This window comes from Streptomyces sp. NPDC085900 (assembly GCF_044540925.1).
Taxonomy (GTDB): Bacteria; Actinomycetota; Actinomycetes; order Streptomycetales; family Streptomycetaceae; genus Streptomyces; species Streptomyces gilvifuscus.
In genome coordinates, this window is record NZ_JBITSP010000006.1 from 57261 (window position 1) to 169970 (window position 112710).

Below are 112710 nucleotides of genomic sequence, written 5' to 3' on the forward strand. Positions count from 1 at the left end.
CCGCTCAGTCCCAGTAACTGCCCTGCACCATGGCGCGCAGACTGCCGTGGTGCAGGATCAGGGTGTCCGGGTCCGCGGGGACGGCGGTCTCACCGAAGTGCACCTGCCGGTAGGCGACGCGCAGCATGACGATCGCGTGCCGCAGCGCGGCGTACAGGGTGTAGAAGTCCATGTCGCGTGGTGCATGGCCGGTGAGTTCGGCGTAGCGGGCCTCGACGCGGTCACGGCGCAGGAAGTCCGGCAGGCCGCGCTGTCCGAAGGCGACCGTCAGATCCTGGAAGAAGCGGTGCAGGTAGACGGTCCAGCCGAGGTCGACCTCGCGCGGGGCCAGGGCCGCCATCTCCCAGTCCAGGACGGCGACGGGGTCGAACCCGTCGTAGACGACGTTTCCGATGCGTGCGTCGCCCCAGTTGAGGACCGGTGTGCCCGGATCGTCGGGCCAGGTCTCCGCCAGCCGGTCGAAGGCCGTCTCGATGAGGGGTGAGCGGGGCCGTCCGTCGACGACCCAGTCGTAGTAGGCGCGTTGGGCTTCGACGTGCCGGTGCAGCGCGTCGCCCTGTCCGGGGAGCGTGAGGAACTGGGCTTGCTCCAGCGGCACTTGGTCGTGCAGTCGGGCGAGCAGTCCGATCGAGGCGGCCTCCAGGCGTTCGCGTTCGGCGTCGCTCGCGGCGTGCAGCCAGTTGCCCTCGTAGGTGTACGGCATGACGTCCGGCGGCACACGCCCCGCCACCCGCTCCATGACGAAGAACGGCGCGCCGAGCGGCGTGGGATCCTCCTCCAGCCACAGCACCTTGGGCACGGGCAGGTCGGTGTGCTGTGCGACCAGGCGCATGGTGCGGTACTGGCGCGGCATGTCGTACACCGGGAAGACGGTGTACGCCGCCGGATCGGCCGCCAGTCTCAACGCGCAGGCCCGCAGCGGCGGTTCGGGGTGCTCGATGTCGAACAGCAGGGTCTCGCTGGACATGCCGTTGAACTCGGGGACGCCGACGCCGGTCGCCTTCGCGCCGGGCAGGCGGGTGCCGAGCCAGGCGGTGAGGCGACGGGCGATGTCCTCGGGGTCGCGGGTGGTGGTGCGGGGGCGCGGTGCCGTGGGTGCCATGTCACATACCGCCTAGGGTGCGACCGACGTGAAGTCCGTGAAGCCGCTCGGGTCGTGCCGCCCGAACGAGCCGTGCTCGAAGATGCCGTGGCCGACCCGTCCGTCGAGGCGGAAGCGTGCGGCGTGGTCGGTGACCCCGTAGGCGGCGAGCGGGTGGCCCGCCGTCAGGTCGTAGGTGCGCCGGTCGGTCCAGCCCCTGCCCCGCCAGGTGCCGTGCTGCCAGTCGTCGGCGGGCGGGTAGCCGGCGCCGAGGGCGAGCGGGGAGGAGGTGAGGATCTCCACCTCCAGCTCCTGGGGTTTGCGGGGGTCGCCGAGGTGGACGAGGGCGCGCTCGGGGTGACGGGTGCCGGGTCGGTAGGTGATCTCGGCCTGGGGCCAGCCCAGTTGACGGTCCCGGTGGCCGGGGCGGACGAGGGTGGCGTCGTTGAGGGTGCGGTAGCCGTCGGCGTCCTCCTGGACGATCACCATCAGGAACCGGTCCTCGAAGCGCACCGGGCACCACAGCCAGTGGAAGCCCTCGGTGGGGTGCTCCTCGGCGAGCCGGCCGCCCTCCTCCCCCGGCAGGGGCCGTACGCCCCAGCTGCGGTCCCGGGTGCCCGTCCAGCCTCCGGCCGTGACCTCGAACTCCCCCTCGGCGGACCGGATCACGCCCTCCACGCTCCCCGCCTGCACGAACCGGCGCCCTTCCAGGGTGAGCCGGTCGCCGCGGCGCTGGAGGTGGTGGGGTTCCCACAGGGCGGGGAAGTCGGCGGTCCAGACGAGGTCGTACGACAACGACCCGTCGTCGCAGCGCAGTCTGATCCTGCGCAGCGGCTCCTCCACCTCGATGCGCAGCGGGCCCACCGTGAGCCGCATGCGGTCGTCGCCGAGCGCGTCCGACGCCCGGACGGCATGCAGCGTGTCGCCCGTGCGCAGGGTCGCGTAGGCATCGATCACGCCGACGTTCGGGTACACGCCGAGTCCGGTGATCAGCAGCGCCCTCCCCTCGTCGTCGAGCACGTGGAAGATGCACCGGTCGTAGGCGTTGCGGTCGCCGGTGGCGACGTGCCTCATGGACAGGGCGACCTGGTGCACGGGGTACTCGTCGAGCGGTACGGGACGGTCGTCGGCCATGCCACACCTCCCTGGAGACGGCTCGGCTGACGGTACGTCAGGTGGCGTGCGCCCACCAGATCCGCGGGCCGGACATCCGCGAACTCACGGTCGATTCCCCGGACGGGTGACCTGTCCCATTGCCCGCCCGTTGCCTTGGTATGACCTCAACCTACGCAGCGGCCGAGCGGCGGCGCCGGGTGTTCGTGCCCCCGCCCACAGGAACGGTTCCGCGTCCCCCGGCACCGCTCCAGGACCCGCCCATCTACCGTGACCTGCTGCGCGCCTGGGCCGACCGGGGCCGCACCCTGCCCGGGCGCCACGACCCGGAGTGGGCCCGGCTCGCGGCGCCGCAGGTCAGAACCGGCGAGTTCAGCGGGTTTCAGGACCCGCAAGGTGACGGGCGATGACCATCCGCTGAATCTGGTTGGTGCCCTCGACGATCTGCAGGACCTTGGCCTCGCGCATGTAGCGCTCGGCCGGGAAGTCGGCGGTGTAGCCGTAGCCGCCGAGGATCTGCACGGCGTCCGTGGTCACCTTCATCGCGGTGTCGGTGCAGTGCAGCTTGGCCATCGCCGCCTGTTTGGCGAACGGCCGTCCGGCGTCGCGCAGCCGCGCCGCCGTCAGATACAGCGCCCGGCCCGCCTCGATCTGGGTCGCCATGTCGGCGATCATGAAGCGCAGGCCCTGGAAGTCGGCGATCGGCCGCCCGAACTGCCGCCGGTCGGTGGCGTACGCGACCGCCTCGTCGAGAGCCGCCTGGGCCAGGCCGATCGCGCAGGCCGCGATGCCGAGCCGGCCGGCGTCGAGCGAGGACAGGGCGATCGCGAAGCCCTGGCCCTCCTCCCCGATCCGCCGCTCGTCCGGCACCCGCACACCGTCGAAGTGGACCTGGGCGGTCGGTGAGCCCTTCATGCCCATCTTCCTCTCGGGCACGGCGCCGCTGAGGCCCTCGGCGTCACCCGGGACCAGGAAGACGCTGATCCCGCGCGAGCCCTCCTCGCCCGTGCGGGCCATGACCGTGTAGAAGTCGGCGACCCCGCCGTGCGTGATCCAGGCCTTGGTGCCGGTGATCACCCAGTGGTCACCGTCCCGGACCGCCCGGGTGCGCAGGGAGGCCGCGTCCGAGCCGGAGGACGGCTCCGAGAGGCAGTACGCCCCCAGCAGGCCCCCGCCGAGCATCGCGGGCAGGTACTCGATCTGCTGCTGCTTGGAGCCGTAGGCGGCGAGCGCGTAGCAGGCCAGGGTGTGGACGCTGACCCCGAGGCCCACCGTGAGACGGGCCGCGGCGAGCTCCTCGAGCACCTGGAGGTAGACCTCGTAGGGCTGGTCGCCCCCGCCGCACTCGGAGTCGCACGGCAGGCCGAGCAGTCCCGCCTTGGACAGCAGTGTGAAGACCTCGCGCGGGAAGTGCCCCGCGTCCTCCTCCTCGGCCGCCTTCGGAGCGATCTCCCGCTGGGCGATGTCCCGGACGAGCGAGATCAGATCCCGGGCCTCGTCGGTGGGCAGTTCACGGTCCACCGGGTGCACGGCGCGATCGGGCATGGCGACGCTCTCCTCCCTGTTTAGGGCACATCGGCGGACGTGCGCCTTGGGTGGGGGCGGCCGCCGGGTCTTCCACGGGCCCAGCCGACGCTCGCTCTCCCGGGTCTCGGAAGCTGCTGACCAGCGGCTGTGCGCTGTGAGTATGCCCGATCGGGGGCGCCCCGTCACCAGTTAACGACCGCTCACTTCAAGAATATCCGAAGCGGCCCGGGACCCTGTCCGGCCCGCGGCATATTGGTCCGCACCATTGACCCGACTGGTCTAGTCCTCCTAGTGTTCATGACCAACGCTTTACCGCGTTCATGCCAATCGGCGCGCGTTCCCCTCTCCCCCACGAGGAGACACCCGATGCACGTTTCGCATCGCCCCCGCGCCTCCCTGCGGGCACTCGCCTCGGCCGCCTGCTGCGCGGTCCTCGGCGCCGGGCTGCTGGCCGGCGCGGGCCCCGCCGCCGCCAGGCCCTCGACCCACGAGGCGGCCGGCTCCAAGGTCGTCGGCTACTTCACCGAATGGGGCACCTACGACCGCAAGTACTACGTCAAGAACGTCGAGACGTCCGGCTCGGCGGCCAGGCTCACGCACATCAACTACGCCTTCGGCAACGTCACCGGCGGCAAGTGCGCGATGGGCGACTCCTACGCGGCGACCGACCGCGCCTACACCGCCGCCGAGTCGGTGGACGGCGTCGCCGACACCTGGGACCAGCCGCTGCGCGGCAACTTCAACCAGCTGCTGAAGCTGAAGAAGAAGCACCCGGGGCTGAAGGTCCTGTGGTCCTTCGGCGGCTGGACCTGGTCCAGCGGCTTCGGCGAGGCCTCGAAGAACCCGGCCGCGTTCGCCCAGTCCTGCTACGACCTGATGAAGAACTCCAAGTGGGCGGGCCTGTTCGACGGCATCGACATCGACTGGGAGTACCCCAACGCCTGCGGCAACACCTGCGACACCAGCGGCCGGGAGGCCTTCAAGAACCTGATGGCGGCGCTGCGTTCGAAGTTCGGCAGCGGCTCGCTCGTCACCGCCGCGATCACCGCGGACGCCACCGCCGGGGGCAGGATCGACGCGGCGGACTACGCGGGCGCGGCCCAGTACGTGAACTGGTACAACCCGATGACGTACGACTACTTCGGCGCCTGGGACGCGAGCGGCCCGACGGCCCCGCACTCCCCGCTGACCTCCTACCGGGGCATCCCCAAGGCCGAGTTCAACACTTCCGCCACCATCGCCAAGCTCAGGGGACTGGGCGTCCCGGCCGCCAAGCTGCTGCTCGGCATCGGCTTCTACGGCCGCGGCTGGACGGGCGTGACCCAGGCGGCACCGGGCGGCACGGCGACCGGTCCGGCGGCGGGCACCTACGAGCAGGGCATCGAGGACTACAAGGTCCTCAAGTCCAAGTGCCCGGCGAACGGCACGGTGGGCGGCACCGCCTACGCCAAGTGCGGCAGCGACTGGTGGAGTTACGACACGCCCTCGACCATCGCGACGAAGATGACGTACAAGAACCAGCAGGGTCTCGGCGGCACGTTCTTCTGGGAGCTGAGCGGGGACACGGCGAGCGGTGAGCTGATCAAGGCCATCAACTGACCTTGACCGGACGGGACTTGGGGCGAGAGCGTGGGGCGAGGGCGTGGGAAGGTCCGCGCGCCTCGCCTCAGGCGTCGCGGCGGGCCGGGGCCGGGGCCGGGTAGGCCGGGTCGAGTTCCTCGATGGCGCGCATCGCGCCGCCGAGGGTCTTGACCAGCAGCTCGCGCATCTGGGCGCGGGTCAGGGCGGGGCGGTCGATCCAGTCGAGGGCGGCGCCCTCCACGCTGCACACCCAGCTGAACAGGCCCATGCGGGCCAGCGGCGAGATGTCGGTGCGGCCGTAGGCGCCGTCGGCGATGGTCGCCACGATCGCCTCGCGCACCCCGTCCCGGACGGCCTGCACCTCGGCGTCGAAGCCGACTCCGCCGCTGACGATCGTGCGGTAGGCGGCCTGGTTGTGCTCGGCCCAGCGGAGGTAGCTCTCCATGGTGCGGTGGACCCGGTCCAGCTGCTCCAGTTCGGCACCGCTCGCCGCGAAGCCGATCAGGTCGGCGACCGAGTCGTGGATGATCGCCAGGTAGTAGCCGCGCTTGGACTGGAAGTAGTAGTAGATCAGTCCCTTGGCGACATGGGCCTGTTTGGCGATGTCGTCCATGGACAGCGCGTCGTAGGAGGTGTCGGCGAACAACTTCCGCCCGATGGCGATGAGTTCGGCGCGGCGCGCCAGCGAGCGTTCGGTGCCGCGCGCTCGGGGACGGGCGCCGTCGCGCTGTTCGCTGATCTTCAATTTCGACCCTGGTCTCGGGCGGGGTGGCGGGACATCCGCAGTATGTCAGAACAACAACGTCCACTCGTTCGACTCTGATCGACGAGCGGGGGCGGAGGGGACCGGGGCCGTCCCGCCCCGGATCAGAGCAGGCCGAGCTGGGTGACGAGCATGGCGACGACCATGACCAGGGCCCAGCCCATGAGGTGCTCGAAGACCTTCGGGCCGTCGTGCTCGGGACCGCCGGTGCGGGTGCGGACGGCGGTGGCGGAGTGTGCGGTCATGGTGTCTCACTGAGGTCGGACGTGTGCGGTGGACTCCCCCCGCTGCTTTGTCCACCTTGCCACTCCGGGCGGCTTTTGCGGCAGAGACGTCGGTCACAGTGTGAAGGCCCCGGTTCATCCGGGGCCTTCACGTCGAGCCGGTACCGTCAGCGCACGCCGACCGCGGCCAGCGCCCTGCGCCGGTGGAGGCCGAGACGGGCGGGGAAGTACAGGTAGCAGACGCCGCCGCTGCCCGAGACGACCTTGCCGGAGGCGTTGTACCGCTTGGTGCGCAGCCAGATGTTCTCGAACTCGCGCCGCTTGTACACCCGCCGCACCGCCTCGTCGTCCGGCGAGAACGGGTCGTTGGCGATCACGTCGCCCTCGTCGGTGAAGCCGATGACGGTCATGAGGTGCCCCGCGGTGCCGTAACCCGCCCCGGTCAGCTCCCCCTTGAGGAACGACTGGGACGTTATGGCCGGGATGCCGGCCGCGATCAGCGTCTCCAGGTCGGTGAGCGAGCCGAGCCGGGTGACGACGCCCTGCAGCCCCTTGTACGTGGCCGCGTAGGCGGCGTTGAACGGCCAGTTGCCGCAGCCCTCGTACTGGTAGTCGTAGGTGTAGCGGGCCGCATGGTCGACCTGCGGGTCGGCGTAGGACGGGTCCACCCAGGACAGCTGCTCGGGGGTGAGCCGGCCGCCCCAGTACTCGATGATCATCTGCGAGGAGGTGGGGCTGCACCAGGCCTCACCGCCGTTGTCGTACTCGGGGTACTGCCCCTTGTGGATCTCCTGCGAGTACCGCGGGACGATCAGCTCCTTCGCCAGGCCGGGGGTGGAGGCCGGGACGGTGAAGCGGTCGGGCACGTCGGAGCCCATCGCGCCGAGCCGCCACACGAGGGGCGTGAGGCCGGTGCCGGGCCGGCGGTAGAGGGTGAGCCGCAGGCGGTACGAGACCAGGCGCAGGCCGGTGGTGGCGTCGTCGACGGCGAAGGTGTCGGTCCAGATGGTGCTCCTGCCGTCGCTCTGGCCGTCGACCGAGGTCCGCCTGATGTCCTGGTCGCCCGCGGCCCAGCGGCCCATGACGTACCACGGGGTGTCGGTGCCGTCGGAGTAGGTGCCGTGCAGTTCGGCCTGGAGCCAGGTGCCGGCCGGGGTGTGCGCGTTCCAGGAGGCGATCGCCTCCGTGGCCGGGACGCGCAGCCGGTGCACCGGTGAGGTCCAGGTGGCGTACTCCCAGGTGGCGGTCCTGCCGGTGTGCGGGTCGGTGTAGTCCACCGTGCCGGCCGGGTGCGCGATGACGACGCCGGGACGAAGCCCCGCGACGGCACGGGTGCCCTGGGCGCCGCCGGAGCGCCAGTCGGGGTACGAGGTCCAGGCGCGGTAGTCCACCGTGCGGGCGGGATCCTCGGCGGCGTCCGCCGCGTCGGCCACCCCCGGGGTGACCGAGGGGCCCACCACCGCCGCGGCCACCGCCGCGGCGAGAACGGTTCTGCGGGACGGCTGTTCGGCTCTGCTCATGGGTGGAATGACCCCCAGGTGTCCGAGTCGGGGCAGGTCCGGTCGCACAGCGGTACAGCTCTTTTGACATGCACCGTTGTGCGCCCACTATGGCCGTCGACCGCCCCTGCGGCCAGCACTTCGGCTCGTGCCGCGCCCACCAATATTGGTCTGAACCACTGGCGTCACCTGCCGGAACGAGGACCTTGCCCGACTAGACTGGCCGCGAGGACCGCTCCCCTCCCCCGAGCCAAGGAACGACGATTCAGCACCTCGCCTCCCTGCTCCGTCGCCTGCCTCCGTCCTGCGGCCCGGTCCGTCTGGTCGGCGTCGACGGACACGCCGGATCCGGGAAGACCACGTTCGCCGGGCAGTTGGCCCGGGCGCTCGGCGACGCCCCGGTGCTGCACCTCGACGACATCGCCACCCACGACGAGCTGTTCGACTGGACCGGCCGGCTCCGGGCCGAGGTGATCGACCCGCTCCGGCGCGGCGAGACCGCCCACTACGCCCCCTACGACTGGCGGGCCCGCCGCCTCACCGCCCCCCGGGCCCTGCCGCCGGCCCCCGTGATCCTCGTCGAGGGCGTCGGCGCGGGTCGCCGCGCCCTGCGCCCGCACCTCGCCCGGCTGCTGTGGATGGAGTTGCCGCACGAGGACTCCTGGGCCCGCGGACGCCTGCGGGACGGGGAGGAGCAGCGGGAGTTCTGGGCCGCGTGGGTTTCCGCGGAACGGCGACACTTCGCCGAGGATCCCTCGCGCCCCTTCGCCGACCTGTTGGTACGGCAGGGAATAGAGGGATATGTGGTGCTGCCGGGGCCTGCGCACACACTTGGACCGGACCAAGCGAACACGGACAGTGACGGACCATCCGCAGTGTGCTGAACTTGTGAAGATCGGCGCTTGTGAACTTCCCGGAGGGCCTCAACTCGGCTTGACCGAGGGGCCGTACAGGTCTTACGTTCTCAATGTGCGGTCAAGCGTGGCCGCCCACGCACGCGAAGCCCCCGGTTGTTCCCCCGTGATCGGGGGCTTCGTTCTGCCCTGACCCGCTCATCCGGACGCCGTGCGACGTGTTTTGCTCACCCTCGGTCACCGTCCGATCCGGGACTCATCCGCTCCCACCTCGTCAAACGTCCTGTACGGCACCCTTCGACGGGCGACACAGCGCAGGTACGATGCCCTCGGTGCGACCTGTGGACGACGGCTGCGCGCACCGCAACTCCGGTCCGCGGTACGGCGGTTCGATCAAGGAGGCCACCGGGTGACCGCCCGGCGGCCAACCGACGGGGGCACGGTTTGTGGGGGACGTGATGGACTTCGGCACGCAGGGCCCCGAGGCCCCGGCCGACCTCGCCTGGACGCGAGGTGTGGACGCCTACACGATGGGCGCCTATCCCCAGGCGGAGGAGGAGTTCCGGGCCGCGGTGCGGATGGATCCCGGGATGGCCGACGGCTGGCTCGGGCTGCACGCGCTGCGCGTCGACACGACGACCGCGCTGCTCAGGATGTTCCGCCACCGGGACCGCTTCGGGGAACAGCGCGCCCGGCACCGCCGGGCCCTCAACTCCTGGTACTGGCTGGGCTGGTGGGTGCAGCCGGTGCTGGAGAGCCCGCGCGACCTGCTGCTCGCGCACGCCTCGCACTGGCTGGACGGCCGCCATGTCCCGGAGCTGGACCGGGCGCTGGCCGGCCTGCCGCCCGTCGACACCGACCACCAGGTCCGCTTCCTGCACGCGTGCCGCGCCTATCTGGTCAAGGACTGGGAGCAGCTCGTCCGCCACACCGACCCGCTGATCGACGACCCGCTGCTGGGCATCGAGGCGGGCCTGTTCGGCGGGATGGCACGGGTCCGGCTGGAGATGTACGGCCAGGCCGAACCGCTGCTGGCGGCCGCCCTGATGCGCTGCCGCAGCGAACAGCCGCAGCGCAAGGAGCTGCGGTACTGGCTGGCCCGCGCCCATGAGGGGACGGGCCGCTCCGCCGCCGCGCTCCCCCTGTACCGGGCCGTGCACCGCGTCGACCCCGCCTTCATGGACACCTCGGCCCGGCTCGCCGCGATCGCCGAGGGCGACGGCTACGACGACTCCGCCGACCTCGCGGCGATCGCGCTCTCCGGCGCCCAGGACGTCCTGGAGGGCCCGGACGGGTTCGACCCGCTCTTCGGCACCGACGGCCGGGACCTCAGGTTCCCGGAACCGGACCTGCCGCCGGCCGGGGCGATGCCGTCCGCGATCGATCCGCTGGTGCGGGAGAAGACCATCCCGGGCTCGCCGCTGCCCGCCGGTCCCACCGACCCCGCCCTGCTCGAGGAGGCGCTCGCCGAACTCGAGCGCATGGTGGGCCTGGAACCCGTCAAGCGCCAGGTCAAGGCGCTGTCCGCGCAGTTGAACATGGCGCGGCTGCGGGCGGGCCAGGGGCTGCCGGTCCAGCCGCCCAAGCGGCACTTCGTCTTCTCCGGCCCCTCCGGCACCGGCAAGACCACGGTGGCCCGCATCCTGGGCCGCGTCTTCTACGCCCTCGGGCTGCTCGGCGGCGACCATCTGGTGGAGGCCCAGCGCGCCGACCTGGTGGGCGAGTACCTGGGCCAGACGGCGGTGAAGGCCAACGAGCTGATCGACTCCGCCATCGGCGGCGTGCTCTTCGTCGACGAGGCCTACTCGCTCTCCAACTCCGGCTACGGCAAGGGCGACGCGTACGGAGACGAGGCGCTCCAGGTCCTGCTGAAGCGGGCCGAGGACAACCGGGACCACCTCGTGGTGATCCTGGCCGGCTACCCGGAGGGGATGGACCGGCTGCTGGCGGCCAACCCGGGGCTGTCGTCCCGCTTCACCACCCGCGTCGACTTCCCGTCCTACCGCCCCCTCGAACTGACCTCCATCGGTGAGGTGCTGGCCGCCGAGAACGGGGACGTCTGGGACGAGGAGGCGCTGGACGAGCTGCGCTCGATCGCCGGGCACGTCGTCGACCAGGGGTGGATCGACGAGCTGGGCAACGGACGGTTCCTGCGGACCCTGTACGAGAAGAGCTGCGCCTACCGGGATCTGCGGCTGTCGACCTATCCCGGGATGCTGTCCAGGGACGACTTGTCGACACTGCGCCTGCCGGATCTGATGCAGGCCTACGGTGAGGTGCTGTCGGGACGGGGGCCGCAGGACCCTTCGGGGATGTGAGCCGCACGCCGACGAGCACGGGCGGTTCCGACGTGGCGCGAGCGCGGGTGCGTTGTGGCTTGTCGCGCAGTTCCCCGCGCCCCTTTCGGGGCGCGGGTGCTCCGCGTCAACCGGGCAGTGCCGCTTCCTTCGGCTCCGCCAGCCGCGGGGCGGGCGGCACCTCCCGGTGCGCCGGGTCCGTCACCTCGCCGACCAGCAGCTCCAGGACGTCCTCCAGCGCCACCAGGCCCAGCACCTTGCCGGACCCGTCGGCCACCTGCGCCAGGTGGGTCGCCGCGCGGCGCATGACCGTCAGGGCGTCGTCCAGGGGGAGGTCGGAGCGCAGGGTCGTCATCGGCCGCCACAGCTGCTGCGGCACCGCCCGCTCCGAGTCCTCCAGGTCGAGTACGTCCTTCACGTGCAGGTAGCCCATGAAGGCGCCGTTGTCCGCGGCGACCGGGAAACGGGAGTACCCGGTGCGGGCGGTCAGCTCGACGATCCGGCCCGGGGTGACCGAGGGCGGGACCGTCACCAGTGACTCGCGGCCCAGGAGCACGTCCGTCACCGGGCGGGAGCCCAGCTCCAGCGCGTCCTCCAGACGTTCCTGCTCCTCGGGGTCGAGGAGGCCGGCCTGGCCGGAGTCCTCCACCAGGCGGTTGAGCTGCTCGCTGGTGAAGACGGCCTCCACCTCGTCCTTCGGCTCGACCCGGAACAGCCGCAGGATGCCCTGGGCGCAGGCGCCGAGGGCGACGGTGATCGGCTTGCACAGGCGGGCGAAGTAGACCAGCCCGGGGCTGAGCCACAGGGCGGCCTTCTCGGGGGCCGCCATGGCCAGGTTCTTCGGGACCATCTCGCCGATGACGAGGTGGAAGAAGACCACCGCGGCGAGCGCGATGACATAGCCCAGCGGATGGATCATGCCCTCCGGCAGGTGGATCCACTCGAAGAGCGGTTCCAGCAGGTGGGCCACCGTCGGTTCGGCCACGGCGCCCAGGGTCAGCGAGCAGACCGTGATGCCGAACTGGGCCGCCGCCATCATCTGGGGCAGCCGCTCCAGGCCGTAGAGCACTTGGCGGGCCCGTGCCGTGCCGAGCGGTTCGATCTGGCTGCGGCGGACCGAGACCAGGGCGAACTCGGCGCCGACGAAGAAGCCGTTGGCGAGCACGAGCAGGGCGGCGAACAGGAGTTGGAGCACGCTCATCGGGCGACCTCCACGACCGGCCCGGTGCGCACCAGGCGGACCCGCTCGGCACGGTAGTGGCCCACGCGGCGCACGGTGAGCCGCCAGCCGGGCAGTTCGGCCCGGTCGCCGGCGGCCGGGATGCGGCCGAGCAGGTCGGCGACGAGCCCGGCGACGGTCTCGTACGGCCCCTCGGGCACGTCGAGGCCGATGCGCTGCAGGATGTCGACCCGGCAGCTGCCGTCGGCGTCCCAGGCCGGCTTGCCGTCCTCCGGCGGGGCGGCGGCGAGCTCGGGCACGTCCTGGCCGTCGTGCTCGTCGCGGACCTCGCCGACGATCTCCTCGACGATGTCCTCCAGCGTCACCACGCCCGCCGTGCCGCCGTACTCGTCGACGACGACGGCGATGGGCTGCTCGCTGCGCAGCTGGGCCAGCAGCGGCTGGACCGGCAGGGTCTCGGGGACCAGCAGGGCCGGGCGGGCGATGCGGACCACGGGGGTGCGCAGCCGGTCGTGCGCCGGGACCGCCAGCGCGTCCTTGAGGTGGACCATGCCGACGACCTCGTCGATCTTCTCCTTGTACACGGGGAAGCGGGACAGGCCAGTGGCGCGGGTCAGGTTGACCACGTCCTCGGCGGTCGCCGAGGACTGCAGCGCGCTGACCTTCACGCGCGGGGTCATGACGTGCTGCGCGGTCAGCTCACCGAGCGACAGCGTCCGTACGAAGAGGTCGGCGGTGTCCTGCTCCAGGGCGCCGGCCTGCGCCGAGTGCCGGGCCAGGGAGACGAGCTCGCCCGGGGTGCGGGCGGAGGCCAGTTCCTCGGCGGGCTCGACGCCCAGCGCCCGCACCAGCCGGTTGGCGACCGTGTTCAGCGCGGCGATGACCGGGCGGAACAGGCGGGCGAAGACGTGCTGCGGGCCGGCCACGAAACGGGCGACCTGCATGGGCTTGGACACCGCCCAGTTCTTGGGCACGAGTTCGCCGATCACCATCTGCACGGCCGAGGCCAGCAGCATGCCGACGACGACCGCGACGCCGGAGACCGCGCCCTCGGGGATGCCGAGGGCCGTGAACGGGCCGTGCAGCAGCCGGGCGAGCGCCGGTTCGGCGAGCATGCCGACGACGAGGGAGGTGATGGTGATGCCGAGCTGGGTGCCGGAGAGCTGGAAGGACAGTTCCTTCAGCGACTCGGCGACCCTGCGGGCGCGTTTGTCGCCCTCGGCGGCGGCCTTCTCGGCGTCCGTGGACTCCACGGTGACCAGACCGAACTCGGCGGCCACGAAGAAGCCGTTCGCGAGGATCAGCAGGAAGGCCGCTCCAAGGAGCAGCAGGGGGGTGGTCATGATGCCGCCGCCTCGTTATGTCGGGAGGGGGCGGCGCAGGTACTACAGGACGATCCGTCCATCGCTGGAGGGAGTCACTCCTCGGGTAGCAGGGGCAGCCGGTGTCCGCGGGAGCACCGGCGGCGGAGGCGCGACGAAAACGCCTCCGCCAACAGATTAATCAAGACAGGGGTCTCTAGGGCAGATCCCTCGGCGAGCGGGCCTCGGCGAGCGCGCGCAGAGTGCGCGCGTCGGCGATGGCCCGTTCCTTGGCGATGCCGGGCTGGATGCCGAGCGCCGGCATGCTGGTGCCGTCGCTGAGGTCGAGGAACACCCAGGGGTCGCCGGGGCGCAGGTTGACGTGCAGGATCTCGGGCCAGTCCAGGTGCCGCCTGGTGGCGATGTTGACCACGGTGACGCCGGTCTCGTCGGCGACCACCTTCACCCGGGCGAGCATGGCCAGTACGCCGGCCATCAGGGCGCCGGTGACGATGAAGCTGAGCCGCTCCCCCGGGCCGAGGCCCTCCAGCAGCAGCGCGACCGCGGTGATGACCACGAAGATCGCGACGCCGGCGGTGAGCAGGACCACGCGGGTGCGGCCCGGCCGGAACGTGACGGGAAGGGTGGGCAGGTCGGACATCTCTCTACGGTTCTCCGGGGCTTCCTGCGGCCGTCAGAGACGGCAGGCGTGGATGGCCGTGGTCAGGATGGCCCGAGCGCCGATGTCGTACAGGTCGTCCATGATCCGCTGGGCCTCCTTGGCCGGGACCATCGCGCGGACGGCGACCCAGCCCTCGTTGTGCAGCGGCGAGACGGTCGGGGACTCCAGGCCGGGGGTGAGGGCGACGGCCTTCTCCAGCTGCTCGACCCGGCAGTCGTAGTCCATCATCACGTACGTCCGGGCCACCAGGACGCCCTGGAGCCGGCGCAGGAACTGCTGCACCTTGGGCTCCTCGCCGTCCGCGCCGGTGCGGCGGATGACGACGGCTTCGGACTTCATGATCGGCTCGCCGAAGACCTCCAGGCCGGCGTTGCGCAGCGAGGTGCCGGTCTCGACGACGTCGGCGATGACCTCGGCGACGCCGAGCTCGATGGCGGTCTCCACGGCGCCGTCCAGGTGGACGACGGAGGCCTCGACGCCGTTCTCGGCCAGGTGGCCCGCGACGATGCCCTCGTAGGAGGTGGCGACCGTCTTGCCCTTGAGGTCCGCCAGGCCCGACGCGGCGCCCGGCTTGGAGGCGAAGCGGAAGGTGGAGCGGGCGAAGCCCAGCGGCAGGATCTCCTCGGCATCGGCGCCGGAGTCGACCAGCAGGTCGCGGCCGGTGATGCCGATGTCGAGCTGTCCCGAGGAGACGTAGATCGCGATGTCGCGGGGGCGGAGGTAGAAGAACTCGACGTCGTTCGACGGGTCGACGGTGCGCAGTTCCTTGGACTCGCGGCGCTGCCGGTAGCCGGCCTCATGCAGCATCTCCGCCGCAGGGCCTGACAGGGAACCCTTGTTGGGGACGGCGATGCGCAGCATGAGGTCGGCTTCCTTCGCGTTCGTTTCGTGTGGGAACGGGGTGTGACTTACAGGTGGGCGTAGACGTCGTCGAGGGAGATCCCGCGGGCGACCATCATCACCTGGACGTGGTAGAGCAGCTGCGAGATCTCCTCGGCGGCCGCCTCCTTGCCCTCGTACTCGGCGGCCATCCAGACCTCGGCGGCCTCTTCGACGACCTTCTTGCCGATGGCATGGACGCCCTTGCCGACCAGTTCAGCGGTGCGGGAAGTGGCGGGATCGCCGTGGGCGGCCTTGTGCTGGAGCTCGGTGAAGAGCTCCTCGAACGTCTTATTGGACATGGTGAGCGTCAGACTACGCCAAAGGGACGTTGGCTCAGTGCCACGGTTCAGATACTGAGCGGAGGGTGGCCGCGGTCGCCACCGCCGCCGTCACCGCCTCGTGCCCCTTGTCCTCGTTGGAGCCCTCCAGGCCGGCCCGGTCCAGAGCCTGCTCCTCGTTGTCACAGGTCAGCAGGCCGAAGCCGACCGGGACGCCGGTGTCGACGGAGACCTGGGTGAGGCCCTGGGTGACGCCCTGGCACACGTAGTCGAAGTGCGGGGTGCCGCCGCGGATGACGACACCGAGGGCGACGATCGCGTCGTAGCCGCGGCCCGCGAGGACCTTGGCGACCACCGGCAGCTCCCAGCTGCCGGGGACCCTCAGGAGGGTCGGCTCGTCGATGCCGAGGTCGTGCAGGGCGCGCAGGGCGCCGTCCACCAGGCCGTCCATCACCTTCTCGTGCCACTGCGCCGCGATGACGGCGACCCGCAGGTCTCCGACGTTGCGTACGGACAGCTCCGGTGCGCCCTTGCCGCTCACGTTCTTTGTCTCCTCGGGGTGCTGTTACTGGTTGTTGCAGGTGGACGCCGGGACGGTGTCCAGCCAGGGCAGGTCGTGTCCCATCCGGTCCCGCTTGGTGCGCAGGTAGCGGAGGTTGTGCTCGCCCGCCTGTACGGGCATCGGCTCGCGCCCGGTGACCTTGAGGCCGTGGCGGACGAGCGCGTCGGTCTTGTCGGGGTTGTTCGTCATCAGGCGAACGCTGCGGACGCCGAGGTCCTCCAGGATCTGGGCGCCGGCGCCGTAGTCCCGGGCGTCGGCGGGCAGGCCGAGTTCCAGGTTGGCGTCGAGGGTGTCGCGGCCGCGCTCCTGGAGTTCGTAGGCGCGCAGCTTGGACAGCAGGCCGATGCCGCGCCCCTCGTGGCCGCGCAGGTAGACGACCACTCCCCGGCCCTCTTCCTGGATGCGGTCCAGGGAGGCGTTCAGCTGGGGGCCGCAGTCGCAGCGCAGGGAGGCGAAGATGTCGCCGGTCAGGCACTCGGAGTGGACGCGGACCAGGACGTCCTCGCCGTCGCCGATCTCGCCGTGGACGAGGGCGACGTGCTCGACGCCGTCGACGGTGGAGCGGTAGCCGTAGGCCGTGAACTCGCCGTGGGCGGTGGGCAGCCGGGTCTCGGCCTCGCGCCGGACGGTGGGCTCGGAGCTGCGGCGGTAGGCGATCAGGTCCTCGATGGAGATGATCGTCAGGCCGTGCTTGCGGGCGAACGGGATCAGTTCGGGCAGGCGCAGCATGCGGCCGTCCTCGCCGGCGATCTCGACGATCGCGCCGGCCGGGCGCAGGCCCGCGAGCCGGGCGAGGTCGACGGCGGCCTCGGTGTGGCCGTTGCGGGTCAGGACGCCGCCGGGCCTGGCGCGCAGCGGGAAGATGTGTCCGGGGCGGACGAAGTCGCCCGGTTCGGCGTCGCCGCTCGCCAGGAGCCGCAGCGTGGTCGCCCGGTCGGCGGCGGAGATGCCGGTGGTCACGCCGTGGGCGCCGGAGGCGTCGACGGAGACGGTGAAGGCGGTCTTCATCGACTCCGTGTTGTCGCCGACCATCTGCGGCAGGTCCAGCCGGTCGAGTTCCTCGCCCTCCATGGGGGCGCAGATCAGGCCGCGGCACTCGCTCATCATGAAGGCGACGATCTCGGGCGTGACCTTCTCGGCGGCGATGACGAGGTCGCCCTCGTTCTCGCGGTCCTCGTCGTCGACGACCACGATGGGGCGACCGGCCGCGATGTCGGCGACGGCCTGCTCGATCGGGTCGAGGGACCAGTCCTCGATGCCGTCCGCGCTGTACAGGATCGGTGCCGTGCTCATGCCGGCGCTCCTTCCAGGACGGGCTGCGGCGTCCTGCGGGAGCGCAGCCACCAGTCGCGCATGCCCCACAGGACGAGTGCGCCGTAGATGACGTAGACGAAGCCGGAGAAGGCGTAGCCGTTGGCGAAGTTGAGGGGGACGCCGACGACGTCGACGAGGAGCCAGGCGATCCAGAACTCGACCATGCCGCGCGCCTGGGCGTACATGGCGACGACGGTGCCGACGAAGATGTAGGCGTCCGGCCAAGGGTCCCAGGACAGGGACGGGTAGGCCTTGAAGAGCAGGGCGACGGCGACCGTGCCGGCCGCGGCGGCGGCGATCATCGCGCCGCGCTCCCGCCAGGTGGCGAACCGCGGGTTGATGTGGCCGTCCGCGGACCGGTCCTTGTCGCGGTTCCACTGCCACCAGCCGTAGAGCGCGACCACCATGACGACGACCTGCTTGCCGGCGCTGCCCGCGAGATGGCCGTAGAAGGCGATGAACAGGACGAGGCCGGAGAGGAACTGCACGGGCCAGGTCAGCAGGGAGCGGCGCCAGCCGAGGGCGAGGGTGATCAGGCCGAGGATGTTGCCGATCATGTCCGACCAGATGATGTGCTGGCCGAACATGACGAACGCCTGGGAGTTCAGCCAGTTCACTTGGCCGCCCCCTGACCGCTCGCGAGCAGGCGCTCGACGTACTTGGCGACGACGTCGACCTCGAGGTTGACCGGGTCGCCGGGCTGCTTGATGCCCAGGGTGGTCAGGGCGAGGGTGGTCGGGATGAGGCTGATCGTGAAGTAGTCGGGGCCGGCGTCGACGACGGTGAGGCTGATGCCGTCGACGGTGATGGAGCCCTTCTCGACGACGTAGCGCGAAAGGTCAGCCGGGAGCGAGATCTTGACGATCTCCCAGTTCTCGGAGGGCTTGCGCTCCAGGATCTCGCCCGTGCCGTCGACATGGCCCTGCACGATGTGGCCGCCGAGGCGCGCGCCGACGGCCGTGGGGCGTTCGAGGTTGACGCGGGAGCCGGCGGCGATGGCGCCGAGGCTGGAGCGGCTGAGGGTCTCCGCCATGACGTCGGCGGTGAACTCGTCGTCCTCGTGGTCCACGACGGTGAGGCAGACGCCGTTGACGGCGATGGAGTCCCCGTGCTTCGCGCCCTCGGTGACTACGGGGCCGCGCACTCGGAAGCGACAGGCGTCGCCGAGGTTCTCGACCGCGGTGATCTCGCCCAGCTCTTCGACGATTCCGGTGAACACTTCCCGGGTCCTCCTGCCTCATTCGGGCACGGACTCCGGGGCTGTCGAAGACGACAGAGTACGAGCGAGGACACCGGGGGCGACGCCGGACAGACTCATCCACTTGGATGAGCGCATACGGCGGCGCGCACGAATGCCCGCCCGCCGCGCACTGCCTCCCATCCGGACTTTAACCGTCGGTCCAGGAATTTCACCTGGTCAACCGGCCGCTGGAAGCGACCGGGTCGCGGACTGTAACCGCCGGTTCGGAATTTCACCGACCCCGGAGTGCGCTGCTTCTGGTACAGAGCCAGTGTGCCACGCCTGATCGACGTCCATACGGGTGATGGATGTGGGTTGGCTCACAGCGAACGTCGCTGGACTTCTCAACTCCCGTCCCGCTGTTGGACCCTATGGTCTAGTCCTTTTTGGATCTCGCAGACCGGTCCGGCGGCGGTGACGACGGCCCTTGCCCGCCGCCGGGCCTCCCCACGGCGTGGTCGGCGCGCTCTGGCAGGGTGGTGCCATGAGCAGCGCGACCGCCGAGGAGTTCGAGCTCCACCGCCCCCGTCTGTTCGGGCTGGCCTACCGCATGCTGGGCTCCGCCGAGGAGGCCGAGGACACGGTCCAGGACGCGTATCTCCGCTTCAGCGGCGCCGATCGCGCGGGCATCGAGCATCCCGCGGCCTGGCTGGCCAAGGTCGTCACCAACCTCTGCCTCAACCGGCTGACGTCGGCGCGAGCACGGCGCGAGCGGTACGTCGGGCCCTGGCTGCCGGAGCCCGTGGTCACCTCGGACGGCACCCTCGGACCGCTGGAGTCGGCCGAGCAGCGCGAGGCCGTGTCCATGGCGATGCTGGTCCTGCTGGAGCGGCTCACACCGACCGAGCGGGCGGTGTACGTGCTGCGGGAGGCCTTCGGGTACGGCCACCGGGAGATCGCCGGGGTGCTGGAGGTGACCGAGGCCAACTGCCGTCAGCTGTACCGGCGTGCGGTGCGCCGGGTGGGCGAGGACCGGGCGCGGTTCGAGCCGGCGCCCGAGCGGCAGGCGGAGCTCGTCGCCTCGTTCCTCAACGCGGCCCGGGACGGTGATCTCGCCGGGCTGGAGAAGCTGCTGACGGCGGACGTGACCTGGTCGAGCGACGGCGGCGGCAAGGTCAGCGCGGCCCGCCGGCCGGTCGAGGGGCGCGAGAAGGTCGCGCGGCTCGCGGTGGGCGGCGCCGAGCGGTTCGCTGCGGGGCTGCGGTACACGCCGGCCGAGGTCAACGGCGAGTACGGGCTGGCCGCGTGGGCGGGCGACGTGCTGGCCGGCGTGGTCGCGTTCGAGGTGCGGGACGGTCTGATCGCGCATCTGCGGGTCGTGGTGAACCCGGACAAGCTGGACTTCGTACGGCGTCAGCTCGCGCGGCCGTAGGGGCGTGTCACATTTCGCCGGGGCCGCGCGGTCTGAGCTGACGTGGGGTGTTCCACCAGGGAGCGCCCGCGTTCGAAGGGACTGACGGCATGACGACGATCCTGGTGACCGGCGGGACGGGCACCCTCGGCCGACTCGTCACCGAGCGGCTGCGCGCGGACGGCCACGAGGTGCGCGTGCTGAGCCGGCGCACCCCTCCGTACGCCGTCGACCTGCGCGAGGGCGGTGCCGGACTGGACGCGGCGGTCGACGGAGTGGACACGATCGTGCACTGCGCCTCCACGCAGACCGGCGGGGACGAGAAGGCGGCGGCGAACCTGATCGCGGCGGCGCGGCGGGCGGGCGTGCGCCATCTGGTCTACATCTCGATCGTCGGCGTCGACCGGGTGCCGTTCCCGTACTACCGGACCAAGCTCGCCGTGGAGAAGGCGGTGGAGGAGTCGGGGCTCGGCTGGACGGTGCTGCGGGCGACCCAGTTCCACGACCTTCCCGTGATGCTGTTCCGGACGCTGGCCAGGCTGCCGGTCCTGCTGCTGCCCGCGATGGTGGCGGACCAGCCGATCGAGGTGGCCGAAGTGGCCGACCGGCTCGCCGAGTTGGCGCAGGGCGAGCCCGCCGGGCGGGTCGAGGACATGGGCGGCCCGCAGATCCGCACCCTGGAGTCGCTGGCCCGCTCCTACCTCAAGGCGACGGGGCGCAAGCGGGCCGTGCTCAGCGTGCCGCTGTTCGGCAAGGCGTACCGGGCCTTCCGCGAGGGCGGCCACCTGACCTCGGAACACGCCGTCGGGAAGGGGACGTTCGAGGAGTACCTGGCACGGCATCGGGGATGAAGCGCTCGCGCGAGCACCGAACACGGTGGGCCGACGCGAACAGGTCATCCCGGGCGCCGAAGGCAGAGGCACCTCGGGTCACCGTCAGCCGGCGCGAGCAGCTCGTCCCGGGCGCCGACGGCTAAAGCGCCCCGGATCACCGGCCAACCGGCGCGAACAGGTCGCCCTGGGCGCCCACGGCTAAGACGCCCCGGATCACCGGTCCGCAGGCGCGAACAGGTCGTCCTGGGCCCGGTCCCGGGCGGTGAGCAGGGCGCCGCGCAGGACGGCGCCGCCGCCGAGGGTGCTCGGTCGGACCTCGGTGACCAGGGGTGACATCCGCCGGACCCGCTCCTCCACGCGGGCGGCGAGCTCCTCGCCGCCCGCTTGTCCCACCTCACCGCCCAGCACGACGCACCCCGGGTCGAGGATCGCCACGACGGAGGCCACCCCCACGGCGAGCCGGTCGGCGAGTTCGTCGAGAAAAGGGCCCGCGCCGCCGAGTCCGGACCCGGCGGCCTCCGCCGGATCCGGGGCCGCCTGCCGCGCTTCCGGGAGCGGACTCTCGGCCGGCGTACCGGCTCCCGAGGCCGGCCCGGTCACCGGCGCCGTTCTCCCCGCCGCCTGCTCGGCCGCCGATCTGACCAGCGCCGCGGCCGGTGGTTCCTCTCCCGTCGGCGTCGCGCTCAGCCCGTGCCGGCGGGCCAGTTCCGTGATGGCCGCCGATCCGGCCAGGGAGTGGAAGCCACCGTCGCAGTCCGTCGCCGAGGGCAGTCCGGTGGTGCCGGGGACCGGCAGGAAACCGATCTCCCCGGTGCCGCCGGAGGCTCCCCGGCGCAGCGCGCCGTCCAGCACGACCGCCGCGCCCGTGCCGTAGCTCAGCCAGAGCAGGACGAACGTGTCGCGGTCGCGGGCCGTGCCGTCGCGCTGTTCGGCGAGGGCCGCGAGGTTGGCCTCGTTGTCGATGTTCACGTGGGCCTCGGGGAACCGCTCCTGGAGCGCGGCGACCAGGCGCCGGTGCCAGGCGGGCAGCCCCGAGGAGTCACGGAGTTCGCCGGTGGCCGGGTCGATCAGGCCGGGCGCGCCGATGCCCACGGTGTGCAGGCTCCCCCAGGCCCGCACGTCCGCCCGCGGGGGCACCCCGCTCGCCTCGGCCTCCTTCGCGACGCGCTCGACCAGCGACACCGCCTGCTCGACCACCGGGCCGGTGCCCGTCTCCCCGCCGATCGGCACCGACGCCTCGGCCAGCACCCGCCCCACCAGGTCGGCGACGACCACCGAGACACTCTCGGTGCGCACGTCCAGCGCGGCCAGCCGGGCACGGTCGGCCAGGATCCCGTACAGCTTCGCGTTGGGTCCGCGCCGCTGCTCCCCGGCCTCGCCGACCACCGTGATGAGACCGGCGTCGGACAACCGCTCCACGAGGTCGGCGACCGTCGGCCGGGACAGTCCGGTCAGCTGCTTCAACTGCCCCGCCGTCAACGGGCCCTCCTGCTGCAGCAGACGCAGGGCGAGCCGGTCGTTGATGGCCCGGGCGGTGCTGGGGGATGCGGGCATGCCGGGGATCCTTCCAGATCGGCGGGGCCGCGAGGGCGGACCTCCGGGCCCCGCTCGGCCATTAATCCTCTATCTATCAGGAAGGGACCCTGATAGTTTACGCGGCGCGACCGAGGTCCGGAAGGAACGGGAGGGGACGGGAGAATGAGCGACGACGTGGCCGAAGACCTGCGTGAGGTGAGGCGCGCCCGGTACGCCGTGGCCGCCGTGTTCGCCGTGCACGGCGCCGTCACCGGCACGTTCGCGACCCGGGTGCCGTGGATCCAGGAGCACGCGCACCTCAGCGCGGGCCAGCTGGGCTTCGCACTGGCCTTCACCGCGCTCGGCGCCTCCTGCTCGATGCCGCTGGCCGGCCGGATCAGCCACCATTTCGGCAGCCGTACGGCCCTGCGTGGACTGATCGCCCTGTGGACGCTGTCGCTCGTGCTGCCGTCCGTGGCGCCGAACATGCTCATCCTGTGCCTGGCGATGTTCACCTACGGCGCGAGCGCGGGCATGGCGGACGTGGCCATGAACGCGCTGGGTGTGGAGATCGAGCACCGGCTGAACAAGTCGATCATGTCCGGGCTGCACGGCATGTGGAGCGCGGGCGCCCTGATCGGCTCGGCGGGCGGCACGCTCGCCGCGCACCTGGGGGCCGACGCGCGGGTGCACTTCGCGCTGGCGTCGGCGACCCTCACCGTCCTCGGCCTGCTGGCCTGTTCCTGGGTGCTCGACCTGCAGCCCGCCGAGGACGAGGAGCCGCCGCCGCGGTTCGCGCTGCCGCCGAGGTCCGCGCTGCTGATCGGCGCGGTCGGGTTCTGCGCGGTGTTCGCGGAGGGCGCCAGCCTCGACTGGTCGGCGGTCTTCCTGCGCGACCAGCTGGAGACCTCGGCCGGCCTGGCGGCCGCCTGCACGACCGGGTTCATGCTGACCATGGCGGCGGCACGGCTGGTGGGCGACGCGGTGGTCAACCGGCTCGGCGCGGTCCGCACGGTCCGGGCGGGCGGGGCGTTCGCCGTGCTCGGTGGAGTGCTGATCGTCCTGGCGGGTCATCCGGCGGTGGCGATGACGGGCTTCGCGCTGCTGGGTCTCGGCATCGCCGTCGTCGTGCCGTTGTGCTTCGCGGCGGCCGGGCACAGCGGGCCGAACCCGAGCCAGGCCATCGCGGGCGTCGCCACCATCACCTACACCTCGGGCCTGATCGCGCCCAGCCTGATCGGCGGGGTGGCCCAGGCGACGAGTCTGGTGGTGTCGTTCGTGCTGGTGACCGTCCTGGCCTGCGGGCTCGCCGCCTTCGCGGGCGTCCTGCGCACGGGCGAGCGCGGCATCCGTACCGAGGTCAGTCCGCAGGCCGCAGCAGTGCCCGACCCGCGGCCCTGAAGCCCTCGCTCCACGGCGTGGGGCGCATCGTGGCCGCGTCCAGCCGGACCAGGACCCGGGTGCCCCGCGCGTAGGTCTCGGTCCCGTCGGCCGAGCAGAACCGGAAGCCGTACGTCAGGCCGGTGTTGCCGAGCCGTTCCAGCCACAGGTGGACGGCGTACTCGCCCGGCCGGGTCACCGGCGCCTCGTAGCCGATGGTCAGCTCCTTGACCGCGTTGCAGGCGTCTCCGGCCGCTGCCCAGTCGCCGTCGAAGTGGATCCCGTGTTCCTGCCACAGCTCGGTCCAGGCCTGCTCGACCTTCAGCGGGTAGCGGGCGTTGTGCAGCAGCCCGAGCGCGTCCAGGTCGTCGAAGTGGACGGTGACGGGGATCAGCCGGCCGTACGACAGGGCGGGGGCGATCGGGGCTTCGGCGGTCACGGGTGGGACTCCTGAACGTCAAGGGTGAAGCGGTGGGGTCGCTCCATCCTAAGCGGACGCTCAGGAGTCCCGGTCGGGAAGGGCCTGGTCAGCCGACGATCGAGTCCAGCTGCTCGGCCGCCGGGCGCAGCGCCCAGAGGTCGCCGCCGGGCGGGGCCTCCAGCTTCCCGACGGCCTCGCGGGCCGCCTCGTCGCCCGCATCGGCCGCCGCGTGCACGACGTCGCTCGCGGCGTACCGGTGGAACTCCAGCTCCGGATGCGGCCAGGCCGCCGCCCCGGTCGCGGCGGGCAGCAGATAGTCCACGGCCCCGAACAGGCCCTGCCCTTGCGGACCTCGATAGGCCCACAGGTTCACGCCCACGTGCCGGCCGATCGCCGCGAGCCGTGTGTAGGCGACCAGGTCGAAAGTGGAGTAGTGCCAGCTCCTGGTCCGCGCGAGCTCCTGCGGCTGGCTGCCGTCGGCGGCGATCTGCGGGTCGATGCGCCTGGTGCGGGCGTCCAGGACCGTCCGCCGGGCCAGCGCCCGGTCGCCGGTGGCGAAGGCGAGGGCGGCGAGCTGCATGTCGTAGAAGGTGCCGTGGTTGTTGCCGGCCGCGCCCTCCTGCTTGCCGAAGTCGCTGTTCTCCAGCCAGTCGCGGAAGTCGGAGTTCCACTCGCGCATCGCGGCGCGGTCCTGGGCGCTCCAGCCGGGTGCTCCGGTGGCCAGGAGGGCTTGGGCGTCCAGGACGCTCGTGTACGACTGGGAGAAGTCGATGACGCCGATGGCCCGGCCGTCGTACCTGCACGGGATGAACTGGGCGTGGTCCAGGTTCGGGTTCATCCGGGTGGCCGGGTCGAGGAACCAGGTGCGCAGGATCCGGGCGGCCTTCTCGGCGTAGGCCTTCCGGCCCGTGTAGTACCAGGCCAGCGAGAGGTCGTACGTCGAGTCGAAGACCTTCTCGACGTCCTGGCGGTCGGTGCCGGAGTCGACCTCGGGATTGCGCTGTCCGTCCTTCTGGACGTAGGGGCAGCCCCAGGGGTTGTCGGCGGTGGGTGTGGTGGTGGGCCACCAGTAGGGGGCCTGGCTGAGGTAGTCGTGGGGGTCGCCGCCGGGGGCGGGCCGGGGCTTGTCGACGACCGTCCAGGGGCCCTGGTGCAGCCAGTTGTCGGCGCGGGCCGTCAACGCCGCCAGTTCCCGGCGGAGTCGGGGATCGCCGCGGTCGAGAAGGGCTTTCGTCCGCTGCAGTCGGGCGCCGTCGAGGACAACGGTGGCGGGTGCCTTGGGGCTCGCGTGCGCGGAGGGGGCCAGGGCGGCCGCGATGGTCGCCACCGTCGCGAGCAGCACGGCCGCGCGGGATCTTCCACTCATCCGGACTCCGATCCATCAAGAGGAGCGGTCAGAAATGTGAACGCAGTTCACGAGTAGGACCGTGCGAGCGTAGAACCCCGAGGTACCCGTGACAATGGTCCGGACAAGACTTCAGGTACGAAGAAAGCGAACCCTCACCATGGATCTCGGCGTGCGCTGGAAACTGCACGGAGACGGGCGGTCGCCCGCGCCCGGAGCGGTGGTACGCCCCGACGAACGGCTCTCCTGGCCCCGCACGGTCGGCCTCGGCGCCCAGCACGTGGTGGCCATGTTCGGCGCGTCCTTCGTGGCGCCGGTACTGATGGGCCTGGACCCCAACCTGGCGATCATGATGTCGGGCGTCGCGACCGTGATCTTCCTGCTGGCCACGCGCGGCCGGGTGCCGAGCTACCTGGGCTGCTCGCTGTCGTTCGTCGGCGTCGCGGCCGTGATCCGCGCGCAGGGCGGCACGAGCGCCACCGTCACCGGCGCGGTCCTCGTCGTCGGCTTCGCGCTGTTCCTCGTCGGTCTCGCCGTGCAGCGCTTCGGCGCGCGGATCATCCACGCCGCGATGCCGCCGATCGTCACCGGAGCGGTGGTGATGCTGATCGGCTTCAACCTCGCGCCCGTCACGGCCTCCACCTACTGGCCGCAGGACCAGTGGACGGCCCTGCTGGTCATGATCTTCACCGCTCTGGCCGTCGTCGGCCTGCGCGGCTTCTGGTCACGGATCGCGATCTTCCTGGGACTGGTCTTCGGGTACGGCATCTCCTGGGCCTTCGACCGGATCTTCGGCCGCATCCACTCGGCCGACGCGAGCGGCAAGGTCACCGACCACTGGCGCCTGGACCTCTCCGGCGTCGGCAAGGCGGACTGGATCGGCCTGCCGTCCTTCCACGGGCCGACCTTCCAGTGGTCGGCGATCCTGGTCGCGCTCCCCGTCGTCATCGCCCTGGTCGCCGAGAACGCCGGCCACGTCAAGGCGGTCGGCGAGATGACCGGTGACCCGCTCGACGACAAGCTCGGCACGGCGATCTCGGCCGACGGCGTCGGCTCCATGCTGTCCACCGCGCTCGGCGGCCCGCCCAACACCACGTACTCCGAGAACATCGGCGTGATGGCCGCGACCCGCGTCTACTCCACCGCCGCCTACTGGGCCGCCGCCGGCTTCGCCCTCCTTTTCGGCCTGTGCCCGAAGTTCGGCGCGGTCGTCGCCGCGATCCCGGGCGGCGTCCTCGGCGGCATCACCGTCATCCTGTACGGCATGATCGGCCTGCTCGGCGCGCAGATCTGGACCAACGCCCGGGTGGACCTGCGCAATCCGCTCAACCTGGTGCCGGCCGCCGCGGGCGTCATCATCGGTGTCGGCGACGTCACCATGAAGTTCTCCGACCACTTCTCCCTCAGCGGCATCGCGCTGGGCACGGTGGTCGTCATCACCGGCTACCACGGGCTGCGGGCCCTGGCCCCCGCCCACCTCAAGCAGCAGGAGCCGCTCCTCGACGAGGGCACGTCCTCCTACGACGAGGCCAAGGCGTAGGCGTACGACGGGCTGAACGTCCCCGGCGCCCCCTTGCAACCGTCCGACTCCCCCGGCAGCTTCACCCACAGGTAGGCGTCGATCCGGGCCTGCCCCGTGCTCAGCGTCGGCGCCCGCCCGATCCTGCGGCCCGCCGGGTCGCACCACGCGCCGTCGGCCGGGGCGCCGTTGCCGTTGCGGCTGGTGTCGATGACGGCGCCGAGACTCGCGGGGCCGCCGAGGGCGTCGAGGACCCGGCGGTCGTAGGCGATCTCGTCGGCCGTCGTGCGGAAGTTGGACACGTTGCTGAAGATGCCGTCGGAGGAGGCGGCCGAGGCGGCGCCCGCCTGCCGGAGCAGGGCCGCCTGCTCGCCGGCCGGGTGCCAGCCGGAGTGACCGGCGTCGTAGTAGACCCGGGCCTTCGGGTCGGCGGCCTTCAGCACGCGGCCGGCGCGGGCCAGCGAAGCGAGACGCGCGGCCCTCCGGCCGGCGGAGAGGCAGCCGGCCTGGGCGACGGAGTCGGGCTCCAGGACGACGACGACCTCGCCGGAGCCGAGCCCCGCGGCGAACGCGTCGATCCAGCGGTCGTAGGCGTCGAGGTCCGGCGCCCCGCCCTCGGAGGCCCCGCCGCAGTCGCGGTCCGGGATCGCGTACGCCACGAGCACCGGCACCCGGTCCTGCGCGGCGGCGCCCGAGGTGACCGCGCGGACCCGGGAGGCGATGGTCGACAGTGAGGGGTCGGTGAGCCACACCGCGGCGGGCCGGTCGGCGATCCGGGACGCGATGACCGGCGTGCGCGGGTCGGCCGGGTGGGCGCGGACCCAGTCGAGGACGTGGGAGTCGGGATGGCGGTAGAGAAGGGCGGAGACGGTCGAGGACCGCTGCGTGGGCGCGGAGGCGGCCGCGCTCCTCGACAGCCATGGCGAGGATGAGCGCGAGGGCGAAGTCGGGCTCGGCGAAAGGGACTTCGTGACCGTGAGCGACGGCCGAGGCGCCGCGGTCTGCCGGTCCGGGTGCGGCGAACCGGTCGCCGCCGGCTTCGCCGCGTCGGCGTCGCGGCCCCCGTCGAGCGCGGAGATCGCGCCGGTGACGGTGGCGACGGCGACCACCGCCGAGGCCGCCGCGACCATGGCGGTGCGCCGGGCGCGTCCGCGCCGGGCCCGGCGTGCGGCCAGACGCTGCGCGCGTAAGCCTGACACGGCCTCGCTCCCCCTCCCCCACGGCGGAGCGTTCCCCCGTTTCGGGGAAGCCTCGGGCCCGCCGCCACTGCGGTCAGCGTAGGACTGGGACCCTTCCCCCATGCCGCAACTGCACCAGTTCGACCCGACCGTGGACGCGGTGGTCTCGCGTCTGCGCGCCCTCGACGCGGCCCTCCCCGAGCGGGACGGGATCGCGGTGTTCAACCGCGTCTACCTCGCCGTCACCGAGGCCGTCGACCGCCGGATCGACGCCGGCCGTTTCCCGGACGCCCGGGCCGCGATCACCCTGGACGTGCGGTTCGCGGAGCGCTTTCTCGCGGCCGTCGACACGGTGGCGGACGGCCGGCGTCCGCCCGCATGCTGGCGGCCCCTGTTCCAGTTCCGCCGGCATCCGGGCGTACGTCCGCTGCAGTTCGCGCTGGCGGGCATCAACGCGCACATCGGGCACGACCTGGCGCTCGCCGTGGTGGACAGCTGTCGTAGCCTGCGCTGCGAACCGGCCGATCTGGAGGACGAGTTCGACCGTGTGGGCGACCTCCTCGTCTCGCTGGAGGAGCGCATCCGCGAAGAGCTGATGCCGGGCCCCGACCTCCTCCAGATCGCCGACCCGCTCACCCATCTGCTCGGCTCGTGGAGCCTGGAGCGGGCGCGGGAGGCCACCTGGACGGCCGCGCGGGCCCTGTGGGCGCTGCGCCGACTGCCGGACGTGGCCGAGGAGTTCACCGAACGGCTGGATACGGCCGTCGGCTTCGCGAGCCGCATGTTGCTGACGCCGCTCCCGGATTAAGTTGACGGTTGTACCGACCCAAAGGAGCGTACGCATGGCCATCAGGCTGGGACTGAGCCTTCCCCAAGCGCGGCAGTACGACATCGGACGGGACGTGCCCGACGTGGCCCGCACCGCCGAACAAATCGGTTACGAGAGCCTGTGGGTCTACGAGCGGGCCCTGTTCCCCGAGCCCGCGACCCAGGGCCTGTACGGCATCGAGGGGCTGGCCTGGCCCGACATGTACCGCGGTGTTCCCGATCCCCTGGTGACGCTGACCCTGGCGGCCGCGTCGACCGAGCGGGCCCGGCTCGGCACGAGCATCCTGGTGGCGCCGCTGCACAACCCCTTCCAACTGGCCAAATCCCTCGCGACGCTGGACGCGGCGAGCGGTGGCCGGGTGGTGGCGGGCCTCGGCACGGGCTGGTCGCTCGACGAGTACGCCGCGGCCGGCGTGGCGCCGTTCGAGGAGCGGGGCCGGGTCCTGGACGAGATCATCGACGTCTGCCGGGCGGTGTGGGGCCCGGACCCGGTGACGTACGAGGGCAGGATCACGAAGATCGCCTCGGCCGTGGTGGCGCCCAAGCCCGCCCGACCGATCCCGATCCTGCTGCCCACCAACAGCAAGAAGGCCATGACCCGGCTCGTCGACCGCGCCGACGGCTGGATGCCCATCGCCATGGGTGTCGAGCAACTGGCCACGCAGTGGCGGCAGTTGCAGGATCTGGCGGCCGAGCGCGGCCGCACCGACCCGATCGAGACGGTGGTGCGGATCAACGCCCGGCACTCCCCCAAGGCCTACGACGGCACGGACCGCTCCCCCTTCCAGGGCAGCACCGCGCAGATCGTCGAGGACCTCGCGGCCCACGTCGCCGGCACCGGCCTCGACGCGTTCTTCTTCGAACTCCAGGGCAGTGCCCGGGACGCCGAGGAACTCAAGGACGTGGCCGCCGAGATCCACGAGTCCGTGCGCGCGGCCGGGATCTAGCGCGAACGGGCCCTAGTCCTCGGGCAGTTCGACCGGCGCGATCTCGTCGTACAGGTCGCCCGGGCCCGGGTTGGACGGGTCGGTCGAGCCGCCGAGGTGGTGCATGACGCCCCAGACCGCGTTCAGCGCGGTCTGGATGGCTCCCTCGGCCCAGCCGGCCGTCCAGGAGATGTCGTCGCCGGCGAGGAAGATGCCCCGCTTGTCCTCGGGCAGCCGGTCCTGCATGAAGTGGGTGAACAGGCGCCGCTGGTAGCGGTAGTGGCCGGGCAGGTTGGCCTTGAACGCGCCCATGAAGTACGGCTCGTTCTCCCAGGAGACGGTCACCGGGTTACCGATGATGTGCTTCCTGATGTCGACCTTGGGATAGATCTCGCCGAGCGACTTCAGCATGACCTCCATCCGCTCGTTCGCGGACAGCGGCAGCCACTTCAGGCTGTCGTCGCACCAGGTGTAGGAGAGGCAGATGACGGCCGGCTTGTCCGGGCCGTCGTCGAGCAGGTAGGTACCGCGCGTCATACGGTCGGTGAGGGTCATCGACATGACGTCCCGGCCGGTCTCCTCGTCCTTGTCCAGCCAGAACGGCCGGTCGACGGGCACGAAGAGCTTGCTGGACTCCATGTAGTGGGTGCGCTCGATGGCGGTCCAGTGGTCGATCGGGAAGAGCGAGTCGTCGCAGGCGATCTTCGACAGCAGCATCCAGGACTGGGCGGTGAAGACGGCCGCCTTGTAGGTGCGGATGTCGCCGCGCGCGTCGGTGACGGTGATCCGGTTGCCGGCCGCCCGGTGCAGGCGGGTCACGGCCGGGCGGGGCTCGCCGTTCTCGTGCAGCGTCGCCAGCGAGGTGCCCTGCGCCCAGTGGACGATCTTCCCGGGCGCGCGCTCCCACAGCCTGAGCGGCAGCTGCTGGGAGCCGCCGACGATCCCGCGGTGGTGGTCGTCGGCCTCGGTGTAGACGACCCGCAGGATCTCCAGGATGGAGTTGGGGAAGTCGGTGTCCCAGCCGCCGGTGCCGAAGCCGACCTGGCCGAAGATCTCGCGGTGCCGGAAGGACTTGAAGGCCTCGGAGTCGCAGAGGAAGCCGTAGAAGGTCTGGTTGTCGAGCTTCTCGACGAGCCTGCCCCAGATCTCGCGGATGCGCGGCACGTCCCGCTCGCGCAGGGCGCGGTTCATGTCGGAGAAGTCGGCGCCCTCTTCGAGGCACTTGTTCCAGGCGTCGGCCACATCGCGGTAGACCTGCGGCAGGTCGTCGATGGTCTCGGCGTAGTGCGACTCGCCCTTGAGGTCGACGACGGTCGAAGGGGTCGTCTCGGCAAGGGGGTTGGGGAAGGGCCGGGTCTCCAGGTCGACCAGGTCGATGTAGTGCTGGAGGGCGGTCGAGGAGGGCGGGAAGCGCATCGCGCCCATCTCGGCGGTCAGGCCCTCGGTGCTGGGGCCGTCGAAGCCGACGGTGCGCAGCCGCCCGCCGATCTGGTCGGCCTCGTACACGACCGGCTTCAGACCCATCTTCATCAGCTCGTACGCGGCCACGATGCCGGACAGGCCGCCGCCGACGACCGCGATCTCGGTGCCGTGCTCGGTCGCCGGTATCTGGCCGAGGCCCGCCGGGTGGGCGAGGAAGTCGTCGTAGGCGTAGGGGAAGTCCGGGCCGAACATGGTGATCGGCGGCAGCTGCTGCTCGTCCGCATGCTCGACGGCGTTGGGCACGGTGGACGTCATGGGGTACGGACTCCTTGCGAGAACTGCTGGGTGAGGGCTGGAGGGGGTGTTCAGACGAGCGACCGGTACAGACCGGGGCGACGGTCCTTCAGGTACGGGTTCGCCTCGCGGGAGGCGGCGAGGAAGGCGGGGTCGACGTCGGCGACCACCAGCTCCTCGCCGCGGCCGGCGCGGGTGCGGGCGATGCCGTCGGGGCCCGCGAGGGCGGACAGCCCGAAGAACTCGAACTCGCCCTCCGGGCCGACCCGGTTGACGTAGGCGACGTACATCTGGTTCTCCCAGGCACGCACCGGGACCATCGACTCGGCGACGAACTGGAACGGGTGCATGTTCGCCGTGGGCACGACGAGCAGGTCGGTGCCGGCCAGGGCATGGGCGCGGGCGTTCTCGGGGAACTCGACGTCGTAGCAGATCATCAGGCCTACGGTGAGGTCGCCCAGCCGGGCCTGGACGAGCGACTGCTCGCCCGGGGTGAAGTGCTCGCGCTCGGCGGGGCCGAAGAGGTGGGTCTTGCGGTAGTTCGCGAGGCGGACGCCCTCCGCGGAGATCAGCTGCGCGGAGTTGAAGACCGTCTCGCCGTCGCGCTCGGGGTATCCGTAGGCGATCGCGAGCCCGTGCCGCCCGGCGATGTCGGCGACCGCGTCCGCGGAGTCCCCGTCGGCGGGCTCGGCGAGCCGGGCGATGTCGTCGCCGATCGCGTACCCGGTCAGGAACATCTCCGGCGCGGCCAGCAGCGCGGCCCCGGCGGCGGCGGCACGGCTCGCGGCCGCGTCGAGGACCTTGAGGTTCTCGGCGACGGATCCGGGGCGTCCGGAGCTCTGCAGCAGGGCGGTGCGCATGCGTGGTCCTCGACGGGTACGGAGAGGTTGGAGGGTCATCTAGAAGGTACGGTCGCCGGGCTGCGACCAGCAAGAAGGACCCGTTGCGCGCCGGTGAGCGGTTCATTGCGTACGGCACCCCTGACGCGGCGATTCGTTGCGCGCCCCGGCGCGGGCGCGGATCGCCAGCGCCAGAGCGGTCAGCAGATACGGCAGCGCGAACAGGACGAAGGCCGTGCCGTGGCCGGATCTCGTCGCGATCGCCGCGTATCCGGCGTACACGGCGACCGTGACCAGTTCTGTGCCCAGGCCGGCGACCGAGGTGAGGGTGGCGCGGCCGGTGTCGTCGATGCGCTGCTGGAGGCGGACGTCGGCGAGGACGGTCGCCAGCTGGAAGCCCCCGAAGGCGACGGCCACCAGCCCGAGGGCGAGCGGTGTACGGACCGCCGCGCCCACGGCGAGGGCGACGGCGGCCACCCCGAGGAGCCACGCCAGTCCGCCGGTCCCCAGGCGTTCGAAGCGGCCGGCGAGCAGGCTGCCGGCCGTGGCGCCCGCCCAGATCAGCAGGAGCAGGTAGGGGACCCGGGCGTCCGGCACCCCGGTCTCGCGCACCAGCAGCGGCGTGTACTCGTCCAGCGCCCCCCACACGGCGGTCACGGCCGGTACGAGCAGGATCGCCCCGCGCACCGCGGGCTTGCGCCGTGCCTCCGCGAGTCCCGCCCAGAGGGTCGCGGCCTCGCTCCCGTCGTCGTGCGCGGCCGCGGGCCGCTGCTCGGGGAACGCGCAGGCCGTCACCGCGGACGCCAGACAGACCAGGACGCTCGCCGCGCCGACGGCCGGGTAGCCGCCCCACGCGAGGACGGGCCCGGCGAGTCCCATCGCGGCCATGACCGCGACCAGGCCCACCGCCCGGGACCTGCCCATGAGACGGGCGTACCGGTCGGCCGCGCCCAGCCGCTCCAGTTCCTCGTACACCAGCGCTTCCAGCGCCCCGGAGACGAACGCTCCCCGCGCCCCCCAGAGCACGAAGCCCACGGCGAAGGCCCAGTACGACGGGACGATCACCCACAGCGCGAAGCCGACGGCGGTCAGCAGCGGGCCGAGCCACAGCAGCGTCCGCCGCGAGACGGCGTCGGCCCAGGCACCGGAGGGCACCTCCAGCACGACGCCGGTGACCGACCACAGCACGAACAGGGAGGAGATCTGCCAGACGGACAGCCCGGTGTCGCTGAACAGCAGCGTGTACACCGGGTAGAGCAGCACGAACTCGTCGAGGAACGAGTAGCCGTACAGGGTGGCCGTCAGCCGGCGGACACCGGTCGCCGGCGGACGGGTTGATGAGAGTGTCATGTGGCCTTCCCGGAAGGGCGGTTCGGACGTCGTGGGTACGGCGTCCGAGGCGGCCCTCGGGAGGCTCGGCTGGTGGATCAATGTCGCCAGGTCATGAGACCGATGCTAGAGAGTTCCGGGCCCGACGCCCAGCGAGAATGCGGAGCGGACCCGGCGTGAGGGCTCTTCCTGGAAGGGATCAGCCCGTAGGGTCGCACCACCAGCCCGTTACGGAGGTTGCGGTGAACATCGCGGTGCTGCCCCGGATCGACGAGCACGAGACGGTGGTCGGGGCCGAGGGCGGTGCCGTCTGGCACGCGCTCGGCGAGACCCTGGAGCGGTCCTTCGGGCGACCGCGCTCGGCCCGTTACGCCCGTCTCGTCGGCGTCGCCGACCGGACGGTGTCCGGGCCGCGGCCCCTTTCCCGGGGTTCGGCCTTCCCCGGGTTCCGGGTGGCCGACGCGGTTCCGGAACGGGAGCTGGTGCTCGTCGGCCGGCATCACTTCTCGACGTACGCCCTGGTCTTCCGGATGGAGACGGCCGGGATCGGGCGGACCCGGCTGCGGGCGGAGACCCGGGCCCGGTTCCCCGGGCCGGGCGGTGCCCTCTACCGGCTGCTGGTCATCGGCACGGGTGCGCACGCGCTGCTCACCGGGCGTCTGCTGGCGACGGTCCGGCGCCGTGCCGAGGGGTCAGGTCGGTGAGCCCGACGAGAAGCGGCGCAGCAGCGGGGAGAGCACCAGCACGGACTTGGTCCGCTCCACGAAGGGCTCGCCGGCGATCCGCTCCAGGACGCGTTCGAAGTGCCGCATGTCGGAGGCGAAGACCTGGACGATCGCGTCCGCGTCGCCGGTGACGGTCGACGCGGCCACGACCTCCTGGTAGCGCTCCAGTCCGCGCCGGATGGTCTCCGGCGAGGTGTTGTGCCGGCAGTAGATCTCGACGAACCCCTCGGTCTCCCAGCCGAGGGCCGAGGGGTCGACGCGGACGGTGAAACCGGTGATGGCCCCGGTGGCGCGCAGCCGGTCCACGCGGCGCTTCACGGCGGGCGCGGACAGGCCGACCAGTTGCCCGATGTCCGCGTAGGAGCGGCGGGCGTCCTCGGCGAGGGCGTGCACGATGCGTTCGTCGAGATCGTTCAGCACGGTGGGTCGTTCAGCTCTCAGATGGTGCGAGTCGGGAGCGGCGGTGGCCGTACACGAAGTAGAACACGAGCCCGACGGCCATCCAGACACCGAAGACCACCCAGGTGACGGCGGACAGGCTGCCCATCATCCACACGCAGAAGCCGAAGCCGAGCGCGGGCAGGACGGGCGAGAGCGGGACGCGGAAGGTGCGGTTCATGTGCGGACGGGTCCGGCGCAGCACCACGACGGCGATGTTGACCAGGGCGAAGGCGAACAGCGTGCCGATGCTGGTGGCGTCGGCGAGCTGGCCGAGCGGGATCGCGGCGGCGAGGACACCGCAGAACAGGGACACGATCACGGTGTTGGCGCGGGGGGTGCCGGTCTTCGGGTGCACCTTGGAGAACACCTTGGGCACCAGGCCGTCGCGGGACATGGCGAAGAGGATGCGGGTCTGGCCGTAGAGCACCGTGAGCACCACGCTGGCGATGGCGATGACGGCGCAGGCGGCGAGCAGGGTCCCCCAGAACGACTGGCCGGTGACGTCGCGCATGATCTGGGCGAGCGCGGCCTCGGAGTCGTTGAACCGCCGCCAGGGCTTGGCGCCGACGGCGACGGCGGCGACGAGGACGTAGAGCGCGGTGACGATGACGAGCGACAGCATGATGGCGCGGGGCAGGTCGCGCTGGGCGTCCTTCGCCTCCTCACCGGCGGTGGAGGCGGCGTCGAAGCCGATGTAGGAGAAGAACAGCGTGGCCCCGGCGGCGCTCACGCCCGCCATGCCCAGCGGCATGAAGTGCTCGTAGTTCCCGGACCGGAAGCCCTGGATACCGATGGCGCAGAACATCACCAGGGCGGCGATCTTCACGCACACCATGACGGTGTTGGCGCGGGCCGACTCACGGGCGCCGCCGAGCAGGAACGCCATGGCGAGCAGGACGACGATCAGCGCGGGCAGGTTGAAGACGCCTCCGTCGCCGGGAGGCGCGGACAGCGCGGCGGGGATGGTGACGCCGATGGTCCCGTGGAGGAGTTCGTTGAGGTACTCGCCCCAGCCGACGGCGACGGCCGCCACGGAGACGCCGTACTCCAGGACCAGGCACCAGCCGCAGATCCAGGCGATCAGCTCGCCCATCGTTGCGTATGCGTACGAGTACGAGGAGCCGGAGACGGGGATCGTGCCCGCGAGCTCGGCGTAGGACAGGGCCGAGAACAGCGCGGTCAGACCGGCTATCACGAAGGAGAGGGTGACGGCCGGACCGGCCTTGGGGACGGCCTCGCCGAGGACCACGAAGATGCCGGTGCCCAGGGTGGCACCGATGCTGATCATGGTGAGCTGCCACAGCCCCAGGGAGCGGCGCAGACTGCCGCCTTCGCCCTGGCCGCCCTCTGCGACCAGGCGTTCCACCGGCTTGCGACGCATGAGGCGCGCGCCGAGGCCCGGGGACGGCGGGGCATCGGTGGTACGGCTTTGCGGGGGTGCGCCTTGGTCGAGCACGCGCTGACTCCTTCGTCGCTGCGGTCAGCGCGGCGGGGACCGTCAGGCGTCCCCGCGCGAGCAGGGACCCATCGAGCGGGGTCCTCGCCACGCCTCGTACAGCGCATGACCCTACGGGCCAGGCCTTCGCAGGCGAAATGCAGCAACCTTGCGGATACCCGCAAGATCGTTGCGTTCATCGCGAAGAGGGTGGGTGTTCGTTGCGCCGGTGTGTCGGAACGTGTGGACGACGCCCCAGGGGCGCGGGGAACTGCGCGACCGGCCACGAACCGGCCCGCAGCTGCCCCACGGCCTCCGCACCCCCGAGCGGAGCGTTCAGCTCCAGCTGGCGTGCAGCGGCTTGCCCTCGGCGTAGCCCGCGGCGCTCTGGATGCCGACGACGGCCTTCTCGGCGAACTCCTCCAGGGAGCCCGCGCCGGCGTAGGTGCAGGAGGAGCGGACGCCCGCGATGATCGAGTCGATCAGGTCCTCGACGCCCGGACGGGTCGGGTCGAGGAACATGCGGGAGGTCGAGATGCCCTCCTCGAACAGCGCCTTGCGGGCACGGTCGTAGGCCGACTCCTCGGAGGTGCGGTTGCGCACGGCACGGGCCGACGCCATGCCGAAGGACTCCTTGTAGAGCCGGCCGGAGGAGTCCTGCTGGAGGTCGCCCGGCGACTCGTAGGTGCCCGCGAACCAGGACCCGATCATCACGTTGGAGGCGCCGGCCGCGAGGGCCATGGCGACGTCGCGGGGGTGCCGGACACCGCCGTCGGCCCACACGTGCTTGCCGTACTTGCGGGCCTCGGCCGCGCACTCCAGGACGGCGGAGAACTGCGGCCGGCCGACGCCGGTCATCATGCGGGTGGTGCACATGGCGCCGGGTCCGACGCCGACCTTGATGATGTCGGCACCGGCCTCGACGAGATCCCTGACACCCTCGGCCGCGACGATGTTCCCGGCCACGATCGGCACCCCCGGGTCGAGCGCGCGGACCGTGCGGATCGCGCTGATCATCGACTCCTGGTGGCCGTGCGCCGTGTCGATGACGAGCGTGTCGACGCCCGCGTCGAGCAGCTGCTTGGCCTTGCCCGCGACATCGCCGTTGATTCCGACGGCGGCGGCGACGCGCAGCCTGCCCTGGGCGTCGACGGCCGGCGTGTAGAGCGTGGCGCGCAGGGCGCCCTTGCGGGTGAGGATGCCGGCCAGGCGCCCCTCGGCGTCGACCGCGGGGGCGTAGCGCCGGTTGGCGCCGTCGAGGCGGTTGAAGGCCTCGCGCGGGTCGATGTCGGCGTCGAGGAGCAGCAGGTCCTTCGACATGACGACCTCGAGCTGCGTGAACCGGTCGACGCCGGACAGGTCCCGGTCGGTGACGACACCGACGGGCCGCCCCTCCCCGTCGACGACGACGCCCGCGTTGTGCGCCCGCTTCGGCAGCAGGGACAGCGCGTCGGCGACGGTCTGGTGCGGGGTGAGGACGATCGGGGTGTCGAGGACGAGGTGGCGGCTCTTGACCCAGGAGATGACGTCGGTGACGACCTCGATCGGGATGTCCTGCGGGATGACCACCAGGCCGCCGCGCCGGGCGATGGTCTCGGCCATGCGGCGGCCGGCGATGGCGGTCATGTTGGCGACGACCAGCGGGATCGTGGTGCCCGTGCCGTCCGGGGCGCTGAGGTCCACGCCCTGCCGCGAGCCGACGGCGCTGCGGCTCGGGACCATGAAGACGTCGTCGTACGTCAGGTCGTACGGGGGCTGGATGTCGTTGAGGAAACGCACGTGCTGCACATCCCAGTCGATCAGAGGTGGCCCCCGGACAGGTCAGCCAGGGGGAAGAGCACGTACTTCATTGTCCCATGTCGGCCGGAATGCGATGCCCGGGCGGATCGTCCAGGCTGGTCAGGGGGCTATTGGGAGGATGCTCCAAGAGCGAGGGCCACTGTGGCGGCGGAGGCGTGCGAGAAGACGTCCAGGGCGGTCTCCCACTCGTCGGGGCGTGCCTCGGCGTAGGGCCGCCAGTTGCGCACGACGACCAGCAGCCCCTTGTCGGCGGCGTCCGCGGGCCACACTCCCGGGTCGGACAGGACGTCGGCCAGCGCGTCCCAGTTGCGGCCGAACCAGTCCGGCAGCCGCAGGTCCCGGGCGCACCGGTCCATCAGCCCGGCCTTGTCCCGGACCCCGCCCAGGTCCAGCGTGACCACGTGCTCCGTCATCTCCGTACCACCTCGAACGATTGGTAGTGATCATCGGTGTAGTAGATCTCGCCGCCCTGCCCGGTGACGATGCGCCGGGCCCCGCGGTCGCGCGAGCCCGGCGTGGGGACCGTGTATTCGTGGTAGTAGCCGCGCCGCTGCCGGGGCAGCAGCCCCTCGAAGTTGCCGAAGACGGCACCGTCCTTGGCGTACGGGAAGGGGCCGCCCTCGTCGATGAGGGCCAGCGTCCGCCGGGCCTCGGCGGGGAGTCGGGACGCCTGGACGGCGGCCGGGCCGGAGGACGCAGGCGTGGTCGTCGCGTCGCCCGACGAGCACGCCGTCAGCAGCGCGAGGAGCAGGCAGAGCAGCACACGGGGGACGAACCGGAGCACCATGCGCCCGATGCTGCCACGGCCGTCCCCGCATGACCTTCCGTCAGGGCCCGTCGGGGTCCGCCCTGTTGAGGGCCGGCCTCGGCGTCGGCCCGGCCGTCATCAGCACGTCCGCGGCCGAGGTGTCCGTCACCAGGCTGGTCACCAGCCCGGAGCGCAGCACCGCGTCGATCGCCGCCGCCTTGCGCGCCCCGCCGGCGATGGCGACGACCTCGGGGATACGGCGCAGCTGGTCGGCCTTGACCGTGATGCACCGCTCGCCGAGGTCCCGTCCGACCCGGCGGCCCTCGGCGTTGAACAGGTGCGCGGACATCTCGGCGGCGACACCGAGGGAGGCGTAGTGCGCGCGCTCCTCGTCGCTGAGCATGTCGTGCACCGTCGAGATACCGGGCTCCCAGGAGCCGATGGAGACGCAGGCGACCGTGACCTTGTCGAAGTACTCGAAGGCCCGCGCGATGCCGGTCTGGTGGCGCAGCGCCGCCGCGGTCGCCGCGTCCGGCAGCAGCATCGGCGCGTAGATGGGGTGGGCGTCGCCGCCGGAGACCTGGGCGGCGCGGCGCACGGCCTCGACGGACCCGCGCTCGGCGGTACCGGCGTCGTACACGCCCGTCAGCTGCACCACGGTGCACGGTGGCAGCCGGTCCAGGGCGGCGGCCATGTGGATGGTGGAGCGGCCCCAGGCGAGCCCGAGCACATCGCCCTCGTTGACGAGCTCGCCGAGCAGGTCGGCGGCCACCTCGCCGAGGTTCTCCGGGTCGGGGGTCTCCTCGGCCTCGGCCGGCGACTCCACCACGACCGCGTGCCTGAGGCCGTAGCGGGCCCGCAGCGCGTCCGAGCGCTCGGCGTCCAGCTCGGCCGGGACCCGGATCTCGATGCGTACGAGATCCCGTTCGAGAGCGGTCTCCAGGACCCGGGCCACCTTGAAGCGGCTGACGCCGAACTCCTCCGCGATCTGGATCTTGGACTTGCCCTCGAGGTAGAAGCGGCGGGCCATGGCCGCCGCCTGCACCAGCTCGGCGGGTCCCATCCGCACTGCTGACCGGCCGCCCGCCGTCATACCCGACACGGCGTTCTCCTCACTGCTGTTCACACTCTGGATTCGCCGTCATCCTTGCAGATCCGGCGTAGTTGATCCGCCCCGTTGGGCGCCGTTCACAGCTGTTCACCGACCTGTGGCTCAGTGGTCGCACGCCCAGGACGCCTCAGCGGTCACCGACTCCGCCTGATTGCGCAGGGCACGTACCGCCTCGGCGGGGTCGTCGGCGCCGTACACCGCGGAGCCCGCGACGAAGACGTCCGCGCCGGCCTCCGCGCAGCGCTCGATGGTCGCGGCCGAGACGCCTCCGTCGACCTGGAGCCACAGCTCCAGCCCGTGCTTGCTGATCAACTCGCGGGTGCGCCGAATCTTCGGAAGCATGATGTCCAGGAACGCCTGCCCGCCGAAGCCCGGCTCGACCGTCATGATCAGCAGCATGTCGAGTTCCGGCAGCAGGTCCTCGTACGGCTCGATGGGCGTCGCGGGCCGCAGCGCCATGGAAGCACGGGCGCCCTTGGCCCGGATCTCCCGGGCCAACCGCACCGGAGCGGTGGCCGCCTCCACGTGGAAGGTGACGGAACCGGCCCCCGCTTCCACGTACTGGGGCGCCCACCGATCGGGGGCCTCGATCATCAGATGGCAGTCCAGCGGGGTGTCCGTCGCACGGGCCAGGGACTCTACGACCGGCACACCGAGCGTGAGGTTCGGGACGAAATGGTTGTCCATCACGTCGACGTGGAGCCAGTCGGCTCCCTTGACCGCCTTCGCCTCGTCCGCGAGGCGGGCGAAGTCTGCGGACAGGATGCTGGGGTTGATCTGCACGGCCATGACCCAAGCCTGCCATGTCCGGGCACGTTTGTTCGCGCCGGTCCGGACCTAAGCCGTTCATCGGATGCCGTCGGCGGGCGCCGCGTGCCATGCTGGGCCGCCGTCCGGCACCACGTACGTCCACGGGGGTAGCCATGCGGCAGCTGTACGTCTGGAAGCGGAACGCCGTCCGGTTCGTGTGCGGCCGGCGCTCGAAGTGGCTCATCGTGATCCTGTGGCTGGTGATCCTGGTGATCGCGGCCCCGTTCGGTTCGAAGCTCAACAGTGCCCAGGACAACGACGCCCAGTCCTGGCTGCCCGGTTCCGCCGAGTCCACCCAGGTCCTCAACGCCTCCGAGCACTTCAGGCCCGAGCAGATCCCCGCGGTGGTCGTCTACGCCCGCGCGGACGGGCTGACGGTCCGCGACCGGCAGCAGATCGCCCAGGACGTCCAGCAGATCAGGACGCTGCGCGCCCACGGCATCCGCGGCGCCGAGACCCGCGGCCCCGTCTACGACCGCGCGACGGCACCGCGCGCCGCCCAGATCTACGTGCCCATCACCATGGACGCGCAGGGCTGGCAGCGCATCGCGCCGGCGGTCGACTCCATCCGCGAACAGGTGGGCAAGGGCGGCGGCGGCCTCACGGTGCACATCACCGGGCCGGGCGGCACCTCGGCGGACTTCTCCAAGGCCTTCGAGGGCATCGACTCGACGCTGCTGTTCTCGGCGATGGCCATCGTGATCGTGATCCTGCTGTTCACCTACCGCAGTCCGACGCTGCTGTTCGTGCCGCTGATCGGGGTGGTGGCCGCGCTGTTCACGGCACAGGCGCTGATCTACGTGCTCGCCAAACACGCCGGCCTGACCGTCAACGGCCAGAGCGCGGGCATCCTGACGGTCCTCGTCTTCGGGGCGGGCACCGACTACGCGCTGCTGCTCGTCGCCCGCTACCGGGAGGAGCTGCGGCGGCACACGGACCGCCACGAGGCGATGGAACTCGCCATGAACCGGGCCGGTCCCGCAGTCCTCGCCTCCGGCGCCACCGTGGTGCTGAGCATGCTGGTGCTCCTGGTCGCCGAGATGAACTCCACCCGGGGCCTCGGTCCGGTGGCCGCCATCGGCGTCATGGTCGCGCTGGTGGCCATGCTGACCCTCTTCCCGGCCCTGCTGCTGATCTTCGGCCGGTGGATCTTCTGGCCCGCGATCCCGCACTACGGTTCCGCCGATCCCACCGAGCGGGGCATCTGGGCCCGCATGGGCCGCCGTATCGCCGCGCGTCCGCGGATGATCTGGGGCATCACGACCGCGGTGCTGGTCGCGCTGTCGATGGGCCTGTTCCAGTTGCGCGCGGACGGGATCGCCAACGCGGACGCCTTCACCAACACCCCGGACTCCATCACCGGACAGAAGGTCTCCGCACGCTACTTCCCGGCGGGCACCGGCGATCCGCTCGTCATCGTCTCCAACCGGGCGCAGGCCGAGCAGGTGGGCCGCGCCATCGCCGCGGACCGGGGTGTCGTCCCGCAGAGCATCGGCATTCCCCCCGGCGCGGCGCCCGAGCACAACGGCCAGGTGCTGCTGGAGGCGACCATGCGGGCGCCCTCCGACAGCGACGCGGCCAAGGCGACCGTGGAGCGGGTGCGCGACGCGGTGCACGCCGTGCCCGGCGCCGACGCCCTGGTGGGCGGCGGCACGGCGGCGCTGCTGGACATGGAGAACGCCCAGGTCCACGACAACTACCTGGTCATCCCGCTCGTCCTGGCGGTCGTCCTGCTGGTGCTCTGTCTCCTGCTGCGCGCGCTGGTGGCACCACTTCTGCTGATCGGGACCGTCTGCCTGTCGCTGGCCACGGCGCTGGGGCTGAGCGCCCTGGTGTTCCGGTACGTCTTCGACTACGCGGGCGAGGACGTGGCCTTCCCGCTCTTCGTCTTCGTCTTCCTGGTGGCGCTCGGCATCGACTACAACATCTTCCTGACCACCCGCATCCGCGAGGAGGCCCTGCGCCAGGGCACCCGCCCGGGCGTCGTCACGGGTCTCGCCGCCACCGGCGCGGTGATCACCTCGGCCGGCCTGGTCCTCGCGGGCACCTTCGCAGCACTCGGCACCCTGCCCATGGTGGGGTTCGCCGAGATCGGCTTCGCGGTGGCGCTGGGCGTGCTGCTGGACACGTTCGTGGTGCGGTCCGTGCTGGTGACGTCGCTCTTCCTGGACGTGGGCAAGAAGGTGTGGTGGCCGCACCACCTCGCGCACGCGGACGGAGAGACCCGCTCCCCCGAGGCGGTCGGCCCCAGGGTCAGCCAGTCCTCCGAATGAGCGCCAGGTACATCGCGTCGGTCCCGTGCAGATGTGGCCACAGCTGTACGTCGGGACCGTCGCCGAGGTCCGGCACGCCCGGCAACATCGGGCGGGCGTCGAGGAGTTCGGCCTCCGGGCGCTGCTTGAGCACGTCGTCGACGACGGCCCGGGTCTCGGCGAGGTGCGGCGAGCAGGTGGCGTAGCCGACCACACCGCCGACGCGCACGGCGTCCAGGGCGGAGTGCAGCAGGGCCCGCTGCAGGGGCGCGAAGCCCTCCAGGTCCTCGGGGCGGCGCCGCCAGCGTGCCTCCGGCCGCCGCCTGAGGGCGCCGAGCCCGGTGCAGGGCACGTCCATCAGCACGCGGTCGAAGGAGCCGGGCCGCCACGGCGGGCGGGTGCCGTCGGCCGCGATGACCTGATACGGCCCGGGGTTGCCGCTGAGCGCCTTGGCCACCAGGCCGGCCCGGTGCGGCTGCTTCTCGGCGGCGAGCAGCACGGCCCCGCGCGCGGCGCCCAGGGCCGCCAGCAGCGCGGCCTTACCGCCGGGCCCGGCGCATCCGTCGAGCCACCTCTCGTCGGGCCCGTCCAGCGGCGCATTGGCCAGCGCGAGCGCGACGAGCTGGCTGCCCTCGTCCTGCACGCCGGCCCGCCCCTCCCGCACGGCCTCGATCGCCCCGGGCTCGCCGCCCTCGGTCAGCCGCACGGCGTACGGCGACCAGCGCCCCGGCACCGCGGCGTCCTCGTCGAGCAGCTCCTCGGTCGTGGAGCGGCCGGGACGGGCCACGAGCGTCACTTCGGGCCGCTCGTTGTCGGCCGCCAGCAGCGCCTCGATGCCGGTGCGGCCGCCGCCGAGCGAGTCCCACAGGGCGGAGACCACCCAGCGCGGATGCGAGTGCACGACGGCGAGATGGTCCTCGGGGTCCTCGTCGTAGGTCGGCGCGACCTTCTCGATCCACCCGTCGAGATCGTTCTGGGCGACCTTGCGCAGCACGGCGTTGACGAACTTGGCCCGCCCGTCACCGAGCACGACCCGCGCCAGCTCCACGGAGGCGGAGACGGCGGCGTGCGTCGGGATGCGCGTCCCCAGCAGCTGGTGCACGCCGAGGCTGAGCACGTCGAGCACCGGCGGGTCGACCTCGCGCAGCGGCCGGTCGACACAGGCGGCGATGACGGCGTCGTACGTCCCCTGCCACCGCAGCGTCCCGTAGACCAGCTCGGTCGCCAGCGCCGCGTCCCGCCCGTCGAACCGGTCGGGCCCCTCCTTCTCCCGCGCCTTGCGCAGCAGCGGCGGCAGGACGAGGTTGGCGTAGGCGTCCCGCTCGTCCACGGCCCTCAGCGCCTCGAAGGCGAGGATGCGGACGGGGTCCTTCTTGGGCCGCCGGTAGGGCTTGCCGGGCTTGCGGGGCCCACGGGGGGTGTCGCTCACGAAAAAGGTGCTCCGGAGGTGAGATCAGGGAAATACGCCCCCAGCGTACGTCGCCCGGGCCCGCCGGTTACGCGCCGAGGCTCTCGCCGTCGGCGATGCGCACCCCGCGCGCCCAGTCGGCGGCCCGCATCGGCTTCTTGCCCTGGGCCTGCACCCACAGCAGCTCGACGGCGTGCGAGCCGGTGCCGACGTGCACGCTGTTCTTGCCGACGGCCAGCCGGGCGGGCGCGAGGTCGGTCCGCTCCGGCACGGGCGTCACCTGGATCAGCTTGAGCCGCTCGCCCCGGAAGACGGTCCAGGCACCCGGCGCGGGCGTGCAGCCGCGCACGACCCGGTCGACCCGCAACGCCGGTGCGCGCCAGTCCACCTGGGCGTCCTCGACGGTGATCTTCGGGGCCAGGGTGATGCCGTCGGCCGGCTGCGGTACGGCCTTCAGCGTGCCGTCCTCGATGCCGTCCATGGTCGCGGCGAGCAGGCCGGCGCCGGCGAAGGCGAGGCGGGTGAGCAGGTCGCCGCTGGTGTCGGTGGGCCGGATCACCTCCGTGACGGTGCCGTAGACGGGGCCGGAGTCCAGCCCCTCCTCGATCAGGAAGGTCGAGGCGCCCGTGATCTCGTCCCCGGCCATGATGGAGTGCTGCACGGGCGCCGCGCCCCGCCAGGCGGGCAGCAGCGAGAAGTGCAGGTTGACCCAGCCGTGGGCGGGCACGTCGAGGGCGACGCGGGGCAGGAGGGCGCCGTACGCCACGACGGGACAGCAGTCGGGCGCGATCTCCCGCAGCCGCTCCAGGAACTCCGGGTCCCGTGGCTTGAGCGGCTTCAGCACCTCGATGCCGGCCTCCTCCGCCCGCTGCGCCACGGGCGACGCGACCAGCCGGCGCCCCCGTCCCGCCGGGGCGTCGGGCCGCGTGACGACGGCGGCCACCTCGTGCCGCCCGGAGGCGATCAGAGCGTCCAGAGCGGGAACGGCGACCTCGGGGGTCCCGGCGAAGACGAGCTTCATGGGTGGGTTCGGGCCTCTCGGGGAGCGGGTTGCGGGCAGCGCCCAGTCGGGTTGCGGGCAGCGACCCAGTCTATGACCTCACGGCCGAGCGGAAAGGGCTGGTGCGGGCGGGAGAACGGCCGGGCCCACGGCCGACGGTCGAGGCGCGCCGTCCCCCACCGGGGCGCACGCATATGCCCACACGCCCCCACTGCGTGACCCGCGGAGCGTTGCCGCGTTGGTCAAGAAAGAGTTGACCACAACGGGCCGCTTCAGCGCGGCCCGATCCTTTTCAACGCCGGTTCGAGAGGCTTGTTCATGGCCGACCACGCAACCCACGACGCCCAGGCTCGGGCCAGCCTGCACTTGCTGGTGCGGGACATCGAGCGGGTCCGCCGGCAGGTGGACGCACTGCGCACACTCACCGCCCAGTTGGGCAACGTCTACCGCCCGCGCCGCTCCGGCCCCTCCACGGGCTTCGTCGTCTACGGACGTGCCCCCGCCCCGACGGTCCGCCTCGCCCAGGAACTGCGGGACAGTGTCGAGACCTTGGTGACGGCCGCGGTCGACTTCGACCGCTCCCTCGGTTTCTCGTGGGACGCGGTGGGTTCCGCACTCGGCGTCACCAAGCAGGCGGTGCACCGCCGTTACGGCGCCCGTCGCGCCGCCGCCCAGGCCGCCGCCGAGGCCGAGCGCACGGCCGAGACGTCGTCGAGCAGGGCGGTCACCGTGAACACCGGCATGCCCACGGTGCCGACGGTCCCCGCCGCCCGCGCCATGCCCACCCAGCCGACGGCGGGCAGCCCCGTCCTGCGCGAAGAGGCCAGACCGACGGCCTTCCCCGGCCCGCGCAACGGCTGAACCACCTCACCTCCTGCCCTCCCGGCCCACATCCGGCTCCGGGAGGGCAGACGCATGCCGGGACATCGGTCGCGGTCCGGCGCACCTGTCGGCCACGAGGCAGCAGGCTTGGACAGTGCCTGCTGCGGACGGGCCGCCGGCCACGGGTCAGGAACGGCCGCGGGCTGGCATACGGCCGCCTACCGTGCGCGCGGGCCGACGGCGACCGGTCCACTGCCCCGCGGGCCGACGGCGGCCGGTCCACTGCCCCGCAGGCCGGCCCGGCGGCGACGAACCCGGCCGGATCGCCGCCGCGGGCGTCGCGGCCGGGGCGGGGGCGATGCCGGCGGTTCCGAGGGCGACCGGTCGCTGCCCCGCAGGCAAGCACGGCGGCGACGAACCCGGCCGGATCGCCGCCGCGGGCGTCGCGGCCGGGGCGGGGCGAGTGCCGGCGGTTCCGAGGGCGACCGGTCGCTGCCCCGCAGGCAAGCACGGCGGCGACGAACCCGGCCGGGTCCTCGCCGTGGGCGCCACGGCCGGGGCGGGGCGAGTGCCGGCGGTTCCGACGGCGACCGGTCCGCTGCCCCGCAGGCCGCCCCGGCGGGGGCGAGTGCTCGGTGGCCGCCGGCGGCCCGCCGTCTGGGGCGGCCGGTCCGCCCCAGGCCACTCCCCCCACGGCACCGGGGCATCGCGCCCCGGAAATCGGGACGTGCGTCTCAGCCGATGTCCGGTGGGTCGATCCGCACCCGCACCGCCGCTTCCGCGGTACCGGCGCCCCCGCCCCGGGCCATCCGCGCCGCCTGGGCGGCCTTCAACGCCGATGCCAGGGCGGCTCCGCTGCCGGGCGGCACCCGTACCAGCGCCCGCTCCCAGTGCTCGCCGGGGGGCGGTGCGCCCACCCGGCGCGGTCGGCCCGCCGATGTGACCGGTAGGGGGACGGGCCCCAGCAGCTCGGCCTCCGGCGGCAGTTCGGCCGTACGCAGGAACTCGGTGATCGCCTCCCGCGTCCCCGACACGGCCGCCATCCGCGACACGGGCGGAAAGCCCAGCTCGGCGCGCTCGCCGAGCTCCCGCACCGCGTGTCCGACGGGATCCCACCGCACCAGCGCCTGCACGGGCCGCAGCGTCGGTTCGGCGACGACGACCACGGTGCCCCCGGCGCCCTGCGGGCGGACGAGCGCGGCGGCCGCGATCCACCGCCGCAGCGCGTCCTCGCCGGCCCGCAGATCGGGCCGCCCGAGCATCGCCCAGCCGTCCAGCAGCAGCGCCGCCGCGTAACCGCCCTCGGCGACGGGTTCGGCCCCCGGTGTGCTGACGACCAGCGCCGGCGCGTCCGGCACGGTGTCCAGCACGTGCTCACGCCCCGACGTCCGCACGGGAACGGCGGGGAAGGCGCGCCCGAGCTCCTCGGCCGTCCGGCGCGCGCCCACGACCTGCGCCCGCAGCCGGAATCCGCCGCACTCCGGACAGTGCCAGCCGCTCTCCTCGCGGCCGCACCACCCGCACCGCAGCGCCGCTCCCGACTCCTGCCCCTCCAACGGCCCGGAGCAGTGCCGGCACCGGGCGGGCGCACGGCAGTCGGCGCACGCCATGCGCGGCACGTATCCCCGCCGGGGCACCTGTACGAGCACCGGCCCGTGGCGCAGTCCCTCCCTGACGGCCTGCCAGGCGAGGGTCGGCAGCCGGGCGGCCCGGGCGGCCTCGTCGCGCGCGAGATCGCCGTCCCCCACGGTCCGCACGAGCGGAACGAGAGCCCGCACCTGCTCCCGCGTGGCGACGAGCGGCCGCGCCCAGCCGCTCTCGACGAGCTGAGCCGCCTCCACGGTGCAGCTCCAACCGCCCAGCAGGAAGGCGCACTTGTCCTGCGCGGCCCGCAACAGCAGCACCTCGCGCGCATGCGGCTGAGGGGCGTGCAGTTCGCTGTGGCTGTCGTCGCCGTCGTCCCAGATGGCCACGAGCCCGAGGTCCTGGACGGGCGCGAACATGGCGGCCCGGGTCCCGACGACGGCCCGTACGGACCCTCGCCGCACCGCCAGCCACTCCCGGTACCGCTTCTCGGGCCCGGCGTCGGCGGTGAGCACCGCGTGCCGCCCCTCCCCCAGCAGGGCGGTCAGCGCGGCGTCGACGCGCGCGACGGCCCGCCCGTCCGGCAGGACGACGAGTGCCCCGCGTCCGGAGGCCAGCGTGGCCACCACGGCCCGCGCGATCTCCTCGCTCCACCCGGGCCCCGGCAGCGCGTTCCACACGGCGCGTGGGGCTCCGCCGGACGCCAGCGACTCCAGGAACGCGGCCCCCCGCTCGTACCGCGCCCAGGACCCCGTCTCCGGCGCGCCGGGCGGCGGCAGCGGCTCGGGCGAGGGCCGCTGCTCGGCCCGGGCGCTGCGCGGCGGCACGGCGAGCTGCAGTACGTCGGCGAGACTGCCCGCGTACCGGTCGGCGACGGCCCGCGCGAGCCCCAGCAGCTCCTCGCTCAGCACCGGCTCGGGCGACACGACCTGGGCGAGCGCGGCCAGCGGCCCCGAATAGTCGGACTCGGCACGCCGCTCGATCAGGAACCCGTCGATCAGCCCGCCGCCCTCGCGCCGTCCCTCCCGCACCCGGTGCCGCCCGGCCCCGAACCGCACCCGCACCCGCACCCCGGGCTGCGCGTCGGCATCGAGCTCCTCCGGCACCGCGTAGTCGAAGTACCGGTCGAGATGCAGCACGCCCTTGTCGACCAGCACCCGCGCGACCGGCAGCGCCCCCGCCAAGGCAGCCCCCCGCCAGGTCCGCGGCTTGGCCCGCGGCTCCCTGGCCTTCCGCACACTTTCCCTGATGAGCGCAAGCTGCTCCGGCGGCGCACCCTCGCCGCCACCGCCCCCCGAACCGTTCTCGCTGCTCACGCTTGCATTCTTACCAAACCCCACTGACAAACGACGGCGTGGTGGTCCCCCGAGAACGACGAACGGGGCCCGGCCCCCTGGGAAGGGGGCCGGGCCCTGGAACGACGGGAAGGGCTACAGCCCCACGGCCTTCTTCAGCGCGTCCACCCGGTCCGTCCGCTCCCAGGTGAACTCGGGCAGCTCGCGGCCGAAGTGGCCGTAGGCCGCCGTCTGGGCGTAGATCGGGCGGAGCAGGTCGAGGTCGCGGATGATCGCGGCGGGGCGGAGGTCGAAGACCTCGTCGATCGCCTTCTCGATCTTCTCGTGGTCGATCGTGGCGGTGCCGAAGGTCTCGACGAACAGACCCACCGGCTCGGCCTTGCCGATCGCGTACGCCACCTGCACCTCGCAGCGGGAGGCGAGGCCGGCCGCGACGACGTTCTTGGCGACCCAGCGCATCGCGTAGGCGGCCGAGCGGTCCACCTTGGACGGGTCCTTGCCGGAGAAGGCGCCGCCGCCGTGGCGGGCCATACCGCCGTACGTGTCGATGATGATCTTGCGGCCGGTCAGGCCGGCGTCGCCCATCGGGCCGCCGATCTCGAAGCGGCCGGTCGGGTTGACCAGGAGGCGGTAGTTCTCCGTGTCGAGCTTGATGCCCTCGTCCAGGAGCGCCTTGAGCTCCGGCTCGACGACGAACTCGCGGATGTCGGGCGCGAGCAGCGAGTCCAGGTCGATGTCGGACGCGTGCTGCGAGGAGACGACGACCGTGTCGAGGCGGACGGCCTTGTCGCCGTCGTACTCGATGGTGACCTGGGTCTTGCCGTCCGGGCGCAGGTAGGGGATGGTGCCGTTCTTGCGGACCTCGGACAGGCGCTTGGACAGTCGGTGCGCCAGGAAGATCGGCAGCGGCATCAGGGTCGGCGTCTCGTCCGTGGCGTAGCCGAACATCAGGCCCTGGTCGCCGGCGCCCTGCTTGTCGAGTTCGTCCTCGTCACCCTCGACCCGGGACTCGTACGCCGTGTCCACGCCCTGCGCGATGTCCGGCGACTGCGCGCCGATCGAGACCGAGACACCGCAGGAAGCGCCGTCGAAGCCCTTCTTGGAGGAGTCGTAGCCGATCTCGAGGATCTTGTTGCGGACGAGGGTCGCGATGTCCGCGTAGGTCTTGGTGGTGACCTCACCGGCCACGTGCACCAGGCCGGTGGTGATCAGCGTCTCGACGGCGACCCGGGAGGTCGGGTCCTCGCGCAGGAGCGCGTCGAGAATGGTGTCGCTGATCTGGTCAGCGATCTTGTCGGGGTGGCCCTCGGTCACGGACTCCGAGGTGAACAGGCGACGGGACACAACGCTCCCTGGGGTTGCAGCGGCTGCTGGCTGATCATGGGCGGACGGGCTCGGGGGCTGCGCCCGGCACCGTCCGAGAACAGTTTATCGGTCTGTCTCGGCCACCGGCCTCTCCGTCTCGCCTCTCGGGAGGGCTGTGACCAGCGGCACGGGCATTCTGCCCAATACCCTGCGGGCTTGGCCAGGGTCGCCACGCCCTTGTGGCAGAGGTTTGAGGGGGCCGAGAAGCGAATGAAACATTCAGCCGAGCCGCTCCGCCACCAGGTCCCAGACGATTTCGGCCAGATGTTCCTTCGGCCCGTGGGGCACCGGTGTCTCGGTGCCGTCGGCGCCCAGTACGACCGCCTCGTTCTCCTCGGAGCCGAACGTCTTGCGCTCGCCCACCTCGTTCACCACCAGGAGGTCGCAGCGCTTGCGCTCCAGCTTGGCGCGGCCGTTGGCCAGCACGTCGTCGGTCTCGGCGGCGAAGCCGACGATCACCTGCCCGTCGCGGGCCCGCTCGGCCGAGATCTCCGCGAGGATGTCCGGATTCCGTACGAGCGCAACGGGCTCGGGATCCTGGCCGTCCTTCTTCTTGATCTTCCCGGCGGCGTAGGCCGCGGGCCGGAAGTCCGCGACGGCCGCGGCCATGACGACGGCGTCGGCGTCCGCGGCGGCCTTGAGCACCGCCTCGCGCAGCTGCACGGCCGTGCCGACCTGGACGACGTCGACGCCCGCCGGGTCCGGCATGCCGGTGTTGGCGGCGACGAGCGTGACGCGGGCGCCGCGCGCCGCGGCGGTGCGGGCGAGGGCGTAGCCCTGCTTGCCGGAGGAGCGGTTGCCGAGGAAGCGGACGGGGTCGAGGGGTTCGCGGGTGCCGCCCGCGCTGACGACGACGTGCCGGCCGACGAGGTCGGGTGCGGTGACGCCCCGGGCGAGGACGCGCCGACAGACCTCGAAGATCTCGCCCGGGTCGGGCAGCCGGCCCTTGCCGGTGTCGACGCCGGTGAGGCGGCCGACCGCGGGCTCGATGACGACGGCGCCGCGGCGGCGCAGCGTCGCCACGTTCTCCTGCGTGGCCGGGTGCTCCCACATCTCGGTGTGCATGGCGGGGGCGAAGACGACCGGGCAGCGGGCGGTCAGGAGGGTGTTGGTGAGCAGGTCGTCGGCCAGTCCGTGGGCGGCCTTGGCGAGCATGTCCGCGGTGGCGGGGGCGACGACGACCAGGTCGGCGTGCTGCCCGATGCGGACGTGGGGGACCTCGTGGACGTCGTTCCAGACCTCGGTGGAGACGGGGTGGCCGGAGAGGGCGGACCAGGTGGCGGCGCCGACGAAGTGCAGCGCGGAGGCCGTCGGCACCACGCGCACGTCGTGACCCGACTCCGTCAGCCTGCGCAGCAGCTCACAGGCCTTGTACGCGGCGATGCCGCCGCTGACCCCCAGAACGACCTTCGGCTTGTCCACCGTTTCTCCCCGGCTCGGCAACGTGCACGTCCCATGCTGCATCACAGCGGGGGGCGACCCCCGCGCCCCCGGCAGACCACAGGCCCGACAGTCGCGCTGCCGGGCCTGTGGATAAGTCAACCGCGATACGAAAGTACTACTGCGCGGGGCCCTCGACGGCCTCGGACGTCAGCAGACCCGCGTTGATCTCGCGCAGGGCGATCGAGAGCGGCTTCTCGTGCACGTGGGTGTCGACGAGCGGACCGACGTACTCGAGGAGGCCCTCGCCGAGCTGCGAGTAGTACGCGTTGATCTGGCGGGCCCGCTTGGCCGCGTAGATCACGAGGCTGTACTTCGAGTCGGTGGCCTCGAGGAGCTCGTCGATCGGCGGGTTGATGATGCCCTCGGGCGCGGAGATGGAAGAGGACACGCTCTACCTTCCGATGGATGGGAAAAGATCGGTCGTGATCACATCACGTGCGATCACACAACATCCATCAAGGCTAGCAGCTCGCGAGCCACGTCCTCGACGGAGGTGTTGACCAAGGTCACGTCGAACTCCGGCTCGGCGGCCAGTTCGACCTTCGCCGCGTCGAGGCGACGCTCGATCACCTCGGGCGGTTCGGTGCCACGTCCCGTGAGCCTGCGTACGAGCTCCTCCCAGGAGGGAGGAGCCAGGAACACCAGCTGGGCGTCCGTCATCGACTCACGCACCTGCCGGGCACCCTGGAGGTCGATCTCCAGCAGGACGGGCTCCCCCGCCTCCAACCGCTCCAGAACGGCCGCACGCGGCGTGCCGTAGCGGTTGCCGGCGAACTCGGCCCACTCCAGCAGCTCGCCGTTGGCGATCAGCTTGTCCATCTCCTCGTCGGTGACGAAGAAGTACTGGACGCCGTGCTTCTCGCCGGGGCGGGGCTTGCGGGTCGTCGCCGACACCGAGAGCCAGACCTCGGGGTGTTCCTTGCGCATATGGGCGACGACCGTGCTCTTGCCGACCCCGGAGGGGCCGGAGAGCACGGTCAGCCGCGGACGTACGTCCGGGGGCTCGGGGGTCGTCCCCCGGAATGTTGCAGCCATGCAGCGATTATTCCAGCAATCCCGGTGTGCCCGGGACTCCTGGTCCGGAGGTCCCGGACTCAGGAGCCGGTGCTGCCGAACTCACGCTCCAGGGAAGCGATCTGGTTGGAGCCGAGGCCGCGAACCCGGCGGCTCTCGGAGATGCCGAGTCGTTCCATGATCTGCTTGGCGCGGACCTTGCCCACGCCCGGCAGGGACTCGAGCAGGGCGGAGACCTTCATCTTGCCGATGACGTCGTTTTCCTGGCCCTGCTTGATGACCTCGTGCAGGGAGGCGCCGGAGTGCTTGAGTCGATTCTTGACCTCGGCCCGCTCCCGGCGAGCCGCGGCGGCCTTTTCGAGCGCGGCTGCGCGCTGTTCAGGGGTAAGGGGCGGAAGAGCCACGCCTACGTCACCTCGGATGTCGAACTGTCGGATACGGACCGGTGAGGAACCTAGTCGCCCCACACCTGGGGAGCCACGAGCAACACGCTTGCCCTTTGACTCTCGTCGGAGACTAGCGGTCAAGTCCGCCAGAGTCAGCGAGAACAGCGGAAAAGTCCTGGTCAGCCTCCGTCAGGCCGGACATTTAGGACATAATGCCCTGGATTTGAGGATGTATTCAGACTCAAGCGGGCTTCCGAACACCTGTTGGAAGACTCCCGCGACCTTCGGGAACAGCCGGGACGGCCGTCATGAACGCCTCATACGGCCGTCCCGGAGGCCCCGGACGTGGTACAGCTCACACGCCGGCGAGCGCCGCCCGGATCTCCTCCGCGAAGCGGTCCGCGGAATCCCGCAGCGCGACGATGTCGGGACCGTGCCGCAGCACCCCCCGGCTGACGTTCGGCACGACGTTGCGCACGGCGGCCCCGAAGACCTTGGGGAGGTCGGCCGGGGTGGCCCCCTGGGCACCGACGCCGGGCGCCAGGAGCGGCCCGTTGATCGCCAGGTCGTACGAGGACAGGTCGCCCAGCGTGGCGCCGACGACGGCGCCGAAGGAGCCCATGGGCTGCTCCCCCTCGTTCTCGGCCGCCAGGTGGCCCAGGATCGTCGCGCCGACGTTGCGGCCGTCGGGGCGCACCGCGTGCTGGACCTCGCCGCCCTCCGGGTTGGAGGTGAGGGCCAGCACGAACAGGCCGGTGCCGCTCTCCCGGGCCAGCGCGACGGCCGGGCTGAGCGATCCGTAGCCCAGGTACGGCGAGACGGTCAGGGCGTCCGAGAACAGCGGGGAGTCCTTGTGCAGGAAGGCCTCGGCGTAGCCGGCCATGGTGGAGCCGATGTCGCCGCGCTTGGCGTCCGTGACGACCAGGGCGCCGGCCGCGCGCGCCTCCTGGACCGTCTTCTCCAGGACGGCGACACCGCGCGAGCCGAAGCGCTCGAAGAAGGCGCTCTGGGGCTTGAGGACGGCGACCCGGTCGGCCACCGCCTCGACCACCGTGCGGCTGAACCGCTCCAGGCCGGCCACGTCGTCGTTCAGGCCCCACTCGGTGAGCAGGGACGCGTGCGGGTCGATGCCGACGGACAGCGGGCCGCGGGCGTCCATGGCACGGCGCAGGCGCGCGCCGAAGGGTTCGAGGACCGTCATGCGTTCTTCCTCACGTCGGCGCCGACCGCGTCGGCGAGGGTGGCGTAGGGGCTGGTGCGCAGCCGCGCGGCGAGCCCCTTGTGGATGGCGCGGCCCCAGAAGGGTCCCTCGTAGACGAAGGCGCTGTAGCCCTGCACGAGCGTGGCGCCGGCGAGGATGCGCTGCCAGGCGTCCTCGGCGTTCTCGATGCCGCCGACGCCCACCAGGGTGATGCGGTCGCCCACGCGCGCGTAGAGGCGGCGCAGCACCTCCAGGGAGCGCGCCTTGAGCGGAGCGCCGGAGAGCCCGCCCGTCTCCTTGACCAGCGAGGGGTCGGAGGTCAGACCGAGCCCCTCGCGCGCGATGGTGGTGTTGGTGGCGATGATGCCGTCGAGGCCGAGTTCGACGGCCAGGTCGGCGACGGCGTCGACGTCCTCGTCGGCGAGGTCCGGTGCGATCTTGACCAGGAGCGGCACCCGGCGGGCGGACACCACGCGGTCGGCTGCCTCGCGGACGGCGCTCAGCAGCGGCCGCAGGGCCTCCGTGGCCTGCAGGTTGCGCAGTCCGGGCGTGTTCGGGGAGGAGACGTTCACGACCAGGTAGTCGGCGTACGGCGCGAGGCGCTCGGTGGACTTGACGTAGTCGCCGACGGCCTCGGCCTCGGGGACGACCTTGGTCTTGCCGATGTTGACGCCCACGACGGTCTTGAAGACCGGCTCGCGGGAGGCCAGGCGGGCCGCTACGGCCAGCGAGCCCTCGTTGTTGAAGCCCATGCGGTTGATGAGCGCGCGGTCCGGCACCAGGCGGAACAGCCGCTTCTTGGGGTTGCCGGGCTGGGCCTCCCCGGTGACGGTGCCGATCTCGACGTGGTCGAAGCCGAGCATCGACATGCCGTCGATGGCCACGGCGTTCTTGTCGAAGCCCGCGGCCAGCCCGAAGGGGCCGTGCATGCGAAGCCCGAAGGCCTCCGTGCGCAGCTCCTTGTGGCGGGGCGCGAGGGCGGCGGCGACGAAGGTCCGCAGCACGGGGACGCGGGCGGCGAGGCGGATCCAGCGGAAGGCCAGGTAGTGGGCCTTCTCCGGGTCCATGCGCTGGAAGACGAGGTTGAAGAAGATCTTGTACATGGTGTCCTCATGACGAGGGGGACACCGTTTCCGGTGTCCCCCTCGTCGGCTGCTAGTCGCGGGCCGCGGTCAGGTGTTCGGCGTGTTCCTGGAGCGAACGGACGCCCACGTCTCCGTGGTTGAGGGCGTCGATGCCCTGGACCGCGGCGGCGAGCGCCTGGACCGTCGTCAGGCACGGGACCGACCGTGCCACGGCCGCCGTACGGATCTCGTAGCCGTCGAGGCGGCCGCCGGTGCCGTACGGGGTGTTGACGATGAGGTCGACCTCGCCGTCGTGGATGAGCTGGACGATGGTCTTCTCGCCGTTCGGGCCGGTGCCCTCGGACTGCTTGCGCACGACGGTGGCGTTGATGCCGTTGCGCTTGAGGACCTCGGCGGTGCCGGAGGTGGCCATCAGCTCGAAGCCGTGGGCGACCAGCTCGCGCGCCGGGAAGATCATCGAGCGCTTGTCGCGGTTGGCGACCGAGATGAAGGCGCGTCCCTTGGTGGGCAGCGGGCCGTAGGCGCCGGCCTGCGACTTGGCGTAGGCCGTGCCGAAGACGGCGTCGATGCCCATGACCTCGCCGGTGGAGCGCATCTCCGGGCCGAGGACCGTGTCGACGCCGCGGCCGTGGACGTCGCGGAAGCGCGACCACGGCATGACGGCTTCCTTGACGGAGATCGGCGCGTCGAGCGGCAGCTCGCCGCCGTCGCCGTTGGCCGGCAGCAGGCCCTCCGCCCGCAGTTCGGCGATGGTCGCGCCCAGCGAGATCCGGGCGGCGGCCTTCGCCAGCGGCACCGCGGTCGCCTTCGAGGTGAAGGGGACGGTGCGGGAGGCGCGCGGGTTGGCCTCCAGGACGTAGAGGATGTCGCCGGCCATCGCGAACTGGATGTTGATCAGGCCGCGGACGCCGACGCCCTTGGCGATGGCCTCCGTGGAGGCCCGCAGCCGCTTGATGTCGAAGCCGCCCAGCGTGATCGGGGGCAGTGCGCACGCGGAGTCGCCGGAGTGGATGCCGGCCTCCTCGATGTGCTCCATGACGCCGCCGAGGTAGAGCTCGGTGCCGTCGTAGAGGGCGTCGACGTCGATCTCGATCGCGTCGTCGAGGAAGCGGTCGACGAGGACCGGCCGGGAGGGGCTGATCTCGGTCGACTCGGCGATGTAGGACGACAGCCGGGTCTCGTCGTAGACGATCTCCATGCCGCGCCCGCCGAGGACGTACGACGGCCGGACGAGAACCGGGTAGCCGATCTCGTCGGCGATGGCCTTGGCCTCGGCGAAGGTGGTGGCGGTGCCGTGCTTGGGGGCCGGCAGGCCCGCCTCGGCGAGCACGCGCCCGAAGGCGCCGCGGTCCTCGGCGGCGTGGATGGCCTCGGGCGAGGTGCCCACGATCGGCACGCCGTTGTCCTTGAGCGCCTGCGAGAGGCCGAGCGGGGTCTGGCCGCCCAGCTGCACGATCACGCCCGCCACCGGACCGGCCTGCTGCTCGGCGTGGACGATCTCCAGCACGTCCTCCAGCGTCAGCGGCTCGAAGTAGAGGCGGTCGGAGGTGTCGTAGTCGGTGGAGACGGTCTCGGGGTTGCAGTTGACCATCACCGTCTCGTAGCCCGCGTCGCTCAGCGCGAAGGACGCGTGGACGCACGAGTAGTCGAACTCGATGCCCTGGCCGATGCGGTTGGGTCCGGAGCCCAGGATGATGACCGCCGGCTTCTCGCGCTGCGCGACCTCGGTCTCCTCGTCGTAGGAGGAGTAGAAGTACGGCGTCTTCGCGGCGAACTCGGCGGCGCAGGTGTCGACCGTCTTGTAGACCGGGCGGATGCCCAGGGCGTGCCGCACCTCGCGCACGACGTCCTCGCGCAGCCCGCGGATCTCGGCGATCTGCTGGTCGGAGAAGCCGTGCCGCTTGGCCTCGGCGAGCAGCTCCGACGTCAGCTCGGGCGCCTCGGCGAGCTCGTCGGCGATCTCCTTGATGAGAAAGAGCTGGTCGACGAACCACGGGTCGATCTTCGTGTACTCGAAGACCTCCTCGGGCGTGGCGCCTGCGCGGATGGCCTGCATGACGGTGTTGATCCGGCCGTCGGTGGGCCGCACCGACTCGCGCAGCAGCTCGTCCTTGTCGCCGGGGTCGCCGACGAAGGTGAACTGGCTGCCCTTCTTCTCCAGCGAGCGCAGCGCCTTCTGGAAGGCCTCGGTGAAGTTGCGGCCGATGGCCATGGCCTCGCCGACCGACTTCATGGTGGTGGTCAGCGTGGAGTCGGCCTGCGGGAACTTCTCGAAGGCGAACCGGGGGGCCTTGACGACCACGTAGTCGAGCGTGGGCTCGAAGGAGGCCGGGGTCTCCTGCGTGATGTCGTTCGGGATCTCGTCGAGGGTGTAGCCGACGGCGAGCTTGGCGGCGATCTTGGCGATCGGGAAGCCGGTCGCCTTGGAGGCGAGCGCCGAGGAGCGCGACACGCGCGGGTTCATCTCGATGACGATCACCCGGCCGTCCACGGGGTTGACCGCGAACTGGATGTTGCAGCCGCCGGTGTCGACGCCCACCTCGCGGATGATCGCGATGCCGACGTCGCGCAGCACCTGGTACTCGCGGTCGGTCAGCGTCATCGCGGGCGCCACGGTGATCGAGTCGCCGGTGTGCACGCCCATGGGGTCGAAGTTCTCGATGGAGCACACGACCACGACGTTGTCGTGCTTGTCGCGCATCAGCTCCAGCTCGTACTCCTTCCAGCCGAGGATGGACTCCTCCAGGAGCACCTCGGTGGTCGGCGAGAGGGTGAGGCCCTGCCCGGCGATGCGGCGCAGCTCCTCCTCGTCGTGCGCGAAGCCGGAGCCGGCGCCGCCCATGGTGAAGGACGGGCGGACGACGACCGGGTAGCCGCCGAGGGTCTCGACGCCCGCGAGGACGTCGTCCATGGTGTGGCAGATGACGGAGCGGGCGGACTCGCCGTGCCCGATCTTCCTGCGGACCTCCTCCACGACCTCCTTGAACAGGTCGCGGTCCTCGCCCTTGTGGATCGCCTGCACCTTGGCGCCGATCAGCTCGACGCCGTACTTCTCCAGGACGCCGTTGTCGTGCAGGGAGATGGCCGTGTTGAGGGCCGTCTGGCCGCCCAGGGTGGGCAGCAGGGCGTCCGGCCGCTCCTTGGCGATGATCTTCTCGACGAACTCCGGGGTGATCGGCTCGACGTAGGTGGCGTCGGCGATCTCCGGGTCGGTCATGATCGTCGCCGGGTTGGAGTTCACGAGGATCACACGAAGACCCTCGGACTTCAGGACGCGGCACGCCTGGGTGCCGGAGTAGTCGAACTCGGCGGCCTGGCCGATGACGATCGGGCCGGAGCCGATGACCAGGACGGACTGGATATCGGTGCGCTTAGGCACGCTGGCCCTCCATCAGGGATACGAAGCGGTCGAACAGGTAGGCGGCGTCGTGCGGACCGGCTGCCGCTTCGGGGTGGTACTGGACGCTGAAGGCCGGGCGGTCGAGGAGCTGCAGGCCCTCGACCACGTTGTCGTTGAGGCAGACGTGGGAGACCTCGGCGCGGCCGTAGGGGGTCTCGGAGACCTGGTCGAGCGGGGCGTCGACGGCGAAGCCGTGGTTGTGCGCGGTGACCTCGACCTTGCCGGTCGTACGGTCCTGCACCGGCTGGTTGATGCCCCGGTGGCCGTACTTGAGCTTGTACGTGCCGAAGCCCAGCGCGCGGCCCAGGATCTGGTTGCCGAAGCAGATGCCGAACAGCGGGGTGCCGCGCTCCAGGACCGCCCGCATCACGGAGACCGGGTGGTCGGCGGTGGCCGGGTCGCCCGGGCCGTTGGAGAAGAACACGCCGTCCGGCTCGACGGCGAAGACGTCCTCGGCGGTCGCCGTGGCGGGCAGGACGTGCACCTCGATGCCGCGCTCGGCCATCCGGTGCGGGGTCATGCCCTTGATGCCGAGGTCGACGGCGGCGACGGTGAACTTCTTCTCGCCGATCGCCGGGACGACGTACGCCTCCTTGGTGGCGACCTCGGCGGAGAGGTCGGCGCCCTTCATCTCCGGGACCTGGCGGACCTCGGCGAGCATGGTGCCCTCGTCGGGCAGGGCGTTGCCGGAGAAGATGCCGACGCGCATGGCGCCGCGCTCGCGCAGGTGGCGGGTGAGCGCGCGGGTGTCGATCCCGGAGATGCCGACGACGCCCTGGTGGCGCAGCTCGTCGTCGAGCGAGCGGCGCGAGCGCCAGTTGGACGGCACGCGCGCGGGGTCGCGCACGACGTATCCGGCGACCCAGATGCGCTTGCTCTCCGGGTCCTCGTCGTTCACGCCGGTGTTGCCGACGTGCGGGGCGGTCATCACGACGACCTGGCGGTGGTACGAGGGGTCGGTCAACGTCTCCTGGTAGCCGGTCATGCCGGTCGAGAAGACCGCCTCGCCGAAGGTCACCCCCACGGCCCCGTAGGCACGGCCGCGGAAAGTCCGGCCGTCCTCCAGGACGAGTACGGCGGGAGTCCGGGAAGCTCCCCTGGTGGAGGTTGTCATCGTGCGCCTTCCGTCTTGTTGATCATCACATTCAGGGCCTCGACCCACTCCGTGTGCTCGGCCGCGTGGTCGGAGCGGAAGCCGGAGTCGATCAGCCGCTCGCCGTGCTGCCAGGTCACCACGAGCAGCCCGCCCTCGGTCAGCACCTTGCCGGCGATGCCCTTGTCCAGCCGGGCCTCGCGCAGCTGCGCGGCCGGGACGAAGAAGTCGGTCGCTCCGGGGCGTACGACGTCCAGTCCCGCGTCCGTCAGCGTGAGCTCGGCCCGGCTGCGGGTGCCGAGGCCGTGCGCCACGATGCGGTCGAGCCACTGACCGGCGGTGGTGGAGCCGTGGTAGCGGCCGCTCATGGTCAGTCTCGCCTCGCCGGGCTCGTCCGGCGCGCCGGGCAGCTCGGGCAGGTCGCCCTGGAGCGTGCCGCGCCATTTCCAGCCCTCGCGCATCAGCCAGTAGACGAGCGCGACGAAGAGCGCGAGTCCGACGAGCCAGCCGAGGCGGGCGGCCCAGTCGGTGACCTCGGCCGACTTCTTCTCGGCGGCCAGCAGGATTACAGGTGTCACGTGAGCTTCCCGTCGACGAGCGTGGCCTTGCCCCGCAGCCACGTGTGCGTCACACGGCCCGGCAGCTCACGCCCCTCGTAGGGGGTGTTGCGGCTGCGCGAGGCGAAGCCCGCGGGGTCCACCGACCCACGGTATGCCGTGTCGACGAGCGTGAGGTTGGCGGGCTCACCAGCCGAGACGGGACGCCCGTGGCCCTTGGCCCCGCCGATCGCGGCCGGCTTGAAGGACATCCGCTCGGCGACCCCGGCCCAGGTGAGCAGGCCGGTGTCCACCATGGTCTCCTGCACCACCGACAGCGCCGTCTCCAGGCCCACCATGCCCATGGCGGCCGCGGCCCACTCGCAGTCCTTGTCCTCGTGCGGGTGCGGGGCGTGGTCGGTGGCGACGATGTCGATCGTGCCGTCGGCGAGCGCCTCGCGCAGCGCGAGCACGTCGCGCTCGGTGCGCAGCGGCGGGTTGACCTTGAAGACCGGGTTGTAGGTGCGCACCAGCTCGTCCGTCAGCAGCAGGTGGTGCGGGGTCACCTCGGCGGTGACGTCGATGCCGCGGGACTTGGCCCAGCGGACGATCTCGACGGACCCGGCGGTGGAGAGGTGGCAGATGTGCACGCGGGAGCCGACGTGCTCGGCGAGCAGGACGTCCCGGGCGATGATCGATTCCTCGGCCACCGCGGGCCAGCCCCCGAGCCCCAGCTCGGCGGAGACGATCCCCTCGTTCATCTGGGCGCCCTCGGTCAGCCGCGGCTCCTGCGCGTGCTGGGCGACGACACCGCCGAAGGCCTTCACGTACTCCAGCGCCCGCCGCATGATCACGGCGTCGTCGACGCACTTGCCGTCGTCCGAGAAGACGGTCACGCCGGCGGCCGACTCGTGCATGGCGCCCAGCTCGGCGAGCTTCCTGCCCTCCAGGCCGACGGTGACGGCGCCGATGGGCTGCACGTCGCAGTAGCCGTGCTCCTGGCCGAGCCGGTAGACCTGCTCGACGACGCCGGCGGTGTCGGCGACCGGGAAGGTGTTGGCCATGGCGAACACGGCCGTGAAGCCGCCACTCGCCGCGGCGCGGGTGCCGGTCAGCACGGTCTCGGAGTCCTCGCGGCCGGGCTCGCGCAGGTGGGTGTGGAGGTCGACGAGGCCCGGCAGCAGGACCTTGCCGTCGGCATCGACGACCTCGGCGCCCTCGGCGCTCAGTCCGGTGCCGACCTCGGCGATGGTGGCACCGTCGATCAGGACGTCATGCGCCTCGCCGCCGAGCACCTTCGCACCACGGATCAGGATCTTGCTCATGTGTCTTACTTCTCCTCGATACGGGCGTGGGTGACGGCGGGCTCGTTGCCACCGAGCAGCAGGTACAGGACGGCCATCCGGATGGAGACTCCGTTTGCGACCTGCTCGACGACGGTGCAGCGGTCGGAGTCGGCGACCTCGGCGGTGATCTCCATGCCGCGGACCATCGGGCCGGGGTGCATCACGATGGCGTGCTCGGGCATCCGCGCCATGCGGTCGCCGTCGAGGCCGTAGCGCCGCGAGTACTCGCGCTCGGTCGGGAAGAAGGCGGCGTTCATGCGCTCGCGCTGGACCCGCAGCATCATCACCGCGTCGGACTTGGTGAGGGTGGAGTCGAGGTCGTACGACACCTCGCAGGGCCAGGTCTCGACGCCGACCGGCACCAGGGTGGGCGGGGCGACCAGGGTGACCTCGGCGCCGAGGGTGTGCAGCAGGTCGACGTTGGAGCGGGCGACCCGGCTGTGCAGGACGTCGCCGACGATGGTGATGCGCCTGCCGGACAGGTCCTGGCCGAGCCCGGCGTCCCGGCCGACGAGGCGGCGGCGCATGGTGAAGGCGTCCAGCAGGGCCTGCGTGGGGTGCTGGTGGGTGCCGTCACCGGCGTTGATGACGGCGGCGTCGATCCAGCCGGAGTTGGCCAGCCGGTAGGGGGCTCCCGAGGCGCCGTGCCGGATGACCACGGCGTCGACGCCCATGGCCTCCAGCGTCTGGGCGGTGTCCTTCAGAGACTCGCCCTTGGAGACGCTGGAGCCCTTGGCGGAGAAGTTGATGACGTCCGCCGAGAGGCGCTTCTCGGCGGCTTCGAAGGAGATACGCGTGCGCGTGGAGTCCTCGAAGAAGAGGTTGACGATCGTACGGCCGCGCAGGGTCGGCAGTTTCTTGATCGGCCGGTCCGCGACCCGGGCCATCTCCTCGGCGGTGTCGAGGATCAGGACGGCGTCGTCGCGGGTGAGGTCGGCGGCCGAGATGAGATGACGCTGCATCTGTCAGGCTCCGTAAGGCAATTCGGGATTCGGGAGATTCCGGGCAGACCAGGGCACGCCGAAACGGCGCGTGCCCAGCGGCCGCTACTGGGTCTGCTTCGCACCGAGCAGCACGGTGTCCCGACCGTCCTCCTCGGCGAGCAGGACCTTGACCGTCTCCCGCAGCGACGTGGGGAGGTTCTTGCCGACGTAGTCGGCGCGGATGGGCAGTTCGCGGTGGCCGCGGTCGACGAGGACCGCGAGCTGGACCGCGCGCGGGCGCCCGACGTCGTTCAGCGCGTCGAGGGCGGCTCTGACGGTCCGGCCGGAGAAGAGCACGTCGTCGACGAGGACGACCAGCTTGCCGTCGATGCCGTCACCGGGGATCTCGGTGCGGGCCAGCGCGCGCGGCGGGTGCATGCGCAGGTCGTCGCGGTACATGGTGATGTCGAGCGAACCGACCGGGATCTTGCGTTCCGTGATCTGCTCGAGCTTGGCGGCGAGCCGCTGGGCGAGGAAGACGCCCCGCGTCGGAATGCCGAGGAGCACCACGTCGTCGGCACCCTTGGCGCGCTCGACGATCTCGTGGGCGATGCGGGTCAGTACCCGCGCGATGTCGGGGCCCTCGAGAACGGGCCGGGCATCGGAGGCTTGCGTGTCCTGCGTGTCCATACGAAACGGACCTCCTTCTCCGCCTCACGGGACGGACCTTAAAGGACGTCGGATTTGCGCCATCCACGTTAGCAGGCCCGTACGACACGCCTGATCACCCCCCTGGCGTAATCAGCCACCGCCACCACGGAAGAGTCGGTGTGGACCATTCGGCTTGACGCAGAAGAATCACGCTGCGTAACCTCACAGTGAGTTACCAGACGCGCGGCGGCGGAACGTCCGCAGCCGCGTCGACACAGTGTCCGGGGAGCTATATGTCCAGCGAATACGCCAAACAGCTCGGGGCCAAGCTCCGGGCCATCCGCACCCAGCAGGGCCTTTCCCTCCACGGTGTCGAGGAGAAGAGCCAGGGACGCTGGAAGGCGGTCGTGGTCGGGTCGTACGAGCGCGGTGACCGCGCGGTGACCGTACAGCGCCTTGCCGAACTGGCGGATTTCTATGGCGTGCCCGTGCAGGAGCTGCTCCCGGGCACCACCCCCGGCGGCGCCGCCGAGCCCCCGCCGAAGCTGGTTCTGGACCTGGAGCGGCTGGCCACCGTGCCGGCCGAGAAGGCCGGCCCCCTGCAGCGCTACGCGGCCACGATCCAGTCGCAGCGCGGTGACTACAACGGCAAGGTGCTGTCGATCCGCCAGGACGACCTGCGCACACTCGCCGTCATCTACGACCAGTCCCCCTCGGTCCTCACCGAGCAGCTGATCAGCTGGGGCGTCCTCGACGCGGACGCGCGCCGCGCGGTGGCTCACGAGGAGGGCTGAGCCCCACAGCACCACAGCAGAAACGTGCCGCCGGGGTGGCCGGAACTTCACGGTTCCGGCCACCCCGGCGGCTTTCTGCGGCCTCCGGACGTCACGGCGGTCCGGGAACGCCAGGGGGCCCGCAGCAGTCACGCTGCGGGCCCCCTGGCGATGTGTCTGCCTCTTTACGCCTCTTCGCGGCGCAGGGAGGGCTTCAGCTCCTTGAGCCGACCGAGCAGCCCGTTGACGAACGCGGGCGACTCCTCGGTGGAGAACTCCTTCGCGAGCTGCACCATCTCGTCGAGGACGACGGCGTCCGGGACCTCGTCCACCCAGATCAGCTCGTAGGCGCCCAGACGCAGGATGTTGCGGTCCACGACCGGCATCCGGTCGAGCGTCCAGCCGACCGAGTACTGCGCGATGAGCTCGTCGATCCGCTTCGCCTGCTTGGCGTAGCCCTCGACCAGCTGCATCGTGTACTCGCTCACCGGCGGCTGCCGGGTGTCGCCCCGGGAGAGCCGGATCCAGTCCGCGAGGACGGTCAGGACGTCGGCGCCGCGCTGGTCGCCCTCGAAGAGGATCTGGAAGGCGCGCTTGCGGGCCGTGTTGCGGGCAGCCACGGTTAGCTGTTCACCCGGCCGAGGTAGTCGCTCGTACGGGTGTCGACCTTGATCTTCTCACCGGTGGTGATGAAGAGCGGGACCTGGATCTGGTGACCGGTCTCCAGGGTGGCGGGCTTGGTGCCACCGGTGGAGCGGTCGCCCTGCAGACCCGGCTCGGTCTCCTGGACGACGAGCTCGACGGCGGCCGGCAGCTCGACGAAGAGCACCTCGCCCTCGTGCTGGGCGACGGTGGCGGTGAAGCCCTCGACGAGGAAGTTGGCAGCGTCACCGACGGCCTTGCGGTCGATCATGAGCTGGTCGTAGGTCTCCATGTCCATGAAGACGAAGTACTCGCCGTCCATGTACGAGAACTGCATGTCGCGCTTGTCGACAGTGGCCGTCTCGACCTTGACGCCGGCGTTGAAGGTCTTGTCGACGACCTTGCCGGAGAGCACGTTCTTGAGCTTGGTGCGCACGAAGGCGGGGCCCTTGCCGGGCTTGACGTGCTGGAACTCGACGACGGACCAGAGCTGGCCGCCTTCGAGCTTGAGCACCAGGCCGTTCTTGAGGTCGTTCGTGGAAGCCACGGTTGCGGAATCTCCTGGACTGACGTGGACGACCCCGGCGCACGCACCTTGCCTATAGTGCGAGCAGCTCCTTGGTCGTGATGGTGAGTAGCTCGGGTCCGCCGTCCGCCTCGGGGCGGACGACGAGCGTGTCATCGATCCGGACGCCGCCCCGGCCCGGGAGGTGGACCCCCGGTTCGACGGTGACCGGCACGCAAGCGTCCAGTTTACCCATGGCCGCAGGGGCCAGCTGCGGGTCCTCGTCGATTTCGAGTCCCACGCCGTGGCCGGTGAGCGAGGGAAGTCCCCCTGTGTACCCCGCCGCGTCGAGCACCTGACGGGTCACGCGGTCGACGTCACGGCAGGCCGCGCCGGGTGCGAGGGCCTCCCGTCCGGCGCGCTGAGCGGCGAAGACCAGGTCGTACAGCTCGATCTGCCAGTCCGCGGGCGAGGTGCCGATCACGAACGTTCGGCCGATCTCACAGCGGTAGCCCCGGTAGGTGGCGCCGAGGCAGACGGAGAGGAAGTCACCCTCCTCCACCCGCCGGTCGGTGGGGCGGTGCGCGCGGCGGCCGGAGTTCGGTCCGGTGGCGACCGAGGTGGGGAAGGCCGGCCCCTCGGCGCCGTGGTCGACCAGCCTGCGTTCGAGTTCGAGGGCGAGGTGGCGTTCGGTGCGCCCCACCAGGATGGACTCCAGGAGTTCACCGAGCGCCTGGTCGGCGATCTCGGCGCCGATGCGCAGGCAGGAGATCTCCTCCTCGTCCTTCACCACCCGCTGCTGTTCGACGGCGCCGCCCAGGTCGGCGATGCGCAGGCGCGGGGCGACGGAGCGGATCTCACGATGCCGGGCGACCGTGAGGTGGTGCTCCTCCACGGCGAGGGAGTCGGCGCCCTGGCCCGCGGCGAGGTCGGCGGCGGCGACTGCGGGATCGCCCTGGCCCGCCGTGAGGTACTGCACACGCAGGGCCTCGTCGGGCCGGCCCTCCGTGGGTCGGTCTTCGGGCGGGCCCGGGCACAGCAGCAGGTCCGTCGTCCGGCCCAGGAGGAGGACGGCGCCGTGCGGGGCGGGGCCCGCGAGGTAGCGGACGTTGGCGGGGCGGGAGACGAGCGCTGCCGCGTGGCCGGCCGCGCTGTATTGCTCCCTGAGCCGGGTTCGGCGGTTCGCGTACATCTCTGACATGAGATGAGCGTAGGAGGGATGGGCGATTTGTGCCGGTTTAGGTGTCGATCGGGGGATGGGGTGCGCGGAGGCGTGGTCTGCCGGGCGCGGGTCCGCGGGGGCTGATCGCGCAGTTCCCCGCGCTTCCGAGGGCGTGCGCGCCCCCGGCGTTCACCAGCTCGGCGGGCTGGCGATCGACCTCGCCAGGACCTCGTCCAGGACCCTTGCCGTCTGGGGGACGTCCAGCTGGCTGTTGTCGATGATCGGGAGGCCGGAGCCGTACCAGCCCGCCATGCGGCCGTGGATCCGGGCGACCTCCTCGTCGGTGAGGCGGCGATTGCCGGAGCGCTCGGCGTTGCGCTCCAGGACTATCTCCAGGCCGGGGAGCAGGACCACCGGCAGCAGGCCCGGGCCGACATGGCGCTTCCAGCCGCCCAGACCGACCACCGGACGGTCGGGGAAGACGGCGTCGTCGAGGATGCAGGAGATGCCGTTGGCCAGGAAGTTGCGGGCGGCGAAGCCGCAGGTGCGGCGGGCCAGGCGGTACTGGGCCTCGGAGTTGTCGTTCCACCCGGACTGGGGGTCGGCGAAGCCGGAGCGGACCCACTCGCGGACGTCGTCGAGGCTGATGTGGGCCGTGGGCACCCTGCGGTGCTCGGCCCAGTACTTGGCGACGCTCGTCTTGCCGGCGCCCGCGGGGCCGATCAGCAGGACCGCGAGGGTCGTGGTGGCCGGGTCGGGGGCGCTCGCGGGCGCCGTGCCGGGCATGGTGACCGGGCCGCCCGGGGGCAGCGGGACGTGGCCGGTGGTGTCCGGGGGCGGCGGGGCCGGGTTGTGGTGCGGGGCGGGCGGAACCGGGCCCTGGGGCGTGAACCCCGGCGCCGGAGGCGGCGGGGGCACGGGGGCGGAGCCCTGGGGCGGCCCCGGGTGGCCCGGGTGGTGTGCGGCCGGCGACCAGCCGGCGCCAGGTCCGTGCCCCGGCCGGTGGGGCGGCGGCAGCGGAGAACCCACTGCGTGCTGCATCCGGTGCCACTCCGTCTCGTACAGGCGATTGACCCTGGCAGCAGGGTACGGGCCCCGCTTCCTACCGAACGGTACCTTCCCCGGCCGCCGTTTGTTGAACGGCCGGGGACGGCTCGAAGTGCCCACGCCGGCAAGGCAAATGGGACGGAACGCGCTCCGGCGGACTTACTCGCCCACTTCGCCGTACGCGGCGAGCAGCACGGCCGGGTCGGGGCCCTCCAGGACGGTGGGCTTGGCCAGACCGTCGAGGACGATGAAGCGGAGCAGGTCGCCGCGGGACTTCTTGTCGACCTTCATCGCCTCCAGCAGCTTGGGCCACTGGTCGTAGCGGTAGTGCAGCGGAAGGCCGACGGATTCGAGGATCGTGCGGTGACGGTCCGCCGTCGCGTCGTCCAACCTGCCCGCCAGACGACCGAGTTCGGCGGCGAAGTGCATGCCGACCGAGACCGCGGCGCCGTGCCGCCACTGGTAGCGCTCGTTCTTCTCGATGGCATGGCCCAGCGTGTGGCCGTAGTTGAGGATCTCCCGCAGACCCGACTCCTTGAGGTCGGCGGAGACGACCTCGGCCTTGACCCGGATGGAGCGCTCGATGAGTTCGGCGGTGTGCGGGCCGTCGGGGCTGCGGGCGGCCTGCGGGTCGGACTCAATGAGCTCCAGGATCACCGGGTCGGCGATGAAGCCCGCCTTGATGATCTCGGCGAGCCCGGAGACGTAGTCGTTGACCGGGAGGGAGTCCAGCGCGGCCAGGTCGCACAGCACGCCGGCGGGCGGGAAGAACGCGCCCACCAGGTTCTTGCCCTCGGCGGTGTTGATGCCGGTCTTGCCGCCGACCGCGGCGTCCACCATGGCCAGCACGGTGGTGGGTACGGCGATCCAGCGCACCCCGCGCAGCCAGGTCGCGGCGACGAACCCGGCCAGGTCGGTGGTGGAACCGCCGCCGACGCCGACGACGACGTCGGAGCGGGTGAAGTTGGACTGGCCCAGGGCCTTCCAGCAGTAGGCGGCGACCTCGGCGGTCTTGGCCTCCTCGGCGTTGGGCACCTGGATGGCGATCGCCTCGTAGCCCTGCTCGGCCAGGTCGGCGCGCAGCGCGTCGCCGGTCTCGGCCAGCGCCTCGGGGTGGATCACCGCGACCCGCTTGGCCTTCTCCCCGATCAACCCGGCCAGTTCGCCCAGGAGTTGACGCCCCACCAGGACTTCGTACGGCTCGGACCCCGCCGTGCCACCGACCTGGATCCGGGTGACTGCCTCGCTCATGCCTGCTTCAACTCCAACGCGTCCAGGGCGACTTGCGTGACCTCTTCGGGGGTGCGGCCGTCGGTCGCGACGACGACCGAGGCGACCTCCTCGTACAGCGAGCGCCGGGCCTCCATCAGCTCGCGCCACTGCTTGCGCGGGTTGACCGCGAGCAGCGGGCGGGCGGTGTTCAGTCCGGTGCGCTTGACGGCCTCCTCGACGTCCATCGAGAGGTAGACGACCCGGTGACCGGCCAGCAGCGCGCGGGTGTCGGCGTCGAGGATCGAGCCGCCGCCCAGCGCCAGCACGCCCTCGTGTCCGGCCAGCGCCTCGCGCACCGCGGCCTTCTCGATCGCCCGGAAGGCCGGCTCGCCGTCGTCGACGAAGATCTCGGCGATGGTCCGGCCCTGGGCCGCGACGATGTCGTCGTCGGTGTCCCGGTAGCCGACCCCCAGCGCCTCGGCCAGCAGCCGGCCCACCGTGGACTTGCCCACACCCATCGGTCCGACCAGGACGACCTGCGCAGCGGTCATCGGATGGCCAGGTTCTCGAGGTAGGAGCGCACGTTGCGGCGGGTCTCGGGCACGCTGTCGCCGCCGAACTTCTCCGCCACCGCGTCCGCCAGGACCAGGGCCACCATCGCCTCGGCGACGATGCCGGCGGCCGGCACCGCGGAGACGTCGGAACGCTGGTGGTGGGCCTGGGCGGCCTCGCCGGTGGCCACGTCCACCGTCTGCAGGGCCCGCGGCACGGTCGCGATCGGCTTCATCGCCGCCCGCACCCGCAGCAGCTCACCGGTGGACAGACCGCCCTCGGTGCCGCCCGAGCGGCCCGAGATACGCCGGATGCCCTCGTCGGTGCCCACGATCTCGTCGTGCGCCTTGGAACCGGGAACGCGGGCGAGTTCGAAGCCGTCGCCGAGCTCGACACCCTTGATCGCCTGGATCCCCATCAGCGCACCGGCCAGGCGGGCGTCCAGCTTGCGGTCCCAGTGCACGTGCGAGCCCAGGCCGACCGGCACGCCGTAGGCCAGGATCTCCACCACGCCACCGAGGGTGTCGCCGTCCTTGTGGGCCTGGTCGACCTCGGCCACCATCGCCTTGGAGGCGTCCGCGTCCAGGCAGCGCAGCGGGTCGGCGTCCAGCCGCTCCACATCGGCCGGCGTCGGGTACACGCCCTGCGGCGCCTTCACCGAGCACAGCTCCACGACGTGGCTGACGATCTCGATGCCGGCCGTCTCCTTCAGGTACGACCGCGCCACCGCGCCGAGCGCGACACGCGCCGCGGTCTCCCGGGCCGAGGCGCGCTCCAGGATCGGGCGGGCCTCGTCGAAGCCGTACTTCTGCATCCCCGCCAGATCGGCGTGGCCGGGACGGGGGCGGGTCAGCGGCGCGTTGCGGGCCAGCCCGGCGAGGATCTCCGGGTCGACCGGGTCGGCCGCCATGACCTGCTCCCACTTGGGCCACTCGGTGTTGCCCACCATGATCGCGACCGGCGAGCCGAGGGTCAGACCGTGCCGGACACCGCCGAGGAAGGTGACCTCGTCACGCTCGAACTTCATGCGCGCACCGCGCCCATAGCCGAGCCGGCGCCGGGCCAGGTGGTCCGCCACCATCTCCGTGGTGATCGGCACGCCCGCGGGAAGGCCCTCCAGCGTCGCCACGAGTGCGGGGCCGTGGGACTCCCCCGCGGTCAGCCAGCGCAACCTGCTCAACGGTGCTCCTCAAATGCTCGCGCGCCCGTACAGCCCTGCGTACGCGCGTCCTCGCGTACGGCGACGGCGCGACCGGGTGCGCGGCTCCGGCCCGCCACCCCCGATCCTCCCATGTCCGGGATGCGACTCCGATCCGCGTCCGGCAAACGGACAGATCAGGCCGTCCGCGCGGCGTCGCGCATCGCGGTCAGCGGCGAGCGCGGGTCCCCCGTGAACTGGCGGAACTGGAAGACCGCCTGGTGCACCAGCAGATCGAGGCCGCTCAGCACCGGGCCGCCGCGGTCCTGCCAGGCGGCGGCGAGGGGCGTGGGCCACGGCTCGTAGAGGACGTCGAAGAGGGTGCCGACGCGGTCGGGAAGCCGCGTCGCGAGGTCGTCGGTGCCTCCGGCGGGCGTCGTGGAGATCACCAGGGGCGCGTCGAAGGCGTGTATCGCGTCGGCCCAGTCCGCCGGCCGGACCTGGACGCCGAGGCGTTCGCCCCACTGCCGCATCTCGTCGGCGCGCCGCTCGCTGCGCACGTACACCGTGACCTCGCCGGTGCAGAGCCTGGCCAGTGCGGCCAGCGCCGACGAGGCGGTGGCGCCCGCGCCCAGGATGGCCGCCGACTCGACCTTCTCCACGCCGCGTTCCTGCAGCGCGGCGATCAGCCCGGGGATGTCGGTGTTGTCGCCGACGCGCCTCCCGTCCTCACGGAAGACGACGGTGTTGACGGCCTCCACCGAGGCCGCCGTGTCGGTGATCTCGTCGAGCAACGGGATCACCGCCCGCTTGAGCGGCATGGTCAGAGACAGTCCCGCCCACTCGGGACCCAGGCCCTCGAGGAAGCCGGGCAGCGCGGCCTCGTCGATCTCGAACCTGTCGTACGACCAGTCGTCCAGGCCGAGCGCCCGGTAGGCCGCGTTGTGCAGCCGCGGGGACAGGGAGTGGCCGATGGGCGAGCCGAGCACGGCCGCCCTGTGGGTTGCTGCCATCAGTTCTTGTTCCTCGACGCATTGAATTCGTCGACCAGCTTGTTGTGCTCGGCGAGCGTCTTGGTGAACTTGCTGGTCTTGCCGTCCAACGAGATGAAGTAGTACCACCCGTCGTGCGTGGGGTTGAGCGCGCCCCTGAGGGCTTCCTCGCCGGGGTTGTCGATCGGGCCGGGCGGCAGGCCCTTGACGTAGTACGTGTTGTACGGGTTGTTGTACTTGCGCAGCTCGGAGATGCTCAGGTCGATCTTGCTCTGGTTCTTGATGTAGTTGTACGTCGAGTCGAACTCGAGCGAGCCGTAGGTCTCGGGGTTGCCGCGCTTGAGGCGGTTGTAGACGACCTCGGCCATCTTCCGGAAGTCGTCGTGGCTGACACCCTCGGCCTGGACCAGGCTGGCCACGGTGAGCAGCTGCCACGGGTTGTCGAGGCCGAGGCTCTTGGCCTTGTTCGCGAGGCCGAGCGCCGCGTACTTGTCGCTGGCCCGGGTGACCATGTCCTTGAGGACCGCCTCGGGCTTCTGTCCCTTGCTGGCCGCGTAGCTGGAGGGGTAGAGGAACCCTTCCAGCGGGTCCTTGACGTTGGCGTGGTTCAGCGCCCATGAGGGCAGGCCGAACTTCTTGTAGTCCTGCTTGGCGACCTTCGCCGTGGTGCCGTCCGGGACTTCGAGGCGTTTGTCGATCAGCTCGTAGACCTGCGCGTTGCGCAGGCCCTCGCGGATGATCAGGTTGTCGCGGCTCTTCGGGCTCAGCATCAGCTCGACCGCGCTCGCGGCCGACATGTGCTTCTCCAGCGTGTAGACGCCGTCCTGGATCTTCTTGCCGTTGGGGTCGGACTGCTGCGCCGAGACGAACGCGTCGACGCTCTCGACGACGCCCGCCTCCTTCAGCTTCTGCCCGATCACATAGCCGCCGGCGCCCTTGGGGATGACGACGGTGACCGACTGGCCGTTGCCGTCGCCCGCGAAGTCGGGGGCCGGGCCGAAACGATCCTGGTAGAACTGCCAGCCGAAATAGCCGACGCCGCCGAGGCCGCCGCCGAAGACCAGCACGAGCACCAGGCAGGCGCAGCCGTTGCGGCTCTTCTTCTTCGGTTTCTTGCCGCCGCGGGCCTTGCGCCCCTCGGCGGGGTCGTCGTCCTCGTCCTCTTCGTCGTCACCGCCCGCGAAGAAGGCGTGCTCGCCCTGGTCGGGCCCGGGGTCCCAGTCGGTCTGCTGCGGTTCGGGCTCGGCCTGCCTGCGGCTGGGCGGCTCGGGCGGCGGGTAGGCGTCCGGGGTGCCGTAGTAGTCGGACTGGTCACCGCCGTAGGAGGCGGCGGCCTGCTGGGCGTAGGGGTCCTGCGGATCCGTGTACCGGACGTCCGTGTACTGGACATGCGTCTGCGTGCCCTGGCCCCAGGCCTGCTGGTCGTACGACTGCTGCTGCCCTTGACCCGCGTAGTACTGCTGGTCGTACTGCTGGTACTGCTGCGCCTGCCCGTATCCGGTCTGCTGACCGTCGTGCCAGCCGCCGTGGTTCTGCTGCTGCGGCTGCTCTGGATAGTGCTGCGGCTGGCCGCCGTAGGGGGACTGCGGGCCCACCTGGGCCTGCTGTCCACCCCATCCGTCGTCCCCGTAGTACGGGTCCTCCGGATGCCACGGTTCGGAGCCTTGGCCCCGGCCATACTCAGTCATCAAACCCCTAGAGCCGCGAGGCGGTTGATCACGCGGCCTCGGTGGGGGCCCGCTCACGGTTCCGCCTCTTGCTGTGCACCGGCTGTTCGATTCAGCGGCGCAATCGCGCGGAACGTTACCGTATCGCGATCAGATGACCACTTCGACGCCCTCGCCGGGTGCTTTACCTGACACCCGTTCGGATTCCAGGGCCTGCTGCAGGATGATCACAGCGGCTGCCTGGTCGATGACCGAGCGGCCCTTCTTGGACTTCACGCCCGAGGCGCGCAGTCCCTGACTGGCCGTCACCGTCGTCATCCGCTCGTCGATCAGGCGGACCGGTACGGGCTTGATGCCTCTGGCCAGCTCCTGGGCGAAGGCACGGACCTTCGCCGCGGCCGGGCCCTCGCCCCCCTTGAGGGAGCGAGGGAGGCCGACGACCACCTCGATCGGTTCGTACTCCTCGACCAGTTGGCGGAGTCGGCGGTGGGCGGCCGGGACGTCCCGGCCGGGGACCGTCTCCACCGGGGTGGCGAGGATCCCGTCGGGGTCGCAGGACGCGACCCCGATCCGGGCGTCCCCGACGTCGACGGCGAGACGGCGGCCCCGGCGCATCACGGGGCCGTCCTCACCGGATTCCTGCCCGGTACTCACTTGGCCGTGTCCGCCACGAGCCGCTCGACCGCGTCGACGGCCTCGCCGACGGCGGCCGGGTTCTGGCCGCCGCCCTGCGCGACGTCGGGCTTGCCGCCACCGCCGCCGCCGAGGGTCTTGGCGGCCGTGCGGACCAGCTCACCGGCCTTGAGGCCACGCTCGCGGGCGGCCTCGTTGGTCGCGATGACCGTCAGCGGCTTGCCGTTGTTGACGGCGAAGAGGGCCACCACGGCGGCGCGTCCGCCCTGGACGCGGCCGCGCACGTCGAGGACCAGCTTGCGCAGGTCGTCGGGGGTGGTGCCGTCCGGGACCTGCCCGGTGACGACCGCGATGCCGCGGACGTCCTTGGCGGACTCGGCGAGGCCGGCCGCGGCCTGCAGCACCTTCTCGGCGCGGAACTTCTCGATCTCCTTCTCGGCGTCCTTCAGCTTGCCGAGCATCGAGGAGACCTTCTCCGGCAGCTCCTCCGGGCGGCCCTTGAGCAGCTCGGTCAGCTGGTTGACGACCGTGTGCTCGCGGGCGAGGAAGCTGTAGGCGTCGACGCCGACGAGGGCTTCGATACGGCGGACGCCGGAGCCGATGGAGGACTCGCCCAGCAGCTTCACCAGGCCCAGCTGGGCGGTGTTGTGCACGTGCGTGCCGCCGCACAGCTCCTTGGAGAAGTCGCCGATGGTCACGACGCGGACGCGCTCGCCGTACTTCTCGCCGAACTCGGCGATGGCGCCCTGCTTCTTGGCCTCGTCGATGCCCATGACGTCGGCGCGGACGTCGAGGTCGCGGGCGAGGACCTCGTTGATCTTGTGCTCGACGTCGGTCATCACGGCCGTCGGGACGGCGGACGGGGACCCGAAGTCGAAGCGGAAGCGGCCGGGCTGGTTCTCGGAGCCGGCCTGGGCGGCCGTCGGGCCGAGCGCGTCCCGCAGCGCCTGGTGGGTGAGGTGCGTGGCCGAGTGGGCGCGGGCGATGGCCTTGCGGCGGCGGGCGTCGATCGAGGCGACGGCCTTGGCGCCGACGGTGACCTCGCCGACCTGGACGACGCCCTTGTGGACGTAGACGCCCGGAACCGGCTTCTGGCAGTCGCGGACCTCGATGACGGCGCCGGAGTCGACCTTGATCTTTCCGGTGTCGCCGATCTGGCCGCCGCCCTCGGCGTAGAAGGGGGTGCGGTCAAGGACGATCTCGACCTCGTCGCCCTCGGTGGCGGCCGGGGAGGACGCGCCGTCGACGAGGATGCCGACGATCGTGGACTCGCCCTCGGTGTCGCTGTAGCCGATGAACTCGGTCTCGCCGGTCTTGTCGGCGATCTCCCGGTAGGCGCCGGCGCCGGCGTGGCCGGTCTTCTTGGACTGGGCGTCGGCCTTGGCGCGCTCCCGCTGCTCCTTCATCAGGCGGCGGAAGCCGTCCTCGTCCACGGAGAGGCCCTGCTCGGCGGCCATCTCCAGGGTGAGGTCGATCGGGAAGCCCCAGGTGTCGTGGAGCAGGAACGCCTTGTCGCCGGGCAGGACAGATCCGCCGGACTGCTTGGTCTCGGTGACGGCGGTGTCGAGGATGTTGGTGCCGGCCTTGAGCGTCTTGAGGAAGGCGTTCTCCTCGGCGACGGCGACCTTCTCGATGCGCTCGCGGTCGGTGACCAGCTCGGGGTACTGCTGGCCCATCATGCCGATCACGGTGTCGACGAGGTCCAGGACGACCGGGCCGGTGGCGCCGAGCAGGCGCATGTTGCGGATGGCGCGGCGCATGATGCGGCGCAGGACGTAGCCGCGGCCCTCGTTGCCGGGGGTGACGCCGTCGCCGATGAGCATGGTGGCGGTGCGCATGTGGTCGGTGACCACGCGCAGGGAGACGTCGGAGGCGTGGGCGGCGCCGTAGTGGACGCCGGTCAGCTCGGTGGCCTTCTTGATGACGGCCATGGAGGTGTCGATCTCGTACATGTTCTGCACGCCCTGCAGAATCATGGCGAGGCGCTCCAGGCCGAGGCCCGTGTCGATGTTCTTGCTCGGCAGGTCGCCGAGGATCTCGAAGTTGTCCTTGCCGGTGCCCTCGCCGCGCACGAACTGCATGAAGACGAGGTTCCAGATCTCCACGTACCGCTCGTCGTTGACGGCGGGGCCGCCCTCGGCGCCGAACTCGGGGCCGCGGTCGTAGTTGATCTCGGAGCAGGGACCGCACGGGCCGGGGACGCCCATGGACCAGAAGTTGTCCTTCATGCCCAGGCGCTGGATGCGCTCCATGGGGACGCCGACGACCTCGTGCCAGATGCGCTCCGCCTCGTCGTCGTCCTTGTAGACGGTGATCCAGAGCTTCTCCGGCTCCAGGCCGTAACCGCCCTTGTCCTGGGGGCTGGTGAGCAGCTCCCAGGCGAGCTTGATGGCGCCTTCCTTGAAGTAGTCGCCGAAGGAGAAGTTGCCGCACATCTGGAAGAAGGTGCCGTGCCGCGTGGTCTTTCCGACCTCTTCGATGTCGGGCGTGCGCACGCACTTCTGCACGCTGGTGGCGCGCGAGAAGGGCGGCTTGACCTCACCCAGGAAGTAGGGCTTGAAGGGCACCATGCCGGCGGGGACGAGGAGCAGAGTCGGGTCGTCCGCGATGAGCGACGCCGAAGGGACGACGGTGTGCCCGCGCTCCTCGAAGAAGCTCAGCCAGCGGCGGCGAATCTCGGCCGACTCCATCAGTGGTCCTCATTCCGGTTGTACGAGTGCGTCTGGTACGTCGATCCCTCGACGTACTTCGGGTTGTTGCGGTTCTCGATGGCGGTGTGGCGCCGGGGCGCGGGGAGTTCGGGGGCCGCGTTGATACCCAGGGCCTCCCCCAGCTCCTCCTCCCGCAGGGCCATGTTGTCGCGGACGTCGAGCGCGAAACCGACCGCTCGGTCCTTGATGCGGTGACCGGCCTCGATCGCCTTGTTGGCCGCGGCGGCGGCGAGGCTCTCGGGGGTCAGCTGCTTGAGCTTGCGGTTGACCTTGGTGGTGGCCCACACACCGGCGGCCACGCCCGTGCTGAACCAGAACGTACGGCGGAACATCGCTAGGTCTCAGTCCTTCTTCCGCTTGCCCCGCCGAGACGCCGGGACGGTCCGGCCCACGATCACGGTACGCCTCGGCTCCTTCGTGGGCATGTCGTCCCGGCGGGTACCCAGGGCCCTGCGGACGCCGTAGCCGAAGGCCGCGACCTTGACCAGGGGGCCGCCGAAGGTGGAGGCGACGGTGGTCGACAGCGCCGAGGCGTTCGAGGTGACTTCCTGGACGTCGGTCGCGATCGCGTCGACCCGGTCGATCTGGGTCTGCGCGGAGCGCACCGCGGCGGAGGCGTCGGCGAGCAGCGGGACGGCCTGGTCGGTCACGTCCGCGACCAGTTTGGTGGTCGCCTTGAGCGTCTGGGCCAGCCTCGCGAGGGCCACCGCGAGGAAGGAGACCAGGATCGCCCAGAACACTGCCACCAGGATCCCGGCCACCTCACCACCGGACACCACGCGCACCCGCTCCCTCTGCTTGCCCGAACACTGGAAAAGTCGTAGGCCGAGCCTATCGCGCCGGGGGTGGCGCTCCGCACCGGATTCCCTTCCACACGCTGCCGAGTTGCGCAAGCAGATTGTACGGACTGAATACGGTTCAGTACGCTCCGTATCCCATGCGGCAACATCAGCGCGACGGCGGTTCAGCGGATGGCAACCTCCCTGAGGAGCTCGACGCCTTCGTGGGGCGCTCGGCCGAACTCGCCGGGCTGGCGCGGGCGCTCGACGCCGCACGGCTGGTCACCGTGACCGGCGCCGGCGGGGTCGGCAAGTCGCGGCTCGCGGCACGGGCGGCCGCCCGGTACGCGATGCGCGACGGCGTCCGGCGCGTGGAGCTGGCGCCGGTACGGGATCCGGAGTTCGTCGACCACGCCGTCGCGGAAGCGCTCGGCCTGACCGATCACACAACCCGGCCGCCGCGCGAGGCGCTGCTCGCCCATCTCGCCGAGCGTCAACTCCTGTTGGTCCTGGACGGGTTCGAGCACCTGGTGGACGCGTGTGCCGAGCTGGTGGGCGAGTTGCTGCGGACCGTCCCCGGGCTCCGGGTGCTCGCGGCGGGGCGCCGTCCGCTGGGCGTGCCGGGAGAGCGGGTGTTCCCGGTGGCGCCGCTCGGCGAGGACGAGGCGGTGGAGCTGTTCACCGAGCGGGCCGCGCTGCACGCCGTATCGGTCACGGACGACCGGGACGTGCGCGCGCTGTGCCGGCGTCTGGACGGGATTCCGCTCGCGATCGAGCTGGCGGCGGGCCGGCTGCGGGCCCTGTCGCCCGGCCAGTTGCTGGAGCGGCTGGAGGACCGGTTCCGCCTGCTGACCGGCGGCGGCCGGGACGGGCTCCCCCGGCATCGGACGCTGCGTCTGGCGATCGGCTGGAGCCATGAACTGTGCACACCGCGGGAGCGGTTGCTGTGGGCGCGGCTGTCGGTGTTCGCCGGACGGTTCGATTTGGAGGCCGTCGAGTACGTGTGCGGCGGGCACGGTCTCGACGCCGACGACGTCCTCGACGTACTGACCGAGCTGCTCGCGCAGTCGGTGATCGCGCGGGAGGAGACACCGGCCGGGGTGCGCTACCGGATGCTGGACACCGTACGGGAGTACGGAGCCGACTGGCTGGAGGCGACGGGGGACGCGGCCAGGCTGCGGCGGCGGCACCGGGACTGGTATCTGGGCCTGGCGACCTGGTGCGAGCTGGACTGGTTCTCGCCGCGCCAGGCCGAGGTGGCCGCGCGGGTGGAGGCCGAGCTGCCCAATCTGCGCTGCGCCCTGGAGCACTGCCTGACCGAGCCGGAAGAAGCCCATCTGGGCCAGTACCTGGCGGGCTCGCTGTGGTTCTGCTGGGTCGGCTGCGGGCGGCTGGCCGAGGGACGGCACTGGCTGGAGCAGGTCGTGGAGCTGGACTCGGGCCACGACCGGTCAAGGCTGAAGGCCCTCTGGGTGCTCGGCTATGTGGCGATCCTGCAGGGTGACTCGGTGGCCGCGCTGGCGGCACTGCGGGAGTGCCGGGAGGAGGCGGAGCGCTGCGGCGATCCGACGGCGGTGGCGTACGCGGAGCACCGCACGGGCTGTCTGGCCCTGGTCACGGACGACATGCCGCGCGCGGAGCGGCTGCTGCGCTCGGCGCTGGAGCGCTACGAGGAGATCGGCGAGCTCAACAGCAATGTGCTGATGGGCCGGGTCGAGCTGGCGATGACGCGCGCCTTCCAGGGCGATCTGCCGGGCGCGGTGCGGATGTGCGAGGACGTGCGGCGGATCTGCGAGGACCACGGGGAGCGGTGGGCGCGCGGCTACGCGCTGTACGTCCTGGCGTACGCGGCCTGGGCCGACGGCGATCCCGCCCGGGCCCGCGCCCTGCTCAGTGACTGCCTCACCGGCGCCCACGCCTTCCACGACCTGCTCGGTTCGGTGCTGGCGGTCGAGCTGCTGGCCCTGGTCACGGTGGTGGAGGGCGACGCGGCCGAGGCGGCGGTGCTGCAGGGCGCGGCGGCCCGGATGTGGCCGTCGGTGGGGCTGCCGCTGTTCGGTTCGGCCCAGTACAACGCCCCGCACCAGCTGTGCGAGGCGACGGCCAGACAGCGGCTCGGCGACGAGCGGTACGAGGAGTGCGTACGGGAAGGGGCGCGGCTGGTGCGAGAGGCCGCGGTGTCGCGGGCGCTGGGGCGGCCCCTGGGGGCCATGCCGTCACCGCGGGAGCCCGCGCGGTACGCGACGGCAAGCGCGCAGACGCACGAACCCGCCGCCTCCCGCACCCGAAAGGGCGGGGAGACGGCGGGCTGAGGTGGTACTGCCGCCTGCCGAGGATCAGCGGGCGTAGTACTCGACGACGAGCTGCTCGTCGCAGATGACCGGAACTTCCTTGCGGTTCGGCTCGCGGTCCAGGCGGAACGCCAGGGCCTTGAGGTTCACCTGCAGGTAGCGCGGGGTCTCGCCCTCGGGGGCGAAGCCGCCCTCACGGGCGATCTGGAAGAGGGTCTTCTCGCGGCTGCGCTCGCGGACCATCACGACGTCGTCGGGACGGACGCGGAACGACGGCTTGTCGACCTTCTGACCGTTGACCTCGATGTGGCCGTGAACGACCATCTGACGGGCCTGGTAGATCGTGCGGGCGATGCCCGAACGCAGCACCAGGGCGTCGAGACGGCGCTCGAGCTCCACGATCAGGGCCTCACCGGTCTTGCCCTGCACCTTGGAGGCACGCTCGTAGGCACGGACCAGCTGGCGCTCGGAGACGTCGTACTGCGCGCGCAGACGCTGCTTCTCCAGCAGACGGACCTTGTAGTCCGAGTTCTGCTTGCGGCCACGGCCGTGCTCACCCGGCGGGTAGGGGCGGGCCTCGAAGTACTTGACGGCCTTCGGGGTCAGCGCGATGCCGAGGGCACGCGACTTCTTGACCTTGGGGCGGGACTGGTTCGCCACTGTCTCTTTCTTCCTTCTGATATTCGGCTCGTCAGGGTTGAGGGAGGTCGCATCCGCAGCCGGGGAAACCCTCCTCGTCCTGGTGGACTTCGGTGGGCAGCCGCTCCCCTGGTCTGGGCACTACGTGCAGCACGCGAGTGGCCCACCGACCTGTCCCGTCCTGCGACGGGTGGTGGTGGGCTGCCCGCGACACCATTCGAACGGTGCGCGACGCTCCTGGAACCCGCTGGGGGTTCCGGCCGGATGTCCCCCTCTGACTGCGCGGGACTCGGCACTCCGGCGAAGTCTACAGGCTTCTCAGGGGCGCTTCCGACCGAGGTGGGTCCTGGTCCACTCCACGGCGTCCGCGTACCGGGCCTCCGCCCCGTGCCGGGTCGGGGTGTAGTACTCGCGGTCCTTGAGAGCGTCCGGGGCGTACTGCTGCTCGGCGATGCCCTCGGCCAGGTCGTGCGGATAGACGTACCCCTGCGCGTGCCCGAGCTTGGCGGCGCCCTTGTAGTGCCCGTCGCGCAGATGCGGCGGCACGGCTCCCGCCAGACCCTTGCGTACGTCGTCCAGTGCGGCACCGATCGCGGTCGTCGCCGAGTTGGACTTGGGGGCCAGGGCGAGGGCGATGGTGGCGTGGCTGAGGGTGAGAGCGGCCTCGGGGAAGCCGATCATGGCGACGGCCTGGGCGGCGGCCACGGCGATCGGCAGGGCGTTGGGGTCGGCCAGGCCGATGTCCTCGCTGGCGGAGATCATCAGGCGGCGGGCGATGAAGCGGGGGTCCTCCCCGGCCTCGATCATGCGGGCCAGGTAGTGCAGGGCGGCGTCGACGTCCGAGCCCCTGATGGACTTGATCAGGGCGCTGGCGACGTCGTAGTGCTGGTCACCGTCGCGGTCGTACTTGACCGCCGCCCGGTCGACGGTCTCCTCCAGGGTGGTCAGGGAGATCTCCGCCTCGCCCTTGTCGAGGGCGGCGCCCGCGGCGGCCTCCAGGGCGGTCAGAGCCCGGCGGGCGTCGCCGCCGGCGATGCGCAGGAGGTGGTCCTCGGTGTCCTCGGGGAGGGCGACGGCGTCCTTCAGGCCGCGCTCGTCGCTCAGCGCCCGCTTGAGCAGGCCACGGACGTCGTCATCGGTCAGGGGTTCGAGGGTGAGCAGCAGGGAGCGGGACAGCAGCGGGGAGATCACCGAGAAGTACGGGTTCTCGGTGGTTGCCGCGATCAGGGTCACCCAGCGGTTCTCCACCGCGGGCAGCAGGGAGTCCTGCTGGGCCTTGCTGAAGCGGTGGATCTCGTCCAGGAAGAGGACGGTCTCCTTGCCGTATCCGCCGGTGGCGCGGCGGGCGCCGTCGATGACCGCGCGGACCTCCTTGACGCCCGCGGTGATCGCCGACAGTTCGACGAAGCGCTTGTTGGTGGCCTTGGAGACGACGTACGCGAGGGTGGTCTTGCCGGTGCCGGGCGGGCCCCAAAGGATCACCGAGGAGGGTCCCGCCGGGCCGCCCGCGCCCTCGCCGACCAGGCGGCGCAGGGGCGAGCCGGGCTTGAGCAGGTGCTGCTGGCCCACCACCTCGTCGAGGGTGCGCGGGCGCATCCGTACCGCCAGGGGGATTCCTGCCGGATCCTTCTCCTGGCGTTCTTCTGCGGCTGCGGTGAACAGGTCGGGCTCCACGATGAAACCCTAAATCACCGCACTGACAATCCTTCCGGGCCCCGTGGGGCGCGGGGTCAGCGGGTCCAGAAGTCCCACCAGCGGGTCAGGACCAGCATGCCGATGATCCCGACGTGCAGGACGGGCAGGACCCACGTGAACTCGCCGAAGAAGCCCTTCAGCCAGCGCGGGGCCGGCAGGAAGTCGTTGCGGACGTTGAACGAGGTCACGTACCAGAACATGGTGATCGTCGCGACCCAGGCCAGCGAGCACCACAGGCACAGCGCGTTGATGCGGTACAGCGACTGGAACTGCAGCCAGGTGCAGAAGGCCACACCGAAGAGCGTGCCGAAGTTGAAGGTCAGCCAGTACCAGCGCGGGAAGCGGGCGCGGGCCAGCAGGCTCATGCCGACGCAGATGACGATGCCGTAGCAGACCAGGCCGAGCATCGGGTTGGGGAACCCGAAGGCGGCCGCCTGCTTGGACTCCATCACGCTGCCGCAGGAGACGACCGGGTTGAGGCTGCAGCCCGGGGTGAAGGTCTTGCCCGCGACCTTGGCCTCGAGGAGCTTGAACTTGTCGATCGTGATGACCCACGCGGCGAGCAACCCGGCCGCGCCGGTGATGATCAGCAGCAGGGCGAAGGCGCGGCTGCCACCGGCCGTGCGCGTCTCGGCGGCCACGCCGCTCGGCTCCGGCTCGGTGGAGACGTCTTTGACTGAGGTCTTGCTCATCACGTCGATTCCGTCTGCTTGAGAGTTGGACCTTCATCGGGCACGGGCCATTGTGCCGCACCCGGCACCTTGTCCACCGTTCGATGGACATAAGGAAGTACGCACGGTCGTCCCTGAGCGTTCGATTCCGGACGAGGCTCGACGGCATGACAGCACACGTGAACGAACTCGCGGTGGATGTTCGGGGGCTGCGCAAGCGGTACGGGGACGTCACCGCGGTCGACGGCATCGACCTCGGCATCCGGCGCGGCGAGGTGTTCGGCCTGCTCGGACCCAATGGCGCGGGCAAGAGCACCACCGTGGAGATCCTCCAGGGCAACCGCGGCCGGGACGCCGGCGAGGTGTCGGTGCTCGGGTCCGATCCGGCGACCGGCACCCGCGCGTGGAGGTCGCGTGTGGGAATCGTCTGGCAGGACGAATCGGCGCCCGCGGAGTTGACGGTCCACGAGACGGTACGGCACTTCGCGCGCTACTACCCCAGGCCGCGGGACCCCGAGGAGGTCATCGGGCTGGTGGGTCTGGAGGCGAAGGCGGACAACCGGATCAAGGCGCTGTCGGGCGGCCAGCGCCGCCGCCTCGACGTGGCCCTGGGGGTGATCGGCGACCCCGAACTGCTGCTCCTGGACGAGCCGACGACCGGCTTCGACCCGGCCGCCCGCCGCATGTTCTGGGACCTGATCCGACTGCTGGCCGACGAGGGCACGACGATCCTGCTGACCACGCACTACCTGGAGGAGGCGGAGGCCCTGGCCGACCGGCTCGCGGTGGTCGCCCGGGGCCGGGTCGTGGCCGAGGGCGAGCCCGCCGCTCTCCGGGAGCGGTACGGCACCGGGGCCACGGTCGAGTGGACCGAGGCCGACGGCACCGCCCGCCGCGAAAACACGGACACCCCGACCAGGACGGTCGCCGAGCTCATGCGCCGCTTCGACGGCGAGATCCCGGGGCTGCTGGTGACCCGCCCCACCCTGGAGGACGTCTACCTCCGGCTGACCGGACAGGAGGACGCGCGATGACCACGACCGCCATGGCGACCCGGGCCCGGGCGCGGACCGGGGGGCTGCCCGGGGCGTGGGCCCTGGGGCTGAGCCGGGGAGCGCTGGAGATCAAGCAGTTCTTCCGCCAGCGGGACCAGGTCGTCTTCACCTTCTCCTTCCCGGTCGTCTTCCTGTTCCTGTTCGCGGCGATCTTCCACGACGACGTACGCGGCTCCGGTGTCGACGCCTCCCAGCTGTACGTCCCCGCGATGATGGCCTCCGGCATCATGTCGACCAGCTTCCAGTCGCTCGGCATCTCGATCGCCGTCGAGCGCGACGAGAAGGTGCTGCGCCGGCTGCGGGGCACGCCGATGCCTCCGGCCGCGTACTTCCTGGGCAAGATCTGGCTGGTTCTGTTCACCGGTGTCGTGGAGACGGCGATCCTGCTGTTCGCCGGCACCGCCTTCTACGGCGTGCGGCTGCCGTCGGACGCGTCCCGCTGGTTCGACTTCGGCTGGATCTTCGTGCTCGGGCTGACGGGCTGTTCGCTGCTGGGCATCGCGATCAGCTCGGTGCCCAAGTCGGCGAAGAGCGCGAGCTCCGTGGTCGTACTGCCCTTCCTGGTCCTGCAGTTCGTCTCCGGGGTGTACATCTCCATCGACACGATCCCCGACTGGATGCTGAACGTCGGTGCCCTGTTCCCGCTGAAGTGGCTGTGCCAGGGTCTTCGGGGCGTCTTCCTGCCGGACTCGGCGCGGGTCCTGGAGCAGGCCGGGAGCTGGGAGTTCGGGAAGGTCGCCCTGGTGCTGGCCGCCTGGTGCGTCGGAGGATTGGTGCTGTGTCTGCTGACCTTTCGCTGGAAGGAGCGGCGCGACGGCTGACCGGCCGTGGCGCGGCCCGCGGCGACCACGCGTGGGACCGCACGATCGGGCTCTGGGACGTCTACTTCGCGATCGCGTGGGCCGCCACCCTGGCTTGGGTTCTCGTCGGCGGGGGTTCGCAGGGTCCGGTGCGCGCGGTCGCCGCCGGGCTGCTCGTGCCCCTCGTGCCCTGGTACATCGCCCTGGGGCGCGCCCTGTTGCAGGAGGAGCAGCCGGACGAGCGCCGGGCGCTGCGGTATCTGAGCGGGACGATGGTGCTGTTCCTGCCGTCGTCGGTGCTGGCGGGCGAGACCCGGCTGATGGCGTTCGCGCTCGTGCCCCAGTGCTTCATGGCGCTGCGGATGCGCAGGGCGCTCGTCGCCGTCACGCTGATCAATGTCGCGCCGGTCGTCGGCTGGGCGCTGCTGTGGCACCCGGACGGCAGGGACCTGCTGGGCAACTCGCTGTCCGCGCTGGTCAGTCTCGGCTTCTCGACGGTGGTGGGCAGTTGGATCATCCGGATCATCGAGCAGAGTGAGGAGCGGGCCGAGCTGATCGCCGAACTCGACGCCAGCCGCCACGAGATCTCCCGTCTCTCCGCCGCGCACGGCGCCCTGGCCGAGCGGGAGCGGATGGCCCGGGAGATCCACGACACCCTGGCGCAGGGCTTCACCAGCCTGCTGATGCTGGTCCAGGCGGTGGAGGCGGAACTGGACCACGACCTGCCCGAGGCCCGCCGTCACCTCGCGCTGATGGACGAGACGGCCCGGCAGAACCTCGCCGAGGCGCGCGCCCTGGTCGCCGGCGCCGCACCGGCCGACCTCGACGGCGCCTCCCTCCCCGACGCCCTGCGCCGCCTGGCCGCTCGTCACGAGGCGGCGCTCCGGGTGCGCGGCCCGGTGCGCACGCTGCCGGCCGGCCCCGAGGTCGTGGCCCTGCGCTCCTGCCAGGAGGCGCTGGCCAACGCCCGTAAGCACGCCGGGAGTTCGGCCGCGGTGGGCATCGAGCTGACGTACGCCGACGACGCGCTCACGCTCCTGGTACGGGACGACGGCCGCGGCTTCGACCCGGGCGCCCCCTGCGACGGTTACGGCCTGGCGGGGCTGCGGGCCCGGGCCACCGAGGTCGGCGGCACGGCACGCATCGACAGCGAACCGGGGGGCGGCACGACGGTGACGGTCAGCCTGCCCCTGTCTCCGGTGAGGAGTCGTCCGTGATCCGTATCGTCCTCGCCGACGACCATCCCGTCGTACGCGAAGGTCTGCGGGCGATGCTCAGCGCCGAACCGGACCTCGACGTGGTCGCCGACGCGGCGAGCGGTCCGCAGGCGGAGGCGCTGGCGGCCGAACTGCGGCCCGACATCGTCCTGATGGACCTGCGGATGCCGGGCGGCGGGGGCGTCGACTCGATCGTGCGGATGAGTGAGGCGGGGCTGGCCTGCCGGGTGGTCGTCCTGACGACGTACGAGACGGACCGGGACATCCTGCGGGCCGTGGAGGCCGGGGCCGCGGGCTATCTGCTCAAGGACATGCCACGCGGTGAACTCGCGGAGGCGGTACGGGCGGCCGCGCGCGGCGAGACGGTACTGGCCCCGTCGGTCGCGGCCCGGCTGGTGGACCAGTTGCGGACGAAGCCGGAGCGGCCCCGCCTGTCGGATCGCGAGACGGCGGTGCTGCGCCTGGTGGCGGAGGGCTGCACCAACGCGGAGATCGGCCGCCGCCTCTTCATAGGCGAGTCGACGGTGAAGACCCATCTGCTGCGCGTCTTCACCAAGTTGGACGTCGACGACCGGACGGCCGCGGTGACGAGTGCGATGCGGTTCGGGCTGCTGGAGCAGTGAGAAGGGCGCCGGAGGGTGGTTCCGGCGCCCTTCGTGCGGTTCTCAGCCGAGCCGTGACTCCAGTTCCGCCACGATCTCGTTCACGCCGATGGCCGTCTGCTCGCCGGACTCCATGTCCTTGAGCTGTACGACGCCCTCGGCGAGGTCGCGTTCGCCGGCCACGATCGCGTAGCGGGCGCCGCTGCGGTTGGCGTTCTTCATCGCGCCCTTGAGGCCCTTGGCGCCGTAGGAGAAGTCCGCCGCGACGCCGACCTTGCGCAGTTCGGTGACCTTCGAGAAGAGGACCCGGCGGGCCTCCTCGCCGAGCGGTACCGCGAACACGCTGGTGGTGGAGGGCAGTTCGAGCTCGACGCCCTCCGCCTCCAGGGCCAGGACCGTGCGGTCGACGCCGAGGGCCCAGCCGACGGACGGCAGCGCGGGGCCGCCGATCATCTCCGACAGGCCGTCGTAGCGGCCGCCGCCGCCCACCGCGGACTGGGAGCCCAGACCGTCGTGCACGAACTCGAAGGTCGTACGGGTGTAGTAGTCCAGGCCGCGCACCAGCTTGGGGTCGTCCTCGAAGGCCACGCCCGCCGCCGTGATCAGCTCGCGGACCTCCTCGTGGTACGCCTTGCAGGCGTCGCAGAGGTAGTCGCGCAGCAACGGCGCGTCGCCGAGCTGCTTCTGGACCGACTCGCGCTTGTCGTCGAGGACGCGCAGCGGGTTGATCTCGGCGCGGCGCAGGGTGTCCTCGTCGAGGTCGAGGCCGCGCAGGAAGTCCTGCAGCGCGGCCCGGTAGACCGGCCGGCACTCCTTGTCGCCAAGGCTGTTGAGCAGGATGCGGAAGTCGCTGAGGCCCAGCGAGCGGTACGCCTGGTCGGCAAGGATGATCAGCTCTGCGTCCAGCGCCGGATCCTCCGCGCCGATCGCCTCGGCGCCGACCTGCGAGAAGTGGCGGTAACGGCCCTTCTGTGGGCGCTCGTAGCGGTAGTACGAGCCGGAGTACCAGAGCTTGACCGGGAGGTTGCCCAGCTTGTGCAGGTTGGCCTCCAGCGCCGCGCGCAGCACGGACGCCGTGCCCTCGGGGCGCAGGGCCAGCTTGTCGCCGCCCTTGGTCTCGAAGGCGTACATCTCCTTGGTCACGATGTCGGTGGACTCGCCGACACCGCGCGCGAAGAGCTCGACGCTCTCGAAGCCGGGGGTCTCGATGTAGCCGTAGCCGGCGGCACGCAGCGGGGCGGCGATCGCCTCGCGCACCGCCAGGAACTTCGCGGAGTCCGGCGGGATCAGGTCGTACGTGCCCTTGGGGGCCTTGAAGGTGCTCACGAAGTCTCTCGTCACATTCCTCGTCGGGGAGCCTCGGCGGCTCCCTGGCCGGCGGCCACCTGCCGCAGATACGGGTTGGTGGCGCGCTCCTGGCCGATGGTCGTCTGGGGGCCGTGGCCGGACAGCACCACGGTCGAGTCGTCGAGCGGCAGGCACACGCGGGCCAGCGAGTCGAGCATCTCGGCCATGTCACCGCCGGGCAGGTCGGTGCGTCCGATGGAGCCGGCGAAGAGCAGATCCCCGGAGAAGAACACCGACGGGATGTCGGTCGTCTCGGGCATCTGGAAGGTCACCGACCCCTTGGTATGGCCCGGCGCGTGCGCGACGGAGAACTCCAGTCCCGCCAGCGCCAGTTGCGCACCGTCGGCCAGCTCCCTGACGTCGTCCGGCTCCCCCACGGTGAGCTCGCCCATGAGCGGCATCCCGATGGAACGGCCGAGCGCCTTCTCGGGGTCCGCCATCATGTAGCGGTCCTCGGGGTGGATCCAGGCGGGCACGTCGTGCGCGCCGCACACCGGGACGACCGAGGCCACATGGTCGATGTGGCCATGGGTGAGGACGACGGCGACGGGCTTGAGCCGATGCTTCTTCAGCGCTTCCTCGACTCCTTGGGCGGCCTGATGGCCCGGGTCGATGATCACGCACTCCTCACCGGCGGCGGGGGCGACGAGATAACAGTTCGTCCCCCAGGCCCCGGCGGGGAACCCGGCAATGAGCACGATCGTCCTTCGTTGTGTCGGTACGGGCGGCTGCGACGGCCGTGAACGAATGGCCGTCGCCACTGCCAGAGCCTACCGGCGCTGCCGAATCCTCAGCGAACCCATATACGGTACGGGGCACACGCAGGCGGTCGGCTCACAAGACGCACGCGTCCCAGTCGACGTACGAGACGCATGAGGAGAAAACCCGGTGGTCAGCCAGGAACAGCGGAAGCGGCAGCTCGCGCGCGAGAAGTTTCTGCGACAGCAGCAGCGGCGTACGGAGGCGCGGCGCAAGGCACGCATGCGCAACTCGGTGATCGCGTCGGTGCTCGGCGTGATCCTGATCGGCAGCGTGGCCCTGTACACGACCGGGGTGATGAAGGGCGACGACAAGGCCAACGCCAGTTCGCAGACCACCCCGAGCGCCACGCCCACCAGCAAGGCGCCCGACCCGTGCGAGAAGGCCGCCAAGGGCTCCGTGGAGAAGCTCAGCTGGAAGAAGGAGCCGGCGGTGACGATCGACAAGTCGGCGAAGTACACGATGAAGCTCGCCACGACGTGCGGTGACATAGACATCGCGCTGAAGACGTCGGCGGCCCCGCACACCGTGAACTCCTTCGACTTCCTCGCCTCGAAGGGCTTCTTCGACCACACGAAGTGCCACCGGCTCACCACCAACGGCATCTACGTGCTGCAGTGCGGCGACCCGACGGGCACCGGCAGCGGCGGTCCCGGCTACACGATCCCGGACGAGAACCTGAAGGACAAAAGCCTGAAGGGCGGTGTCTACCCGGCGGGCACGGTCGCGATGGCGAACACCGGACAGAAGCACACCGGCGGCAGCCAGTTCTTCCTCGTCTACCAGGACAGTCAGCTGCCGGCCAGCTACACACCGTTCGGTACCGTGTCGGCGTCGGGCATGAAGGTTCTCAAGAAGATCGCCGCCGCGGGCGAGAGCACGGGTCAGGGCGACGGCGCGCCGAACGCCACGGTCGTGATCAACAAGGCCACGGTCACCAAGTCCTGAGCCTTTGAGCACCGCATCCGGACCCCGAGGTGCGAAATTTCGGTCGTGCGGGTGCGGACAGGCCGCCCGCACGTCGCCTATGTTGGCCGTGACGAAACTGTGGACGATGCCCGGGGGCAGTGAGGCCCCTCGCAGGCATCATGTGGAGGAGGCGCTGTGAGCAGCGACCCGTGGGGCCGCGTCGACGAGACGGGGACCGTGTACGTGCGTACGGCCGACGGCGAGCAGGTCGTCGGTTCCTGGCAGGCCGGCTCCCCTGAGGAGGCGCTGGCCTACTTCGAGCGCAAGTACGAGGGCCTGGTTGTGGAGATCGGCCTCCTCGAGAAGCGAGTCAAGACCACCGACCTGTCCGCGAAGGACGCCCAGGCGGCCATCGACCACATCCGCGAGCAGGTCGACGCCCACCACGCGGTCGGCGACCTGGACGCGCTGCGGCAGCGGCTGGACAAGCTCGTTCAGACCGTCGAGGCCCGCCGGGAGGAGCGCAAGCAGCAGCGGGCCAAGCAGTCCGACGAGGCGCGGCACGCCAAGGAGGAGCTGGTCGCCGAGGCGGAGCAGCTGGCGCAGTCCGACCAGTGGCGGGCCGCGGGTGAGCGGCTGCGGGCGCTGGTGGACACCTGGAAGGGCCTGCCGCGGCTGGACCGCAAGTCGGACGACGAGCTCTGGCATCGCTTCTCGCACGCCCGTTCGGCGTTCTCCAAGCGGCGCAAGGCGCACTTCGCGGCGCTCGACGCGCAGCGCGAGGAGGCCCGCCGGACCAAGGAGCGGCTGGTCTCCGAGGCGGAGGGGCTGTCGGGTTCGACGGACTGGGGTCCGACGGCGGCCCGGTACCGCGAGCTGATGGCCGAGTGGAAGGCCGCGGGCCGGGCGCAGCGCGAGCACGAGGACGACCTGTGGAACCGCTTCCGCGGCGCCCAGGACGTCTTCTTCGCCGCCCGCAGTTCGGTCTTCGCCGAGCGTGACGCGGAGCAGTCGGAGAACCTGAAGCTCAAGGAGGAGCTGGCCGAGGAGGCAGAGAAGATCCTCCCGGTGACGGACCTGCGGGCGGCGCGGGCCGCCTTCCGCTCGGTCAACGAGCGCTGGGAGGCCATCGGCCACGTGCCGCGCGACGCCCGCCCGAAGGTCGAGGGCCGGATGCACGCGGTCGAGCGGGCCATCCAGGAGGCCGAGGAGGCCGAGTGGCGCCGGACCAACCCGGAGGCACGCGCGCGTGCCGAGGGTCTGACCGGTCAGCTCCAGGCCGCGGTGGACAAGCTCCGGGGCCAGATCGAGCAGGCGCGCGCCCAGGGCAACACCGCCAAGGCCGACAAGCTCGAGCGTGAGCTGGAGGGCCGCCAGGCCCTGCTGGACCAGGCGCTCAAGGGCCTGCAGGAGTTCGGCGGCTAGTCCCGGCGGCGGATACGACGAGAAGGGCCCCGTACATCGCGTACGGGGCCCTTCTCGTGCTCTCTAGGTGCGGTTGCGCGCCGAGGTGACCCGGTACACGTCGTAGACGCCCTCGACGCCTCGTACGGCCTTCAGGACGTGACCGAGGTGCTTGGGGTCGCCCATCTCGAAGGTGAAGCGCGAGGTGGCGACCCGGTCGCGGGAGGTCTGTACGGCCGCCGAGAGGATGTTGACGTGCTGGTCGGACAGGACGCGGGTGACGTCGGACAGGAGCCGCGAGCGGTCCAGGGCCTCGACCTGGATGGCGACCAGGAAGACCGAGGACTGGGTGGGCGCCCACTCGACGTCGAGGATGCGCTCGGGCTCGCGGGACAGTGACTCCACGTTGACGCAGTCGCTGCGGTGAACCGATACGCCACTACCCCGCGTGACGAAACCGATGATCGGGTCGCCGGGGACGGGCGTGCAGCAGCGGGCCAGCTTGACCCACACGTCGTCGACGCCCTTGACGACGACGCCCGGGTCCGTGCTGGAGCGGCGCTTGCGGCGGCTTCGGGTCGGCGGGACCGACTCGTCGATCTCCTCGGTGGCCGCCTCTTCGCCGCCGAGCGCGGAGACGAGCTTCTGCACGACGTTCTGCGCCGAGACATGGCCCTCGCCGATCGCCGCGTACAGCGCGGAGATGTCCGGGTAGCGCATCTCGTGGGCGAGCGTGACCAGCGAGTCACCGGTGAGGATGCGCTGGATCGGCAGGTTCTGCTTGCGCATCGCGCGGACGATGGCGTCCTTGCCCTGCTCGATCGCCTCGTCGCGGCGCTCCTTGGAGAACCACGCCCGGATCTTGTTGCGGGCGCGCGGCGACTTGACGAAGCCCAGCCAGTCGCGGGACGGGCCGGCGCCGGCCGCCTTGGAGGTGAAGACCTCCACCAGGTCGCCGTTGTCGAGCGTGGACTCCAGCGGTACGAGCCTGCCGTTGACCCGCGCTCCTATGGTCCGGTGGCCGACCTCCGTGTGGACCGCGTACGCGAAGTCGACGGGGGTGGCACCTGCCGGGAGCGCTATGACGTCGCCCTTGGGGGTGAAGACGAAGACCTCGTTGCGGGACAGGTCGAAGCGCAGGGACTCCAGGAACTCGCCCGGGTCCTCGGTCTCCTTCTGCCAGTCCAGCAGCTGGCGCAGCCACGCCATGTCGTTGAGGTGGTCGTCCTTCTTGCCGGCCTTGGGCACGTCGGTGCGCACCTTGGAGGCACCGGCGACGGCCTCCTGCTTGTACTTCCAGTGCGCGGCGATGCCGTACTCGGCGCGGCGGTGCATGTCGAAGGTGCGGATCTGCAGTTCGACCGGCTTGCCGTTGGGGCCGATGACCGTCGTGTGCAGCGACTGGTACATGTTGAACTTCGGCATCGCGATGTAGTCCTTGAACCGGCCGGGGACCGGGTTCCATCGCGCGTGCACGGTGCCGAGGGCCGCGTAGCAGTCCCGGACGGTGTCCACGAGGACGCGGATGCCCACCAGGTCGTAGATCTCCGCGAAGTCACGGCCGCGGACGATCATCTTCTGGTAGACGCTGTAGTAGTGCTTCGGTCGCCCGGTGACGGTCGCCTTGATCCGGGCCGCGCGCAGGTCCTGCTGCACCTCGTCGGTCACTATGGCCAGGTACTCGTCGCGCTTCGGCGCCCGCTCCGCCACCAGCCGTACGATCTCGTCGTACATCTTGGGATAGAGGATCGCGAAGGCGAGGTCCTCCAGCTCCCACTTGATGGTGTTCATGCCCAGGCGATGGGCGAGCGGCGCGTAGATCTCGAGGGTCTCGCGCGCCTTCTTCTCCTGCTTCTCGCGCTTGAGGTAGCGCATGGTGCGCATGTTGTGCAGGCGGTCGGCGAGCTTGATGACCAGGACGCGCGGGTCCTTGGCCATCGCCACGACCATCTTGCGCACGGTCTCGGCCTGCGCGGCCTCGCCGAACTTGACCTTGTCCAGCTTCGTGACGCCGTCGACCAGCAGGGCCACGGAGTCGCCGAAGTCGCGGCGGAGCTGGTCGAGGCCGTACTCGGTGTCCTCGACGGTGTCGTGCAGGAGTCCCGCCATCAGCGTGGCCGGATCCATGCCCAGCTCGGCGAGGATCGTGGTCACCGCGAGGGGGTGAGTGATGTACGGGTCGCCGCTCTTGCGCTTCTGGCCGCGGTGCCAGCGCTCGGCGACCTGGTAGGCCGTCTCGATCTTGCGGAGCGTGGCCGTCTCGATCTTCGGGTCGTTGCTGCGCACTATCCGCAGCAGCGGCTCCAGCACCGGGTTGTACGGGTTGGAGCGCTGGACGCCGAGGCGGGCGAGGCGGGCGCGGACGCGGTTGGAGGAGCCGGAGCGGGCGGGCTGACCGGTGTTCGGGCGCACCGCAGGGGCGGCGGGCGCCGCGCTCTCGGACGGGGCCGGCTTGGGGCGGGACTCTTCGGCCGACTTGTCGACGGGCGCGGACTGGGCGTGCTCGACCGGCCCGCGGGTGTCGTTCTTGGCGACCGGCTCGGTCGGCGCGGGCTTGGCCGCGGCTGCCGAGGCGGACTCGGGCTTGGCGGCGGTCAGGTGCTGGGCCTCGTCTGGCAAGAGGACTCCTCGTGCGCGATCCGGGTCCCCCGGTCAGGCTCCGGAGGACCCATGGTAGCGATCCTGGGGCGCAGGATCGCCTTCAGGCCGATGTGAGGGCCGTCTACACGCGTAACACGGGTGACCGCCACTACATTCCACGACCTCGCAAAGAAATCGAAAAGCTTTTTCCTGAAAGTCACTAATTGGACAGAGCGGGAAAACCAGAGAAATCAATTCTGTTGACTCGAACATCGGGCGCCGCATAAGATCCACTTCGACCCAGAAGCGGAAAATGACCAATTCCGCTTCTAAAGAAAAAAGAAACGGGATGAGCATGAGAATGCTTGGCAAGACAGTGGCGGCCGCGGCTCTGGCAGTCGGTATGAGTGCGGCTTTCGCGCTTCCCGCCCAGGCGGCGACCGCGGCCCCCATGTCGACGCACCGAGGCAGCTCGGGGTGCTTCAACTGGTCCTGGGCCGACGGGACCACCACGACCACCATCTACTACCACAACACGTGCAGCACCACGAAGCACCTGTGTGTCTGGTGGAAGGACGGCCAGGAGAACAACCTGCACCGCATCACCGCCGGGGGCGATGAGAAGGGCCACCGCAAGGAGCCCGGCACCATCATAACCAACGACATCGAAGACTGCTGATTTAGCCGTCAACCGGATTTCGTAAACAGCAGGGAAAACAACGCGGCCCCGAATGTGCGACAAGCGCGCATTCGGGGCCGCGTCGTTTTCCGGAACTCTGCTCAGAGAGCGAGTACGGCCTCCAGGGGGGCGCCCTTGAGGGCGGGCTCCAGGCGAGCGCGGCCACCCAGGAATCCCAGCTCCATCAGGACGGCCAGACCCGCGACCTCGGCGCCCGCCCGGCGGATCAGCCGGATCGAGGCCTCGGCGGTGCCGCCGGTGGCGAGCACGTCGTCGATGATGAGGATGCGGTCGTCTGCCGACAGGTCCTCCGCGTGGACCTCGATCTCCGCCGAGCCGTACTCCAGGTCGTACGCCTGGGCGAGGGTCGCTCCGGGGAGCTTGCCCGCCTTGCGGACGGGGATGAAACCGAGGCCGGCGCGGACGGCGACCGGGGCGCCGAGGATGAAGCCGCGGGCCTCCAGGCCGACGACCTTGGTGGCGCCCGTGGTCGCCGCGACCTCGGCGAGCGCGTCGGTGAGCGCCGTGAAGGCCGCCGGGTCCGCCAGGAGCGGCGTGATGTCCTTGAACATCACGCCGGGCTCCGGGTAGTCCGCGACATCGCGGATACGGCTGAGCAGCAACTCCTGGATGTCGGTCATCGGCGCTTCCCGGACGGACGGCCACGGCCGCGGTTGCGGGACGCGGGCTGGTGGCGCGGGCCGACGACCGCCGCGGCGGCGTCCTCGGGCTCGTCGGCGTAGCCGTCGTCCACCGTCTCCGGCTGCTCGTCCTGCGCGGCGGCCTGGGCGCGCTTGGCGAGGACGCGCTTCTTGAGCGCCTTCATCTGCGGCTCGCGCTCCTTGAGGTCGGCGACGAGCGGCGTGGCGATGAAGATCGATGAGTACGCACCGGCCGCGAGGCCGACGAACAGCGACAGCGAGATGTCGTTGAGCGTTCCCGCGCCGAGGAAGCCGCCGCCGATGAACAGCAGGCCCGCGACCGGCAGCAGCGCGACGACCGTCGTGTTGATCGAGCGGACGAGGGTGCCGTTGATCGACCTGTTGGCGATGTCGCTGTAGGTGAAGCGGGTCTGCTTGGTGATGTCCTTCGTCTGCTCCTTGAGGCTGTCGAAGACGACGACCGTGTCGTAGAGCGAGTAACCGAGGATCGTCAGCAGACCGATGACCGTGCCGGGCGTGACCTCGAAGCCGACCAGGGCGTAGATACCGGTCGTGATGGTGATGTCGTGGATCAGCGCGACAAGGGCCGCGAGCGCCATCCGCCACTCGAAGGCGATCGCCAGGTAGATCACCACGAGGACCATGAAGATGCCGAGGCCCTCCCAGGCCTTGTTGGCGATCTGGTCACCCCAGCTCGGGCCGACCAGGTCGGCCGCGATGGACTCGGGGGACATGTTCATGTCCTTGGCCAGCTCGGCCTTGGTGGCGTCCGACTTCGCGGTGTCCATGCCCGCGATCTGGATGCGCAGGCCGCCGGTGCCGAGCTTCTGCACCACGGCGTCATGGCCGGCCGCCCGCGCCGCGTAGGACTCCGCCTGCGCCACCGAGACGCTGGTCTTCCCGGTGGTGAAGACGGCGCCGCCCCGGAAGTCGATGCCCATGTTCAGGCCGCGCACCGCCAGGCCGACGATGGCCGTGATGGTGATCAGGATGGAGATGCCGTACCAGATCTTGCGCTTACCGACGAAGTCGTAGCTGATCTCGCCGCGGTGGAGTCGGGCGCCGAGGTTGCCGAGTTTCGACATCGCTCACGCTTCCTTCGGGTCGACAGGGCCGGCGACGGGGCCGGAGGGACGGCGGGTGCGGCGCAGGGGGGCCTTGGCGCCCAGGCCCTTCGGGTCGAGCCCCGACCACTTGTGGCCGCTCGCGAAGAACTTGCGTCGGGCGAGGAGCGTCATCAGCGGCTTGGTGAAGAAGAAGACGACGACCACGTCGAGCACGGTGGTCAGACCGAGCGTGAACGCGAAGCCCTGGACCTTGCCGACGGTCACGATGAACAGCACCGCGGCGGCCAGGAACGACACGAAGTCGGAGACCAGGATGGTGCGCCGGGCGCGCGGCCAGGCCCGCTCGACGGCGGGACGCAACGAGCGGCCCTCGCGGATCTCGTCCCGGATGCGTTCGAAGAACACGATGAACGAGTCCGCGGTGATACCGATGGCGACGATGGCGCCGCAGACGGCCGGCAGGTTCAGCGCGAAGTGGATCGTCGGGCCGAGCAGCGACATGATCACGTAGGTGAGGATCGCGGACACCAGCAGCGAGGGGATCGCGACGATCGACAGCCCGCGATAGAAGGCGAGCAGGTAGATGATGACCAGGCCCAGGCCGATCGCGCCCGCGATCAGACCGGCGTGCAGCTGCTCACCACCGAGCGCGGCCGTCACGGTGGTCACGCTCTGCTCCTTGAAGGAGAGCGGGAGCGCGCCGTAGGACAGCATGTTGGCGAGGCCCTGGGCCTCCTGCTGGTTGAAGCTGCCGGTGATCTCCGCGCTGCCGCCGGTCAGCGCCTCCGAGACGCGCGGGTCGGAGACCACGTTGCCGTCGAGGACGATCGCGAACTGGTTCTGCGGGGGCTGGTTCTTGGCCAGCTCACCGGTGATGTCGCCGAACTTCTTGGCGCCCTTGGAGGTGAACTCCATGGTGACGGTCCAGCCGGCGCTGCTCTGCGTGTTGAAGACGGCCTGGGCCTTCTTCACGTCCGTTCCGTCGACGGCCGCGGGGCCGAGGATGTACTTCTGCCACTGGCCCGAGGAGTTCTTGCCGCAGGCGACGGTGGACTCGGTGGCCTTGGCGTTCTTGCCGGCGGTGGTCTGAGCCGACTTCTTGGTGCAGTCGAGGGCGGCGTACTGCGCCTGCAGCTTGGTGGCCGCGTCGCTGGCGGCCGAGCTGCCGCTCGCCGACGGGGTGGGGCTGGCGGACGTCTTCGAGCCGGAGGAGGCGGTGGCGCTCGGCGTCGAGGTCGCCTTGAGGGCGTCGGTGACCGCGCGGCCCTGCGAGGTGGCCGTGGCCGACGGGCTCGCGGAGGAGGAAGGCGTCGACGTGCCGGTGGCCTTCTGTCCCTTGTCGGTGGCCTTGGCCGAGGGGCTGCCGGAGGTGCTGGGCGACGGGCTGGCCGTCGCGGAGCCGCCGGAGACCTCGGTGGTGAGCACCGGGCGGAAGTACAGCTTGGCGGTGGTGCCGACCTGGTCGCGCGCTTCCTTGGAGTTCGTGCCCCGAGGGATGTTGACGATGATGTTGCTGCTGCCCTGGGTCTGGACCTCCGTCTCGGACACGCCCAGACCGTTGACACGGCGGTTCATGATGGCGACCGCGGTGTCCATGTTGGTCTTGTTGATCGCGTTGGGCTGGCCCGGCTCGTTCACCGCCTGAAGGGTGATGCTCGTACCACCGGCCAGGTCGATGCCGAGGCGCGGAGTGGTGTTCCCGGAGGCGAACATTCCACCGGTGAGCGCCACGATGGCGATCAGAATGAGGGCCAGCGAGCGCCCTGGCTTGCTCTGGGCGCTCGCGCTTCGGCCCTTTTTAGGTGCTGCCACCTTCTCGTACTCCCTCTCGGGCCGCTCCACGCCGGGTCAGCGCGGTGTCGGCCATGACATGGTGTCGGGATCCCCGTGTGCGAGATGAGCACGTCCCGGGGCGCGCTAGGTCGGCCGCGCGCCCCGGGACGTGACTACTTCGCGTCGGAGTCGCCGTCGGTCTTCTTCGGCTCCTCGCCCGACTTCGTCTCCGTGGCGGCGGTCTCGTCGGCCGGCTCCTCGGTCGCGTCCTTCTTGCCGAGGTCGACGGACTTGTCGTCGGAGGCGGCGGCAGCTTCGTCGGCGGAGTCGTCGGTCTCGGTGAGGGAGGAGGCGTCGTCCGGGACGACGTCGGTGTCGGACTTCAGGTCGTGCTCGATGCCGTGCACGATGCGGTTGTACTCGTCATCGCTGAGCACGGTACCGATGGCGTTCTTCGCGAAGAGGAGATCGACGCCCGGGCCGGCGTCGAGGAGGACGGTGTCCTCGTTGACCTCCTTGACCGTCGCGTACATGCCCCCGATCGTGCGGACGCCGCTGCCGGGCTGCATCTCGTTCCGCATCTGCTGGGCCTGCTGCTGCTTGCGCTTGGCCGAACGGGTCATGAGGAACATGGCCCCGATGAGCACGATGAACGGGAGGAGCATGGTGATATTCACGGGACGGAATTTCCTTCGCACGACCGCGATGGAGAGCGGCCTCATGGATGGGGGTATGTATACCGCCGACAAAGGCGGCATCGGCGGAGTCTAAGCGAGTCCGCGCGCATGGAACAACGCTCAGCATGGCACCTGGGTTCCTGACCCGGCCAATGCCGACGCCGTCACAATGGCATCACGTCCCGAACAGGTCCTGTTGTCCGTTTCCCGCAGTGGCGGAGCGGGGCGGGGTGAGGCCGAGATGCGCCCATGCGGCGGGCGTGGCGACGCGGCCGCGGGGGGTGCGGGCCAGCAGTCCCTCCCGTACGAGGAAGGGCTCGGCGACCTCTTCGACGGTCTCGCGCTCCTCCCCCACCGCGACGGCGAGGGTGGACAGGCCGACCGGTCCGCCGCCGAACAGCTTCAGCAGTGCCTCCAGTACACCGCGGTCGAGGCGGTCGAGGCCGCGGGCGTCGACCTCGTACACCGCGAGGGCCGCGGCCGCGATGTCCCGTGTGATGAGCCCGTCGGCCTTGACCTGGGCGTAGTCCCGTACGCGGCGCAGCAGGCGGTTGGCGATGCGGGGCGTGCCGCGGGAGCGGCCGGCGATCTCGGCGGCGCCGTCGGCCTGGATCTCGACGTCGAGCAGGTTCGCGGAGCGGTGGATGACCCGCTCCAGCTCGGCGGGCTCGTAGAACTCCATGTGCGCGGTGAAGCCGAAGCGGTCGCGCAGCGGGGGCGGCAGCAGGCCCGCGCGCGTGGTGGCGCCGACCAGGGTGAAGGGGGGCAGTTCGAGCGGGATCGCGGTGGCGCCGGGGCCCTTGCCGACGATGACGTCGACGCGGAAGTCCTCCATGGCCATGTACAGCATCTCCTCGGCGGGCCGGGACATGCGGTGGATCTCGTCGAGGAAGAGGACCTCGCCCTCCTGGAGGGAGGACAGGATCGCGGCCAGGTCGCCGGCGTGCTGGATGGCGGGTCCGCTGGTGATGCGGATGGGGGCGCCCATCTCCGCCGCGATGATCATCGAGAGGGTGGTCTTGCCGAGGCCCGGGGCGCCGGAGAGGAGCACGTGGTCGGCGGTGGCGCCGCGCGCGCGGGCGGCGCGCAGCACCAGGTCGAGCTGCTCGCGGACCTTCTCCTGGCCGATGAACTCGCCCAGGTCCTTGGGGCGCAGGGCGGCCTCGACGGCCTGGTCCTCACGGTCGGCGGACGCACCGACGAGCCGCTCGGCGGAGGTGTCGGTGGTGTCGTCCCAGTTCATGTGGTGTGCCTCGGGTTCGGGGTGGTCAGCGGGCGCGGTTGAGGGTCTGCAGGGCCGCCTTCAGCAGCTGGCCGACCTGCGGGGTGCCCTCGGCCGCCTCGGCCTGCGGTGCCACGGCGGTCACGGCCTCGTCGGCCTCGCGGGTGGCGTATCCGAGGCCGATGAGGGCGGCGTGCAGCTGGTCGCGCCAGCCCTGGGTGACGGGGGCGCCGATCGCGGGGGCGCCGACCGGTTCGCCGAGCCGGTCCTTGAGTTCCAGCAGCAGCTTCTGGGCGCCCTTCTTGCCGATGCCGGGGACGGCGGTCAGGGCCTTCTCGTCACTGGTGGCGATGGCGCGGCGCAGGGCGTCCGGGCTGTGCACGGCCAGCATCGCCTGGGCGAGCCGGGGGCCGACCCCGCTCGCCGTCTGCAGCAGCTCGAAGACCTGGCGTTCGTCGTCGTCCACGAAGCCGTACAAGGTGAGGGAGTCCTCCCGTACGACGAGGGAGGTGGCGAGTTTGGTCTGCTGGCCCATGCGCAGCCCGGAGAGGGTGTTGGGCGTGCACTGGACGGCGATGCCGATCCCGCCCACCTCGACCACCGCGGAGTCGGGTGCGAGGGCGGCGACCGGGCCGCTGACGAACGCGATCATGCGATACGGCCTTTCGATGATGCCTGGGCCGCCTTGGCCGCCTGGGCTGCGTGCAGGGCCACTGCCTGCTGGAGTCGGTTCTGCGCGGGGGTGCGCCAGATGTGGCAGATGGCGAGCGCGAGGGCGTCCGCGGCGTCGGCGGGCTTGGGGGGCGCGTCGAGTCGTAGGAGGCGGGTGACCATGGCGCCGACCTGGGCCTTGTCGGCGCGTCCGCTGCCGGTGACGGCCGCCTTGACCTCGCTGGGGGTGTGCAGGGCGACGGGGATGCCGCGGCGGGCGGCGCAGAGCATGGCGACGGCGCTGGCCTGGGCGGTGCCCATCACGGTCCGTACGTTGTGCTGGCTGAACACCCGCTCCACGGCGACGAATTCGGGCCGGTGTTCGTCCAGCCAGGCCTCGATGCCCTGCTCGATCGCGACGAGACGGTGCCCCAGTTCGGCGTCCGCGGGCGTCCGTACGACACCCACGCCGACCATGGTGAGGGGCCTGCCCGCCACCCCCTCGACGACGCCGACTCCGCATCGGGTCAGCCCGGGGTCCACGCCGAGTACGCGCACCGCGCCCCTCCCCTCTCTGCGGTGATCACTGACTGCCGCAAGGCTATCCGCTGCCACTGACAACAGCGGCGGGCCGGTGGGACGTGTCCCATCGGCCCGCCGACACCGCTCGGTTCGCGGCAGCGTTACGCGTCGACCTTCTCCATGACCTCGTCGCTGACGTCGAAGTTGGCGAAGACGTTCTGCACGTCGTCGCTGTCCTCGAGCGCGTCGATCAGCTTGAAGATCTTCTTGGCGCCCTCCTCGTCCAGCTCGACCTGCATGGTCGGGACGAAGTTGGCCTCGGCGGAGTCGTAGTCGATCCCGGCGTCCTGCAGGGCGGTGCGGACCGCGACCAGGTCGGTGGCCTCGCTGAGCACCTCGAAGGACTCGCCCAGGTCGTTGACCTCCTCGGCACCCGCGTCCAGGACGGCGGCGAGGACGTCGTCCTCGGTCAGCTCGCCCTTGGGGACGATGACGACGCCCTTGCGGTTGAACAGGTACGACACCGAGCCGGGGTCGGCCATGGAGCCGCCGTTGCGGGTCATGGCGACGCGCACGTCGGAGGCGGCGCGGTTGCGGTTGTCGGTGAGGCACTCGATGAGCACCGCGACGCCGTTCGGGCCGTAGCCCTCGTACATGATCGTCTCGTAGTCTGCGCCGCCGGCCTCGAGACCACCGCCGCGCTTGATCGCGGAGTCGATGTTCTTGTTCGGGACCGACGACTTCTTGGCCTTCTGGACGGCGTCGTACAGCGTCGGGTTGCCGTCGAGGTCCACGCCGCCCATGCGCGCCGCGACCTCGATGTTCTTGATCAGCTTCGCGAAGAGCTTGCCGCGCTTGGCGTCGATCACGGCCTTCTTGTGCTTCGTCGTGGCCCATTTAGAGTGGCCGGACATCTGCCTGTCTCCTTCGCGTAACCCATCTCTGCAACGAACGCCAGGAATCCTACTAGGACTCCGTCGCCCGGTTCGCGTGCACCATGTCGACGAACAGGGAGTGCACGCGGTGGTCGCCGGTCAGTTCCGGGTGGAACGACGTGGCGAGCGCGTTGCCCTGGCGGACCGCGACGATGTGGCCCTCGTGCTCGGCGAGCACCTCGGTCTCGGCGCCGACGGACTCGACCCAGGGGGCGCGGATGAACACGCCTTCTACAGGATCGCCCTCGACGCCCTTGACGTCGACCGCCGCTTCGAAGGACTCGTTCTGGCGGCCGAAGGCGTTGCGGCGCACGATCATGTCGATGCCGCCGAAGGTCTCCTGGCCCGAGCGCGGGTCGAGGATCTTGTCGGCGAGCATGATCATGCCGGCGCACGTGCCGTAGACGGGCATGCCGGCCCGCACGCGCGCGCGGAGGGGCTCCATCACGCCGAAGAGGACGGCGAGCTTGGAGATGGTGGTGGACTCGCCGCCGGGGATGACGAGGCCGTCCACCTCGGCGAGCTCTTCGGGGCGCCTGACCGGCCTGGCCACGGCGTCGGCCGCGGCCAGGGCGATGAGGTGCTCCCGTACGTCGCCCTGGAGGGCCAGGACGCCTATGACGGGGGTGTTCATGTGATCCGGTGCCTTACCAGCCGCGGTTGGCGTAGCGCTCGGCCTCGGGCAGGGTGTCGCAGTTGATGCCGACCATGGCCTCGCCGAGGTTGCGGGACGCGTCCGCGATGATCTTCGGGTCGTCGTAGAAGGTGGTGGCCTTGACGATGGCGGCGGCGCGCTTGGCCGGGTCGCCGGACTTGAAGATGCCGGAGCCGACGAAGACGCCCTCGGCGCCGAGCTGGCGCATCAGGGCGGCGTCGGCCGGGGTGGCCACGCCACCGGCGGAGAACAGCACCACGGGGAGCTTGCCGAGCTCGGCGACCTCCTTGACCAGCTCGTACGGGGCGCGCAGCTCCTTGGCGGCGGCGTACAGCTCGTGGTTGTCGTAGCCGCGCAGGCGGGCGATCTCGTTCTTGATCTGGCGCAGGTGGCGGACGGCCTCGACGACGTTGCCGGTGCCGGCCTCGCCCTTGGAGCGGATCATGGCCGCGCCCTCGGCGATGCGGCGCAGGGCCTCGCCGAGGTTGGTGGCGCCGCAGACGAAGGGGGTGGTGAAGGCCCACTTGTCGGAGTGGTTGACCTCGTCGGCCGGGGTGAGGACCTCGGACTCGTCGATGTAGTCGACGCCGAGGGACTGCAGGACCTGGGCCTCGACGAAGTGGCCGATGCGGGACTTGGCCATGACCGGGATGGAGACGGCCTCGATGATGCCCTCGATCATGTCCGGGTCGGACATGCGGGCCACGCCGCCGTCCTTGCGGATGTCGGCCGGGACCCGCTCCAGGGCCATGACGGCGACGGCGCCCGCGTCCTCGGCGATCTTCGCCTGCTCCGGCGTGACGACGTCCATGATCACGCCACCCTTGAGCTGCTCGGCCATGCCGCGCTTCACGCGCGCGGTGCCGGTCTCGGGGGCCTGGTTTTCGGAGAGCGTGCTGGACACGGGTGACCTCACTGAAGGGAAAGAGGGTTTCTGCAATCCCCGAGGAAACGTGAGGGCACCAGTCCACGGCAAGGGCCAATGACAACCCGGTGGATCGTTTTGCCGCCGGTCCGCCGCGACAGCGGACCGCGCGTCGCCGGAGCGCCCGACACCGGACCGCCCGGCACCGGACCCGTACGCCGCCGGGCCGGCGTCTCAGGCCGCCCGGTCCGCCAGGCCGGCCGGTGGTTCGTCGTCCATCTCGAAGGACAGCGGGACGGGGGCGTGACCGGCCAGCCGGAACCAGCGGACCTTGCGGTGCTCGCGCAGCCGCCGGGCCGCGCCGACCGCGTCGTTGTGGAAGCGTCGCGCCATCGGCACCCGGCGTACGGCCTCGGTGAGCTCGTGGGTGGCCGCCTCCCCGCCGGGCGCCTCGCGCACCACCTCGACCTGGGCCTGCTCGGCGAACACCGCCCGCAGCGCCTGGCTCAGCTCGCTCTCGGCGACCTCCCGCTGCTCCTCCTCGGCCTGCCGGGCCGCGTGCGCGGCCTCGTACAGGACGATCGAAGCGGCCGGGTCGAGGACGCCCGAGGTGGCCAGCTCCTGGGCCACCGAGGCCCTGCGCAGCAGCTGGGCGTCGAGGGCGGCGCGGGCGGCGTCGATCCGGGCGTGCAGCCGGTCCAGGCGGCCCGCGGTCCAGCTCAGGTACAGGCCGATCGCGACGAGGGCGACGAGGATCCAGATCAGGGTTGCGGTCACGGGCGCTCACGTTACCGGGCACGTCACGGCGCCCGGACGGGGCGTCAGTCCCGCGCCAGCCCGAACCTCGCCCGCAGCCCCGGCGACCGCACGTCCTCCGCCGCCGCGACCGCCGACGTCCCGTCCGTCACCGTCTCGTACACCGACAGGATGTCCGCCCCGACCGTCGACCAGTCGAAGCGCCGTACGTGCGCGCTGCCCCGCTCGCGCAGCTCGGCCCGGCGCCCGGGGTCCCCGAGCAGCCGCACCGCCGCCTCCGCCAGTGCGTCGGAGTCCTCGTTGGCGAACAGTTCGCCGGCCGCTCCCTGGTCCAGCACCTGCGCGAAGGCGTCCAGGTCCGAGGCGAGGACCGGCGCTCCCGCCGACATCGCCTCGACGAGGATGATGCCGAAGCTCTCGCCGCCGGTGTTGGGCGCGACGTAGAGGTCGACGCTGCGCAGGAAGCGGGCCTTGTCCTCGTCGCTGATCATGCCCAGGAACTCGACGCGGGAGCGCAGTTCGACGGGCAGCGACTCGACCGCCTCCTCCTCGTCGCCCCGGCCCGCGACCAGCAGCCGCGTCTGCGGCCGGGCCGCGAGGATCTTCGGCAGGGCCCCCATCAGCACCGGCAGGCCCTTGCGCGGCTCGTCGATGCGGCCGATGAAGCCGATCGTGTCGCCCTGCCACTCGGGGTTGGGCTCGGCCTTGGCGAAGAAGTCGACGTCCACGCCGTTCGGGATGACCACCGCGTCGCCGCCGAGGTGCTCGACCAGGGTGCGGCGGGCGTACTCGCTCACCGCGATCCGCGCGCTGATCTTCTCCAGGGCCGCCTGCAGGATCGAGTACGCGGCGATCATCGCCTTGGAGCGCGGGTTGGAGGTGTGGAAGGTCGCCACGATCGGGCCCGACGCCGCCCAGCAGGTCAGCAGGCCCAGCGACGGCGAGGTCGGCTCGTGGATGTGCACGACGTCGAAGTGGCCGTCGTGCAGCCAGCGGCGCACCCGGGCCGCCGAGAGGAAACCGAAGTTCAGGCGGGCCACCGAGCCGTTGTACGGCACCGGGACCGCGCGGCCCGCCGAGACGACGTACGGCGGCAGCGGGGTGTCGTCGTCGGCGGGCGCCAGGACGGACACCTCGTGACCGAGCCGGATGAAGTACTCGGCGAGGTCACGGATGTGGAACTGGACGCCGCCCGGTACGTCCCAGGAGTACGGGCAGACGATGCCGATCCTCACGAGGCCCCCTTGGCGGGATCACGCGCGGGGTCGAGGTCCTTGAGCCACAAGCGTTGCAGCATGTGCCAGTCCTCCGGATGGTCGGCGATCCCGGTGGCGAAGGCGTCGGCCATCGCCTGTGTCATGACAGACGCCTTCTCGGCCCGGTTGCCTGTCTCCGGCACTTCGATCGGGGGGTGCACGCGCCCCTGCATGACGGGCGAGTCGTCGTACCAGAGCGTGACCGGCAGCAGGACCGCGCCGGTCTGCTGGGCCAGGAGGGCCGGGCCGGCCGGCATCCGGGTGGCCTCGCCGAAGAACTGGACCTCGACGCCGGAGGAGGACAGGTCGCGCTCGGCGACCAGGCAGACCAGGCCGCCGTCGCGCAGCCTGCGGGCCAGGGTGCCGAAGGCGGTGCCTCCGCTGTGCGGGAGGACCTCCATGCCCAGGCCCTCGCGGTAGGCGACGAAACGGTCGTAGAGGCTCTCGGGCTTGAGGCGTTCGGCGACCGTGGTGAACGGCGTCTCGAGCGCGGTGGTGACCCAGGCGCCGGCCAGGTCCCAGTTGGCCATGTGGGGCAACGCGATGACGACGCCCTTGCCGGAGGCGATCCCGTCGGTGAGGTGGTGCAGGTCCTTGGGGTCGAAGCCCGTCCTGACGCGTTCGGTGCTCCACGTGGGCAGCCGGAAGGACTCCATCCAGTAGCGCAGGTAGGAGCGCATCCCCGCGCGCGAGAGCTCGGCGAGGCGCTCTGGGCTCGCGTCGGGCAGCACGCGCGCGTAGTTGGCCTCCAGGCGCTGCACGCCCTTGCCGCGCCGCTTCCAGGCGAGGTCGGCGATGCTCCGGCCGAGCCGTACCGCGGCCGGCTCCGGAAGCTTCTTGACCGTGCTCCAGCCCAGGCCGTACAGCCCGTCGGTCAGCTGATCCCGGACACTCACTTCGCCGCCTCACTCCCCTGAGAGGCATTCTCGCTCTCCTGGGCGGCGGCCGCCGCCTCGGCCTCGGCCGATTCGCGGCGGACCGTGACGACGCGCTGGACGAGGGTCACGAGGCTGCCGACGGCGACGATCCACAGGGCGACGGGCAGCAGGTACTGGATCCCCGGCACGCCGAACTTGTGCAGCCCGGCCAGACCGGCCGCGACGAGCGAGATGACCAGGCGCTCGGCCCGCTCGACGAGGCCGTTGACGGCGACCGGCAGGCCGATCGACTCGCCCCGGGCCTTGGTGTACGACACCACCTGCCCGCTGGCCAGGCAGAAGATGGAGACGGCGCACAGGACGTTGTCGTTGCCGTCGCCCGCGTACCAGAGGGCGAATCCGCCGAAGATCGCGCCGTCGGCGACGCGGTCGAGGGTCGAGTCGAGGAACGCGCCCCAGCGGCTGGTGCGTCCGAGCTGGCGGGCCATGTTGCCGTCGACCAGGTCGGAGAAGACGAACAGCGTGATGACGACGGTGCCCCAGAAGAACTCGCCCATGGGGTAGAAGACCAGGGCACCGGCGACCACGCCCGCGGTGCCCAGCAGCGTGACCGTGTCGGGGCTGACGCCCCGGCGGATGAGAAACGCGGCGAACGGTGTGAGGACACGCGTGAAGAATGCACGCGCGTACTTGTTCAGCATGGCCTTCCCGACGGTCGGTGTGACCGGCTCGGCCCCTGTGGCCACCGGCTGGCCCATCGTAGCCACGCGCGCGTGTGTGCGACCGCCGGGCACTGTCGGACGGGACCAGTGGCCGTCGCCGGGAGGGACCTACGGGCACGATCACGTCCTCCGTATGGACGCACCGTGACGGGAGTGGAAAGCTCGAAGAACCGCGGGCGTCACCGGAGCCGTCACCGCACGCGGCCCCGTACGCCCGCGCCCACAGTGACCTCACCGTGCACGGGAGGCAGGATCATGGGCGACAAGGCGAACGCACACCCCGGAGCCGCCGGCAGGGCAACAGCGGCCGACCACCCCGCGTCCGTACGGAATGTGGTGCTGGTCGGCCACTCCGGATCGGGCAAGACGACGTTGGTGGAGGCCCTCGCGCTGACGGCGGGGGCGGTGAACCGGGCGGGCCGCGTGGAGGACGGCGGCACCGTCTCCGACTACGACGAGATCGAGCACCGGCAGAACCGTTCGGTGCAGCTCTCCCTGGTGCCCGTCGAATGGGACGGCATCAAGATCAACCTTCTGGACACCCCCGGATACGCCGACTTCGTCGGTGAACTCAGGGCCGGTCTGCGAGCGGCGGACGCGGCCCTTTTCGTCGTCTCCGCCTCCGACGGCGTGGACGGTTCGACGCGCATGGTGTGGGAGGAGTGCGCGGCCGTCGGCATGCCCCGGGCGATCGTCGTCACCCACCTGGAGGCAGCCCGGGCGGACTTCGAGGAGATGACGCGCATCTGCGCCGAGGCCTTCGGCGGCGACGACCCCGACGCCGTGCTCCCGCTCTACACGCCGCTGCACGGCCCCCAGGGCCCCGACGGGCACGCGCCCGTGACCGGCCTGGTCGGGCTGCTCTCGCAGAAGCTGTTCGACTACTCGACCGGCGAGCGCAAGGAGTCGGAGCCGGGCGAGGACCAGCTGCCGCAGATCGAGGAGGCCCGCAACCGGCTGATCGAGGGAATCATCTCGGAGAGCGAGGACGAGACCCTCATGGACCGCTACCTGGGCGGCGAGCAGATCGACGTCAAGACGCTCATCGAGGACCTGGAGCGGGCCGTGGCGCGCGGGGTGTTCTTCCCCGTCCTGGCCGCCGCCCCGGCGGGCGAGGGCGCCAAGCAGGGGCTCGGCACGGTCGAGCTGCTGGAACTGGTCACGGGCGGCTTCCCGACGCCGTTCGAGCACCCCACCCCCGGGGTCACGACCATCGACGGCAAGCCGCGCGAGATCAAGGCCTGCGACACCGAGGGCCCGCTGGTCGCCGAGGTCGTCAAGACGGCCTCCGACCCCTACGTCGGCCGGGTCTCCCTGGTCCGCGTCTTCTCGGGCACCCTGCGCCCCGACCAGACGGTGCACGTCTCCGGGCACGGACTGTCCGACCGCGGGCACGAGGACCACGACGTCGACGAGCGCATCGGCGCGCTGTCGACGCCGTTCGGCAAGCAGCAGCGGCCCGTGACGCACGCCATCGCGGGCGACCTGGTGTGCGTGGCCAAGCTGGGCCGCGCCGAGACCGGCGACACGCTCTCGGCCAAGGACGACCCGCTCCTGATGGAGCCGTGGGAGATGCCCGACCCGCTGCTGCCGCTGGCCATCGAGGCGCACAGCAAGGCGGACGAGGACAAGCTCTCGCAGGGCCTGTCCCGGCTGGTCGCCGAGGACCCGACGATGCGGCTCGAACAGAACCAGGACACCCACCAGGTGGTCCTGTGGTGCCTGGGCGAGGCACACGCGGACGTGGCGCTGGAGAGGCTGCGCAGCCGCTACGGCGTCCAGGTCGACGTCGTACCGCACCGGGTGTCCCTGCGGGAGACGTTCGCGACCAAGTCGGGCGGGCGCGGCCGGCATGTGAAGCAGTCCGGCGGACACGGGCAGTACGCCATCTGCGAGATCGAGGTGGAGCCGCTGCCCGGCGGCTCGGGCATCGAGTTCGTGGACAAGGTGGTCGGCGGCGCGGTGCCGCGGCAGTTCATCCCGTCGGTCGAGAAGGGCGTGCGGGCCCAGGCGGCCAAGGGGGTCGCGGCCGGCTATCCGCTGATCGACGTCCGGGTGACGCTGCTCGACGGCAAGGCGCACTCCGTGGACTCCTCGGACGCCGCCTTCCAGACGGCGGGCGCGCTGGCGCTGCGGGAGGCCGCGGCCGACGTGAAGATCCACCTGCTAGAGCCGGTCGCCGAGGTGAGCGTGCTGGTCGGCGACGACTACGTGGGCGCCGTGATGAGCGACCTGTCCGGGCGGCGGGGCCGGGTGCTGGGCACGGAGCAGACCAGCGGCGGCCGCACCGTCGTACGGGCCGAGGTGCCGGAGATCGAGATCGGGCGGTACTCCGTGGACCTGCGCTCCCTCTCGCACGGCACCGCGCGCTTCAACCGTTCCTACGCGCGGCACGAGCCGATGCCGCCGCAGATCGCGGAAAGGATTCGTGAAGAGGCGCGGCAGGCCTCGTAGTTGGCACCGGGTGCTCCGCAAGTGGCGTGCGGGGGCGCGTGGACGGCTTTCGCGGAAGGCTCCCCTCCGCGTCGGCGGGCGGCTTCGGCCGTCCGCCGACGATTGTCGGTGGCTGCGGATACGCTGATGACAAGCTGATCAAGTTTCCGCGGGAGCGTTCGTCGGATCGACTCGTCGTCGAATCAACTCGTGGTCGAATCAACGTATCTGCGCGATGACCTGATCAACAGGTGTGCGGAGCAAGGAAGTCGGGAAGAGCCGCAGAGGGCGGTGTCGGGCGGCGATCGGGGGCGGGAATGACCGTTGAGAGCGGCTACGGGGACATCTTCGGTCCGCAGGTGCCGCGTACGGGTGACGAGAGCCAGACGGCGACGTTCGCGCTGGCCTCCGCGGCCTACCGGGACAACCCGGTGCTGGACATCAAGAAGGCCGACAACGAGTGGCACCAGACCGAGGTCAAGCCGCCGCGCCCCTGGGCGGGGATATTCCGGCCCAACCTGGGCGAGGCCTTCTCCCGGGCGATCGTCGACCGCATGCTGGCCCCGGGCCGGAAGCCGCTCATCCAGTCCTTCGGCTCCGAGCCGCAGGTCGCCGTGGAGCACGCCCTCGCGGCGAACAACATCCGCAAGGCCCGCGACCAGATGCTGTCCATCGTGATGGTGCTGTGCGGGGTGCTGTTCCTGCCCGGCCTGCTCGTGTGGCTCCTGGTCTTCCAGATCCGCATGGCCGTCGCCCGCAGCGCGGACCGGCGGGCCGGCGCGATGGGCACGACGCTCCTGGTGGCCGTAGGCGCCCTCGCGGTGATCTTCCTGATCCGTATGCCGTTCAGCGGGTTCTGGGCCTGGTACGCGCGCGCGTGCGTCGTGATGCCCGTCGTCGGCTGGTTCTGGGCCAAGCAGATCTGCGAGCGCACGGCGCAGGACCTGCGCGGGCGCTGGGACAGCCTGCTCGCCGGCAGCAGCATCGGCGCCAAGGTGCCCGAGGCGGTGCCCACCAGCCCCGGTGAGACGAAGGCGGACGCGCTGCGCCAGTCACTGGCCAAGCTCGCCGCCGAGCAGCAGTCCAACTCCGTGTTCTACGCCGGGCCCAAGGGCATCCTCGGCATGGGCACGCGCTGGGGCAGCTGGCAGCTCGCCGAGGACCTGGTGCCGGCGGACCCCAGCCGCGAGATCCACCCCTTCCGCAGCTGGGACGTGATCAGGGCGATCCACGACGACCTGCGCATGCTGGAGCGGAACACCATCAACACCGGCGGTTTCCCGACCCCGTCGGTACGGCACTGGATCGTCACGCCGATCGCGGAGGGCGCGAAGGCCGTCTCGCGGCCCGAGGGCACGGACGTGGACGCCTTCCAGGTCAAGTCGCACGCCATACAGGACATCTGCAACAAGCAGCAGTTCGGCGCGGGCGACCGGCACTATCTGGGCGTGCAGTGGACGCTGTGGGACGGCCAGCTGGTCATCACCATGATGATCACGGTGACCGTGCTGCACCAGACCCTGCGCATCGAGGTCACCGGCCATGCGCTGGGCCCCGTCAACGGCCTGTTCACCAGCAAGCCCGAGGCGCCGTCCAAGGAGGTCCAGAAGTCGTTCAAGCCGTGGGAGACCCGCAAGGTGGCGCTTCCGCTGGTCAACACCGACGAGGTCGTACGGCTGACCGTGCGCGCCCCGTTCTCCTGGTACCCGCCGCTGCTGAACTGGCTCGGCGGCACGATAGCCCTGCCCGAGCCGTTCGGCCTGCGGCACGCGTGGGCCGACCAGCCGTGGCGGCACCGCTTCATGGCCGACGACGCGCTGCGCGCGGCCACGCCGGTGCTGCGGGTGGTGCACTCGGCGGCGATACGGGTGTTGCAGGAGAACGGCGTGGACACGGAGAAGTTCGGCACGAGGTCGGCGTTCCTGAGCACGCAGGTGCAGGATCCGACGCCTCGGAAGGCCGACGTCTACGACGCGTGAGCCTCCGGCGGTTCGACCGGATCTCGGTGCGGGTGAGTGGGGGTGCGGGTCCGGGGGCTGTGCCCCCGGCCCCCATTCGGCCTTCGGCCTCGTCCTCGAACGCCGGACGGGCTGGACAGTGCCGGAGTGGCTGTGATCAGGCCGTCGGCCACGCGTCTGCCAGCATCTTCCTGGTGTCCGCCAGGAGCTGGGGCAGGACGCGGGTGTGGCCCACCACCGGCATGAAGTTCGTGTCGCCGCCCCAGCGGGGCACGATGTGCTGGTGGAGGTGGGCCGCGATGCCGGCGCCCGCGACCGTGCCCTGGTTCATGCCGATGTTGAAGCCGTGGGCGCCCGAGGCCGTGCGCAGGGCCGTCATCGCCTGCTTGGTGAGGGTGGCCAGCTCGATCGTCTCGGCGTCCGTGAGGTCCGTGTAGTCGGCGACGTGACGGTACGGCACGACCATGAGGTGGCCGCCGTTGTAGGGGTAGAGGTTGAGGACGGCGTAGACCTGCTCGCCGCGCCTGACGATCAGCCCGTCCTCGTCGGACTTGGCCGGGATCGAGCAGAAGGGACAGCCGTCGTCGGCGCCGGGGCCGGTCGGCTTGTTCTCGCCCTGGATGTAGGCCATCCGATGGGGCGTCCACAGACGCTGGAAGGCGTCCTGGGTGCCCACTCCCCACTGCTGCTCCGGCTCACTCGTCATGCAGTGCAGCATATGGCTTCGCCCGTTCGCGGCGTGTCGGCGGGGTTGTGCGATAAGCCTGCCGCGCCAAGCTGGGCTCGTGGACGATGACACTCGCAGAGCGCGCTGGGAGCAGCGCACCGAGCTGCCGCTCGCCGTAGCCTCGCTGGCCTTCCTCGCCTGCTACGCGGCCCGCGTCCTGGCGCCCGGTCTGACCGACCTCCTGCAAGAGGTGGCCCTCGCCGTGCTGCTGGCCTCCTGGGCACTGTTCGTGATCAATTACGCGGTGATGTGGCACCTGAGCGGGCAGGGCCTCGGCTACATCCGCAAACATCCGCTCGACGCGGTGGTGGTGATCCTGCCGCTGCTGCGCCCGCTGCGGGTCGTCAAGGTCTACGAGGCCGTCCAGCGCCGGCACGGAAAACCCCGGCTGGCGCTGCACGCGCGCGTGATCGCCTACTCGGGGCTCTCCACCGTACTGCTCGGCTTCGCCGGCGCTCTCGCCGTCTACCAGCAGGAGCGCGGGGCGCCGGACGCGTCCATGAAGTCGTTCGGAGACGCGGTCTGGTGGGCCTGCGCCACCCTCAGCACCGTCGGCTACGGCGACATCACCCCGGTGACACCGATGGGCCGGCTGATCGCGGTCGGCATGATGGCCGTCGGCCTGGCCCTGCTGGGTGCGGTGACCGGCACGTTCGCCTCCTGGCTGCTGCAGGTGTTCGCCAGGGAGGACGACCAGAGGCCCCCGGGGAGCTGAGCTCCCCGGGGGCCTCCGAGTCAGGCGGACGGTCAGACCTGCGTCCGCTCCTCCACGACCTTCATGATCTTCGCGATGGCCTCGTCGAACGGGATGCCGTTCTCCTGCGAGCCGTCGCGGTAGCGGAAGGACACCGAGTTGTTGGACATGTCCTCGTCGCCCGCGATGACCATGAAGGGCACCTTCTGCTTCTGGGCGTTGCGGATCTTCTTCTGCATGCGGTCGGAGGAGGAGTCGACCTCGACGCGCAGGCCCTTCTTCTTCGCCTCGGCGGCGAACTTCTGCAGGTAGTCCACGTGCCCGTCGCCGATCGGGATGCCGACCGCCTGCACCGGGGCCAGCC

Annotated in this window: 104 protein-coding genes and 1 riboswitch (1 of these 105 cut by a window edge); of the genes, 24 read left to right on the forward strand and 80 right to left on the reverse strand. The window is 71.2% G+C overall.

Features of this window, described 5'->3' with window-relative positions:
* Positions 1-4: 4 nt before the first annotated feature.
* The 3 genes from ACIGDI_RS21770 to ACIGDI_RS21780 form a co-directional block, all read right to left on the reverse strand.
* Entirely contained in the window at positions 5-1102 is a 1098-nt protein-coding gene (locus ACIGDI_RS21770) for a phosphotransferase family protein (RefSeq protein ID WP_399899029.1), read from the reverse strand.
* A 12-nt stretch (positions 1103-1114) separates the two neighbouring features.
* Positions 1115-2215, reverse strand: a complete 1101-nt coding sequence (locus ACIGDI_RS21775; RefSeq protein ID WP_399899032.1) for a hypothetical protein — start codon at positions 2213-2215, stop codon at positions 1115-1117.
* 351 nt (positions 2216-2566) lie between these two features.
* Positions 2567-3739: an acyl-CoA dehydrogenase gene (locus ACIGDI_RS21780; RefSeq protein ID WP_399899035.1), complete on the reverse strand. Its 1173-nt coding sequence runs from the start codon at positions 3737-3739 to the stop codon at positions 2567-2569.
* 348 nt (positions 3740-4087) lie between these two features.
* Between ACIGDI_RS21780 and ACIGDI_RS21785 the strand changes: the two genes are divergently transcribed.
* Entirely contained in the window at positions 4088-5320 is a 1233-nt protein-coding gene (locus ACIGDI_RS21785; protein ID WP_399899038.1) for a glycoside hydrolase family 18 protein, read from the forward strand.
* Between the two features lie 67 nt (positions 5321-5387).
* Here the strand turns inward: ACIGDI_RS21785 and ACIGDI_RS21790 are convergent, their stop codons facing one another.
* The 3 genes from ACIGDI_RS21790 to ACIGDI_RS21800 all read right to left on the reverse strand — a co-directional run bounded on the left by ACIGDI_RS21790 (position 5388) and on the right by ACIGDI_RS21800 (position 7809).
* The gene (locus ACIGDI_RS21790) at positions 5388-6047 is read right to left on the reverse strand and encodes a TetR/AcrR family transcriptional regulator (RefSeq protein ID WP_399899041.1); all 660 of its coding nucleotides are present in this window, start codon (positions 6045-6047) and stop codon (positions 5388-5390) included.
* Positions 6048-6169: 122 nt separating this feature from the next.
* Positions 6170-6310: an SCO1431 family membrane protein gene (locus ACIGDI_RS21795; protein ID WP_399899044.1), complete on the reverse strand. Its 141-nt coding sequence runs from the start codon at positions 6308-6310 to the stop codon at positions 6170-6172.
* 146 nt (positions 6311-6456) lie between these two features.
* A complete protein-coding gene (locus ACIGDI_RS21800) occupies positions 6457-7809 on the reverse strand; it encodes a peptidase C39 family protein (protein ID WP_399899048.1) in 1353 nt (450 codons plus the stop codon).
* A 242-nt stretch (positions 7810-8051) separates the two neighbouring features.
* Here ACIGDI_RS21800 and ACIGDI_RS21805 point away from each other — a divergent pair, with 242 nt between their 5' ends.
* Entirely contained in the window at positions 8052-8672 is a 621-nt protein-coding gene (locus ACIGDI_RS21805; protein ID WP_399900007.1) for a uridine kinase, read from the forward strand.
* A 428-nt stretch (positions 8673-9100) separates the two neighbouring features.
* Positions 9101-10960 (forward strand): AAA family ATPase, encoded by a 1860-nt coding sequence (locus tag ACIGDI_RS21810; RefSeq protein ID WP_200698269.1) that lies wholly within the window; start codon positions 9101-9103, stop codon positions 10958-10960.
* 106 nt (positions 10961-11066) lie between these two features.
* Here the strand turns inward: ACIGDI_RS21810 and ACIGDI_RS21815 are convergent, their stop codons facing one another.
* The 9 genes from ACIGDI_RS21815 to ACIGDI_RS21855 all read right to left on the reverse strand — a co-directional run bounded on the left by ACIGDI_RS21815 (position 11067) and on the right by ACIGDI_RS21855 (position 18357).
* Complete coding sequence (locus ACIGDI_RS21815; protein ID WP_384820307.1) at positions 11067-12140, reverse strand: hemolysin family protein; 1074 nt, start codon at positions 12138-12140, stop codon at positions 11067-11069.
* The gene (locus ACIGDI_RS21820) at positions 12137-13462 is read right to left on the reverse strand and encodes a hemolysin family protein (protein WP_200698267.1); all 1326 of its coding nucleotides are present in this window, start codon (positions 13460-13462) and stop codon (positions 12137-12139) included. The genes ACIGDI_RS21815 and ACIGDI_RS21820 overlap by 4 nt, the downstream gene beginning before the upstream one ends.
* Before the next feature lie 175 nt (positions 13463-13637).
* Positions 13638-14081, reverse strand: coding sequence for a PH domain-containing protein (locus ACIGDI_RS21825; protein ID WP_200698266.1), 444 nt, complete (start codon positions 14079-14081; stop codon positions 13638-13640).
* A 33-nt stretch (positions 14082-14114) separates the two neighbouring features.
* The gene (hisG, locus tag ACIGDI_RS21830; protein ID WP_399899053.1) at positions 14115-14963 is read right to left on the reverse strand and encodes an ATP phosphoribosyltransferase; all 849 of its coding nucleotides are present in this window, start codon (positions 14961-14963) and stop codon (positions 14115-14117) included.
* 47 nt (positions 14964-15010) lie between these two features.
* Entirely contained in the window at positions 15011-15283 is a 273-nt protein-coding gene (locus tag ACIGDI_RS21835; RefSeq protein ID WP_030946750.1) for a phosphoribosyl-ATP diphosphatase, read from the reverse strand.
* A gap of 34 nt (positions 15284-15317) precedes the next feature.
* Positions 15318-15803, reverse strand: a complete 486-nt coding sequence (gene ribH / locus ACIGDI_RS21840; RefSeq protein ID WP_058926549.1) for a 6,7-dimethyl-8-ribityllumazine synthase — start codon at positions 15801-15803, stop codon at positions 15318-15320.
* A 24-nt stretch (positions 15804-15827) separates the two neighbouring features.
* Complete coding sequence (locus ACIGDI_RS21845) at positions 15828-17117, reverse strand: bifunctional 3,4-dihydroxy-2-butanone-4-phosphate synthase/GTP cyclohydrolase II (RefSeq protein WP_399899057.1); 1290 nt, start codon at positions 17115-17117, stop codon at positions 15828-15830.
* Positions 17114-17755 (reverse strand): nicotinamide riboside transporter PnuC, encoded by a 642-nt coding sequence (gene pnuC / locus ACIGDI_RS21850; RefSeq protein WP_399899060.1) that lies wholly within the window; start codon positions 17753-17755, stop codon positions 17114-17116. The genes ACIGDI_RS21845 and pnuC overlap by 4 nt, the downstream gene beginning before the upstream one ends.
* On the reverse strand, positions 17752-18357 hold the full coding sequence (locus ACIGDI_RS21855; protein ID WP_399899063.1) for a riboflavin synthase: 606 nt from the start codon (positions 18355-18357) through the stop codon (positions 17752-17754). Before ACIGDI_RS21855 ends, pnuC begins: the two co-directional genes overlap by 4 nt.
* Positions 18358-18501: 144 nt before the next feature.
* A riboswitch (FMN riboswitch) is annotated at positions 18502-18632 on the reverse strand.
* 230 nt (positions 18633-18862) lie between these two features.
* Here ACIGDI_RS21855 and ACIGDI_RS21860 point away from each other — a divergent pair.
* Both ACIGDI_RS21860 and ACIGDI_RS21865 read left to right on the forward strand, forming a co-directional pair.
* Positions 18863-19750, forward strand: a complete 888-nt coding sequence (locus tag ACIGDI_RS21860) for an RNA polymerase sigma-70 factor (protein WP_399899066.1) — start codon at positions 18863-18865, stop codon at positions 19748-19750.
* 89 nt (positions 19751-19839) lie between these two features.
* The gene (locus tag ACIGDI_RS21865) at positions 19840-20580 is read left to right on the forward strand and encodes an SDR family oxidoreductase (protein WP_399899069.1); all 741 of its coding nucleotides are present in this window, start codon (positions 19840-19842) and stop codon (positions 20578-20580) included.
* A 195-nt stretch (positions 20581-20775) separates the two neighbouring features.
* Here ACIGDI_RS21865 and ACIGDI_RS21870 read toward each other — a convergent pair whose 3' ends face one another.
* Positions 20776-22116 carry an ROK family transcriptional regulator gene (locus tag ACIGDI_RS21870; RefSeq protein WP_399899072.1) on the reverse strand — a complete coding sequence of 447 codons (1341 nt, stop codon included), beginning with the start codon at positions 22114-22116 and terminating at the stop codon, positions 20776-20778.
* 144 nt (positions 22117-22260) lie between these two features.
* Between ACIGDI_RS21870 and ACIGDI_RS21875 the strand changes: the two genes are divergently transcribed.
* Positions 22261-23478, forward strand: coding sequence for an MFS transporter (locus ACIGDI_RS21875; protein ID WP_399899075.1), 1218 nt, complete (start codon positions 22261-22263; stop codon positions 23476-23478).
* Here ACIGDI_RS21875 and ACIGDI_RS21880 read toward each other — a convergent pair.
* Positions 23438-23896: an acyl-CoA thioesterase gene (locus ACIGDI_RS21880; protein WP_390627909.1), complete on the reverse strand. Its 459-nt coding sequence runs from the start codon at positions 23894-23896 to the stop codon at positions 23438-23440. The genes ACIGDI_RS21875 and ACIGDI_RS21880 overlap by 41 nt on opposite strands.
* An 88-nt stretch (positions 23897-23984) precedes the next feature.
* The gene (locus ACIGDI_RS21885; protein ID WP_399899078.1) at positions 23985-25244 is read right to left on the reverse strand and encodes an alginate lyase family protein; all 1260 of its coding nucleotides are present in this window, start codon (positions 25242-25244) and stop codon (positions 23985-23987) included.
* Positions 25245-25383: 139 nt separating this feature from the next.
* Here ACIGDI_RS21885 and ACIGDI_RS21890 point away from each other — a divergent pair, with 139 nt between their 5' ends.
* Positions 25384-26763 carry a uracil-xanthine permease family protein gene (locus ACIGDI_RS21890; RefSeq protein WP_200705751.1) on the forward strand — a complete coding sequence of 460 codons (1380 nt, stop codon included), beginning with the start codon at positions 25384-25386 and terminating at the stop codon, positions 26761-26763.
* On the opposite strand, the gene ACIGDI_RS21895 is transcribed toward ACIGDI_RS21890, so the two are convergent.
* Positions 26742-27872 carry a glycoside hydrolase family 6 protein gene (locus ACIGDI_RS21895; RefSeq protein ID WP_399900010.1) on the reverse strand — a complete coding sequence of 377 codons (1131 nt, stop codon included), beginning with the start codon at positions 27870-27872 and terminating at the stop codon, positions 26742-26744. The genes ACIGDI_RS21890 and ACIGDI_RS21895 overlap by 22 nt on opposite strands.
* A gap of 169 nt (positions 27873-28041) precedes the next feature.
* Between ACIGDI_RS21895 and ACIGDI_RS21900 the strand changes: the two genes are divergently transcribed.
* On the forward strand, positions 28042-28728 hold the full coding sequence (locus tag ACIGDI_RS21900) for a DUF5995 family protein (RefSeq protein WP_399899082.1): 687 nt from the start codon (positions 28042-28044) through the stop codon (positions 28726-28728).
* A gap of 34 nt (positions 28729-28762) precedes the next feature.
* Entirely contained in the window at positions 28763-29695 is a 933-nt protein-coding gene (locus ACIGDI_RS21905; protein WP_399899085.1) for an LLM class F420-dependent oxidoreductase, read from the forward strand.
* A 12-nt stretch (positions 29696-29707) separates the two neighbouring features.
* Here the strand turns inward: ACIGDI_RS21905 and ACIGDI_RS21910 are convergent, their stop codons facing one another.
* The 3 genes from ACIGDI_RS21910 to ACIGDI_RS21920 form a co-directional block, all read right to left on the reverse strand.
* Entirely contained in the window at positions 29708-31411 is a 1704-nt protein-coding gene (locus ACIGDI_RS21910; protein ID WP_399899088.1) for a flavin monoamine oxidase family protein, read from the reverse strand.
* 50 nt (positions 31412-31461) lie between these two features.
* Positions 31462-32250 carry a carbon-nitrogen hydrolase family protein gene (locus tag ACIGDI_RS21915; protein WP_399899091.1) on the reverse strand — a complete coding sequence of 263 codons (789 nt, stop codon included), beginning with the start codon at positions 32248-32250 and terminating at the stop codon, positions 31462-31464.
* A 102-nt stretch (positions 32251-32352) separates the two neighbouring features.
* Positions 32353-33579, reverse strand: a complete 1227-nt coding sequence (locus tag ACIGDI_RS21920) for an MFS transporter (RefSeq protein ID WP_399899094.1) — start codon at positions 33577-33579, stop codon at positions 32353-32355.
* A 221-nt stretch (positions 33580-33800) separates the two neighbouring features.
* On the opposite strand from ACIGDI_RS21920, the gene ACIGDI_RS21925 reads away from it, so the two are divergent.
* Positions 33801-34262: a hypothetical protein gene (locus ACIGDI_RS21925; protein ID WP_399899097.1), complete on the forward strand. Its 462-nt coding sequence runs from the start codon at positions 33801-33803 to the stop codon at positions 34260-34262.
* Here ACIGDI_RS21925 and ACIGDI_RS21930 read toward each other — a convergent pair.
* The 7 genes from ACIGDI_RS21930 to rpe form a co-directional block, all read right to left on the reverse strand.
* Positions 34251-34703: an Lrp/AsnC family transcriptional regulator gene (locus tag ACIGDI_RS21930; protein ID WP_142150397.1), complete on the reverse strand. Its 453-nt coding sequence runs from the start codon at positions 34701-34703 to the stop codon at positions 34251-34253. The two genes, ACIGDI_RS21925 and ACIGDI_RS21930, sit on opposite strands and share 12 nt — an antisense overlap.
* Positions 34704-34713: 10 nt before the next feature.
* Positions 34714-36180, reverse strand: a complete 1467-nt coding sequence (locus ACIGDI_RS21935; protein ID WP_200704088.1) for an amino acid permease — start codon at positions 36178-36180, stop codon at positions 34714-34716.
* A gap of 315 nt (positions 36181-36495) precedes the next feature.
* A complete protein-coding gene (locus ACIGDI_RS21940; protein ID WP_399900013.1) occupies positions 36496-37938 on the reverse strand; it encodes a GuaB1 family IMP dehydrogenase-related protein in 1443 nt (480 codons plus the stop codon).
* Positions 37939-38066: 128 nt separating this feature from the next.
* Entirely contained in the window at positions 38067-38372 is a 306-nt protein-coding gene (locus ACIGDI_RS21945; RefSeq protein ID WP_399899101.1) for a barstar family protein, read from the reverse strand.
* Positions 38369-38746: a ribonuclease domain-containing protein gene (locus ACIGDI_RS21950; protein WP_399899104.1), complete on the reverse strand. Its 378-nt coding sequence runs from the start codon at positions 38744-38746 to the stop codon at positions 38369-38371. Before ACIGDI_RS21950 ends, ACIGDI_RS21945 begins: the two co-directional genes overlap by 4 nt.
* A 40-nt stretch (positions 38747-38786) precedes the next feature.
* Positions 38787-39833, reverse strand: coding sequence for a sugar-binding transcriptional regulator (locus tag ACIGDI_RS21955; RefSeq protein WP_200704085.1), 1047 nt, complete (start codon positions 39831-39833; stop codon positions 38787-38789).
* An 87-nt stretch (positions 39834-39920) separates the two neighbouring features.
* The gene (gene rpe, locus ACIGDI_RS21960; RefSeq protein ID WP_058926527.1) at positions 39921-40607 is read right to left on the reverse strand and encodes a ribulose-phosphate 3-epimerase; all 687 of its coding nucleotides are present in this window, start codon (positions 40605-40607) and stop codon (positions 39921-39923) included.
* 134 nt (positions 40608-40741) lie between these two features.
* Here rpe and ACIGDI_RS21965 point away from each other — a divergent pair, with 134 nt between their 5' ends.
* Positions 40742-42901: an MMPL family transporter gene (locus ACIGDI_RS21965; protein ID WP_399899107.1), complete on the forward strand. Its 2160-nt coding sequence runs from the start codon at positions 40742-40744 to the stop codon at positions 42899-42901.
* Here the strand turns inward: ACIGDI_RS21965 and ACIGDI_RS21970 are convergent.
* Both ACIGDI_RS21970 and fmt read right to left on the reverse strand, forming a co-directional pair.
* The gene (locus tag ACIGDI_RS21970) at positions 42882-44309 is read right to left on the reverse strand and encodes an RsmB/NOP family class I SAM-dependent RNA methyltransferase (protein WP_399899110.1); all 1428 of its coding nucleotides are present in this window, start codon (positions 44307-44309) and stop codon (positions 42882-42884) included. The genes ACIGDI_RS21965 and ACIGDI_RS21970 overlap by 20 nt on opposite strands.
* 67 nt (positions 44310-44376) lie before the next feature.
* The gene (gene fmt / locus ACIGDI_RS21975) at positions 44377-45309 is read right to left on the reverse strand and encodes a methionyl-tRNA formyltransferase (protein WP_399899113.1); all 933 of its coding nucleotides are present in this window, start codon (positions 45307-45309) and stop codon (positions 44377-44379) included.
* 297 nt (positions 45310-45606) lie between these two features.
* On the opposite strand from fmt, the gene ACIGDI_RS21980 reads away from it, so the two are divergent.
* Positions 45607-46149, forward strand: a complete 543-nt coding sequence (locus ACIGDI_RS21980; protein WP_272175711.1) for a hypothetical protein — start codon at positions 45607-45609, stop codon at positions 46147-46149.
* Positions 46150-46844: 695 nt separating this feature from the next.
* On the opposite strand, the gene ACIGDI_RS21985 is transcribed toward ACIGDI_RS21980, so the two are convergent.
* From ACIGDI_RS21985 to pyrR, 14 genes are all read right to left on the reverse strand, one after another.
* Entirely contained in the window at positions 46845-49010 is a 2166-nt protein-coding gene (locus ACIGDI_RS21985; protein WP_399899116.1) for a primosomal protein N', read from the reverse strand.
* A 114-nt stretch (positions 49011-49124) separates the two neighbouring features.
* Positions 49125-50333, reverse strand: coding sequence for a methionine adenosyltransferase (metK, locus tag ACIGDI_RS21990; protein ID WP_383673066.1), 1209 nt, complete (start codon positions 50331-50333; stop codon positions 49125-49127).
* 240 nt (positions 50334-50573) lie between these two features.
* A complete protein-coding gene (gene coaBC, locus ACIGDI_RS21995; protein ID WP_399899120.1) occupies positions 50574-51776 on the reverse strand; it encodes a bifunctional phosphopantothenoylcysteine decarboxylase/phosphopantothenate--cysteine ligase CoaBC in 1203 nt (400 codons plus the stop codon).
* 136 nt (positions 51777-51912) lie between these two features.
* The gene (gene rpoZ, locus ACIGDI_RS22000; protein ID WP_003988945.1) at positions 51913-52185 is read right to left on the reverse strand and encodes a DNA-directed RNA polymerase subunit omega; all 273 of its coding nucleotides are present in this window, start codon (positions 52183-52185) and stop codon (positions 51913-51915) included.
* A 53-nt stretch (positions 52186-52238) separates the two neighbouring features.
* A complete protein-coding gene (gene gmk, locus ACIGDI_RS22005; RefSeq protein ID WP_200703881.1) occupies positions 52239-52832 on the reverse strand; it encodes a guanylate kinase in 594 nt (197 codons plus the stop codon).
* 59 nt (positions 52833-52891) lie between these two features.
* The gene (locus ACIGDI_RS22010; protein ID WP_003977346.1) at positions 52892-53215 is read right to left on the reverse strand and encodes an integration host factor; all 324 of its coding nucleotides are present in this window, start codon (positions 53213-53215) and stop codon (positions 52892-52894) included.
* A 337-nt stretch (positions 53216-53552) separates the two neighbouring features.
* Entirely contained in the window at positions 53553-54398 is an 846-nt protein-coding gene (gene pyrF / locus ACIGDI_RS22015) for an orotidine-5'-phosphate decarboxylase (protein WP_399899123.1), read from the reverse strand.
* Entirely contained in the window at positions 54395-55501 is a 1107-nt protein-coding gene (locus ACIGDI_RS22020) for a quinone-dependent dihydroorotate dehydrogenase (protein WP_399899126.1), read from the reverse strand. Before ACIGDI_RS22020 ends, pyrF begins: the two co-directional genes overlap by 4 nt.
* A gap of 52 nt (positions 55502-55553) precedes the next feature.
* Complete coding sequence (carB, locus tag ACIGDI_RS22025; protein WP_399899129.1) at positions 55554-58862, reverse strand: carbamoyl-phosphate synthase large subunit; 3309 nt, start codon at positions 58860-58862, stop codon at positions 55554-55556.
* Positions 58855-59997, reverse strand: coding sequence for a glutamine-hydrolyzing carbamoyl-phosphate synthase small subunit (gene carA / locus ACIGDI_RS22030; protein WP_200703877.1), 1143 nt, complete (start codon positions 59995-59997; stop codon positions 58855-58857). Before carA ends, carB begins: the two co-directional genes overlap by 8 nt.
* Positions 59994-60554 (reverse strand): hypothetical protein, encoded by a 561-nt coding sequence (locus ACIGDI_RS22035; RefSeq protein ID WP_399899132.1) that lies wholly within the window; start codon positions 60552-60554, stop codon positions 59994-59996. Before ACIGDI_RS22035 ends, carA begins: the two co-directional genes overlap by 4 nt.
* Entirely contained in the window at positions 60551-61837 is a 1287-nt protein-coding gene (locus ACIGDI_RS22040; RefSeq protein ID WP_399899135.1) for a dihydroorotase, read from the reverse strand. The genes ACIGDI_RS22035 and ACIGDI_RS22040 overlap by 4 nt, the downstream gene beginning before the upstream one ends.
* Positions 61838-61842: 5 nt before the next feature.
* Entirely contained in the window at positions 61843-62820 is a 978-nt protein-coding gene (locus ACIGDI_RS22045) for an aspartate carbamoyltransferase catalytic subunit (RefSeq protein WP_385247766.1), read from the reverse strand.
* Positions 62821-62904: 84 nt separating this feature from the next.
* On the reverse strand, positions 62905-63471 hold the full coding sequence (pyrR, locus tag ACIGDI_RS22050; protein WP_399899138.1) for a bifunctional pyr operon transcriptional regulator/uracil phosphoribosyltransferase PyrR: 567 nt from the start codon (positions 63469-63471) through the stop codon (positions 62905-62907).
* 254 nt (positions 63472-63725) lie between these two features.
* On the opposite strand from pyrR, the gene bldD reads away from it, so the two are divergent.
* On the forward strand, positions 63726-64226 hold the full coding sequence (gene bldD, locus ACIGDI_RS22055) for a transcriptional regulator BldD (RefSeq protein ID WP_007829306.1): 501 nt from the start codon (positions 63726-63728) through the stop codon (positions 64224-64226).
* 164 nt (positions 64227-64390) lie between these two features.
* On the opposite strand, the gene nusB is transcribed toward bldD, so the two are convergent.
* From nusB to ACIGDI_RS22120, 13 genes are all read right to left on the reverse strand, one after another.
* Positions 64391-64825: a transcription antitermination factor NusB gene (nusB, locus tag ACIGDI_RS22060; RefSeq protein ID WP_399899142.1), complete on the reverse strand. Its 435-nt coding sequence runs from the start codon at positions 64823-64825 to the stop codon at positions 64391-64393.
* 2 nt (positions 64826-64827) lie between these two features.
* Positions 64828-65394, reverse strand: coding sequence for an elongation factor P (gene efp / locus ACIGDI_RS22065; protein ID WP_200703871.1), 567 nt, complete (start codon positions 65392-65394; stop codon positions 64828-64830).
* Positions 65395-65446: 52 nt separating this feature from the next.
* The gene (locus ACIGDI_RS22070; protein WP_399899145.1) at positions 65447-66553 is read right to left on the reverse strand and encodes an aminopeptidase P family protein; all 1107 of its coding nucleotides are present in this window, start codon (positions 66551-66553) and stop codon (positions 65447-65449) included.
* 150 nt (positions 66554-66703) lie between these two features.
* Positions 66704-67555: a Pro-rich N-terminal domain-containing protein gene (locus tag ACIGDI_RS22075; RefSeq protein WP_399899148.1), complete on the reverse strand. Its 852-nt coding sequence runs from the start codon at positions 67553-67555 to the stop codon at positions 66704-66706.
* A gap of 165 nt (positions 67556-67720) precedes the next feature.
* Positions 67721-68812: a 3-dehydroquinate synthase gene (aroB, locus tag ACIGDI_RS22080; protein WP_399899151.1), complete on the reverse strand. Its 1092-nt coding sequence runs from the start codon at positions 68810-68812 to the stop codon at positions 67721-67723.
* Positions 68809-69324, reverse strand: a complete 516-nt coding sequence (locus ACIGDI_RS22085) for a shikimate kinase (protein WP_399899154.1) — start codon at positions 69322-69324, stop codon at positions 68809-68811. The genes aroB and ACIGDI_RS22085 overlap by 4 nt, the downstream gene beginning before the upstream one ends.
* A complete protein-coding gene (gene aroC, locus ACIGDI_RS22090) occupies positions 69321-70505 on the reverse strand; it encodes a chorismate synthase (RefSeq protein WP_399899157.1) in 1185 nt (394 codons plus the stop codon). Before aroC ends, ACIGDI_RS22085 begins: the two co-directional genes overlap by 4 nt.
* A 155-nt stretch (positions 70506-70660) precedes the next feature.
* Positions 70661-71476, reverse strand: coding sequence for a shikimate dehydrogenase (locus tag ACIGDI_RS22095; RefSeq protein ID WP_399899159.1), 816 nt, complete (start codon positions 71474-71476; stop codon positions 70661-70663).
* Complete coding sequence (gene mltG / locus ACIGDI_RS22100) at positions 71476-73143, reverse strand: endolytic transglycosylase MltG (RefSeq protein WP_399899162.1); 1668 nt, start codon at positions 73141-73143, stop codon at positions 71476-71478. The genes ACIGDI_RS22095 and mltG overlap by 1 nt, the downstream gene beginning before the upstream one ends.
* A 129-nt stretch (positions 73144-73272) precedes the next feature.
* The gene (gene ruvX / locus ACIGDI_RS22105) at positions 73273-73737 is read right to left on the reverse strand and encodes a Holliday junction resolvase RuvX (RefSeq protein ID WP_200699059.1); all 465 of its coding nucleotides are present in this window, start codon (positions 73735-73737) and stop codon (positions 73273-73275) included.
* A 35-nt stretch (positions 73738-73772) separates the two neighbouring features.
* A complete protein-coding gene (gene alaS / locus ACIGDI_RS22110) occupies positions 73773-76445 on the reverse strand; it encodes an alanine--tRNA ligase (RefSeq protein ID WP_399899165.1) in 2673 nt (890 codons plus the stop codon).
* Positions 76445-76798, reverse strand: a complete 354-nt coding sequence (locus tag ACIGDI_RS22115; protein WP_200699049.1) for a hypothetical protein — start codon at positions 76796-76798, stop codon at positions 76445-76447. The genes alaS and ACIGDI_RS22115 overlap by 1 nt, the downstream gene beginning before the upstream one ends.
* 9 nt (positions 76799-76807) lie before the next feature.
* Complete coding sequence (locus tag ACIGDI_RS22120) at positions 76808-77251, reverse strand: DUF948 domain-containing protein (RefSeq protein WP_200699048.1); 444 nt, start codon at positions 77249-77251, stop codon at positions 76808-76810.
* Positions 77252-77403: 152 nt separating this feature from the next.
* On the opposite strand from ACIGDI_RS22120, the gene ACIGDI_RS22125 reads away from it, so the two are divergent.
* Positions 77404-79557 (forward strand): ATP-binding protein, encoded by a 2154-nt coding sequence (locus tag ACIGDI_RS22125; protein WP_399899170.1) that lies wholly within the window; start codon positions 77404-77406, stop codon positions 79555-79557.
* A gap of 24 nt (positions 79558-79581) precedes the next feature.
* On the opposite strand, the gene rpsD is transcribed toward ACIGDI_RS22125, so the two are convergent.
* From rpsD to ACIGDI_RS22140, 3 genes are all read right to left on the reverse strand, one after another.
* Complete coding sequence (rpsD, locus tag ACIGDI_RS22130) at positions 79582-80196, reverse strand: 30S ribosomal protein S4 (protein WP_200699046.1); 615 nt, start codon at positions 80194-80196, stop codon at positions 79582-79584.
* A gap of 297 nt (positions 80197-80493) precedes the next feature.
* Positions 80494-81849 (reverse strand): replication-associated recombination protein A, encoded by a 1356-nt coding sequence (locus ACIGDI_RS22135; protein ID WP_399899174.1) that lies wholly within the window; start codon positions 81847-81849, stop codon positions 80494-80496.
* A 56-nt stretch (positions 81850-81905) separates the two neighbouring features.
* Positions 81906-82562 (reverse strand): vitamin K epoxide reductase family protein, encoded by a 657-nt coding sequence (locus ACIGDI_RS22140; protein WP_399899177.1) that lies wholly within the window; start codon positions 82560-82562, stop codon positions 81906-81908.
* 146 nt (positions 82563-82708) lie between these two features.
* Here ACIGDI_RS22140 and ACIGDI_RS22145 point away from each other — a divergent pair, with 146 nt between their 5' ends.
* From ACIGDI_RS22145 to ACIGDI_RS22160, 4 genes are read left to right on the forward strand one after another with little or no spacing between them, the layout of a single operon-like run.
* Entirely contained in the window at positions 82709-83575 is an 867-nt protein-coding gene (locus ACIGDI_RS22145; RefSeq protein WP_399899180.1) for an ABC transporter ATP-binding protein, read from the forward strand.
* Positions 83572-84417 (forward strand): ABC transporter permease, encoded by an 846-nt coding sequence (locus tag ACIGDI_RS22150; protein ID WP_399899183.1) that lies wholly within the window; start codon positions 83572-83574, stop codon positions 84415-84417. Before ACIGDI_RS22145 ends, ACIGDI_RS22150 begins: the two co-directional genes overlap by 4 nt.
* Positions 84414-85613: a sensor histidine kinase gene (locus tag ACIGDI_RS22155; protein ID WP_399900018.1), complete on the forward strand. Its 1200-nt coding sequence runs from the start codon at positions 84414-84416 to the stop codon at positions 85611-85613. The genes ACIGDI_RS22150 and ACIGDI_RS22155 overlap by 4 nt, the downstream gene beginning before the upstream one ends.
* A complete protein-coding gene (locus ACIGDI_RS22160) occupies positions 85610-86236 on the forward strand; it encodes a response regulator (protein ID WP_399899186.1) in 627 nt (208 codons plus the stop codon). Before ACIGDI_RS22155 ends, ACIGDI_RS22160 begins: the two co-directional genes overlap by 4 nt.
* 42 nt (positions 86237-86278) lie before the next feature.
* On the opposite strand, the gene hisS is transcribed toward ACIGDI_RS22160, so the two are convergent.
* Together hisS and ACIGDI_RS22170 are read right to left on the reverse strand one after the other, a co-directional pair.
* Positions 86279-87541 carry a histidine--tRNA ligase gene (gene hisS / locus ACIGDI_RS22165; RefSeq protein ID WP_399899189.1) on the reverse strand — a complete coding sequence of 421 codons (1263 nt, stop codon included), beginning with the start codon at positions 87539-87541 and terminating at the stop codon, positions 86279-86281.
* An 11-nt stretch (positions 87542-87552) separates the two neighbouring features.
* Positions 87553-88260: an MBL fold metallo-hydrolase gene (locus ACIGDI_RS22170; RefSeq protein WP_200699038.1), complete on the reverse strand. Its 708-nt coding sequence runs from the start codon at positions 88258-88260 to the stop codon at positions 87553-87555.
* 190 nt (positions 88261-88450) lie between these two features.
* On the opposite strand from ACIGDI_RS22170, the gene ACIGDI_RS22175 reads away from it, so the two are divergent.
* Together ACIGDI_RS22175 and ACIGDI_RS22180 are read left to right on the forward strand one after the other, a co-directional pair.
* Positions 88451-89269, forward strand: a complete 819-nt coding sequence (locus ACIGDI_RS22175) for a peptidylprolyl isomerase (RefSeq protein WP_399899193.1) — start codon at positions 88451-88453, stop codon at positions 89267-89269.
* Positions 89270-89425: 156 nt separating this feature from the next.
* Positions 89426-90655 (forward strand): DUF349 domain-containing protein, encoded by a 1230-nt coding sequence (locus ACIGDI_RS22180; RefSeq protein ID WP_399899196.1) that lies wholly within the window; start codon positions 89426-89428, stop codon positions 90653-90655.
* Between the two features lie 63 nt (positions 90656-90718).
* On the opposite strand, the gene ACIGDI_RS22185 is transcribed toward ACIGDI_RS22180, so the two are convergent.
* Positions 90719-93253 (reverse strand): RelA/SpoT family protein, encoded by a 2535-nt coding sequence (locus ACIGDI_RS22185; RefSeq protein WP_399899199.1) that lies wholly within the window; start codon positions 93251-93253, stop codon positions 90719-90721.
* A 274-nt stretch (positions 93254-93527) separates the two neighbouring features.
* Between ACIGDI_RS22185 and ACIGDI_RS22190 the strand changes: the two genes are divergently transcribed.
* A complete protein-coding gene (locus ACIGDI_RS22190; protein ID WP_399899202.1) occupies positions 93528-93893 on the forward strand; it encodes a hypothetical protein in 366 nt (121 codons plus the stop codon).
* Between the two features lie 101 nt (positions 93894-93994).
* Here ACIGDI_RS22190 and ACIGDI_RS22195 read toward each other — a convergent pair whose 3' ends face one another.
* From ACIGDI_RS22195 to pgsA, 14 genes are all read right to left on the reverse strand, one after another.
* Entirely contained in the window at positions 93995-94534 is a 540-nt protein-coding gene (locus ACIGDI_RS22195) for an adenine phosphoribosyltransferase (protein ID WP_399899204.1), read from the reverse strand.
* Positions 94531-95640, reverse strand: a complete 1110-nt coding sequence (secF, locus tag ACIGDI_RS22200; RefSeq protein ID WP_399899207.1) for a protein translocase subunit SecF — start codon at positions 95638-95640, stop codon at positions 94531-94533. Before secF ends, ACIGDI_RS22195 begins: the two co-directional genes overlap by 4 nt.
* 3 nt (positions 95641-95643) lie before the next feature.
* Positions 95644-97434: a protein translocase subunit SecD gene (gene secD / locus ACIGDI_RS22205; protein WP_399899210.1), complete on the reverse strand. Its 1791-nt coding sequence runs from the start codon at positions 97432-97434 to the stop codon at positions 95644-95646.
* A gap of 134 nt (positions 97435-97568) precedes the next feature.
* Positions 97569-98060, reverse strand: a complete 492-nt coding sequence (gene yajC / locus ACIGDI_RS22210) for a preprotein translocase subunit YajC (RefSeq protein ID WP_399900021.1) — start codon at positions 98058-98060, stop codon at positions 97569-97571.
* 187 nt (positions 98061-98247) lie between these two features.
* Positions 98248-99315 carry a Holliday junction branch migration DNA helicase RuvB gene (gene ruvB, locus ACIGDI_RS22215; RefSeq protein WP_058926482.1) on the reverse strand — a complete coding sequence of 356 codons (1068 nt, stop codon included), beginning with the start codon at positions 99313-99315 and terminating at the stop codon, positions 98248-98250.
* Positions 99316-99340: 25 nt separating this feature from the next.
* Complete coding sequence (ruvA, locus tag ACIGDI_RS22220; RefSeq protein ID WP_200699028.1) at positions 99341-99946, reverse strand: Holliday junction branch migration protein RuvA; 606 nt, start codon at positions 99944-99946, stop codon at positions 99341-99343.
* Positions 99943-100503 carry a crossover junction endodeoxyribonuclease RuvC gene (gene ruvC / locus ACIGDI_RS22225; RefSeq protein WP_399899215.1) on the reverse strand — a complete coding sequence of 187 codons (561 nt, stop codon included), beginning with the start codon at positions 100501-100503 and terminating at the stop codon, positions 99943-99945. The genes ruvA and ruvC overlap by 4 nt, the downstream gene beginning before the upstream one ends.
* Positions 100504-100628: 125 nt before the next feature.
* A complete protein-coding gene (locus ACIGDI_RS22230; protein WP_058926479.1) occupies positions 100629-101381 on the reverse strand; it encodes a YebC/PmpR family DNA-binding transcriptional regulator in 753 nt (250 codons plus the stop codon).
* A 52-nt stretch (positions 101382-101433) separates the two neighbouring features.
* Positions 101434-102036 (reverse strand): pyridoxal 5'-phosphate synthase glutaminase subunit PdxT, encoded by a 603-nt coding sequence (gene pdxT, locus ACIGDI_RS22235; RefSeq protein ID WP_142150515.1) that lies wholly within the window; start codon positions 102034-102036, stop codon positions 101434-101436.
* Between the two features lie 13 nt (positions 102037-102049).
* Complete coding sequence (gene pdxS, locus ACIGDI_RS22240; protein ID WP_058926477.1) at positions 102050-102961, reverse strand: pyridoxal 5'-phosphate synthase lyase subunit PdxS; 912 nt, start codon at positions 102959-102961, stop codon at positions 102050-102052.
* Positions 102962-103156: 195 nt separating this feature from the next.
* Positions 103157-103699 (reverse strand): hypothetical protein, encoded by a 543-nt coding sequence (locus ACIGDI_RS22245; RefSeq protein WP_399899220.1) that lies wholly within the window; start codon positions 103697-103699, stop codon positions 103157-103159.
* Positions 103700-103743: 44 nt separating this feature from the next.
* Positions 103744-104913 (reverse strand): glycosyltransferase family 4 protein, encoded by a 1170-nt coding sequence (locus ACIGDI_RS22250; RefSeq protein WP_399899222.1) that lies wholly within the window; start codon positions 104911-104913, stop codon positions 103744-103746.
* Complete coding sequence (locus ACIGDI_RS22255) at positions 104910-105830, reverse strand: phosphatidylinositol mannoside acyltransferase (RefSeq protein ID WP_399899225.1); 921 nt, start codon at positions 105828-105830, stop codon at positions 104910-104912. Before ACIGDI_RS22255 ends, ACIGDI_RS22250 begins: the two co-directional genes overlap by 4 nt.
* Positions 105827-106570: a phosphatidylinositol phosphate synthase gene (pgsA, locus tag ACIGDI_RS22260; RefSeq protein ID WP_200699058.1), complete on the reverse strand. Its 744-nt coding sequence runs from the start codon at positions 106568-106570 to the stop codon at positions 105827-105829. The genes ACIGDI_RS22255 and pgsA overlap by 4 nt, the downstream gene beginning before the upstream one ends.
* Positions 106571-106789: 219 nt before the next feature.
* Between pgsA and ACIGDI_RS22265 the strand changes: the two genes are divergently transcribed.
* Both ACIGDI_RS22265 and ACIGDI_RS22270 read left to right on the forward strand, forming a co-directional pair.
* A complete protein-coding gene (locus tag ACIGDI_RS22265; protein ID WP_399899228.1) occupies positions 106790-108988 on the forward strand; it encodes an elongation factor G-like protein EF-G2 in 2199 nt (732 codons plus the stop codon).
* Positions 108989-109284: 296 nt separating this feature from the next.
* Entirely contained in the window at positions 109285-110946 is a 1662-nt protein-coding gene (locus ACIGDI_RS22270; RefSeq protein WP_399899231.1) for a hypothetical protein, read from the forward strand.
* A gap of 136 nt (positions 110947-111082) precedes the next feature.
* On the opposite strand, the gene ACIGDI_RS22275 is transcribed toward ACIGDI_RS22270, so the two are convergent.
* The gene (locus ACIGDI_RS22275; RefSeq protein ID WP_399899234.1) at positions 111083-111643 is read right to left on the reverse strand and encodes an HIT family protein; all 561 of its coding nucleotides are present in this window, start codon (positions 111641-111643) and stop codon (positions 111083-111085) included.
* Positions 111644-111710: 67 nt separating this feature from the next.
* Between ACIGDI_RS22275 and ACIGDI_RS22280 the strand changes: the two genes are divergently transcribed.
* On the forward strand, positions 111711-112367 hold the full coding sequence (locus ACIGDI_RS22280; protein WP_399899237.1) for a potassium channel family protein: 657 nt from the start codon (positions 111711-111713) through the stop codon (positions 112365-112367).
* A 32-nt stretch (positions 112368-112399) separates the two neighbouring features.
* Here ACIGDI_RS22280 and thrS read toward each other — a convergent pair whose 3' ends face one another.
* Positions 112400-112710, reverse strand: the final stretch of a protein-coding gene (thrS, locus tag ACIGDI_RS22285) for a threonine--tRNA ligase (RefSeq protein ID WP_399899240.1). 1669 nt of this gene lie beyond the right edge of the window; 311 of the gene's 1980 nt are visible here — the last part of the coding sequence; its start codon lies beyond the right edge, outside the window — the gene reads right to left on this strand; the stop codon is at positions 112400-112402.

What these genes read in the sequence shown, in the direction of transcription:
- ACIGDI_RS21775 (WP_399899032.1), bottom strand. Translation starts at nt 2,215, where the DNA reads ATGGCCGACGACCGTCCCGTACCGCTCGACGAGTACCCCGTGCACCAG.
- ACIGDI_RS22040 (WP_399899135.1), bottom strand. Translation starts at nt 61,837, where the DNA reads ATGAGCAAGATCCTGATCCGTGGTGCGAAGGTGCTCGGCGGCGAGGCG.
- ACIGDI_RS22190 (WP_399899202.1), top strand. Translation starts at nt 93,528, where the DNA reads ATGACCAATTCCGCTTCTAAAGAAAAAAGAAACGGGATGAGCATGAGA.
- hisG (WP_399899053.1), bottom strand. Translation starts at nt 14,963, where the DNA reads ATGCTGCGCATCGCCGTCCCCAACAAGGGTTCCCTGTCAGGCCCTGCG.
- ACIGDI_RS21795 (WP_399899044.1), bottom strand. Translation starts at nt 6,310, where the DNA reads ATGACCGCACACTCCGCCACCGCCGTCCGCACCCGCACCGGCGGTCCC.
- ACIGDI_RS21915 (WP_399899091.1), bottom strand. Translation starts at nt 32,250, where the DNA reads ATGCGCACCGCCCTGCTGCAGAGCTCCGGACGCCCCGGATCCGTCGCC.
- alaS (WP_399899165.1), bottom strand. Translation starts at nt 76,445, where the DNA reads ATGGAGTCGGCCGAGATTCGCCGCCGCTGGCTGAGCTTCTTCGAGGAG.
- fmt (WP_399899113.1), bottom strand. Translation starts at nt 45,309, where the DNA reads ATGAAGCTCGTCTTCGCCGGGACCCCCGAGGTCGCCGTTCCCGCTCTG.
- pgsA (WP_200699058.1), bottom strand. Translation starts at nt 106,570, where the DNA reads ATGGGCCAGCCGGTGGCCACAGGGGCCGAGCCGGTCACACCGACCGTC.
- ACIGDI_RS21890 (WP_200705751.1), top strand. Translation starts at nt 25,384, where the DNA reads ATGGATCTCGGCGTGCGCTGGAAACTGCACGGAGACGGGCGGTCGCCC.
- secF (WP_399899207.1), bottom strand. Translation starts at nt 95,640, where the DNA reads ATGTCGAAACTCGGCAACCTCGGCGCCCGACTCCACCGCGGCGAGATC.
- ACIGDI_RS21945 (WP_399899101.1), bottom strand. Translation starts at nt 38,372, where the DNA reads ATGACGGAGCACGTGGTCACGCTGGACCTGGGCGGGGTCCGGGACAAG.
- ACIGDI_RS22230 (WP_058926479.1), bottom strand. Translation starts at nt 101,381, where the DNA reads ATGTCCGGCCACTCTAAATGGGCCACGACGAAGCACAAGAAGGCCGTG.
- ACIGDI_RS22265 (WP_399899228.1), top strand. Translation starts at nt 106,790, where the DNA reads ATGGGCGACAAGGCGAACGCACACCCCGGAGCCGCCGGCAGGGCAACA.
- bldD (WP_007829306.1), top strand. Translation starts at nt 63,726, where the DNA reads ATGTCCAGCGAATACGCCAAACAGCTCGGGGCCAAGCTCCGGGCCATC.
- ACIGDI_RS21965 (WP_399899107.1), top strand. Translation starts at nt 40,742, where the DNA reads ATGCGGCAGCTGTACGTCTGGAAGCGGAACGCCGTCCGGTTCGTGTGC.
- ACIGDI_RS22095 (WP_399899159.1), bottom strand. Translation starts at nt 71,476, where the DNA reads ATGGCAGCAACCCACAGGGCGGCCGTGCTCGGCTCGCCCATCGGCCAC.
- ACIGDI_RS22140 (WP_399899177.1), bottom strand. Translation starts at nt 82,562, where the DNA reads ATGAGCAAGACCTCAGTCAAAGACGTCTCCACCGAGCCGGAGCCGAGC.
- ruvA (WP_200699028.1), bottom strand. Translation starts at nt 99,946, where the DNA reads ATGATCGCGTTCGTCAGCGGCCCGGTCGCCGCCCTCGCACCCGACTCC.
- ACIGDI_RS21895 (WP_399900010.1), bottom strand. Translation starts at nt 27,872, where the DNA reads ATGGTCGCGGCGGCCTCGGCGGTGGTCGCCGTCGCCACCGTCACCGGC.
- carA (WP_200703877.1), bottom strand. Translation starts at nt 59,997, where the DNA reads ATGACAACCTCCACCAGGGGAGCTTCCCGGACTCCCGCCGTACTCGTC.
- pyrR (WP_399899138.1), bottom strand. Translation starts at nt 63,471, where the DNA reads ATGGACACGCAGGACACGCAAGCCTCCGATGCCCGGCCCGTTCTCGAG.
- pdxT (WP_142150515.1), bottom strand. Translation starts at nt 102,036, where the DNA reads ATGAACACCCCCGTCATAGGCGTCCTGGCCCTCCAGGGCGACGTACGG.
- ACIGDI_RS22020 (WP_399899126.1), bottom strand. Translation starts at nt 55,501, where the DNA reads ATGTACAAGATCTTCTTCAACCTCGTCTTCCAGCGCATGGACCCGGAG.
- ACIGDI_RS21860 (WP_399899066.1), top strand. Translation starts at nt 18,863, where the DNA reads ATGAGCAGCGCGACCGCCGAGGAGTTCGAGCTCCACCGCCCCCGTCTG.
- ACIGDI_RS21770 (WP_399899029.1), bottom strand. Translation starts at nt 1,102, where the DNA reads ATGGCACCCACGGCACCGCGCCCCCGCACCACCACCCGCGACCCCGAG.
- ACIGDI_RS21845 (WP_399899057.1), bottom strand. Translation starts at nt 17,117, where the DNA reads ATGAGCACGGCACCGATCCTGTACAGCGCGGACGGCATCGAGGACTGG.
- ACIGDI_RS21980 (WP_272175711.1), top strand. Translation starts at nt 45,607, where the DNA reads ATGGCCGACCACGCAACCCACGACGCCCAGGCTCGGGCCAGCCTGCAC.
- ACIGDI_RS21785 (WP_399899038.1), top strand. Translation starts at nt 4,088, where the DNA reads ATGCACGTTTCGCATCGCCCCCGCGCCTCCCTGCGGGCACTCGCCTCG.
- ACIGDI_RS21905 (WP_399899085.1), top strand. Translation starts at nt 28,763, where the DNA reads ATGGCCATCAGGCTGGGACTGAGCCTTCCCCAAGCGCGGCAGTACGAC.
- ACIGDI_RS21900 (WP_399899082.1), top strand. Translation starts at nt 28,042, where the DNA reads ATGCCGCAACTGCACCAGTTCGACCCGACCGTGGACGCGGTGGTCTCG.
- ACIGDI_RS21835 (WP_030946750.1), bottom strand. Translation starts at nt 15,283, where the DNA reads ATGTCCAATAAGACGTTCGAGGAGCTCTTCACCGAGCTCCAGCACAAG.
- ACIGDI_RS22070 (WP_399899145.1), bottom strand. Translation starts at nt 66,553, where the DNA reads ATGTCAGAGATGTACGCGAACCGCCGAACCCGGCTCAGGGAGCAATAC.
- ACIGDI_RS21910 (WP_399899088.1), bottom strand. Translation starts at nt 31,411, where the DNA reads ATGACGTCCACCGTGCCCAACGCCGTCGAGCATGCGGACGAGCAGCAG.
- ACIGDI_RS21875 (WP_399899075.1), top strand. Translation starts at nt 22,261, where the DNA reads ATGAGCGACGACGTGGCCGAAGACCTGCGTGAGGTGAGGCGCGCCCGG.
- ACIGDI_RS22195 (WP_399899204.1), bottom strand. Translation starts at nt 94,534, where the DNA reads ATGACCGACATCCAGGAGTTGCTGCTCAGCCGTATCCGCGATGTCGCG.
- rpe (WP_058926527.1), bottom strand. Translation starts at nt 40,607, where the DNA reads ATGGCCGTGCAGATCAACCCCAGCATCCTGTCCGCAGACTTCGCCCGC.
- ACIGDI_RS22270 (WP_399899231.1), top strand. Translation starts at nt 109,285, where the DNA reads ATGACCGTTGAGAGCGGCTACGGGGACATCTTCGGTCCGCAGGTGCCG.
- ACIGDI_RS21800 (WP_399899048.1), bottom strand. Translation starts at nt 7,809, where the DNA reads ATGAGCAGAGCCGAACAGCCGTCCCGCAGAACCGTTCTCGCCGCGGCG.
- ACIGDI_RS21780 (WP_399899035.1), bottom strand. Translation starts at nt 3,739, where the DNA reads ATGCCCGATCGCGCCGTGCACCCGGTGGACCGTGAACTGCCCACCGAC.
- ACIGDI_RS22075 (WP_399899148.1), bottom strand. Translation starts at nt 67,555, where the DNA reads ATGCAGCACGCAGTGGGTTCTCCGCTGCCGCCGCCCCACCGGCCGGGG.
- ACIGDI_RS21815 (WP_384820307.1), bottom strand. Translation starts at nt 12,140, where the DNA reads ATGAGCGTGCTCCAACTCCTGTTCGCCGCCCTGCTCGTGCTCGCCAAC.
- ACIGDI_RS21810 (WP_200698269.1), top strand. Translation starts at nt 9,101, where the DNA reads ATGGACTTCGGCACGCAGGGCCCCGAGGCCCCGGCCGACCTCGCCTGG.
- ruvB (WP_058926482.1), bottom strand. Translation starts at nt 99,315, where the DNA reads ATGAACTGGGACGACACCACCGACACCTCCGCCGAGCGGCTCGTCGGT.
- ACIGDI_RS22125 (WP_399899170.1), top strand. Translation starts at nt 77,404, where the DNA reads ATGCGGCAACATCAGCGCGACGGCGGTTCAGCGGATGGCAACCTCCCT.
- ACIGDI_RS21920 (WP_399899094.1), bottom strand. Translation starts at nt 33,579, where the DNA reads ATGACACTCTCATCAACCCGTCCGCCGGCGACCGGTGTCCGCCGGCTG.
- ACIGDI_RS22115 (WP_200699049.1), bottom strand. Translation starts at nt 76,798, where the DNA reads ATGTTCCGCCGTACGTTCTGGTTCAGCACGGGCGTGGCCGCCGGTGTG.
- ruvX (WP_200699059.1), bottom strand. Translation starts at nt 73,737, where the DNA reads ATGCGCCGGGGCCGCCGTCTCGCCGTCGACGTCGGGGACGCCCGGATC.
- ACIGDI_RS22145 (WP_399899180.1), top strand. Translation starts at nt 82,709, where the DNA reads ATGACAGCACACGTGAACGAACTCGCGGTGGATGTTCGGGGGCTGCGC.
- ACIGDI_RS21865 (WP_399899069.1), top strand. Translation starts at nt 19,840, where the DNA reads ATGACGACGATCCTGGTGACCGGCGGGACGGGCACCCTCGGCCGACTC.
- ACIGDI_RS21820 (WP_200698267.1), bottom strand. Translation starts at nt 13,462, where the DNA reads ATGACCACCCCCCTGCTGCTCCTTGGAGCGGCCTTCCTGCTGATCCTC.
- mltG (WP_399899162.1), bottom strand. Translation starts at nt 73,143, where the DNA reads ATGACTGAGTATGGCCGGGGCCAAGGCTCCGAACCGTGGCATCCGGAG.
- ACIGDI_RS21885 (WP_399899078.1), bottom strand. Translation starts at nt 25,244, where the DNA reads ATGAGTGGAAGATCCCGCGCGGCCGTGCTGCTCGCGACGGTGGCGACC.
- ACIGDI_RS21950 (WP_399899104.1), bottom strand. Translation starts at nt 38,746, where the DNA reads ATGGTGCTCCGGTTCGTCCCCCGTGTGCTGCTCTGCCTGCTCCTCGCG.
- aroB (WP_399899151.1), bottom strand. Translation starts at nt 68,812, where the DNA reads ATGAGCGAGGCAGTCACCCGGATCCAGGTCGGTGGCACGGCGGGGTCC.
- yajC (WP_399900021.1), bottom strand. Translation starts at nt 98,060, where the DNA reads ATGCTCCTCCCGTTCATCGTGCTCATCGGGGCCATGTTCCTCATGACC.
- ACIGDI_RS22045 (WP_385247766.1), bottom strand. Translation starts at nt 62,820, where the DNA reads ATGCAGCGTCATCTCATCTCGGCCGCCGACCTCACCCGCGACGACGCC.
- gmk (WP_200703881.1), bottom strand. Translation starts at nt 52,832, where the DNA reads ATGGCTGCAACATTCCGGGGGACGACCCCCGAGCCCCCGGACGTACGT.
- ACIGDI_RS21825 (WP_200698266.1), bottom strand. Translation starts at nt 14,081, where the DNA reads ATGTCCGACCTGCCCACCCTTCCCGTCACGTTCCGGCCGGGCCGCACC.
- ACIGDI_RS22085 (WP_399899154.1), bottom strand. Translation starts at nt 69,324, where the DNA reads ATGACCGCTGCGCAGGTCGTCCTGGTCGGACCGATGGGTGTGGGCAAG.
- ACIGDI_RS21870 (WP_399899072.1), bottom strand. Translation starts at nt 22,116, where the DNA reads ATGCCCGCATCCCCCAGCACCGCCCGGGCCATCAACGACCGGCTCGCC.
- pyrF (WP_399899123.1), bottom strand. Translation starts at nt 54,398, where the DNA reads ATGACGGTCCTCGAACCCTTCGGCGCGCGCCTGCGCCGTGCCATGGAC.
- ACIGDI_RS22150 (WP_399899183.1), top strand. Translation starts at nt 83,572, where the DNA reads ATGACCACGACCGCCATGGCGACCCGGGCCCGGGCGCGGACCGGGGGG.
- ACIGDI_RS22275 (WP_399899234.1), bottom strand. Translation starts at nt 111,643, where the DNA reads ATGCTGCACTGCATGACGAGTGAGCCGGAGCAGCAGTGGGGAGTGGGC.